Source organism: Streptosporangium sp. NPDC049248 (assembly GCF_040678965.1).
Taxonomy (GTDB): Bacteria; Actinomycetota; Actinomycetes; order Streptosporangiales; family Streptosporangiaceae; genus Streptosporangium; species Streptosporangium fukuiense.
The window spans coordinates 12,085-124,616 of record NZ_JBFAQY010000010.1; the positions used below are offsets into that span (position 1 = coordinate 12,085).

The window sequence follows — 112,532 nt, forward strand, 5'->3', positions numbered from 1 at the left end:
ACCCGGTAACCGGTCACCGAACCCGACGACGCACCCCACGACAACGCCACACTGTTCGCCCCGCCCGTCGCCGACACCGCACCCGGCTTACCGGGGACACCCGTGGTGCAGCCGGTGGTGGTGGCACTGGCCGGGTCGCTCTTCGGCCCCTCACCCGCCGAGTTGTACGCCGCCACCGTGTAGGTGTGCGCCTCGCACACCCCCAACCCCGACACCGTCGCACTCGTCCCGGTCACCGTCGCCCTGACCGACGCCCCCTCGTACACCCGGTAACCGGTCACCGAACCCGACGACGCACCCCACGACAACGCCACACTGTTCGCCCCGCCCGTCGCCGACACCGCACCCGGCTTACCGGGGACGGTGGTACCGGTGTCGCCGCCGCAGGCCGCGCCGTTGAGCGTGCAGTTGGACGGAGTGATGCCGCCGGGGCTGCCGTTGAAGCCGAAGCTCGCGGTCGCGCCGGGCGCCAGGGTGCCGTTCCAGCCGACGTTGGTGAAGGTGAAACGCTGCCCGCTCCGGCTCAGCGACGCGTCCCAGAAGGCACCGATGTTGGCACCGGAGGGCAGGTCGAAGGCGACCGACCAGCCGTTGATCGTGGTGGTACCGCCGTTGGTGATCGTGTACTTGCCCTCGAAGCCGGTGCCCCAGTCGGAGACCTTGGTGAAGACGGCGGTGGGGGATGCGGCCTGGGCGGGTAGTGCGACCGTCATCGCCAGGACGAGGGCCGCCAGGGCGACGAGAGAACGAGCGATGGCGCGTAATTTCACGTTAACCTCATGCGTTCTGTGGGGGGTGTGACCGTACGGCCCGCGCCACGCGGGGAGGTGCGCGGGCGCGAACGTGGACGCGAGCCGTACGGCGAGGTGGGCGCGGTCCCGCCGTGGCGAGACCGTTCCGTTGATCAGCGCGGGACGCCGGGGACCGCCGGGCTCATCGAGTCACGGGCGCCGCCACCGTCGCACGCTCCGGGCGTCGCCGATCGGCGGGTGAGAGTGCGGCGACGGCGGCGCCGGAAGCGGCCGGGACGGGGGCGCCGGGCATGGCCGGGGCGAGGGCGCCGGGCGCGGACAGGGCGCGGCGAGGGTTTGCAACTGCTGTCAGGACGAGGAGGGGAAAGGTGCGCCGCATGATCGCTCCCATGGACGTGGAACCTGGGGGGTGAGGCGTCCGGACGGTCGGACCTTCGGTTGCGGCGGCTCACGCCGCCGGGTTTTCGCAGCTCATGATCTGGTCACAGGGGGCGCACGAGCCAAGGGCACCCCCATTCGGCACTTCTTTTAGGAAAGTTTCCTAAGAGTTGTCGTGATCGTAGCCTTGACAGAGTCCTGCCACAAGGCCCAAAAACGTCAATCGCCGCACCGCCGGACAGGAACGTTCCAAAGCCCGGTTCCCCGGCACGGCTTCGGCGTCCGGCACGGCGAACCGCACCGGACGCGCGCCTCACCCGAACCTCAGGTGACGTCGAAACCGCTGAAGAGCAGCAGGGCCAGCCCCAGGGCGACGACCACGTTGACCGCGGTCGCGGCGGCGAAGAGCCCCACCGGGCGCCAGCCGGCCTCCCTGAGCGAGGCCACCCGGAACTCCAGGCCGATGCTGACGAAGGCCAGGATCAGGAACCAGACCCGCAGGTCGTTGACCACCCCGATGGTCGCCTTGCCCGCCGCGGCGGTCACCGTGGACAGCCACCAGGTGGCGATCACCGAGGCCGCGACGAAGCCGAGCACGAACTTCGGGAAACGCCGCCAGAACTCTCCCGGCCCCGGGCGCTCCGCGTCGGCACGGCGCTCGATCCGGAAGGCGAAGTAGGCGGTCAGCGCGATGGTCACCACACCGATCAGCGCGTTCTGGGTGACCTTCACGATGCTCGCCACCGCGAGCGCGTCATCTCCGACGATCGCGCCGGCGGCGGTCACCGCGGCGGTGGTGTCGATGTTGCCGCCGATCCACGCCCCCGCCACCTCCGGGCTGAGCCCGAAGACCCCGGCCAGCCAGGGCAGGACGAAGATGGACGGCAGGGCGAAGGCGATCACCAGGCTGGCGCTGTAGGCGAGCTGTTCGCGCCTGGCCTGGACGGCGCCCGCCGCCGCGATGGCCGCGCTCACCCCGCAGATCGACACCGCGGCCGACAGCAGCGCGCGGAGCCTGTCGTCCAGGCCGAGCCTGCCGCCGAGCCACCAGGTGAACAGGAAAACCGCGGTGATCAGCACGATCGCCTGGATGATCGCGGGACCGGCGGCCGTGACGATCACCTTGAGGTTGATCGAGGCGCCCAACAGGACGAGACCGGTCTTGATGAAGAACTCGGTGCGGAAACCTCCGGCGAGGCGGTCGCGCAGCCCGGTCGCGGTCAGGACCGCGTTTCCCGCCAGTCCCAGGATGATCGCGTACACCGGATACTCGACGGCGGCGCCGATGTCCCCGAGCGCGGTGCCCTCAAGCAGGTCCGGCACGTTCTTGTCCAGGTAGCGGGTGGCCGCGGCCAGCAGCAGGACGACCAGGACGCCGAGCAGCGCCCACCCCCCGCCACTCCCGGAGACGGCCGCGCCGATCTCCACCTTCTCTCGCCTCCCGGCGCTCATCAGGGCACCAGCCCGACGGGGATGACGCCGAGGAGCACCAGCGCCAGGAGCACCAGCCCGACGACCGTCGCCGCCCAGTCCTCGTTGATCGCCGTCCGGCCGTCGTCCGCGGTTGGGGGATCTGTCTCGCTCATCTCACGACCTCACTCGTTGTTTCGCGGTACACCCCCCGAGCTATTTCATGTTAATTCGATAGGAATTAAAGGTAAACCGGGCGACCTAACTTGCCGACCATCGGACCCACCGGCCGGCAGGCACATCTCCGGCGGTACGGTAGCGAGGCATCCCATACCGCCCCCTGGAGCACCACCATGTTCTTTGGCATCACCGACATCTGGACCTACGTGGTCGGCGCCTTCTTCATCATCCTGCTGCCCGGCCCGAACTCGCTGTACGTGCTGAGCACCGCCGCCCAGCGCGGGGTACGCCAGGGGTATCGAGGGGTGATGGGGGTCTTCCTCGGCGACACCGTCCTGATGGTGCTCGCCGCGGCGGGGGTCGCGTCACTGCTGAAGTCGACGCCGATCCTGTTCAACGTCGTCAAGTACGCCGGGGCGGCCTACCTGGCCTGGATCGGGTTCCAGATGCTGCGGGGGGCCTGGCGCTCACGGCGCTCCCCCGAGGCCGCGCGGGCGGCGGCCCCCGAACCGGAGCGGACCGCGGAGAGCCCCTTCCGCAAGGCCCTGGTGATCAGCCTGATGAACCCGAAGGCGATCCTGTTCTTCATCTCGTTCTTCATCCAGTTCGTGGACCCCGCCTACGGCACCCCCGCGCTGTCGTTCCTGATCCTGGGCGCGATCTGCCAGGTGTTCAGCGTGCTCTACCTGTCGGCGCTGATCTTCGGTGGCACGTTCCTGGTCGGCCGGTTCCGGGCTCGCCGCGGCATGTCGACGGCGCTGCGGACGGGCGTGGGCGCGCTCTTCATCGGCTTCGGCGTGCGGCTGGCTACCGCGACCCTTGGTTGACCTTGATCGCGACGCTGACCAGCGAGAGGAACAACTCGGCGTCGGCCCGTCCCTCGATGGTCATGGCCACCCACCCGGCGTCCGCGCCCGGAGTGACCCGCCGGCAGTCGGTGAGCACCCGGGCCCACCGATCGATCACGTCGGTGGTGAGGAGCAGTTCCGCGGTGTGATCGCCGGACATTCTGACGATCTCCCGGCCGCCGGAGCGAAATCCCAGCCCCCGGCGGGTGCGTTTCAGCGCCAGGTCGGGCCAGCCGATGAGCTGGGCCGCCACATTCGCGACGCCCTCGGTGGAACGGCGGGACGCGCGCGTGCTCAGCACTGCCATGTCTCCCATGGTCGCGGACCGGACCCAATCGGGAAAGCTTCCGTTTCTCAACCGTTACCGGGCAAGTGATCGTCTTCATTAATCGTAATAATTCACACTTCCCTCGCACCCGATTGAGATGGTAATGAGCGGTTTTCACGAGAAGGTGGACCTCGGTCAGATACGGTGAGTGGCCGGTGAACAGCCGGAGACGGCGATCTCCGCGATCGCCCTCGACATGGTCGGCATGTGTACGTCGTGCCGGGGTAGGCGCGAACGTCCAAGCGCCCACCATCGCACCAGCCCGTGGAGCGTCATGAGCCATCAGCCCATCGTCCTCCCCCGCCTCGCCGCTCTGGCCAGACAGGCGGCGCCGAGACTGCTTGAGGGCGTCGTCGCCCCCCTCGCCGTCTTCTACGCCGCGCTGGCCGTCCTCGGCCTGCGGGGCGCGCTGGTCGCCGCGGTCACCTGGGTGTACGCGGGGGTGGGGTGGCGGCTGGTCCGGCGGATTCCGGTGCCCGGGACGATGATCCTCGCCGTCATCGCGATCACCGTCCGGGCGCTGCTGGGGTTCTGGACCGGGAGCGCGGTGCTCTACTTCCTCCAGCCCGAGCTGGGGACGATCTGCATCAGCATGGTCTTCCTCGCCTCGGTCCGGCTCAACCGCCCGCTGGTGCAGCGGCTGACCCTCGACTACATCCACCTGCCGTCGGCGGTGCTGAGACACGAGCGGGTCCGCCGGTTCTTCGCCCGCATCACCCTGCTGTGGGCCTTCGTGCTGCTGGCCAACTCCGCGGTGAGCATCTGGCTGCTGCTGCACGAGTCGATCGGCACCTACCTGCTGGTTCGTACCTCGACCGTGGCCGTGATCAGCGGCCTGGCCGTGGCCTTCTCGCTGTACGCCTTCCGCCGGGTGCTACGCCGCCTGCACTACGACCCCCTCACCGCCCCGCCCGCCTGACGGGGCAACCTCCGCGCGGTGAACGCGCGAAAAGAGGGCAGGGAGGTTCGCATGGCCATGGATCGGATACCAAAACGTTGGGCCGGGCTTCCGGTGTTCGTCGTCGCGCTCGTGCTGGTGGCGGTGGTGGGGTCACTGGCGGCCGTCAACGCCGGCGGCGAGTACCTGTCACTGGAGCGCCCGCCGTGGGCGCCGCCGCAGTGGCTGTTCGGCCCGGCCTGGACGGTGCTGTACATCATGATCGCCCTGTCCGGCTGGCTCGCCTGGTCGGCGCGCGGCCTGACCCCGGCGCTCGGTGTCTACGCGGTCCAGCTGATCCTCAACGCGGCCTGGACACCGCTGTTCTTCGGCGCCGGGCAGTACGGCCTGGCGTTCGCGGAGATCGTCGTCCTCTGGCTGGCCATCGTGCTCAACATCGTGCTGTTCTGGCGGATCAGCCGCCCCGCCGCCTGGCTCCTGGTCCCCTACCTGCTCTGGGTGACCTACGCGTCCTCGCTGAATCTCGCCATCTGGCAGCTCAACTGAGCGTTCCCGCTCCGTGCGCGGGCCTCCGTGTCGCTCCCCGACGAAAGTCGGAGGTGGTCGGGGCCGTTCGGGGGATGTGGCGGGCCGTGCCCGGTTCCTAGGGTCGGCGGGACGGATCTCATGGTGATCTCAGGGGCATGACCGGAGACCTCGGGGGTTCTCCCGGATGTCCGGAGATCACCGGGGGTGTCAGCGTTCCGTACGAGGCATCCCCGCCCCCTGACTGGAGCCCGGTGTGACACAGGCAATCCTTGACACCCTGCACGACGCGATGGCGTCTCCCTGGATCTATCCGGCGCTGTTCGCGCTGGCGTTACTCGACGGGTTCTTCCCCGTGGTGCCGGCCGAGACGTCCGTCATCACCGCCGGGGTGTTCGCCGCCGCCACCGGCGCGCCCGACCTGCCGCTGATCGTCGCGGCGGCCGCGCTGGGCGCGTTCGCGGGTGACCACGTCTCGTACGCCATCGGGCGCGGCGCCAACGACCGGCTGCGTAGCGGCAGGCGCAGCCGCAGGACGTTCGCCTGGGCGGAGCGGGCACTGGCGGAACGGGGCGGGCTGATCCTCGTGGTGGCCCGCTACATCCCGGGCGGCCGTACCGCCTGCACCCTCACCATGGGCGCGGTCGCCTACCCCCGGCGCTCGTTCGCCCTCTTCGACGCGGTGGCCGCGCTCTCCTGGGCGCTCTACTCGGGACTGATCGGCTACGTGGGCGGCGCGGCCTTCGAGAACGACCCGGTCAAGGGCCTGCTGCTCGGTCTCGGGATCGCCGTGACGATCACCGCCGCGGTCGAGGTCGTCCGCTACCTGCGCCGGCCTCGGGTCCCGGCGGAGCCGCAGGCGAGCCTGGTCACCTCCGGCGACTGACGCCGTCGGCGTTCATGATCGCTTCCAGATCAGAGTGTGCCACCGGCCGTCCTCCTCCGCCGCCAGCACCAGACGGTCGCCGTCGGCGTTCAGCTCGCGGATCTGGACGGTGCCGACGAAGGCCGGGTTGAGCGACAGCTCGACGTCGTGGGCGACGTACCCGTCGCGGATCTCGTAGCGGCCCGCGTAGGCGAAGAACGAGGTGAACGCCTCGGCCAGCACCTCCGGGGGCGCCTTCCGCGGGCTGACACCGGGTAGCGGGGATCGCCCGGCGCGCGCGATGGTCGCACTCATGTGGCCGTCGGGGGTGTAGCAGAGCAGCCCTACCGCGTCGGCGCCGAAGGGGTGCGAAACCCTTCCTCCGGCACTGACGATCCGCCACTCGACCAGGCGCCAGGCGCCCACGAGATCCATGCCCGCGAAACTATGACAAGAGAAGCCAGCTAGTCAACAGCCCCGATGCGAATCCCGGGGAATTCCCCGAGAAGTCAGGGTTAATCCCGATGGCTCCGGCACCTCCGGCCACGGGACGCTTCCACTGTTCATCGCGAGACCCCCACCGGACGCCTTCCCGAGGCGATCCGGTCATCTCGCCATGGCTTCATCTGGTTGGGAGGAGTGCGCATGACCGTGCTGGCGGCAGGCCTGGCGTTGCTGGGCTCCCTGTTCTTCGCACTCGGCGCCGCGCTGCAGCAGTTCGAGGCGTCGAGCACCTCCCGCGCCGTCCTGAGACACCTTGTCCGCCGCCCCAGGTGGCTGCTCGGTGGCCTGGCCATCGCGGCGGGCACGGCCCTGCACGTCGTCGCGCTGAAGTACGGCCCGCTCACCGTGGTACAGCCGATGGGCGTGGCCAGCCTGCTGTTCGCCCTGCCCTGCGCCGCCGCGCTGCGACGTCGCAGGCCGCGGCCGGGCGAACTGGCCGCCGCCGCGGTGATCTCGATCGGGTTGATCGGCCTGGTGCTGGTCGTGCCCGACCAGGGCGGCGACCCGCACCTCGGCACCGGGGAGGCGGTGGCCCTGCTCGCGGGGGCGGCCGCCGCCTCCCTGGCGCTGTGGACCGCCGCCAGGCAGGCCTCCCCCGCCGCGAGAGCCTGCCTGCTCGCCATGGGCGCGGGCGTGCTGTACGGCGCGACCGCCACGCTCACCCGGGTCCTGGTCGACGGGGGCGGGGAGTTCTGGTTCCTGCTCGCCGTCCCGATGCCCGCTCTGATCGCACTGGCCCTGCTCCAGCGCGCCTACGCAGTCGGCCACTTCGGCGTCGCCTTCGCCGCCCTCCAGGTGTCCGACCCCCTCACCGCCGTCGTCTTCGGCGCCCTCCTGCTCGGTGAACCACTGCCGACCGGCGTGGCGGCGGTGCTCACCGCACTGGCGGCGGCGGCGCTCACCGCCGCCGGAACCGTCTCACTGGCCCGCACCACCCCGATGTCCCCATCGCACGACGTGACAGCGCGATGAACAGCACGATGAACGGAGTCCTGATGGCCATGCCGTCCGCCGCCGCCCTGCCGATCCCCGCGCGGGTCCCCGCCGTCCTTCCCACCCGGCCTCGCCGGGTGCTGATCGCCACCGACACCTACCCGCCGGACGTGAACGGCGCCGCCTACTTCACGCACCGGCTGGCCCGGGGCCTGGCCGAGCGGGACAACGAGGTCCACGTGGTGTGCGCCTCGGCCTTGGGCCCGGCCGGGACCGAGCGGGTGGAGGGGGTGACCGTGCACCGGCTGCGCTCGGCACCGGTGCTGGTCCACCCGACCATGCGCGTCTCGGTGCCGACCCGGCTGGACCGGCTCATCGACGAGATCTCCCCCGACGTGGTCCACACCCAGGGGCACTTCGTCGTCGGCCGCGCGGCGATCTCCGCCTCCCGGCGTGCCGGCATCCCCGTCGTGGCGACCAACCACTTCATGCCGGACAACCTCTTCCAGTTCGCGCACATCCCCGAACGGCTCCGCACCAGGGCGGGCGCGCTGGCCTGGAAGGACTTCAACCGGGTCTTCTCCCGGGCGGACCGGGTCACCACACCCACCAGAATCGCGGCGGGACTGCTCACCGCGAAGGGCTTCGGCCCGCCGGTGGAGCCCGTCTCCTGCGGCATCGACCTGGCGAGGTTCCAGCCGCGTGCCGAGCCGAAGGCGTGGGCGCGCGGAGCCTTCGGCCTGCCCGACCGGGACACCATCCTGTTCGTCGGCCGGCTGGACGAGGAGAAGCGGCTGGACGAGCTCATCCGTGCCCTGCCGCACGTGCTCAACAACGCCGACGCGCAGATCGCGCTGGTCGGCACCGGCGGGCAACGGGCCGCACTGGCCCGGCTGGCCGACCGGATCGGAGTCGGCGACCGGGTGACCTTCCTCGGTTTCGTGCCGGACGAGGCGCTGCCCCAGGCGTACGCCGCCGCCGACGTCTTCGCCATGCCGGGCGTCGCGGAGCTGCAGAGCATCGCCACGCTGGAGGCCATGGCCACCGGCCTGCCGGTCGTCGCCGCCGACGCGATGGCCCTGCCGCACCTGGTACGGCCCGGCGAGAACGGTGGCCTGTTCTCACCGGGCGATGTCCGGGAACTGGCGCGGCACCTGAGTACCCTGCTCGCCTCACCGGGACTGCGTGCCTCGATGGGCACCGCGAGCCGCGCCATCGCGCTGACCCACGACCACCAGGCCTCCCTGGCCAGGTTCGAGGCGATCTACCGGGAGGTGGCGCGGTGATCCCCCGGCGCGGGACGCCGGGCTCCGCGGTGATCTACCAGGACATGGCGCGGTGAACTCCGGGGCGAAACACCGGAGGCGATGCAATGAACCCCGAGACGATTCACCGGGAGGCGGGGCGATGGACTCCACAGCGTTTTACCGAAAGGCCGCACGATGAACAAGGACCTGCCGTCCCGGCTGCCGGGTGTGGCCGGGCCGCTGCTCGCCCTGGCCGCGATGGGCTACGCGCACCTGGCCTCGGCGGACGCGGTGAGCCCGTTGAACGGCCTGGTCAGCGAGTACGCGCTGCGCGTTGACAGTGCCTGGGCGATGACCGGCGGCACGATCGCCCTGGCCATGGGCTGCCTCTGGGTCGCGTACCTGCTGGCCAGGGTGGACCCGGTGCGCGGCGCCGCGGCGCGCGCGCTGTTCGTCGCCTCGGCACTGGGACTCCTGCTCACCGCCACGTTCCCCACCGACGCGGCGCCCGGTGTCACCTCGATCGGCGGGGAGATCCACCGCTGGTCGGCGGCCGTCGTCTTCACCGCGCTGCCCTGCGCGGGGTGGATGCTCGGCCGCCGGTCCGGGAGCCGGGCACTGGCGGGGGCCGCTGTCGCCTCCGTGGTGCTGCTGGCCTGGTTCCTGGCCGCCCACCCGGGCTCGCTGGTCTCGGATCTGATCGGCGGCCCCGACCACTACGGCCTGGCGCAGCGTCTGCTGCTGCTCTCCGAGATGACGCTGGTCCTCCTCGCCGCCCTGCGATCAGGCCACCTGGACGGCGACGACGCGACCGACCGCCTCGGCCACCGGCGGCCCGGGAGCGACCGGGGTGTGACGGTCCCCATCCAGCCCGGCCCGAACGACGCCCGGCGCCCTCACCAGCCGATAGGTCGCCTCTGACGACGAGGCCGCCCCCTCCGCTCGCTTACCGGCGAGTGAATGAGGCGTGTCGCACGTACCCGACAGGGTATTACCTACGCTAACGTAGGTTACGGTTGCGTAGTCTTTGAGGGAGAGGCCTGATGCGAAAGTTCAGTGAGACCGAGCTGCTGCTCGAACTTGAGCCCGTCGTCGCGGGAGAGCTGGACCGGCACCACAAGATGGCCAAGGAGTGGTTCCCGCACGAGTATGTGCCCTGGTCGGAAGGCCGGAACTACGACGGTCTCTTCGAGGGGGACGCCTGGGACGAGTCCGACACCAAGATCCCCGAAGAGGCTCGGATCTCCCTCATCGTCAACCTGCTGACCGAGGACAACCTCCCCAGCTACCACCACGAGATCGCCACGACCCTGGGCCGCGACGCGGCGTGGGGCACCTGGGTGCACCGCTGGACCGCCGAGGAGGGCCGCCACGGCACCGCCATCCGCGACTACCTGACGGTCACCCGCGCGGTCGACCCGGTCGCGCTGGAGCGTGCCCGGATGGTGCACATGGGCGAGGGCTTCACCAACTCCTACGAGGGCGTGCTCGCCTCGGTCGCCTACGTCTCCTTCCAGGAGCTGGCCACCCGCATCTCGCACCGCAACACCGGCAAGGCCTCCCTGGACCCGAACTGCGAGCGCCTGCTCGCCAGGATCGCCGCCGACGAGAACCTGCACATGCTCTTCTACCGGAACCTGCTCAACGCGGCCTTCCAGCTCGCCCCCGACCAGACCATGCGCGCGGTGACCGACGTCGTCACCACCTTCCAGATGCCCGGTACCGGCATCGAGGGCTTCACCCGCAAGGCCATGACCATCGCCAACGCCGGGATCTACGACCTGCGCCTGCACATGGACGACGTGCTGCAGCCGGTCCTGCGCCAGTGGGACGTGTTCAACCTGAAGGACCTCGGGCCCGAGGGCGAGAAGGCCCGCGAGGAGCTCTCCGAGTTCCTCGACCGTCTGGAGACCACCGCCTCCCGCTTCGTCGAGCGCCGCGAGGCCCGTCGCGCCCGCCAGGCCGCGAACGCCTGAAGCCCCCCGCACCCGAAGGACCGCGGAACGCGGTCCCTCTTCCTTGCCACGCTCCGCCTCGGAGTGAGGTGAACAGCTCGAACGTGCCGCCCACGGCTGATCGAACGATCATCACGTGTCCGATCAGCCGCATGATCCGTGTCCCTCTGGACGTGTTCTTCCTGGCGCGAGGACAGGTGGGATCACCGTCCGTCCCGAGTTCTCGCAGCAGGCGGAGAACCGGGGGTGTCTCAGGCGGCCGGGGCCAGTTCGCGGGGCTGGGAGTGTTGGACGGCGGGCCTCAGGGTCCGGAGGAAGATCAGAACCAGCACGGCCGCCAGGCCGGTGGTGATCGGCGGGACCAGGAAGGCCAGGGCCTCGCCGAAGCGGTCCACGAGCTGACCGGCCACGGCGGCGCCGGTCGCGATGCCCAGGCCGATCGCGCCGGTGAGCCAGGTGAACGCCTCGGTCCTGACCTCGCTGGGCACCAGGGTCTCGACCAGCGTGTAGCCGGTGATCACCGCGGGGGCGATGACGAACCCGGCCAGGGCCGCCCCGCCGTACAGCATGGGGATGGACGTGGCGAACATCAGGACGGCGGTGGCGGCGGAGAGCAGCCCGACGCCCGCCACGAGACGGATCGGGGCACCCGCCCGCCAGCGGACGACGCCGTAGAGGATGCCGCCGACGAAGCTGGCCCCCGAGAAGGTCGCGTAGATCGACCCCGCAGTTCCGGCCTGGCCGAGTGCGGCGGTGTAGGAGGTGATGCCGACCTGGAGGCTGCCGAAGACGGTGCCGATGGCGACGAAGGCACCCGCGAGCACGGCCACCCCCCGCAGCCGGAACACCCCGCGCTGGGCACGGACCCGGACCGGCATCGGCTCGGGAGCCCCCTTGCCGACCAGGGCGAACAGCAGTGTCCCGATCACGATCATGATCAGTGCCAGTAGAAGCGCCCAGACCGGTGAGAACCCGGTCGAGATGGCCACCAGTAGCACCGGGGCGAGGGTGAAGGTCAGCTCGTCGGTGATGGACTCCAGGGCGAAGGCCACATCGAGCCTGCCCGAGCCGCCGAGCAGGTGCGCCCAGCGGGCCCGGACCATCGAGCCGATCTGCGGCACCGTGGCACCGGCCAGTGCCGCGACGACCACCAGCGCCGGGGCCGGGGCATGGGCGGAGGCCAGCACGAGCAGCGTGCCCAGCGCGGCGGCGTGCAGACCGACCTGCGGGAACAGCACCTTCGCCTGACCGTGCCTGTCGGCCAGCCGCCCGGACTGCGGACCGGCCAGCGCCGCCGCCACCGCGGCGGCGGCAGCGGCGACACCCGCCACACCGTACGAGCCGGTGGACCACTGCACGAGCAGCAGGACGCCGAGCTGGAGCATCGCGTACGGCAGGCGCGCGGCGAACGCGGGGACGAGGAACCGCCAGGCTCCGGGCGTACTGAGCACGGCGAAGTACGACTTCAACAGATCTCCGTCCAACATCCAGACGGAGACTCCGCCCGGCTCGGGAGCCCACCGGGGGTGGTGGGCTTCGACCGGGGTGATACCGCTGTCGCGGCCGCCGAGCGGTCAGTGCATGCGCCCCTGTGGAACGCAACAGCCATCTACCTTATGCCACGAACCGCCCTTCTCCCGCTCGGCCGAGCACCACGAGCCCTCGCCGCCCCCTCCAGGCCGTCGCTTCAGAGGAGGTCACGGGCACTCAATCGGCCGAACGGTCCAGGGGCTGTCGTCGGGTGGCGCCTATGCTGCCGAGCAGGGTGAGTGCCTGGGCACTGGGGCTGCCGGGTTCGGCATGGTAGATGATCAGTTGCTGGCCGGGCGCGTCGCGTACGTCGAAGGCCTGATAGGTAAGGACCAGGGGGCCGACGTCCGGGTGCATGAGGTGTTTCGCGTCCCGGGTCTTGCCCCGCACGTCGTGGGCGCTCCACAGGGCCGCGAACTCGCCGCTCTGCTCGGTCAGGATCCGTACGAGCTCGCGGAGCCGGGGATGCCCGGGGTCGAAGCCGGCCGCCTGCCGCAGGTTGGCCACGGTGGCCTGGGCGGCCCAGTTCCAGCGAGTGTAGAAGTGCCGCCCGGCGGGGTCGAGGAAGGTCATCCGGGCCAGGTTGTCGGCGGGCTCGAAGGGCGAGAACAGGGCCTCGGCCAGCGCGTTGGCGGCGAGGATGTCCAGGGTGCGGTTGACGACGAACGCGGGAGTGTTCGGGTAGCCGTCCATCAGCTGGCGCAGTGCGGGACCGACCGTGTCCCGGATCTGGTCTGGCCGCTCGTTCGGCGCGGCGCCCGCCAGCCGGTACAGGTGCGCGCGGGCGTCGGCGTCCAGATGCAGGGCACGGCTGAGGGCATCGAGCACCTGGGGTGAGGGATGGCGTTCGCGCCCCTGTTCCAGGCGGGTGTAGTAGTCGGCGTTCATACCGGCCAGAACGGCGACCTCCTCGCGCCGCAGTCCGGCGACCCTGCGGACCCCGTAGGTCGCCATGCCGACGTCCTCAGGCCGCAGGCCCGAACGGCGTGCCCGCAGAAAGTCTCCCAGCTCGTTGTCAGCCATACTCCCAGGTTAGACAGGCGGACGGCGGCCTGCCCGGGTGTGTCACCCCCAGGCAGTGAGCGTCCTGGTTGGCGGCCCGCGACCCGCCCAGACTCGGTGGCGAAGGGCAGATCGCGACGCGAGGGAGAGAACCATGACGAGGACCACCGATGACGGGAAGGTGGACGTGGTCGGCATGTGGGTGACCGCGGACGGCCACATCCGCCAGGAACTGCGAGCGGACGGCCGGTACGACGAGGCACGCGGCGACCGGCGCAGCGCGTACACGGGCCGGTACACGGTGACCGGCGGTCATCTGGACTACGTCGACGACACCGGATTCACCGCCACGGGCGACATCCGCGACGGCGTGCTCTACCACGAGCACCTCGTGCTGTACCGGGAGAAGGAGCAGGTATGAGGGCATCGGCCAAGGTCGTCGCGGTCACCGGGGCGAGCAGCGGGATCGGCGAGGCGACGGCGCTCCGCCTGGCCGCCGACGGCTATCACGTCCTCCTCGGCGCGCGGCGTACGGACCGGCTGGAACAGTTGACGGCAAGGATCATCGCCGACGGTGGCAGCACCTCGTTCCGGCGGCTGGACGTCACCGATGCCGCTGACGTGCGGGCCTTCGTGGCCACCGCGCGGGAGCGGTACGGGCGACTGGACGTGGTGGTCAACAACGCCGGCGTGATGCCGCTGTCACCGCTCGCGGAACTGAAGGTCGACGAGTGGGACCGGATGATCGACGTGAACGTCCGCGGGGTACTCCACGGCATCGCCGCCGCCCTGCCGGTCATGCGAGAGCAGGGCGGCGGGCACTTCGTGAACATCGCCTCGGTCGGCGCCTACGAGGTGTCGCCGACCGCCGCGGTGTACTGCGCCACCAAGTTCGCGGTCCGCGCGATCTCCGAAGGGCTGCGCCAGGAGTCCGCGGGCGACATCCGGGTGAGCGTCGTCTCCCCCGGCGTCACCGAGTCCGAGCTGGCCGACTCCATCTCGGACCCGGTGGCCCGCGAGGCCATGAAGACCTACCGGTCGGTGACCATCCCGGCCGAGGCGATCGCGGACGCCGTCGCCTTCGCGATCAGCCGGCCCGCCGAGGTCGACGTCAACGAGATCGTGATACGCCCGGCCGCCGGCGCCCAGTGACAGCGTCGTGCCGGATGCCGCAGGCCGTCAGCCCCGTGGTCCCACCGGGAGAGCGGTCAAGCGGCTCCCTTGTATGCCGCCGAGGTCGGTCTACGGATTCTTATCTGCAGATATAGGCCATTACCGGGCTAATGCCAGGATGAGGTGATGGACGCGGGGAAGCTGCACGGGAGGAAGTCCGAAGAGGACGCGATCGCCGAACTGCTGGCGGGAGCCCGGGCCGGCACCAGTTCGTCGCTGGTGCTGCGCGGCGAGCCGGGCATCGGCAAGACGGCGTTGCTCGACCACGCCGCCGCGACGGCCGGGGACATGCGGCTGGTCCGCGGTACGGGAGTCGAGTCCGAGGCGGAGCTGCCGTTCTCTGGGCTGCAGTTGTTGCTGCGCCCGGCGCTCGGATCCCTCGCCGCACTGCCCGGCCCGCAGCGCGAGGCCCTGGAGGCGGCGTTCGGGCTCGGGCCCGCGGCCGGCTCCGAGCCGATGCTGGTGGGGCTGGCGGTGCTCTCCCTGCTGGCGGAGCACGCGGGCGAGACGGGACTGCTGTGCCTGGTCGACGACGCGCAGTGGCTCGACCGGGCGTCGCGGAACGCGCTTCTGTTCGCCGCCCGGCGCCTGCGCGCCGAGGGCGTGGTCATGATCTTCGCCGCCCGGGACGGCGAGGGATCCTTCCCTGCCCCCGGCCTTCCGGAGTCGCGCCTCTCCGGGCTGGCCCCGGAGGCGGCCGCGGCCCTGCTCGACCGGCATCCGCTCACACCCGCCGTGCGCTACCGCCTGCTCGCCGAGGCCGGCGGCAACCCGCTGGCTCTGCTGGAGTTGCCGGTCGCCCTGGCCGCCGAGGGCGGCAGCGCGTTCTCGCCGGGGGCGCTCCCCCTCACCGGCCGCCTGCGACTGGCCTTCCACGGTCAGGTCAGCCGGATGCCGGAAGCCTGCCAGAGCCTGCTCCTGGTGGCGGCGGCCGACGAGACCGGAGAACTCGCCGTGATCCTGCGTGCCGCCGCCGCCCTGGGGGCGGCCGTCGAGGACCTGTCCCCCGCCGAGCGGGCCGGCCTGGTGCTCCGCGGTGACGCCGACGACACCACGATCCGCTTCCGCCATCCTCTGATCCGCGCCGCCGTCTACCAGCGGGCGCCGCTCGGGCAACGCCTCGCCGCCCATCGCGCGCTCGCCGCGGCCCTCGGCTCGCCCGAACACGCCGACCGCCGGGCCTGGCATCTGGCGTCCGCCGCCACCGGAGCCGACGAGGAGGCCGCCGCCGCGCTGGAACGCACCGCCGCCCGTGCCCGCGAACGCAGCGGCCACGAGGCGGCCGCGGCGGCGTACGAACGGGCGGCCCGCCTGAGCGCCGAGCCCGCCGCCAGGGCCCACCGCGAGGCCCTGGCGGCGGAGGCGGCGCTGGAGGCGGGGGATCTGGAGCGTGCCAGAGCCCTCGGGGGCCGCGCGGCCCGGCGGCTGGACGAGGCCCCGACGGTGAACGCGCGGATCGCCCAGGTGCGGGCGCTCGCCGACTTCTGGCAGGGCTCCTACCCCTCCGCCCACCGGTTGCTGCTCGACGGCGCCGGGCTCGTCCACGACACCGATCCGGGCCAGGCCGCCGGGTTGCTGATCCAGGCCGTTCACACCTCCTGGTACCTGGGGGAGCGGCAGCTCGCGGCGACGCTGGACCGGCTGGCCGCGCTGCCGTTGGACGACGCGGATCCACTCGCGCCGGCGGGGTCCTACCTCGCCCATCTCGACCGGGGCCGTTCCGAGCGGCCGCCGCCGCTGGGCGACACCCTCGCGGCGATGCGGCGGCGGGGCCGGGCCCCCGACCAGGCGTTGATGATCCTCTGCGGAGCGGCGCTCGCGTTGGGCCAGGACGCCGACGCCTACGAGCTGGCGGTCGCGCTCGCCGCCGAACACCGCGCCCGGGGCGGCGCCGGGCGGCTGCCGACGGCGCTGTTCTTCATGGTCGAGGGCGAGGTCTTCACCGGACGGCACCTGGACGCGCTCGCCACGGCGACCGAGGCGCTGGGGCTCGCCCGCGACACCGGTCAGCGGCAGTGGGTCAGCCAGTTCAGCAGCGTGCTCGCCTACCTTGACGCGGCCAGAGGGGAGGAGGCAGCCTGCCGGCGCAACGTCGAGGAGGGGCTGGCGGGGGCCACCACCGGGGGCATCTCCCCCGGCGCGCCGTGGGCGCACTGGTCACTCGGGCTGCTGGACCTCGGCCTCGGCCGCGCCGAGGCCGCGCTCGCCCGCTTCGAGCGCCTGACCCACGAGCCGATGCGCCATCACATCTGCGCCACCCGTTCCACTCCCGACCTGGTGGAGTCGGCCGTACGGGTGGGGGCGCCGGAACACGCCGCCGAGCCCCTGGCGCGCTTCGAACGGTGGGCCGAGTCGGTCCGGCAGCCGTGGGCCGACGCGCTCGTGCTGCGCTGCCGTGGGCTGCTCGCCGCCGACGACCAGGCCGAGGCCTTCTACACGGCGGCCCTCGAACTGCACGACCAGGACGGCCGCGCGCTGGAGTACGCCAGGACCGCGCTGCTCTACGGCGAGTGGCTGCGCAGGGCTCGGCGGAAGGCCGAGGCCCGCGGATCGCTGAACGATGCCCTGGAGGTCTTCGACCGGATCGGCATGCGGCCGTGGGCCGAGCGCACCCGCGGCGAGCTCGCCGCGACCGGCGCCCAGGACCGGGGCGCCAGGCCCGCCGAAGGCGTGGCCGCCGGCCTCACCCCACAGGAACTGCAGATCGCCCGGCTCGCCGCTCAGGGCCTGTCCAACCGCGACATCGCCGCGCAGCTCTTCCTCAGCCACCGGACGGTCGGCTACCACCTCTACAAGGCCTATCCCAAGCTCGGCGTCGCCTCCCGGAGCGAGCTCAAGGATTTCGCCGATCGGCTGGGGCTGTGAGATCCTGCCTCGATGAGTACTCCGGAACAGGTGCTACCCGGGCAGATGCTCACCGTGGACGTCGACGAGGTCCCGCCGATCGAGCTGGGTCCCGGTGTCCACGTACGGGCGCTCCCGGGCCTGCCGGGGATCAGGACATGGGTGATCGACATCGCCCCGGGTATGGAATGGCCGAGTCCGGATGTCCACGAGACCTACGGCGAGGTGTACTTCGTCGTGAGCGGCGAGGTCATCGAGGGGGACCACATCCACGGCCCGGGCACCTACGTCGCCTTCGGCCCGGAGACGAGCCACCGTCCCCGTACGGAGACCGGCGTGCGGGCCTTCGGCTTCAACTACGACGTCACCGCCTGAGCTCGGCGGCCTTCGCGGACGCGTCATGGCCGGGCCCGACGCCTTCGACGATGATCACCTCGCCCTCCAGATGGTCTGCTCGCAGCGGCAGGATCGCCTGGTAGGCGGCCGACTCGTACCAGTCCCGGGCGTTCTGCCCCGACGGGAACTCAAGCATGATGACGCTTCCGGGCCACCGGCCCTCACGGACGTCCACCGCTCCTCCGTGGACGACGAAGCGGCCGGAGAACGGTTCCATCGTCGGCTGGATCCTTTCCATGTACTCCAGCACCTCCGGATGGAGCTCCTCCGGGTCACGAAGATGCGCGATCACATAGGCGGTCATGGTTTCCCCTCTGTTCCGTGGACGGCCGGGGCGGACCGGCCCGGCGGCCCGCCCCGAGGTGTTCAGGCTCCGGCCGGCACCTTGTCGAGAAAGCCGAGCACCTGGCTGATCCGCCCGTCGTCACCGATCACCGCGACGTCGAAGCCGATGACGATCGGCTCGGCGCCCTCGGGTCCCAGGTGCCAGGTGAACCGCGCGATGTCGTGGTGGGCGTCCACGGCGCCGCCGAGGCTGAAGACCAGCCCGCCGAACTGACCCTGGACCGCCGCGATGGTGGCGTCGAGCCCGTCCCTGCCCCGAACGGAGACCAGCGGGTCGGTGTACACCGCGTCCTCGGCGAAGACCTCCGCCAGAACGGCCTGCCGCGCGGCGGCGTCGGTCTCGTTCCACGCGGCGAGGTAGCGCTGGACCAGCTCGTTCATGTCGCTCATGTCTCTCTCCTCAGTGGTCGTGCTCTCTTGTGACCACCAAGTTAGGAGGACGGGAACGACGGGGAATCTGACACGCTTAAGTACTTTCGCGCACGCCTTCAGTAGTCCGCCCGGTGAACGCCGGGAAGCGAACGATCTCCTTCGACCAGGCGAGACGACCGGCACTGCGAGCCATCCGGGAAGGTCGGCCTGATGGCCGGGTTGTCATGAGGTGCGGCCGGAGGCCTGCTTCGCAGGGGAGAGGTCTCCGGGGTCCCACCAGGAGCCGGTGCGGGCGGCCGCTCGCAGGGCGGGCCAGGACAGGGCCGCGAGGGCGGCGGCCAGGGCGGCGACGGCCACCATCGCACCTGACAGGCCGGTGGCCTCGGCCCAGCGCCCGACGTAGCCGGGGCCGGCGAGGAAGCCGAGGTAGGCCACGGTGGACACCACGGATGTCGCCCTCCCTCTGGCGGCCTCGCCGACCTGGGCGGCGACGACGCCCATCAGCATGGGGAAGAGCACCGCCGTACCGGCGGCGGCCAGGGCCAGCCCGAGCAGGACCACCGGGACTGACCTCGCGCCGGACACCAGCAGGGTCCCGGCCGCGGCCGTCGCGGCGCCCGAGACGAGCACGGTCGTGGCGTGCCGGGAACCGAGCGCGCCGGCGGCGAAGCGGGTGAGGGCGACGACGGCGGCGAAGACCGCCGGACCGGCTGAGGCGAGCGCGGGACCGGCGTCGGCCACATCCGCCAGGTAGACCGCGCCCCAGCTCTGGTGGGCGTTCTCCACCGCGAAGGCCAGCGCGCCCAGGGCGCCGACCACGAGCAGCGGGAACAGCCGCACCCCTCTCCCACCTGATCGGCTCACCGCGTCCCCGTGCCGCTCGCCGTCCTGCACCTCCGCCCGGCCACTGCCCTTTCTCTCACCTGCCCGGCTCACCGCGTACTCCGGCCGCTCGCCGCCCCGGACGGCCCCCGCCGCGACCGGGGCGACCCGCGCGTCGGCGACGACACCGAGCGCCGCGCCGGTCGCGGCGACCGCGACCAGCAGGAACGGTACGACGACCGGCGCTCCCAGGGCGCCGAGCAGCCCGGCGGAGAGGCTGCCGACCACCACCAGGGCGGAGAAGGTGCCGTGCGCGCGGGTGATGACCGGCCTGCCGGAGGCCCGTTCCGCCGAGCCCGCCGCCGAGTTGATCGCGACGTCCGCCGCACCCGAGGAGGCGCCGAGCAGGGCCAGCCCCGCCGACAGGCTCCAGAAGTCGCGTCCGGCCACGGCCACCAGCGTCCCCGCCGCGCCGAGCGTCACCAGCAGCAGCGCGGCGACCCGGAGCCCCCAGCGGTCGACCGCCCTGCCGGTGACGAGCATCGCGGGCAGCGCCCCCGCCCCGATGAACAGCAGCGCCATGCCGAGTTGCCCGTCCCCGAGCTCCGCCTGGGCGCGGATCGCGGGCACCGAGGCACCCCACACTCCCCAGAAAGCACCGAACGCGGCAAAGCCCGCATAGGCCGTACGCGGCCGGGCGCCGCCCCTCTCCACTGACACGTGTGTAACGATACACAAACCTCTTGTGTATCGATACACAGATATCCTCGGCCCATGAGCGGACGGACGGCACGACGCCGGGTGACCATGGCGGAGGTCGCCCGCGCGGCAGGAGTGTCCGTGATGACCGTCTCGTACGCCTACGGCCGGCCAGGACGGGTCTCCGACGAGGCGCGGGCCAGGGTCCGCGAGGCCGCCGAACGCCTCGGTTATCCGGGCCCGCACCCCGGCGCGCGGTCACTGCGCCGAGGCCGCACCGGCAACCTGGGCGTCGTCCTCGGCGAGCACCTCACCTACGCCTTCGACGACCCGCAGGCGACCCGCTTCCTGTCCGGCGTCGCCCAGGTCTGCGCCGACCACGGCATGGCCCTGACGCTCGTCCCGGTCACCGGAGCCTCCTCCGACGTCGACCGGGTCACCGAGGCGGCCGTCGACGCCTTCGTGGTCTGGACGACCGCCGACGACGACCCCGTCATCGACGCCATCGTCGCCACCGGCCTGCCCGCCGTGATCCACGGCGGCCCGCTCCGCGAGGGCCTGTCCTTCGTGGCCGCCGACGACCGCGCCGCCGCCACGGCGGTGGGCCGCGAGGTCTTCGCGGGGGCACGACGTCCGGGAGTGCTGAGCTTCCCTCTCGACCGCGGCCGGATCTCCCAGATCGCCTTCGGCACCCAGGGCTCCCCAGAAGCCGCCCCGGACGGCGCGTCCCCTGGAGTCGACCCCGACGCCTCGACCTTCCGGGTCACCCGGCAGCGCCTGCGCGGCTACCGCGACGCCTGGGCCTCCACCGGCGGCGACTGGTCACAGGTCCTGGTCGCCGTCTGCTCCACCAACAGCGCGCACGAGGCCGAAGCCCTCGCGGCCGAACTGCTCACCGGCCCGTACGCCTGCGACGCGATCGCCGCGATGAGCGACGAGCTGGCCCTCGGCGCGCTGCGCACCGCCGCCCGGCTGGGCCTGAGCGTCCCCGGCGACCTCACCCTCAGCGGCTGGGACGACTCCGACGCGGCCACCCCCGCCGGGCTCACCACGATCGCCCAGTCCCTCCGCGACCAGGGCGCCCACTGCGCCCGCACCGCCCTCGGCCACCCCGCCGGCACTGACGTCTCCTGGCACCTGATCAGCCGCGCCTCCACCCGGCGGCCCTGAGATCCGGCCGAACCGCCAGGGTGAGAAGCCGTTTCAGCAGGGGCGCCAGCGGGCGTTCGACCAGGATGTGGATGACGTAGGCCGCCAGGCACATCAGCGCCACCATGCCGACCAGCAGCACGTACCGCTGCACGATCCCGCCGAGCCGGTCGAAGACGATGAAGCCGACGTGCGCGTGGATCAGGTACAGCGGGTAGGTCAGGGCTCCGGCGACGGCGAACCAGGGGCGGCCGAGCCGCCGGGTGACGCGGAGCGAGACGAGGAACAGCACAATGAAGATCGCGACGATGACGGCGACGACGACGGAGCTCTCGATCTCGGTGCGGTAGCGGGTGCCCACCTTGCCGGCGAACTCGATACCCCGGTAGACGGCGTTGCCGAAAGAGATCAGCACGATCGCGGCGAGCTGCGCCGACAGGCCGAACCGGTAGACCAGGCACAGGGCCATGCCCGCGATGAAGTAGTGCGAGAACTGCGACTGCACCACCAGGTCGGCCACCGAATGGACCGGGGCGGGAAGCACCCCGCTCTGCAGCAGGAAGGTCAGCGCCAACCAGCCCCACAGCACCCCGACGACCCGGCTTCGGGTGATGCCGATCCAGGCGAGCACGAGGACGAGCGCGTAGAACCTGATCTCGGCCCACAGCGTCCAGTAGACGACGTCGATGTTGGGAATGTCGGGCAACGAATTGAACATCGTCAGATTGGCCAGATACTGCACGAGCGTGACGGGGTACCTGCCCATGCTCAGCGTGACGGAGACCAGCGCGGTAATCGTCACCGCGACCCAGAAGGCCGGATAGAGACGGACGATCCGGGACACCAGAAAGGCCCCCGGACGACGGTTCCAGGCACTGAGCAGCACGACGAAACCGCTGATCAAGAAGAACATGTCAACGCCCAGGTAACCGAACCTGGCGAGCTCACTCCCCGCCGGAAAAGCGACCTGAATCGCACCGCCCGCGTACCCGGAGAAGACATAGTGGTATATCGCCACGGAGACGGCCGCGGCGATCCGGAGTGCGTCGATTTCGTAGAGCCGGTCGCGATTCGGGACACGGTTCCGCCCGACCCCTGAAACCAGGCCGGGAGACCTGTCGCTCTCCGCGACCATACTCCGAGAGGGGGAAGGGTTCACTTGACCTCGGCCATCAAACGCTAGCTCTTCGTACGGACAGGCGAAGGGCAGCCTCAGCGCCGATATCCCTCGGACGGTCCACCCCTACTTATCGATACCGGTTGGACACTTTGCCATATCGGCCAGGGATGCGCCGATAAACAGCAGATTCCGTTGATGCCGATGCCATTCAGAGTAACCGTCGAATCAGCATTCGGCCCCGAATATCGACGAACTGTTCGAGATCTTTGACGACCCTTCTCGGACCTATCAGACGAATCATGCCATAAAGATTACCGAACCCGAATATTGTTCTCAGAATCCCCACCGGCCGCACTTCCCGAAATGAAAAATGAAAGATCTTACATAGTTGCCCATCGGCGCAATGATGTTGCCTTTCAGTGCCATGTACCGACGAAAGAGATTGGATGCCACGGCTGCCGGAGGCGTTCGTCAGTGCCGTCCACACGGGTGACAGTCTGGAAGCACGAGGCACTCCGACGGAGACGGGGACCTGCTGTAATCACGGCCAGGTCATCAAGCCGGGGTGTAGCCGACCGGCATCTTCACCTCTTCGAGCACGCGCCCGGCCAGGAGTGCGTCCTTGCTCCCGGCTCGCCGGACATCCCCCATGCGATGGACGCGGTTCGCGCGATCTCCGTCCCACACCCTGGCCCAGCGTTCCCTCGTCGACAGCCTCAGTGTGCAGATCATCGACTGGTCGGTGATCTGCACGGGCGCATCCTGGTGCCGCGACTTATCGACGCGGGTCACACATCGGCCAAAGCGGCTGCGGGCCGCAGTCGTCGGCCGGGCACGGGTAGATGACATCAGCCTCGGCAGGACTCCGAGGGGTCGTCAATGCCGAACGAGTGGATTCCACCCCGGTTATCGAACAGTCTCGTTGCGGCAGCGGTTCGCCAGGCTCACCGCGACCGGGGCGCCTGCTGCGTCTACACCGCTCCCCCTCCGGCCGGTGCACAGCGGTACTCGTATCTCACTACAACGATCACGGCTCCCGGCACGCCGCTCCCATTCCCTCCAGACCGGTCTCATTGCAGCGGCGAGGAGTGACCACTCAAGATGTCAAGCCAGGTTCGCGAGATGGCCGCCCTTGATGCTTGCGAGGAAGGCATCCCACTCGGCGGAAGTGAAGGCCAGCACCGGGCCGCCGGGGTCCTTGGAGTCACGGACCAGGAAGAGACAGTCAGCATCTGTTCTGCGTTCAGGCTCGGCTTGAGGGCTGCTGGCGAGTGCGACTTCCACACAACTGCCGCCGTTCCCACCGCTGAGGGAGATCTTGCGCCAGACGCCGATCTCGACGCACTGGCCGCCGTTGGCGTTGCTCTGGCTGGACTTACGCCAGACCACTTGGGAGAGATCGATCATGGGCATGCTTCTCCATCCACTCGCATATCCCGGATAGCCTGCTCGATCAAGCTGCGGGTCTGGTCTGGTTCGAGGGCTCGTGCGCGCAGATGCTCGAAGAGCAGGACATATGCGTCCACCTCTCGCGAATCCTCCAAATAGACGCTTCCCTGCCAATATTCAACATAAACAGTTTCTGGATCGGACATCTTATGGAAATTTAGAACGGTGAATCCGCCATCCATCGCGGGGTGAACACCAGCCGAAAAAGGCAGGACCTGGAGTGTGACATGGCTCCTCTCGGAGAGTTGGATCAATCGCTGGAGTTGATCCTGCATGGTCTGGGCTCCCCCGACCGGTCTGCGGATGACCGCCTCGTTGAGGATGCACCACATCATGGGCGGATCGGATCGCTCCAGCACTCTTTCCTGTCGCTTCATCCGAATTGAGAGGCGTAGCTCCATCTCTTCAACCGGTGGCAGCACGGGCGCGGATCTCATGACGGCTCGCGCGTAACCTTCGGTCTGGAGCAATCCGGACACGAACTCCGACTGGTATTCCCGGAAGGTCGCCGCCTCTTCCTCCAGGCCGACGTAGCTCTGGACCCATTCTGGGATCGCCTCGGACACCTTGTACCACCACCCGCGCCTGCGGGCATCGCGGGCGAGTTGCATGAGCGCTTCTCTGCGTTCGCCGGTGACCCCATAGAGATCAAGCATCATGGCCACAAGGGCAACCGTGGCCGCACTCGTGGCCGATTCAATCCGCGTGATGGTGACGGGCGAACACCCCACATGCTCGGCCGCCTGGTCACGCGTCAGCCCCGCCTCCTTCCGGAGGCGTTGCAGTTCTGCCGCAAGGCGACGTCTGCGAACCGATGGGCTTCGCTGAGCACCCATGACACTCCTCTCCGTGACCGACCTATCACAGTCTGTCGAAGTGATCTTCATTCATCAACATGCACGATGTTCATTTCGATTCTTATTGCCGACAGAGCAACGGTCATACAGACTGAACACCCAGAGTGACGACTTGCTCATGGAGAGCAATCGGTAACTTTCGGCCGAACAACTTCAAATCGAAAAGGGGTGGCGGGGAGATGAGGGTGCGTGAACCTCAAGAGCGGGCTGGGTGGCTCGTGGAGCTGGCCTGGGAGTTGAGTGAGCTGGGGGTCGACTCCGTGGTCCGGTTCCCGACCGGCCGGCCGCCGAGCATGGAGATCCTTCTGGCTCCGGGACAACGCGGGTCCACGGCCGGGCGGCAGCGTGGCCGCGCTCCGGTCTTCACCTGTAGCCGGAGTCAGAACTGGAAGCGGAGCGGGAGTCGGGGCGTTCGGAGCAGGGCGCAGGCTCGGGAGCGGCTCGGGCGGATCGCACGGGTGGCACGATGAGCACGCTCGGGCTGCTCGGGCAGGTCGAACTCCCCGTGCAGGTCGCCTCCGTCCCGCAGGCTCGTAGCTACGTCCGTGACCTGCTCGACGGTGTGGGTCACCCGTGCGCCGACGACGCGCTGCTCCTGCTCAGCGAGCTGGTCACCAACTCGGTGCGTCACTCCGACTCCGGCCGTACCCCCGACGGCCGGATCACCATAGCCGTCGCGCACCATAATGGAACGCTCCATATCGACGTCATCGACGCCGGATCCAGCGCCGGACAGCGACCCCGGGTCTGCCCGGACGCCGATCCCGACAGCGGCGGCGGACGCGGCCTCTGGCTCGTTCAGCAACTGTCCTCGGACTGGGGCTGGTACGAGACCTCGGCCGGACGGGTCGTCTGGTTCCAACTGGCCGGACGGTGACCACATGGTCCGCTGGGACTGCCCGCCCCGCTGCCTGAGCCCTCACCCGCTTCCCCCGCGATCCCACTGCGAGGCCCTGACCTGGGGTCCGTCACGAGGGGACGAGAAGGTACGAGTTCTCAGACGGACCTGTGACTGCGGCCCGACCTCTTATGAGCTGTGCCAGGTGGACGGGTTGGGGTTCATCCGCCGTACCGAGCGCGCACCGGAAAAAACGTCCGTCGGCGAGAGTGGCCGGTGGCAGGCCGCCGAGGCGGACGCGATGTGGATCGCGTTGCTGCACGGACTCGTGCGATAGCGACGGGAGGTGGTCTGCGCACCACCTCACCCGCGACTCCCGGACTTCGAATCGACGATACGACGTCTCCGCTCCTTGCTTCAGGTGGTGCGGGTGTCGTACGTCGCGCGGTTGGCGAGCACATCGTCCATGTGCGTCTCGGCCCAGCCCTTGAGGCCGCGCATCATCTGGTGCAGCGAGAGACCGAGGTCGGTCAGCTCGTAGGAGACCGTGACGGGCACGGTCGGCGTCGCGGTGCGGGTGATCAGGCCGTCACGTTCCAAGGAGCGCAGCGTCTGAGTGAGCATCTTCTGACTGACGCCGGCCAGCAGGCGGGCCAGCTCCGAGTAGCGCATCGACCGGGGCTCACCGGCGCAGTCGGCGCCGAACCGATGCGAGCCGTCGCTGCCCAGCGCGGCCAGGACCAGAGTGACCCATTTGTCGGAGATCCGGTCGAGCAGCTTGCGGCTGGGACACGCCGCCAGGAAAGCGTCGTATTCCGCCTTGGCCTGTGCCCTCTTCTGGGCCGCCGTCGTCGTCGCCATCGACCGCTCCTCTAACCCGCGGGTACCTTACGCACTCCGAAGTGCCTACTTCCTGTCAGGAAGTTACCTCCCCAGACTGATGCAACGAGCCGTTATGCACCACCACCCAGCTCAACACGAAAGACAGAGGCATGAGCACGCTCTCCACTTCGCTTCCCGGCGGCACCTGGACCCTGGGCGACCTGACCGTCACCCGGTTCGGCTACGGCGCCATGCAGCTCGCCGGCCCCGGGGTCATGGGCCCGCCCGCCGACCACGACAGCGCACTCGCGGTCCTCCGCGAGGTCGTCGACCTCGGAATCACCCATATCGACACCGCCGACGCCTACGGACCGCGCGTCACCAACCGGCTGATCCGTGAAGCGCTGCACCCCTACCCCGAATCGCTGCACATCGTGACCAAGGTCGGCGCGACCCGCGACGAACACGGCGGCTGGCCCCCGGCCCGACGGCCCGAAGACCTGCGCCGCGCCGTCCACGAGAACCTTGAAATCCTCGGCCTTGAGGTGCTCGACCTGGTCAATCTCCGGCTCGGCGACGCCCAGGGACCCCAACCCGGCTCGCTCGCCGAGCCCTTCGAGACGCTCGTCGAACTCCAGCGGCAAGGCCTGATCCGCCATCTCGGAGTCAGCAACGCGACGGCGGAACAGGTCGCCGAGGCTCGGGCGATCGCGCCGATCGTGTGCGTGCAGAACATGTACAACCTCGCCTACCGCCAAGACGACGAGCTGGTCGACGAGCTCGCCGAAGAGGGCATCGCCTACGTGCCCTTCTTCCCGCTCGGCGGTTTCAGCCCGCTGCAGTCCTCGGCGCTGTCGGCCGTGGCCGCCCGGTTGGACGCGACGCCGATGTCCGTCGCCCTGGCCTGGTTGCTGCGCCGGTCGCCGAACATCCTGCTGATTCCCGGCACCTCGTCGGTGGCGCACCTGCGCGAGAACGTCGCCGGCGCCGGCCTCTCGCTCTCCGACGAGGAGCTCGCCGAGCTGGACAAGATCGGCCGCTAGTCAGGCGTACGGCCTCGTCCTCGTGGTCCACACCGGCGTCGCTTCGAGCGTCGGTGGCCGTGCCGGGATCTCGCCGTTGACAGGTTTGGCTAATTGTATTAGCTTTTAGCTAACAGAGTTAGCCAAACCTGGGGGATGTCGTGACCGACTACCTTGCCGTCGACGGCGGCACGATCGCTTACGAGGTGGCGGGGTCCGGCCCGCTCGTCATCCTCGCCCACGGCATGGGCGACAGCCGCGCCGCGTACCGTGCGGTGATCCCGCCGCTGGTGGCGGCGGGTTATCGGGTCACCGCGGTCGACCTGCGCGGCTGCGGTGAGTCCAGCGTCGACTGGCCGTCCTGGAGCCGCGCCGACGTCGCCGGCGACCTGCTCGCCGTGATCCGCCACCTGGGCGGCCCGGCCGTGCTCGTCGGCCACTCATTCTCCGGCGGCGCCGCCACCATCGCCGCGGCGCGGGAGCCCTCGCTGGTCACCGCGGTCGTCGAGCTGGCACCGTTCACCCGCAAGCAGTCGATCCGCCTCGGCGACCTGCGGGTGCGGCGCTTCCGGCAGGGCATGCTGCGACTGCTCGGCACGGCCGTGTTCGGCAGCGTGCCGCTCTGGCGCTCGTACCTCGACGTGGCCTACCCCGGTGTGAAACCGGCCGGCTGGGCCGAGCGGCTCGGCCGCGTCGACTCCCTGATGCGCGAGCCGGGCCGGATGAAGGCCATGCAGGGCATGGGCCGCAGCGCCCCGACCGACGCCGGCGCGCGGCTCGGCGACGTCCGCTGCCCGGTCCTGGTCGTGATGGGCACGCTCGACCCCGACTGGGCCGACCCGCACGCCGAGGGTTCGGCGATCGTCGACGCCCTGCCGTCCGGCCTCGGTCGCCTTGAGATGATCGAGGGCGCCGGGCACTACCCGCACGACCAGTTCCCCGACCAGGTGGGCTCGCTCGTGCTCTCCTTCCTCCGATCGGACGCCGCTCGTGCCTAGGGTCGGCCTGGACCCGGCGGCCGTGGTCGCGGCCGGTGCCGCCCTCGCCGACGAGGTGGGCCTCGCCAACCTGACGATGGGTCTGCTGGCCGAGCGGGTGGGCGTGCGTACCCCGTCCCTGTACAAGCACGTGAACGGCCAGGAGGACCTCAACCGGCGCATCGCGGCCTTGGCGCTGAACGAGGCCGCCGACGCCGTCGGCGGCGCGATCCAGGGGTACGCGGGCCGCGACGCCCTGGCGGCCGCGGCGCGCGCCTTCCGCGCCTTCGTCCTGGAGCACCCCGGCCGGTACGCCGCGACGATCGGCATCGAACCGTCCGGCCCGGACGATCCGCTGGCCGTCGCGGGCCGGCGGCTGCTCGGCGCGTTCACGGCGGTCCTGCGCGGCTACCGGATCGCCGAGTCCGACATGGACCACGCCCTGCGCATGCTCCGCAGCCTCTGGCACGGCTTCGCCACGTTACAGGCGTCCAACGGCTTCCAGTGGAGCGCCGACATCGACGAGAGCTTCGAGTGGCTGATCGCCTTCGCCGACCGGGGCCTGCGCGCCGGTTGAGAACGCCGCCGACGATCGGACTTCAGCGTCGCGCCAGCGCCAGCACGCTCAGTCCGAACATCAGGACGCCCAGAGGGAGATGGACCAACGGTATGTGCGCGATGCCGAGCACGACCTGGACCGAGGCGAGGACAAGGAAGCCGGACGCGTGCCAGATGGGCCGGGGCGAGCCGCCGCCCGGCTTCCACGCCAGCACCGCCGCGAGCACGTACAGCACCGACGCCCCGTACATCACGCGGGCTCCGACACTGTGCAGCGTCTCTCCGTAGGGCGAGGTCAGCAGCAGTCCGGCGGAGACCGCTTGCAGGAAGATGGTCAGGGTCTGCAGGGTGATCGCGATCTGCAGAAACGAGAAGCGGCGCTGTGCCGTCGCCTGGGTCGCCATGCCACGGTCCCCTTTTCCGCCCGGGGGCAGTAGGTCGATAAGGTCTCACCGGTCCGACGACGCGGGCCTGCGAAAGGTAAGGCGAGGAGGCGGCCGGGAGCATGGGGACGGCTGGGACGAGCGCCGACGAGATGGCCGGTGAGCGACGCCAACTGATCAATGTCGCCTACCGGCTGCTCGGTTCACTGGCCGAGTCCGAGGACGCCGTACAGGAGGCCTACGCGCGCTGGTACGCGCTGCCACGAAGTCGGCAGGACGAGATCGTCTCCCCCGGCGCCTGGCTGACGACGGTGACCGGCCGCATCTGCCTGGACGTGCTCGGCTCGGCGCGGGCCCGGCGTGAACGCTATGTCGGCGCGTGGTTGCCCGATCCGCTGCCCGACCGCACCGAGTGGGACCACGGCCATGGCACCGACCCCGCCGACCAAATGATCCTGGACGAATCGGTGAACATGGCCTTCCTCGTCGTCCTGGAGTCGATGACACCCGCCGAGCGGGTGGCGTTCGTCCTGCACGACGTCTTCCGGTACCCCTTCGCCGAGATCGCCGGCATCCTCGGCCGGACCCCTGCGGCCTGCAAGCAGCTCGCGGCCTCCGCCCGGCGGCGGGTGCGCGTCGCGCGAGCTCCGGTGACGGCGGCCGGGCAGGCCGACGCGGTGCGGCATGTCAAAAAGGCATGGGAGACCAGGGACATCGCGGCCCTTGTCGACCTCCTCGCCCCGGCCGCCGTGATGACCGCCGACGGCGGCGGCATGGTCGATACCGTCCTACGTCCGATCGAAGGCGGTGCGCGTATCGCCCGGTACATGGTCGCCATCGCCGACAGGGCTCCGGGGTTCGAACTCCTGGAGCGGTCGGTCAACGGTGTGCCGGGCCTGGTGGCCCAGCGTGCCGGCGTCGTCATGACCGTGGCCTCGTTCGATGTCGCCGACGGCCGCGTCACCCGGATCTGGGCGGTCCGCAATCCGGAAAAGCTGCGCCCGTGGGTGCGGGACGGCGGACTTGTCCGGCCGGTCGCGTGACTAGCCGGCGTCCTCGATGGGTGTGCACGGCCTCACGGATGTGCCCGCCTGGGCCAGCCAGGCGCCGAGTCGCCAGGGCGCCTCCGCGCCCTCGTTCTCCTCGCGGAACTCCAGCACGAGCGTCTCGCCGGGATCGATGTAATCCGGGAAGATCTGGATCTCACGTACGGAGATCGGCCGGGTGACCTTGGGCGAGCGCCACTCGTTCATGAGCGAACGCAACTCGTCCGGATCGGTGACGGGCTGCCCGTTGTAGGCCGCGTCCACGCTGCTGAACCGGCCGTCCGCGCACCGCGTGTTCGGGGCCAGAAACGCCACGTCGGCCTTGATCCCGGCCTCGCCCAGCTTGGCCTGCAGTCCCGTGGGGTCGCGCAGTTCGTTGACGGTCATCGTGATCGTGCCGTCGGGGCTCCTGGTCACCGCGTACGCGGGGGTCCCGGTTCCGACGATCAGCGGTGTGACGGCGGTCACCGCCGCGACACCGGCCGCCACCAGCAGCCGGGGAGCGGTGACGACGCGCCGCCGGGTGTGCATCCCGTTCAGTAGCCGCCGCCTCGCTCCGGCGAGATCCTCCGGGGTGGCCGGTGGAACGGTCTCCCACATGGTCTTCAGTTCGTCCATCGTCATTCTCCTTGTTCCAGGGCTTGGCGGATCTGGGTACGGGCCCGGTTGAGCCGCGAGGCGACGGTGCCCAGGGGGACGGCCAGCGCGTCGGCGACCTCCTGGTAGCTCAGTTCGGCCCAGGCGACGAGCAGCAGCACGTCGCGATCGGCCCGTTTGAGCCCCAGCAGGGCCCGCGCCAGCGGCCGGTTGACGGCCAGGGTGTTGACCCCGTCCTCGACCTGCGAGCCCGGTATCTCCGCCGGATGCACGCCGCTGCGGATGTACGCCTGGTAGAGGCTCCTCTCGGTGCGCCGCCGTTTGCCGATCACGTTGGAGGCGATGCCGTACAGCCACGGGCGGGCGTCGGGGCGGCCCCGGTCATAATCGCCCCGGCGTTGGAAGGCGGCCAGAAAGGTGTCGGCCACGACGTCCTCCGCCTCGCCGGGTCCCAGTCGCCTGGTCACGTAGCGGTGCAGCAGCGGCGCATGCCGGTCGAACAGGACGGCGAAGCTCTCCGGCTCGTTCAGCGACCTCTCGATGAGGGTCGCGTCATCGCTCTCGACGACTTCGCGGGTGATTATCATGCATATTGGCCTTTCCTGGCGTATGCGGTCACCTGTACTTACCGCGCCAGGCCGAAAAGCTTCATGCGCCATTCGACAGTCCGGCTGGTGACCCCGCACGACCACGTCCTACGCCCGGTCCGCGCACGCTCGTCGACGGCATGCCGGACCCGGCTGGACCTCCCCGAACCGCCGCTGGAGGTGTTCGGCGGACGCGATGTGGGTCGCGCTGCCGTACGGACTCGTGCGACAGCGACGGGGGTGGCCTGCACGCCATCTCACCTGCGGATGCCCGGCCGGTTCTCCGCCCGGCCCCACCGGGTAGAGTCAGCGTGCGTGGAGAACGGCCCCGTGGCGCCGTCTGCTCACCGATGCGGGTGTGAACCCGGCCGTGCCCGCGGACGGTCACATTCCAGATGACGTCCCAGGCGAAGACCACCGATACCCAGTGGGAGAGAGCGTGCGCACAGCCATGATGCCAGGCCGCGCCGCCTGCCCGCCGTGACACCTCGCCCGTGATCCTTCGCCCAGGCTGAGTCGGCCCTCGGCTCCGTGACGACTTCCGCCCGCCGCTGTCGTGGGCGATCCGCAGGTGGCCGCCCCGGTCTCCCGCGCGTTTTTCCCCCGCGCGTTCCCGTATCGACGGGGACGCGCCCGAGCACGACAGGTTCATCTCCCCTTGCAGACTTCCCCGCTGTCCCCGGTCGCGCGACTGCGCGGTTTCCGGCCATCCTGGCTGTCTCCGAAGGTCGCGCGCACCGAGGTGCTGGCCGGCCTGGTGGTGGCCCTGGCGCTGATCCCCGAGGCGATCTCGTTCTCCGTCATCGCCGGGGTCGACCCCTCGGTCGGGCTGTTCGCCTGCTTCACCATGGCCGTCACGATCGCCGTCGTCGGCGGTCGCCCGGCGATGATCTCCGCGGCGACCGGTGCCGTCGCCCTGGTCATCGCTCCGCTCAACCGGGAACACGGCCTGGGTCACCTGGTCGCCGCGGTCATCCTCGCCGGCGTCATCCAGGTGGTCCTGGGCTCCCTGGGAGTGGCCAAGCTGATGCGGTTCGTGCCGCGCTCGGTGATGGTCGGGTTCGTCAACGCGCTGGCCATCCTCATCTTCGCCGCGCAGATCCCGGAGATGCGGGACGTCCCCTGGGCCGTCTACCCCCTGGTCGCCGGTGGCCTGGCCCTGATGGTGTTCTTCCCGAGAATCACCAAGGCGGTTCCGGCGCCGTTGGTGTCGATCGTCATCCTGACCGTCATCACGGTGGCCGCCGGGATCGCGGTGCCGACCGTGGGCGACCGGGGCGTGCTGCCCTCCTCGCTGCCGGTCCCGGGCCTGCCCGACGTGCCGTTCACCCTGGACACCCTGAAGCTGATCGCCCCGTACGCGCTGGCGATGGCGCTGGTCGGGCTGATGGAGTCGTTGATGACCGCCAAGCTCGTCGACGACCTCACCGACACCCGCTCAAGCAAGACCCGCGAATCGATCGGGCAGGGCGTCGCCAACATCGTCACCGGCCTGTTCGGCGGCATGGGCGGCTGCGCCATGATCGGCCAGACCATGATCAATGTGAAGAACGGGGCCCGCACTCGGCTGTCGACGTTCCTGGCCGGGGTTTTCCTGATGGTGCTGTGCATCGCCTTCGGGCCGCTCGTCTCCCGGATCCCGATGGCCGCACTGGTCGCGGTGATGGTCCTGGTCGCCTTCGGCACCTTCGACTGGCGCTCCATCGCCCCCGCCACCCTCAGGCGGATGCCCGCCGGTGAGATCACCGTCATGGTCGTCACCGTCGCGGCCGTGATCGCCACCCACAACCTGGCCATCGGCGTGGTCCTCGGCTCCCTCACCGCTATGGTCATCTTCGCCAGGCGCGTCGCCCACCTGGTCAATGTCACCGCCGTCACCGACCCAGCGGGCCACCAGGTCGTCTACTCCGTCACCGGGGAGTTGTTCTTCGCCTCCACCAACGACTTGATCCATCAGTTCGACTACTCGGGCGACCCCGACAGGGTGGTCATCGACCTGACCGGCGCGCACATCTGGGACGCCTCCTCCGTCGCGGCCCTGGACGCCGTCACCACCAAGTACGAGACCCGCGGCAAGACGGTCGAGATCATCGGCCTCAACCCGCACAGCGCCAGGATGCACGACACCCTCAGCGGAGAACTCACCGGCGGCCACTGAACCGGCGTCGAACCAAGCCCTGTCGCGAGAACCGCCCGGCTCGCGGAACCTCGAAGCCGGACCTTGCATACAGCGGCGCCCCGACTCCACCGTTTCCCGGCTCGTCATAAGTGACCGGGTGTGGGGGTGACGGGGCGGGCGTTCGGAAGCGCCGCCGAGTTCATGGCCGTCCCTCCCCGATGCCTTCCTTCGCTGACCGGATCCGGGCAGCCAAGGAAGGACAAGGTTCCCAATATTCCAGACCTTCCCGCTCCGGGATCTTGTTCGCTGAAACGTGCCTTGCGAGGGTCGTTTCGTGGCGAGATCCGCCACTGGTACGACCGTGGAAAGGGAAGGTCCATGAAGGCGACGCTCATCAGGCGGGTAACCGCCGTGGCCGCACTCGTCGCGGTGGGACTGCTGTCGACGGGGACCACCACCAACGCCGCGGTACTGGACGACGCTCCACTCCGCACCGACGTCATCCAGGTCGCAGCGGGCACTGACGGCACGCCGACTGTTACGCCGCAGGCATCGAACGAGAGCACAGAGGCCGAAGCGGCCGGCGCCTTGGTGACCGTGAGTCCCAGCGCCGAGTACACGGAGGACCCGCTCGGCATCGGGCGCGTCGCCTGGACACAGCGCTGCCCGGCGTCCAGATTCTGCACCACTCAGGTGGGGAGCGGTAATCAGAACATTGGATTCCAGTTCTACAGGTGCACCGAGTACGCCCTGACCAATTGGGGCGTCAATGGCGACCGCAACAGTTTGGTGTACAACAATCAGAACGTCACCGTGAAGTACCTTAACCAGCGACACGCTGAGATTCAGTCGACCCCTCCGGGCTATTTCGAAATAATAGATTTCAAGCCGGTGTGGTACATCAGTCTCTGCAACTGACCTCGATCTTCTCGTCCTCGGTAGGGACGGCCGTCTCGGGGTTATGGCAGATCACGAACCGTTCGTGCTCGCCGACCTTGACCTCGAGGTCCGGTCTCCGCGAAGCGCGAGACCCCGCCCTGTACGGAGAGCGGGGTCTCGTGGCGAGTCCGGCCGATCGGAGGGAGCCGGGGGCGCCGTCAGGTCAGCGGACGGCCCTGAGGGCGTCCACGACGCCGTAGCCGTAGAAGCCGTTGCGGAGCTTGTTTCCCTCGCACAGGTGGGTCGTGACGACCGTGTTGCCGTTCGACAGGTGTCGCGTGTAGGTGTACGCGGGCGGGGTGGGGCAGCCCGGCCTGGTGGCCGACGCCTTGAGGATCGTCTCCACGACGGTGGGGTTGAGCGTCTTGCCACCGTGCACCCGGTCGCGCACACCGTACTTGCCTACGATCAGCGCGGCCACGCCCGCGGCGCGCGGGGCCGCCATCGAGGTGCCCTGAAGGTACTCGTAGTAGGCGCAGACGCCGCCCTGGCAGTCGCGGACCAGGTACTTGACGTTGGGCGTGCCGTCGGGGTTGAGCTCGCCCCGCGCCTCGGCGAGCGCCTGGGGGTAGGCCGCCAGCGTCGCCTTGGTGATGTCACTCCTGTTGTCGGGGGTGTCGAAGCTGTCGCCACCGGGGGCGGCCAGGTCGATGAAGCCGTCGCCGTAGTTGGAGCCGTACGCCTTGCGGCCGCTGACGCCGGTCCCGGAGACCGTGATCACGTGGTTGCCCTGGGCAGGCATGATGGAGCAGTTCGACGAGATCGTGCGCGGGTGGGGCCGCTCGCCGGGCACCCGGACGTAGTTGGGGCTGGAGGTGTCGACGTAGTCCTTGGTGATGTCGGCGCCCTCGTTTCCGGCGCCGGCCACCAGGGTCACCCCCCTCGCGTGGGCGTAGTCGAGCGCCCGCTGCATGGCCTTCTTGACCGTGGCCTGCTCCAGGCGCTCGGCCGGGGAGTCGGCCGGGTTGTCGGCGCAGTTGGACAGCCACGGGTCGATGTAGAAGCTCATGTTGGCCACGTCGATGCCGACGTCACCCGCGTAGGTCAGCGCGTCGACGGCCGGCTGCAAGAAGAAGTAGCCGATGTCCGAGCCGACCCTCAGGTTGACGATCGAGACCTTGGGCGCCACGCCCGCGATGCCGAGCCCGTTGATCGGGGAGGCCAGCGCCGAGGCCACGTGGGTGCCGTGGCCGTCCTCGTCGACGTCCGCGGGGTCCTCGCAGGAACCGTCGGGGTCCTCCTCGCACGGCCCGTCGACCTCGTTGCCGTCGGCGTCGTAGGGGATGTCCACGGTGAAGTTGCGGCTCAGCTCGTGGTTGAAGTTCGGCGCGATGTCGGGGTGGGACCCGTCGACGCCGGTGTCGAGGATGGCGACCAGCACGCCGGGGTCGCCCTGCTCGCGACTGTGGGAGCCGTCGACGGTGGCGTGGATCTGCTTCATGTCCCACTGCAGCTCCGACAGCGGCTCGGCGGCGGGGGCCGCCTTGCCCGGCTTGACGGCCTTGGTGCCGCCGGGCGCGTCGCGCCCCTCCTTCTCCGCCGCCCTGGCCTCGACGGCCCCGCGCGCCGCGCCGGTCGCGGGGACGGCTTTGGGGACGCTGCCGACGGACCGGTTGCGGGCGACGCCCTCGATCGGGTCGCTGCCCTGGAGCGCGGCCGTGAAGCCGGGGTTGGTCGAGGTGACGGTGGCGACGCCGACGGCGCCGTTCTCCTTGAGAAGGCTTCCCCCCGCGGCCTGGATGGCCCGCCGGGCGTCGACGGCGCTCACGCCCTGCCGGTAGAGGACCACGTACTCGGTGTTCGGGCCGGTTTCAGCACTTGGCTGCCGTGCCTGCGCCGGAGTCGTCACTGTGGCCGCGGCCAGAGCGGCCACAGTAGCGATAAAGACGACGCGTTTCACTCATACCTCCGCTTGTCAAAAATTCCTTCGCCAATATGGCGACATGGCCGGAAATAATCCAACAGAAAAGGAAATCGCTACCGAAGCGTGACAAGATCCAGAGCAAGCGTTCTCTGGGACGTGCGGCCCGGTGTCTCGCGGGGATCCGTCCGGCCTCCCCCTGGGCCGGCACAACGGTGTGCCGGCCCCGTCGCCGAACACGGCGTGTCGGCCGCTCCGGGATCACCCACGCGTCACGCGGAGGCAGGGGTACGCGTACGGCCGCGGCGCCAGGAGGGCGGCAGGATCCAGCAGCCGAAGCGGCCGGTGCCCTGGTGACCGTGAGCCCCAGCACCGAGTACACGGAGGACCCGCTCGGCATCGGGCGCGTCGCCTGGACACAGCGCTGCCCGGCCTCCAGGTTCTGCACCACTCAGGTGGGGGGCGGTAAGCGGCCGGTCGTCGTGCTCCCCGCAGTCTCGACGCCGGATCGTCGACGGTCGAATCCGGCGGTGTCGCGAAAGCCGTTCGGCTCTCTTTCGCAGGCATGGGCCGGCACCCGTCACGGCCCTTGCCTGTCGACACCGGCTCGGTTGATTCACCGCCTACCGAGCAGACCTTGGTAAGACGAGCCGGCAGAACAGGCTGGGAGCAACGGCGTCCAGCCGGCTGCCGGGGAAGCAGGACGAGCCGCGAAGTCCCGGCTCGTCGCGGAGCGGGGGATCACGTACGTGCCGTACGGATCCGGGAGTACGCGGACGGCTGCCGGGGCACCACGTCCAGGCCGTGCCGAGCGAACGGCAGAGCCCAGCGGCCGAAGACGACCTTCCCGCTGGCCGGTGACCGGTAGTGGCCCCACTCGTCGGTGCAGACGCCGACGAGCTGCAGGCCCCGGCCGCTCTCGTCGTCCTCCCCCGCCTCGGTGATCTGGGGCTCGCCGTCGCTGCTGTCCCAGACCTCCGCGAACAGGCCCACGGTGGTGAGGCGCAGCCGCAGCACGATCGGGTACGGGCCGGCGGCCTGCGAGCAGGCGCAGGGGGCCGAGGGGTGCGGGCAGGCGTAGCCGTCGGGGGTGTGCGGGACGGCGGTGGCCTTGATGGCGTTGGTGGTCATCTCCGAGACGACCAGCACGCAGACATCGGAAAGCTCCCGCAGACCCCACCTGCGCAGCTGCGTACGGGTGAAGTCGCGGGCCTGGGACGCGGCGGCCGGTTGCGCCGCCAGCCGCAGCTCGGCCGCGTCCAGGGACAGCTCGTCGGGGGCGCCCAGATCAGGGTGAAACGGTGAGTGCATCGGTCCCGGCCGTTCGACGGGGAGCACGGTCATGTGATGGCTCCAGGGAGGTTCAACGGAGATTCGGTCACACGTCCCCGGCGCAGATAGGGACGCCCCGCCCGAGCCATGAGATCACGCGAATCCGACGGCTCCGGCGTTGTCTCCACCCTCCTGTGCGGAGCGTGCCGGAAACAGGCGACGAGACCATGTCTGTTCGTCGCTGTCGGATGTCGATTCGCCCCGCACGACGGTGCCGCGGCAGGGATCGGCGATCTGGTCGCTGATTTCTGCACTCTGCCGTCACCGAACGTGATCGGCCAGTAACGTTCGGCCCGAAGAATCACCACCGGAGGAACCGCCGGGAGAGGCCGAGCCGATGCCACGTGCACCGCGCAGCGTCAAGCAGCAGATGGACATCTTCAGCGCTGAACTCCGCGAGCGTGGTTGCACGTGGGCGGAGGTCGCAGCGGAGTTCCAGCGACGTTGGCACCTGAACTCCCGTCAGGGCTTCCGGGAGGCGCATCGACTCACACAAGCCAAGGTCTGCCATCTATGGAACGAGTACTGGCCGAACGAGCCACTGACGACCCGCAAGCTCGGGTCGTGGGAGGCTTGGCCCGGCCCCACCGGCAACGAGCCGCCGATCGCCGGTCTGAACCGGCTGGCCCGTATCTATCAGTGCCGCACCGCCGATCTGGTCGACGGTGAAGACCACCGCGATGCCGACGAGCACAACGCCCCGGCCGTCCGGCTCCGAGGACGGGAACTGGTGGCCGCGGGAGCCGCGGGCAGCCTCTGCCGCGAGGACATCCAGGGGGTGCTGGCGACCCTGCCGGCCCTGCCCGCCGGGCCCGCGCCGGTCGGGGCCACCCGTGAGGAGGAGTACGACGCCCTCGTACGGGCTCTCGCCCAGTGGGCGGCGTCCATGAACCGGCGTGACGTACTGGCCCTGGTCAGGGCCGCGGCGGCCGCGGCGGCGGCCTCTCCGCTGCTGGACCGGCTGAACGACGACGAGCTCGACCGGCTCGCGCTGATCGCCGCCGAGCCGTCCCGGGTGGACCAGGCGACGGTCGACCACATCGACGCGGTGCTGCACCACTGCATGCGGCAGGAGGACAGTCTCGGCCCCCAGTCGGTGCTGGGGACCGTGCTGGCCCAGCAGCACCTGGTGCGGTCGCTGATCCCGGCCGCGTCGACGGACGAGGTGCGCGAGAGGTTGCTGTACCTGCTGGCCAACATCTGCAGGTTCACCGCCTGGGTGCTGTTCAACCTCAACGACTTCAACGGGGCGAACTACTACTACGAGCAGGCCAAGTCGGCCGCGCACCGGGCCGACAACGACGCGATGAACAGCTTCGTCCTGGCCAACTGGTCGCAGCTGGCGACCTGGCAGGGTGATCCCCGCCAGGGTGTCGAGCACGCGCTGGGGGCGCTGGCCTGGGGGCAGCGGGCCGGTAGCAAGCTGCTGGTGTCGTACGCCTGCGACGTCGGCGCCCGCGCCTACTCGGCGGTGTTGCGCCGCTCGGCCAAGACCGATCGCCACAAGGACCACGCCCGGTGCATGAGGAGCCTGGACCGGGCCCTCCGCGAGCTCGGCCACGCGGGTACCGAGGACGTGGGCGGTAAGCTGCTCTACTTCTACGGCGACGGGCAGTATCTGTCGACCAAGACCAAGTGTCTGCTGGACATGGGCGACGCCCAGGCCGCCGTCGAGATGGCCGCCCGCTCCCTGGCCCGGATCGACCCGACGTTCGTCCGCAACCTGGCGTTCAGCCGCCTGGATCTGGCGCGCGGGCATCTACGGCTGCGTGCCATCGACGAGGCATGCGAGCATATCGGCGAGGCCGCCCGCCTCACCTGCCGGAACACCTCGCCGCGGCTGGCCCGCTCGGTGGTGGAGGTCCGCGAGGCGCTGAACCCGTGGGCGAGGACCCGCCAGGTGGCCGCCCTGGACGAGAAGCTGCACGCCCTCCAGCTCATCGCCTGACGAATCGCCTGACGAGTCGATTCACCGGCGGCGTGCCGTGGGCATTTTCTCCAGCACCAGGATGTCGAAGACCGGGGCGGGGATCGGCGGGTCCACCAGCTTGTGGGACACCTTCCGCCATCCCCACCGCCGGTAGATCGCCTGGGTCCGCGCGGCCCTGGGCTGCACCGACAGTGTCGCCCGCTCGGCACCGGATCCGGCGATCAGCTCGTCATGGATCCGATGCCCGACCCCGAGGCCACGCCAGCCGGGCAGCACCCCGTAGTCGATGATGGCGAACGTCCTGGTCCCGGTCTCGGTCGCGAACTCCTCATCGACCGGTTCGGCCAGCCCGGTCCACCAGCGGGCGTCGGCGGGCAGCAGGTACCCGTACCCGAATCCGACGAACTCGGGGCCGGAGCGCGCGGTGGTCAACCGGAATCCAGGCCGGTCGGCCAGGTTGGGAAAGTAGGAGCGCTGGTTGGCGAACTCCGCGCGGTTCCCGTTGAAGGGAGGCAGTGAGAACACCGCCTGGTAGAGGTCGCAGACCGTCCTGGCCAGCGCGAGCGACTCCTGCCGGCCGTGTGTCTCTACGGTCACGTTTTCGGTGGGGGTCATACTCGCCTCCTGCGGATCCTCTTCCCATGGGGCGGTTCCTTATCCGTGGACGGGCGGGCGGGCGTTCCGGTTCCCGTGCCGGGGGCGAGGCCGTGCGTCAGCCCTTCGTGACGTCGCTCAGCGGTACGGAGAGGTCGGCGAGCCGCTCCGGGCGGACGGTCACACCGCTGCGGATCAGGTCCTGGGCCGGTGCGATGCCCTCGTCCCACTGGTTGACGTGCATCCCCGCCACGACGCGCCCGCCGGCGAGCCAGAAGGCGTGGAAGGCGCCCGACTGCAGATCTCCGCGGACGACCACGGAGTCGTACCCGCCGGGCGCGAACCAGCCGGAGAACTCCATGCCGACGTCGTACTGGTCGGTAAAGAAGTAGGGCGGCCGGTCATGGACGACCGGCCGGCCGAGCATGGCCCTGCCCGCGGTCAGTCCCCCGTTCAGCGCGTTGGCCCAGTGCTCGACCCGGATGCGGGTGCCGTACAGCGGGTTGAACGCGTTCGCCGCGTCACCGGCGGCGTAGACGTCGGGGTCCTCGGTGCGGAGCGACTCGTCGACGACGATCCCGTTCTCCACCGCCAGGCCGGCCCGCTCGGCGAGCTCGGTGTTGGGGTTCACGCCGACACCGACGATCACCACGTCGGCCGCGACCTCCCGCCCGTCGTCGGTGGCGACCGCGTGGACGCGTCCGGAGCCCAGCAGTCCGGTCACCTCGCGGCCGAGCCGCAGGTCGACGCCGTGCCGCCGGTGCAGGTCGGCGAAGAAGGCGCCCAGTTCGGGACCGAGCGCGGCGTGCAGCGGCACCGCCCTCGGCTCGATGACCGTCACCTCGCAGCCGTACTCCCTGGCGGCCGCGGCGGTCTCCAGCCCGATCCAGCCCGCGCCCACGACGACCACCCTGCCCCCGCCGCGGATCGCCTCGCGCAACCGCTCCGAGTCGTCGAGAGCGCGGAGGTAGTGCACGCCGTCCAGGTCGGCGCCGGGCACGTCGAGGCGGCGCGGTGAGGCGCCGGGAGTGAGGAGCAGCCTGTCGTAGCGGATGCGCCGCCCGTCGTGCAGCTCCACCTGGTGCGCGGCCCGGTCGAGGTCCGTCACCTGGCGCCCGAGCAGCGGTTCCACGGAGTTGTCCGCGTACCAGCCCTCGTCGTGGACGTAGACCTTGGCCTTCTCCTCCTTGCCGAGCAGGTAGCCCTTCGAGAGCGGGGGCCGCTCGTACGGGAGCTCGGTCTCGGCGCCGATCAGCGTGATCCGGCCCGAGAAGCCCTCCTCGCGCAGGGCCTCCGCCGCCTTGGCTCCGGCCAGGCCCGCTCCGACGATGACGAACGTCTGCTCGGTAGTCATGCTCTCCTTCCTATCCGATTCCCACGCCGGTTCCAACGATCACGAGAGGCCCGGATCCGGTGCGCCGGGCCGGCGGACGGGGCGCCAGAGTGACGGGCCTCCCGGGAGGCGAACGACCGGTTTCCACGCCCGGCCCCGGTACCGGACCGAGCACGCTTGTCGGGACACGTCCCCCGAACGGGCGGTAAATCCGCGAAAGAAGTCTGGGCGGGGCAGGATCCGCCTACTCTCGGGAATTCCCCGGAAAGGCGCCCGGGTCGCCTTCCGGAAAAACAAGGCGGTCCTTCTTAATTCCCTTCTTACACGTCGCGCAGGGTTCCCCATGGCCTGTTCAGGCCCGCGAAACCACAGGCGGCGAGGGCACGCAAGGCCGTCCGCCGATTACCCTGGGAAATTTTCGTTTACCCGGCCGGAAACCAGATTCCGCACTCCAGGAAAGGCGGGCTTATATATTTCCTACGCCATCAAGCTCGCCCCGTGGACGGGAATTCCTACACCCCTGCCCGCGGCGCGCCGTTTTGATAAGGAGCATGCCGCATGCCATTGAATCGACGATTCGCCCGAGTCACGGTCAGCTGCGCGTTCGCGGCGATCGCCGTCCTGAGCCTCGGAGCCTTCTCACCCGCCCCGCCGGCCCCGCCGGCCTCCCCGGCCTCCCCGGGCTACCCGGGCTACCCGGGCTACCCGGGCTACCCGGGCTACCCGGGCGGCTCTCCGGCCTCTCCGGTCTCCCCGGCTTCCCCGGTCCGGCGGGTCGATCCGCCCCCCAGGCCCACGGCGCGCGCCCTGACCGCCGACGAGATCCGCCGGAGGGGGCTGGACAAGTACATCGACATGTCCCGCCAGCAGGAGACCCCTCCCAGGATCATCGACACCAACCAGGGCAAGTTCGCCAGCGGCATCCTGTCGCCCGCCAGGCAGTTCTCCAACACCTCCGGTAACTTCGCGTCGGGCTGCTGGTATCTGACGACCACGTACGGGGCTCCCGGCCTCAACGGGGTCGGTTACCACACCTGGTGCGGCAACGGCTCCCAGATCACGTACACCTCGGCGAGCTGCACGGGAAGTACCAACCTGCCCACCTACATGTACGAGGGCTGCCAGAACATCCAGGCGTACGGCGTCGGCTGGAACGTCTGGGACGTCACGGACGGATGGCGTTTCTGCACCTCCTACAACCCCTACACGGGCGTGTGCTCCTCCCGGGCCTACCCGTGGCAGAAGAACCGCTACGGGGCAGGAGGCCAGGTCTGGCTCCTCGGCTGGGGCAACTAGGCACCGGCTCACGGCGGCGGCGCCGGCCTCACCAGGCCGGTGTCGCCGCCGTCTCGTTTCCCGGCCCCGGGCGGCGGCCGGACCGGCAGGACGCGCCTTGGCCGGACACGACAGATAATTCATCACTTGTTGATTTATTGCCCCTCCCGGCCTAACGTTGCAGCACGCATCAGACGCGGCGACACAGGGAGCGGCCCGATGGACGACGACATCCCGGCCACGACGCTTCCGGCGGGGGCTCGACAGGACGCGCCACCGCCTCTCGTCCTGAGGTTCGAGGACATCGGGGCGGAGATGCTGCCCCTGGTCGGCGGCAAGGCCGCCAATCTCGGCGTGCTCACCACCGCCGGGTTCCCCGTTCCACCGGGCCGGTGCGTCACCACCGAGGCCTACCGCAGGGTCACCGAGCGGACCGCGCTTAAGGACCTGCTCACCGCGCTCGCCACCACGCCCGCCGAGGACGTCGCCACCCTGAGCGCGCTGGCCGCCAAGGCCCGCGAGGCCGTGCTCGCCGCGCCGGTCCCCGACGACATCGCGGACGCCGCGAGGAGCGGCGCGAACGGCCCGGTCGCGGTCCGCTCCTCCGCGACCGCCGAGGACCTGCCGCACGCCAGCTTCGCCGGGCAGCAGGACACCTACCTCAACGTGATCGGCGCCGACGCCGTGCTGGACGCGGTCCGGCGGTGCTGGGCCTCGCTCTGGACCGACCGGGCCGTCGCCTACCGGGCCGCGAACGGCATCGACCACGGCGCGGTGCGCCTGGCGGTCGTCATCCAGGAGATGGTCTCCTCCGAGGTGGCCGGGGTGATGTTCACCGCCAACCCGGTCACCGGGCGGCGGCACGAGGCGGTGATCGACGCCAGTCCCGGTCTCGGCGAGGCCGTGGTCTCCGGCGCGGTCAACCCCGACCACTTCGTGCTCGACACCGCCACCGGCCGGATCACCGAACGCCGCCTGGGAGACAAGCAGGTGGCCGTACGGTCGCTGGCGGGCGGCGGCGTCGAGCACGTCGAGACCCCCGCGGACCCCGTGGCGAGGGCCTGCGTCACCGACGCGCAGCTGGGGGCGCTGGCCGAGCTCGGCGACCGGGTCGAGCGGCACTACGGGACACCCCAGGACATCGAGTGGGCCGTCGACGCCGCCGGTGTGCTCTGGCTGACCCAGGCGCGCCCGATCACCACCCTCTACCCGATCCCCCACCACGCGGAGCCGGCCGCGAGCCCGGCGGGCGACGCTCCCGCGTCCGGAGGTCCCCGGCCCGGCGACATCCGGATCTACTTCTGCTTCAGTCTGGCCCAGGGTCTCCACCGGCCGATCACCCCGATGGGCATCTCGGCCTTCAGGCTGCTCTCGTCATCGGTGTTCGAGACGCTGGGGATGCCGGTGGCCGACAGGGCGGCCGGGGCCCCGCCCGTCGCCGAGGCGGGCGGGCGGCTGTTCTTCGACGTCACCGGCCTCATCCGCAGCCGGGTGGGCCGGGTGGCCTTCCCGAAGGTGCTCGACGTGATGGAGGCCAGGTCCGCGAAGGTGCTGCGCGGCCTGCTCGACGACCCCCGGTTCGGCGTCGCCCAGCCCTCGCTCCGGCCGCCGCTGCGCCGGGCGGTGCGGCTCGCGGCCCGCTTCCGCATCCCGCGCCGCTTCGTACGGGCTCTGCGCGACCCCGCCTCGGCGCACCGGGACGTGGCGCTGCTCCGCGAGCGGCTGCGGGGGCGGCTCCCGGCACCCCGGGGCGCCACTCCGGCCGAGCGTCTCGACCATGTCGAGCGGATGCTGGGCGGCCAGATCTTCCCGCTGCTGCCGGCCATCGCCCCGGCCGCGGCCGCCGGGTTCGCGATGCTCGGCCTGGCCGCCCTGGTGCTGGGCGACCGGGCCCGGCCCGGTGAGCTGGAGACGGTGCTGCGCGGGCTTCCGCACAACGTGACCACCGAGATGGACCTGGCGCTGTGGCGGCTGGCCGCCCGCGTCCGCGAGGACGGCGAGGCCGTCTCCCTGCTGCTCGGCACCCCCGCCGCCGAACTGGCCGAACGCTTTCACGCCGGGACGCTGCCCGGCGTGCTGGGAGACGGCCTGGCGGACTTCCTCTCCGGCTACGGCGTCAGGGCGGTCGCCGAGATCGACCTCGGGTTGCCGCGCTGGTCGGAGGAGCCGGCCCACATCCTCGGCGTCCTCGCCAACTACCTGCGGCTGGAGGACCCGGCCCTGGCCCCCGACGCGCAGTTCGCCAGGGGCGCCGCCGAGGCCACCGTCATGATCGAGACCTTGGGCGGGCGGGCCGGAGGACTGCGCGGGCGTCTCGTCCGCTTCGCGCTCGGCCGGACCCGCGCGCTGGCGGGCCTGCGGGAGATGCCCAAGTACGTCGTGGTGACCGCCCTGGCCGCGATGCGGGCCGAGCTGCTGGCCGTCGGTGCCGAGCTGGTCTCCCGGGGCCTGCTCTCCCGCGCCGACGACGTCTTCTTCCTGACCTTCCGCGAGGCGCGGGAGGCCGTCGCGCCCACGGCCGGCGGTGACGGACCGGCGCCCTCCCTCGCCCCGCCGGAGGCCGCCGCGCACCCGTCCGAGGTGACCGTACGACCCGCGCCGGCAGAGCTCGTGACATGGCGGCGCGAGGAGGCCGCCCGCGAGTCGCGCCGCAGGCACGTCCCCCGCGTCCTGCTGTCCGACGGCACCGAGCCGGAGGCCACCGCGGCACGGTCACCGGTGGACGGCGCGCTGACCGGCACCCCGGCCTCGGCGGGCACCGTCACCGGTGTCGCCAGGGTCGTCCTCGACCCGGTCGGCGCGCGCCTGGAACCCGGGGAGATCCTGGTCTGCCCCTCCACCGACCCCGGCTGGACCCCGCTGTTCCTGACGGCGGGCGGCCTGGTGATGGAGATGGGCGGCGCCAACTCGCACGGCGCCGTGGTGGCCCGCGAGTACGGCATCCCGGCCGTGGTGGGCGTGAGCGGGGCGACCGAGCACATCGTCACCGGCCAGGAGATCGTCGTCGACGGCGCCTCCGGTGTCGTCTCCACCGCCCGGCCACAGGCACGGGATGTCGGTCAGGGGCTCACGGGGTGACGGTGAGAGAGAGAAAGGTGCCCGCCGGGCGCAGGGTCTGGACGGAGGGGCGCGTCGCGGTCGCCGACCACGGGTCCTCGGCGGTACCGGGGTGCGGGGCGAACAGCGGGTAGTCGCTGCAGGAGAGCACCAGCCGCAACCGGTGGCCCGGCCGCAACCGGTAGCCGGTGTGGCCGAGCTCGACCCGGACACCCGCCGACCCGGTGATCAGTGCCTGCCCGCGGGAGATCATGTGGGCGGAGCCGTCGGGGGCCACGTCGTGGAGCTTGACGAACAGGTGCATGCTCGGCGCGTCGGTCTCGACCGCGACCAGGGCGTTGACCGGCCCGGTCAGGTCCAGCGGGCGCCCGGCGGGCTCGCCGGTGAAGACCACCACGTCGGGCCGGTCGTGCAGCGAGCTCTCGTCCGGGTACTCGTGCAGGAAGACCCACGGATCCTTCACGATCGACGGGACCGGATCGGCCGGGTCGTGCGTCCATCTGACGACGCGCGCACCCGTCTCCGGCGTGCTGGCCAGCGTGTTCCCAGACGGGTGCAGGAGCAGTTCCACCGCGTCCCGCGGCGGCCACTCGCCCGCCGTGCGCTCGCCGTCGTGCCCCTGGAACCACGTCGCCCGCGACAGCGAGGTGACCGGCCGCAGCCCTCGTACGAACACGTCGAAGAAGTCCAGCGTCCGGCCGAGGTAGCGGGGCAGGATCCGGTCCAGCAGGGTGACGTCGAGCGCATGGTCGTCCGCGGGGGCGACGGGGGCCTGGGCGAGATGGTAGGTGTGGTGGTCACAGGCGTCGGCGTCGAGGTAGGCGAGGTCCCGCCAGGCCGGTACGGCGAGTTGCGCCGAGTGGTCGCGCATGGACAGGTCGATGAGGTTGTCGAACCAGCCGACCCGGTGCAGCACCGGGACGGGGCGCGCGGTGAGCGGGTGCCGGGAGGCGAACGGGTTGACGGGCGGCCAACCGGCCAGCATCGCGTCCACGGCCGCGGAGCGGGCTCCGATCGCGGAGAAGGCGGGTTCGAAGACCTCCCTCAGCGGCCGGACCGACCAATCGGTCTCGTAGTAGTGGACGTCCCCGTCCACCCACATGTGCGCGAAGTAGGCGGCCTGGTACAGGCAGCTCACCCGGCCGGCGAGGAGCATGTCCGAGATGCCGGTACCGGTCACCCGGGGCGCGACGGCCCGCAGCGCCGGGTGGCCACCGGCGACTCCCGCCCACTGCGTGTAGCCGTGGTAGGAGTCCCCGGTCATCGCGACCGCCCCGTCCGACCAGGGCTGCCCCACCACCCAGTCGAGCGTGTCGTAGGTGTCCTCGACCTCGTGGACGAACGGCATGGTCTCGCCTTCCGAGCGGAACTTGCCGCGTACGTCCTGGGCGACGAAGACGTAGCCGCGCTCCAGATAGCGCGGCGCGATCCTGTCGACGGCCATCCACGCGCTCGCCTTGTCGTACGGCATGCGCGAGACGACGACCGGGTGCCTGCCGGGTGCGGGCGGCAGGTAGACGTCGGTGGCCAGCCGGGTGCCGTCGCGCATGGGCACCATGAACTGTTCGGCTCCCGGATGGAGAGGGGCCGGGCCGATCCTGAGGGTTTCCATCAGGGATCCTCTCTTGAGGTTGATCCGGTGGTCTTCGGCGAGGTCGTCGCCGGGAGGGCGCTCGGGGTCGCCCGCCCGGCTCCGGTCGTGGTCATCGGGAGGTCCGCTCGTGAACCAGGACGCCCTCGACGAAGGTGAGGTCCACCCGCGCGTCCGCGACCTCGTGGGCCGGTTCCTCGAACGGGTCGCGGTCCAGCACGGCCAGGTCCGCGTACTTTCCGACGGCGATCGTGCCGGTGAGGTGGTCGAGGTGGTTGATCCACGCTCCCCCCGCGGTGTAGGCGCTCAGCGCGTCGGCAAGCGCCAGCCGCTGCTCGGGCAGGAAGGGATCGCCCTCGCGGTCGCCGGGGATGAGCCGGTTGACCGCGCCGTGTATCCCCCACAGGGGGTTGGCGCTGGAGACGGGCCAGTCGCTGCCCGCCGCCATCGTGACCCCCGCCTCCCGCAGCGCGCCGAAGGCGTACTGCCGCCGTGACCGCTCCTCACCCAGGAACGGGATCGTCAGTTCGGCCATCTGCTTGTCGCGAACCGCCCAGAGCGCCTGCATGTTGGCCGCGACCCGCAGCCGCCGCAGGCGTGGCACGTCATCGGGGTGGACCAGTTGCAGATGGGCCAGGTGGTGACGGTTGTCCCCCCGGTGGCCACGCCCACGCGCCGGCTCCGGATCGGCGGCCCTGCCCCGCGCGCCCTCGATCGCGTCGAGGGCCTCGCGCACCGCGCGGTCGCCGATCGTGTGGAAGTGGATCTGGAAGCCCTCGGCGTCCAGCAGGCGTACCGCCTCGCCCAGCGCCCCCGGGTCAAGATAGCTGTGCCCCTGCCTCTCCCCTCCCCCGCCCGGCGACCGGTACGGCTCCAGCAACGCGGCGGTGAAGTTCTCGCACACGCCGTCCTGCATGATCTTCACCGAGGTGGCGGCGAACCGGCCGACCGTGCTCGCGGCCCGGCGCCTGACCAGGTCGTCGAGCTGTGCCACGCCCGCGTCCCTGTCCCACCACAGCGCACCCACCACCCGGGCCGTCAGCCGCCCGTCGGCCGCGGCCGCACGATAGGTCTCCAGCGCGTCGGGGTAACTCAGGTAGTCGCCGACCAGGGCGTCCTGCCAGCCGGTGACGCCGAGGGAGTGCAGGTGGCGCTGGCCTTCCATGAGCGCCTGCGCGTACTCCTCAGGTGAGACGGCGGGCAGCAGCCGGGAGACCAGCTCGGCCGCGTTCTCGTGCAGCATCCCGGTCGGGGTGCCGTCGGGGTCGCGCTCGATCCGGCCGTCCGGCGGGTCGGAGGTGTGCCGATCGACACCGGCCAGCTCCAGCGCCCTGCTGTTGACCCACGCGCCGTGCCCGTCGCGGTTGAGCAGGAACACCGGCCGGTCGGGCACGACGCGGTCCAGGTCCTCCCTGCGCGGCGTGCCGCCGGGGAAGTGGTCCATCGACCAGCCGCCGCCGACGACCCAGGGGCGGCCGGGGTGCGCGGCGGCGTAGGCGGCGACACGGGCCAGCGTTTCGGCCGCGCCCGCCGAAGGCGGGGCGGCCAGGTTCCCCTCTCCCGCGAGCAGATCGCACCTGGCACGTCCCAGGCCCCCGAAGACCGGGTGCGCGTGGGCGTCCACGAATCCGGGAATCGTCAGGGTGCCGGCCAGGTCGACCACCTCGGTGGTGCGGCCGATCAGCTCCCTGACGGCCGGCGCTCCCAGCGCCACGATCCGTCCCTGGCGTACGGCGACCGCGTCGGTCCACGACCTGACGGCATCGGCGGTGAAGACCGGGCCGTCGATGAGAACCAGGTCCGCCGGCTTCTCGTTCATGGCCCCTGAGCAAACACCCGGGGCACAGCGATGTCAATGCCTTGGACTATGGTTTGGTCCATGACTTTGAATTCCAGCCGGACGCGGAGGCGACCTGAGATGATGACCCGGTGAGCAATCCTCAGCGACGTCCCCGCCTGCCCCGCGGGGCACTCACCCCCGACCTCATCGTGAGCACGGCGCTGCGCCTGCTCGACGAGGACGGGGCGGCCGCCTTCAGCATGCCCCGGCTGGGCAGGGCGCTCGGCGCCGACCAGACCGCCGTCTACCGGCACTTCAACGGCCGTGACGACCTGCTGCTCGCCGTCGCCGACCGGCTGCTGCAGGAGGCGTTCGAGGGTTTCACCGCGGCCCCGTACTGGGCGGACACCCTTGCCGAGCTCTGCCGCAGGATCCGCGCGACCTACCTCGCCCACCCCGCGGCCGCGGCTCTGTCCGGGCCGCGCACGACCAGGGGAACCGCGGAGATGCGCGCGGCGGACACCATGATCGGCGCACTGATCGGCGCCGGTTTCGACGGCACCCGGGCGGCGATGCTCTACCGCGTCGTCGCCGACTTCGCGCTCCTGTGGTCGGGCGGGGAGGCCGCCTTCCACAGCCTCGCCCCCGAGACCAAGGCGGCCGAGATCGCCGGGGCGAGCCTTGCCTACCGCGCGGCCGACCCCGACTCCCACCCCCACATCCACGCGATCCGCGACCATCTCCCCAAGGTCGATCCGGACGAGCTGTTCGAGACCGCGCTCGGGCTCCTGCTCGACTCCATCGTCCGGGAATCCGGTGATGACGGGAAACGGCCGTGGAACTGATCGCCAGGGGCAGGACCGCGGACGTGTACGCGCTCGGCGATGACCGGGTGCTGCGCCGGTACCGCCAGGACGGGCCGACCCACCAGGAGGTGCGCCTGATGACCCATCTCTCGGCTCAGGGATACCCGGTTCCGCGGGTGCACGACGTCACCGACACCGATCTGGTGCTCCAACGGCTGCACGGGCCGACGATGCTGGAGGCCCTGCGGCGGCGGCCCTGGCGGACGACGGCGTACGGCCGGCTGCTCGGCGAGCTGCACGACACGTTGCACGCGGTCACCGCGCCCGACTGGCTCCCGCGCCGGTTCGCCGGCGAGTCGGACCATCGGGTGCTGCACCTGGATCTCCACCCGGCCAACGTCATCCTCACCGACCGCGGGCCGAGTGTCATCGACTGGTGCAACGCCGCCGCCGGGGATCCCGCGGCGGACGTGGCCCAGACTCTCGTGCTGGTGGGGAGCAGTGACGTCTCGGGGTTCGCCGCCCGGCTTCGCAGGCGTGCCCTGCTGCGGGCGTTCCAGCGGGAATGCCGTACCGATCCGGCGTCGCGCACCGCCGAGGTCGTCACGGCGCGCCTGGCGGACCCGAACGTCACCGCGACCGAGGCGGCACGACTCCGCGCCCTGCTACCGGCGGACCCGTAATCCGCGGGTCGCGGGTTCAAATCCCACCCGCCCTACTCCGTCGCCCCCCATCCGACCTGGGGTTTCTCGGTTCTCCTCGGCCTTGCGCCGAGAAGTTGATCTCGAGTGGTTGCTCACAGCCGCTCTTGTACCCGGTGCGTGCACACGGTAGACCAGCGACGCCGCGGGCGACCTCACTGGTATGGACGCTCTCGTCCCCAGCCCAACCCGACCTTGGGCGGGAAGACGAGCTGGATGAGCGCGTACCCAGCGTGGCTTCGGACACGAGGGCCCCCTTGCAAACGACAGGGGCCATCGCCGAGACGGCACCGTCGGCATGGACGCCACCTACCTGGAGGGGCGCGAGCGCCCCCGCGGCCCGATGGCCCATCCGTACTCGGCGACCTCGACATCCACGGCTGGAACCCCACCTTCGGCGGCGGCGGTCACCCAGTCCGTCCAGGTCGCCTACCCGCGATGGAAGAAGCTCATCGCCGACGCCCTGGCCTCGTCACTCGGGCGGCCCGTACCGGGTTGTGAGTGACCTACCTGGTGTAGGTCACCTCGGGAAAGCGCGGCGTCGGCCTGTCCAGCAGCGGGGACTTCCGCCCGCGCAGGAACCGGTCGAAGAAGGCCAGCGGGTAGGCCCGCTGGAAGGCCAGCGCCCGCTTCTCCGTGATCGTCCCGACGGATCCTGCCAGCTCCTCCTTTGGCAGCCCGATCAGAGGCGCGACCTTCCTGATGAGCCGGGCGTCGTCGCCGAAGGAGTTGTGCGCCGCCCCCTTGACGGTGAGGTTGAGCCGCCAGCCGCGCAGGTTCTTCCAGAACGTCTGAAGGACGGGGTTGGTGGCCAGCCCGCCCTTGCCAGGGGTGTCGACCACCAGGTACGGCCGGTCCAGCCCGGCCTCTGCGACCGGACCGAGCACCGCGCCGTCGAGCCCGAGCCCGGCCTTGATGCGCTTGTCTGCGTACATGGCAGAGGAGGTGGAGGCGCCGCCGAGGGAGTGGCCGAACATCCCGATCCGCTTCATGTCCAGCACCCCCGACAACCCCGCCGGGAGCTTGTGCGCGGCCAGTTGGTCGAGCACGAACCTGGTGTCGTCGGCGCGCACCTTGGCCGCCTTGACGAAGTCGGTGATCTCACCCTTGGGGTTGGTGGCGATCCGGCCGCCGGGGAACTCCACGACGGCCGCGTCGTAGGTGTGGTCCATAGTCACCACCACGTAGCCGCGGCTCGCCAGCTCCTCGACCACCCCGGTGCCGTAGGAGCGCGAGGCGTTGGCGCCCGGCGAGTACAGCAGCACCGGCAGCTTCCCGAGCCGCCGATCGGCAGGGGCGCCCAGATGACCGTCCGTCGCGCCCAGCACCAGCTTGCCCGGCGGCACACCGAGCGCGCGCAGATAGCGGTCGGCAGCCGCCTTCGGCATCCACGGCGCGACCGGGTATCCCGCCGTCTTGCGCGCCGGATACCAGATGCTGATCATCAGTTCGCGCTTGTTCCCTGCCACCCATGGGTCGGTCCTGGACTTGTCGACCAGGTGCAGCGCGACCGTGCCGATTTTGTGCGGGCCGGTGGGGGACGGCGGCTCGAACCGCACCGGGGCCGTGGCCGCGACTGCCGGGGCGGCGGCCACCGCCAGGAGCGCGACGACGCCGATCACGAGAGTTGTTCGTTTCATGCTCTCCACGCTGCCGTCCGGGCAGGCGTACGGCATCGCGCCGCGGAACGAATCTCGCCTCAGCCCAGGACGCTACGCGAAAACCACTGCTCCTCCTCACGGAGGATATTACTTCCCGGCCGGTGACCTGCGCGGATACCGTCGGCTGGTGAACGAGACCCTGGTGGTGCACAGGCTGCGCCACGACCATTGGGTGGCCCTGGACGTGGCGGCCGCGCTGCTGCTGGCCGCCGCCTTCGCCGCCGCAGCCCAGCTGAGGACCGGCCTGCCACCGGCGACCGCGCTGTCCGCCCTGGCCGCACTGCCGGTCGCGACCCGGCGCGGGTGGCCGCTGCCCTCGCTGGCGGTGTCGCTGGCCACAGCCGTCGCCGCGCTGCTTATGGGCGTGGACTCCGCCTACCTGCCGGTTGCCGTCGTGCTCTACTCAGTCGGCGCGCAGAAGCCGCGCAGGCGGGCTGTCACCGGACTGGCCGCGTCCCTCGTCTGTGTGGCGGCCGCCCTGCTCGCCGCCGCCTGGCCGTCCTGGACGCAGGCGCTCGGCAGCGCTGGGTTCGGCCTGGCCCTCATGGGCCTGTCCTGGACGGCAGGCCTGGCCGTACGCGAGAAGAATCTTCTTGCCGCGCGTACGGCGGAGCGGGCCGTGGTCGAGGAGCGGCTGCGGATCGCCAGAGACCTGCACGACGTCGTCGCGCACAGCATGAGCCTGATCACGATGAAGGCGGGGGTTGCCGGACTCGTCGCCGAGACCCGTCCCCAGGAGACGCGCGAGGCGCTGCGGCTCATCGAGACCACCGGCAGGGAGGCGATGCTGGAGATGCGCGCGATGCTCGGCATGCTGCGCTCGCAGACCAGCACCCAGGGCACGGCGCCCGCGCCCCGGCTGCAGGACCTGCACGCGCTGGCCGCGCACGCGGGGGTCGAGGTGGACCTGCGCGTCGAGGCCGAGGATCTGCCCGAGGGGGTCGGCCTGGCTGTCTACCGGATCGTCCAGGAGGCGCTGACCAACGTGGTGAAGCACGCGGGAACCGGCTGTCGGGTGCGGGTCACCGTACCGAAGGCAGGGGTGGTGGAGGTCGAGGTGGCCGACGAAGGCCGGGGCACGCCGCGCGACGGGGGCGGCCACGGGCTGCTCGGCATGCACGAACGCTGCCTCATGTACGGCGGGCAGCTCACCGCCGGCCCGGACCCGGGCGGCGGCTTCCGCGTCCTTGCCCGCCTCCCCTACGCACTGAAGGACACCCCGTGATCAGGGTCGCCATCGCCGACGACCAGCCGCTGCTGCGCGCCACCCTCACCAGGCTGGTCGGCACCGCCGACGACCTGGTCGCCGTCGGCGAGGCGGGCACCGGCGACCAGGTCGTCGAACTGGCCGCGCGCACCAGGCCCGACGTCGTGCTCATGGACGTCCGCATGCCCGACATGGACGGACTGGCCGCGACCCGCAACATCCGCGCCGACCCGGCCCTGTCGCAGGTCCACGTCATCATCCTGACCACCTTCGACCTCGACGAGTACGTCTACGAGGCGCTCCGCGCCGGGGCCAGCGGATTCCTGCTCAAAGACATCCCGCCGGCCGACCTGCTGACCGCGATTCGGGTGGTCGCTTCCGGCGAGGCGCTGCTCGCGCCGACGGTCACGCGCCGGCTCATCGCCGAGTTCGCCCGCAAGGAGGCGGCCGAGTCCCTGATCGCGTGCGAGCTGGCAGCGGTGACCGGGCGCGAGCGCGAGGTGCTGACGCTCATCGCCTGCGGCCTGACCAACCCCCAGATCGCCGCGCACTTGGAGCTCAGCATCTCCACGGTTAAAACCCACGTGCGCAGGCTGCTGTCGAAGCTGGACGTGCACGACCGCGCCCAGCTCGTCATCGTCGCCTACGAATCAGGACTGGTCACCGCCGCCAAGCGGAGCAGGTAGACGATCAGGCCGCCGCGATGGCCGTGAGGAGGCCGAGCCGTGCCGCCCGCCTGGCGGGCAGGAGCGCGGCCAGGAAGCCGACCACCTCGGCAGCCGCCATGTCCTCCTCCGTGAGCTTGACGGCCCACTACTCCGCGATCGTCTCGCGGGCCTTGCGCAAGCCACCAAGGGAGTTCCAGTAAGAGCCGTTGGCGCCCTGCAGTTAACATCTAAATCATATACAGGCAAAGGCGAAAATCCAGTACCATCTGTCTTGATGGCGATCCCACTCCACCGAGGAGAACCCGGACAAAGATGACGGACTGGCAGCTTCTAGCCCCGGACGAGGACACCCTCGCCCTCGCCGACACCGCCCGCGCCCAGTTCCGATCGCTGCACGGCCCGGCGGTCATGCGTGCCACCCTCGACGGCGGTGTGCCGGACGGGTGGGAGACGGTCGCGGACGGCGGCTACGCCGACATCGGGATACCCGAGGACCTCGGCGGGATCGGCCGGGTGATCGACCTGGTGGTCATGCTCGAAGAAGCCGGGCGCGCCCTGCTGACCGCTCCCCTGCTGGCGTCGGCGCTCGCGTTCCGGACGCAGGTCGGGGCCGGGGTGCACCGCGAGGACTTCCGGCGGGCGCCCGCGGGCTTCGGGATCGCCGAGGGGGTCGTCGACGGAAGCGGCCGGTGCCACATCGAGCGGGCGCACGTCCTGGGCGGCCCCGGTGCCGCCGCATTCACGCTGATCGTGAAGGGCCCGGATCGAGCATGGATCGTCGTGGTCGATCCGGAGGCCGAGGGGGTCGAGCCGGTAGGGCAGGGGACCCTGATCGACCCCTCCCGGCCGCTTCCGGCGTTCCGGCTCGGGGGCGAGGGAGGCGTGGCCTGCGCCGAGTGCCGGGAGCTACCGCTCGGTGACCTGGACCGGGTGCTGGCGGGAGCCCGCGTCTGTGTTGCCGCCGACCTGGTGGGGACCGCCGCGGGCGCCCTGGACGCGGCCGTCGGGCATGTGCTCCAGCGCAGGCAGTTCGGCCGGGCCATCGGCACCTTCCAGGCGGTGAAGCACCAGCTCGCGGACGCCTACACGGCGGTCGAGCGGGCCCGCAGCCTCGCCTACGGCGCGGCCCTGAGCCTGGCCGGGGGGCCGCCCGGCGACGCGGCCACCCGGGACTGCCTGCTGGCCAACGCGGTCGCGGCCGAGACGGCCGTCCGGGTCGCGTCGCTGTTCACCCAGCTGATGGGCGCCATGGGGGTCACCTTCGAGGCGGACTGCCACCTGTTCCTGCGGCGCGCCCACCAGACGGCCTGCCTGCTCGGGGAGCCGGACGACCTGTACCTGGCGGCGGCGCGGATCGAAAGGCGGATCTCCCGATGACGGATGTGACCTCTGAGTTCGAGGCGTTCCTCGACGGCTTCCTGCCCGCCGACTACGCCGAGAACTACCGGCGCCACCGCTGCGATGTGAAGCTCCGCACCGAATACCAGGCCGCCGCGTTCGACGCGGGCTGGCTGATCCCCGAGTGGGGCCCGGGCGAGGGCGGGCGCGACCTGGATGTCCCCGACGCGCTGGCCGTCAAGCTCGCCGGCGCGCGCCGCCGGGTGCCGCGGCTGATGAACATCCAGGGCGCCGGGGTCGCGGCGCCGGCCATCCGGGCGTTCGGCACCGCCGCCCAGCGGGAGCGGCTGCTCCGGCCGGCCGCGCGCGGGGACGAGTGGTGGGCGCTCGGCATGTCGGAGCCCGGCGCCGGGTCCGACCTCGCCGCGCTGCGCACGACGGCGACGCTCGCCGACGGGGTGTTCACCGTCAACGGCCAGAAGGTATGGACGACGCAGGCGGACGAGGCCCGGTGGTGCGCACTGTACGTCCGCACCGACCCGGAGGCCAGACCGCACCGCGGCATCTCCTGCCTGCTCCTCGACCTGCGCAGCCCCGGAGTGGAGGTCCGGCCGATCCGCACCGCCGGGCCGGCGGTCGAGTCCTTCTGCGAGGTCTTCCTCGACGACGTGAAGGTGCCCGAGGAGGCGCTGCTGGGCCGACTGCACGGCGGCTGGGGCGTGGCCATGTCCAGCCTCGAACACGAGCGGGACATGATCTGGATCAACACCTGGCTGGAGACCACCCGGGCGCTGGAACCCACGCTGACGGCGCCGGAACTGTCGGAGCACCAGCTCGTCCGGCTGGGCCGGTCGCTGGCGGACGCGGAGGGGGTGCGGCTGACCGGACTGCGGACCGCCGCTCAGCGGTGGGCGGGCCTGCCGTCCCCCGCGTCGTCGATCCTCAAGCTGCTCGGCTCGGAGTCGGTACAGCGCGCGGCCCTACTGTCGCTGGAGACCGCCGGGGCGCGGGCGTTCGACGACCCCGCCCTCTTCGACGAGCGCCTCGAATCGCTGGCCGCCACCATCTACGGCGGCACGTCGGAGATCCAACGCAACATCATCGCAGAGCGTACGCTCGGACTACCGAAAGGCACGCCATGACAGACATCCACCCCCTGCTGGGCAGGACAGCCGTCGTGTCCGGGGCCGGGCGCGGACTGGGCCGGGCGATCTCCACCGCGCTGGCCGGGGCGGGCGCCGTGGTGTGCGGCGTCTCCCGCAACGCGGAGGAGTTGGAGAGCCTCGCGGCGGAGATCAAGGCCGCGGGCGGCCAGGCGTACGCCTTCCCCTCCGACATCCGCAGCTCCGCCGACCTGAACCGGCTGCGCGACGCGGTGCTGGCCGAGGTGGGCGGCGTCGACATCCTGGTGAACAACGCCGGCAACCTGGTGAAGCGGCCGGTCGTCCCACTGCCCGTGGACGAGGCGTCCGGGGAGAAGGTGGGGCAGCCCGGCTCGGGGCCGGCCGGTGTCGCCATGACCGACGAGGAGTGGGACTCGGTGCTGGACACGCACGTCCGCGGGTCGCTCCACCTCGTGAGATCATTCGTTCCTGGAATGCTGGAGCGGAGGCGCGGCCGGGTGATCAACATCGCGTCGAGCAGCGTCGCCCGGTCGGCCAACCTGACGGTGAGCTACCAGGTCGCCAAGGGCGCCATCGCCCAGCTCACCCGAGCGCTCGCCAAGGAGTGGGCGGCGTTCGGCGTCACCGTCAACACCATCGCTCCGGGACACTTCCGCACCAGCATGACGCAGGCTCTTCACGACAGTCCCGAAGGTCAGGCCTGGCTGAAGGAGCGCATCCCGATGCGGCGCACCGGCGACCCCAGGGAGTTGGGGGCGCTGACCGTCCATCTGTCGGGGGACCTCGCTTCGTTCATCACCGGCCAGACCATCTTCATCGACGGCGGTGAAACACTCTGATGACCGAGTCCGAGATCCCACCACGCCCCCGCCGCTTACCGTTGCGGACACCCCGGGTGGCCGAGTCCCTGGCGGCGCATCTCAGGCTGCGCATCCTGGAAGGTGATCTCACCGACGGAGCGGAATTGCCCACGGAGCCGGTGCTGCTCCAGGAGTACCCGGTCAGCCGGCCGAGCCTCCGCGAGGCGTTCCGCATCCTCGAGACCGAGGGGCTGGTGGTCGTCCGCCGTGGCAAGCGCGGCGGCACCGTCATCAAGGCCCCGGCCCTCGGGCCCGCCGCGTACCACATGGGGCTGCTGCTGCACGCGCGCGCCACCTCCATGCGGGACCTGGCGGCGGCCCGCAACCTGCTGGAGCCGCTGTGCGCGGAGCACGCGGCCCGCCGCGACGACCACTCGGCCGTCGCCGAACGGCTCCGTCGGCTCAACGACGAGGCCGCGCAGGTCGTGGAGGACGGGCAGGCGTTCACCGGGGCGTCGGTCAGGTTCCACGAGGGGCTGGTGGACGCGGCCGGCAACGAGACGCTCCGGGTGGTCGTCGGGATGCTGGAGAGCGTCTGGAGCGTGCAGGAGCGGGGGTGGGCCCGCCGGGCGTCCGACGAGGCGAGCTACCCGGCGGTGGAACGGCGGCACGCGGTGCTGCGAGCGCACGGCGCCATCGAGAAGGCCATCGAGGCGGGGGACGCGGCGCTGACCGGCAAGCTCATGCGAGCGCACCTGGAGGCGTCGCAGCTGTACGTCGCCTCGGACGACGCCCCGCCGGTCCAGGTGCTGGACGAGTACGGCAACCCGCGCATGGATGCCCGGGACTGACCGGAGACCACCGAACGGTACGCGAAAGCCGACCAGGCCCTGGACCTGGCCGGCCTTTCCCGTTGCGGGCTACCGCCACGCGGCCACCGGGTAGATGCCGTCGAACCCCTCCGCGGCGACGGCCCGCGCCAGCAGGTCGGTCGACCTGATCCGCCCGGCCGGCCGGTGCAGCACGCTCTGCAGGTGGCGGTCGATCACGGTGAGGTCGTGCTCCTCGCACAGGCCCATGGCGCCCAACACCTGGTGCCCGTTGGCCAGTACCGTGTTCGCCCCCTCGATCATCTGCACCCGCAGCGCCAGCAGGTCGGCGGACCGCGCCTCGCCCCGGCGGACGAGCCACCACGCGTGCAGCGCCAGCTCCTCCAGCCCGTCGAGCGCGAGAGAGATGTCCGCGACGCGCCACCGGATCTCGCCGAACCTGCCGATCGGCTTGCCGAACTGCTGCCGGTCCCGGGCGTGCGTCACCGCCAGGTCGACGGCGGCGGCGAGCGCGCCGGCGACCCAGAAGGCGTCGAGCAGTATGCGCGTCGCGGTGACCCGCGCCGCGTCCACGCCCGGCACCTCGGCGCCGAGGACGACGTCGGACGCGAACGGGTCCAGCGGCGCCGAGCGCGGCGCACCGGCCGTCACCCGGCGGGCGACACCCCGGTCCAGGTCGACGGCGACCGCGTCGCGCAGCAGGTCCGCGTGGTCCAGCCGTTCGGTGTCCCCCGAGATCAGGTGAATGCCGCCGACGTCACCTCGCAGGTCCACGGGTACGGCCAGCTCGTGCGCCAGCGGCCAGGGCAGCACGACGGCACCCGCCGCCCGGGCCGCCAGCATGACGGCGGCCGACTCGTCCTCCTCGCCCCACGGGTCGAGGCCGCGCAGGTCGAGCCGGTCCAGGGCGGGCGCGACGAGCGCCTCCCGCAGGGTCCGGTCCGCCTCGGCGGCGCGCGCGAGATCCACCCCGCCCAGCGCGTCGAAAGCCCTGGTCACGCTCTCCTGGTAGGCGACGGCCGCCTGTGGCCAGTCACGACGCACGCCGGTCCCCCTCGATCGACGACCGGGCGACGAGCATGCGCTGCACCTCGATGGTGCCGGACGCGATGGTCGCCGAACGGGCGTACCGGAACACGTCCTCGACGTGGCCGAGCAGGCCGGCCGACGGGTCGGGAACGAGGGCGTCGGCGCCGGAGATGTCGAGAGCCAGCTGAGCCACCTCCTGGTCGAGTTGGATGGAGGCCAGCCGCGCGATGGAGGCCTCCCGGTCGGTGAGCCGGCCGGCGTCGTTCAGCGCGACGGCGCGGTAGTTGAGCAGCCGGGCCACCCGGGCGTGCATCAGCGCGCGGGCGTACTCGTGCAGCGCGGCCGGTTCGGCCAGGGACGGGTGGCCCGCCAACGCGGCAAGCACCCGCTCGTCCCGGGCGTACCGGGAGATGCCGATCCGCTCGTGCTTCATCACCCGCCGGATGACGTCCCAGCCGCGGCCGACCTCGCCGAGCACGGCATCGGGGCCGACCCGGACGTCGTCGAAGAACACCTCGTTGAGGTGCTGCTCACCCATGATCGAGTCGATCGGGACGACCCGGATGCCGGGTGAGCCCATCGGCACCAGGAAGACGGTGATGCCGTCGTGCTTGGCCGTCCCCCTGCCACTGCGGGCGGCAAGGAAGCACCACTGTGCCAGTCCCGCGTACGAGGTCCAGATCTTCTGGCCGTTCAGCACCCACTCGCCGTCATGGAGCTCGGCGTTCAGCTGCAGCGAGGCGAGGTCGGAGCCCGCGCCGGGTTCGCTGAACCCCTGGCACCACACGGCCGTGCCGGAGGAGATGGCGGGCAGGTGGACGGCCTTCTGCTCCGGTGTGCCGACCTCCATGATCACCGGTCCGACCCAGTTCAGGCCCATGTACTGCGGTCCGCGGGGCTCGAAGTGCGCCCACATCTCCTCCCGCAGGACGGCCTGCTGCCAGATGTCGGTGCCGGCGCCCCCGTACTCCTCGGGCCAGCTGAGCGTGAGGAGCTGCTCCTCGGCGAGACGCTCGACGACCCTGGTCACCACCGACTGGACCGCCGGGTCCGGCGAGAACGACGACGTCCAGTCGTCGGGGAGGAGCTCCGCCAGCAGGGCCCGCAGACGGACGCGCAACGCGTCCGCCCGCGTTCCCAGCCGGAGATCCACTGAAGTCTCCTCGGGCATTACTTCCCCGCACTCACGGTGGCTTCGACACACTTGCCGTCCGAGCACGGCTGAGCGGGTACGAAGACGCCGAGCTGGTCGGCATCGATTCCGATGCGCTTGTCGGGACCGAACGTGTACGTGCCGTTGGCGCCCTGGAAGGTTCCCCCGGAGACGAGCGCCTTCTTGATCGCGTCGGCGTCGGTGGACTTGGCCTGCTGCGACGCCTGGGTCACCAGCAGCACCCAGTCGAAGGAGACCGCGCCCACCGAGTCGAGGGCGTTGAACTCGGTCTTGCCCTTGGCCTTGAGGTAGAGCTTGACGAAGTCCGCCGTGATCGACGCGTCGCCGGTCGAGGACGACAGGAACGTCTTGGCGATGGGCCCGGCGGCGAGGGTCTTCTTCATCCCCTCCGGGATGAGCTCGGTGGTCGCCGGGTCGCCGATGCCGAGCACCGCGGACATCTGCGGGTTCCAGCCGATCTTGTTCAGGCTGGACATGGTGGCGACCAGCGGGGCGCCGTACGACCAGGCGATGAGCGACTCGGCGCCCGAGTCCCTGAGCTTGGTGAGCTGCGCGGTCACGTCCGAGGCGGTGTTCGGGAAGCTCTCGTGCACGATCTTCACGTCCGGGAACCGGCTCTGCGCGATGGCGAGCGTGTCCTTGGTCTGCGAAGTGCCGAAGGCCGAGGAGTCGTCGAGCACGGCGACCGTCTTGCCGGCCGACGCCGCGTACGCCAGCAGCGGCGTGATCGAGGTCTCGCCGGAGGTGCCGGCACCGGTGCTGAACGCGTACTTGTACCGCTTGGAGTCGCCGACGTCGGCCGCGATCGAACCGATGCCGCCGGCGGTGTCGCCGGGCACCTTCACCTGGTTGAGCACGTCCTGCACGGGCGGGAACGCCTCGGTGGTGAAGTACAGCGCGGACACCCCGTCCTGGGCGAGCGCCCGGGTGGCGGCGACGGCCGCGGTCGGCTCGCCCTTGGTGTCCCGCTGCTCGATCACGATCTTCGTGCCGGGGTTGTGCTGCTGCACGTACTCGGCGCCGGCCTTGAGCCCGGCCAGCGAGTTCTGACCGCTCGGGGAGAGCGGGCCGGTGAGCGCCCCGACGAAACCGATCTTGATGGTGGAGCCTTCGGCCTGCTCGCCGGAGGAGCCGTCGCCACACGCGGCGAGCGCGAGCAACGCCGCGCACACCATGGCTGTGCCCACTGTGGCACGTGTCCTCATGGGGTCGTCCTTCCTGGGGGTTTCCGTGGGGGGTTCCGTGAGAGTGGGGTGGGTCAGGAGAGGTAGGCGGCCTGCAGCAGGTCGGGCAGTTCCGGGTCGGTGCCACGCACCCGGTGCGCGACGTGCCCGTGCCGCAGCACCACGACGTCCGCCTCCAGCTTCTGGGCGACTTCGACCCGCTGTTCGACCAGCAGGACGGCGAACCCGGCGTCGCGCAGGTCGGCGAGGATCTCGATGGTCCGGCCGACCAGTTTGGGCGACAGGCCGTTCGTGGGCTCGTCCAACATGATCACGCGAGGTGCGCCGGCCACCGCGCGGGCGATGGCGAGCATCTGCTGCTGGCCGCCGGACAGACCGCCCGCGAGGCGCTGCGACATCGGACGCAGCTCGGGCAGCAGGTCGAGCGGGTCCAGTTCGGAGTTGCGGGCCGCGCGGGCCGCGGCGACCCGGAGGTTCTCGGCCACCGACAGGCTCTTGAACACGTGCCGGCCCTCCAGCACGTGGCCGAGCCCGGCCCGGGCCCGCCTGCTCGCCGGAAGGTTGTCGAGGCGCAGGTCGTCCAGCCAGATCCCGCCGTCGGCCGACTCCAGCCCGCCGACGCCGCGCAGCGTGGAGGTCTTCCCGGCGCCGTTGGCGCCCAGCAGGGCCAGGCAGGTGCCGGGCTCGACGGTGAGGGACAGGTCCTCGACGGCGGTGACGCCGCCGTACCGGACGCGCAGCGCGTCCACCTTGAGCCGGCCGCCGTTCACGCGACCCCCATGTACGCGGCGCGGACGCTGTCCACGCTGTGCAGGTCCCCGGGCTCGCCCTCCCACAGCACCTTGCCGAGGTCGAGGACGACGACCCGGTCGACCAGGCGGCTGATCATGTCCAGGTGGTGTTCGACGATCACGACGGCCACTCCCGCTGCGGCGACGTCACTGACGACGCGTTCGAATCCTTCGATCTCCGCGGCCGACAGCCCGGCCGCGGGTTCGTCCAGGAGGAGGACCTCCGGACAGGTGCCAAGGGCCATGGCGGCCTCAAGGAAGCGAAGCTGGCCGTGGCTCATCACCCGGCTCTCCCGGGTGCCCGCCGCCGGGTCGTGCGGGTCGAGGCCGCCGAGCTCCAGCAGGGTGAGCGCGCCGCGCCGGCAGGCATCCCGCATCGCCTCGTCACGTTTTCCGTGGACGGCCGGGAGCGCGAGGTGCTCCTCGATGCTCATGCCGGGGAACGTCTTCGGGGTCTGGAAGGTGCGGGACACGCCGCGCTTGGCGACGGCGGCGGCGCCCAGGCCGCCGAGGTCCGTCCCGTGCAGGGTGATCCGGCCGGCGGTCGGCGGATAGTGCCCGGACACGACGTTGAGCAGCGTCGTCTTGCCCGACCCGTTCGGCCCGATGAGGCCGACGATCTCGCCGCGCCGCAACTCCATCGACACCCCGCCGAGCGCGTCCACGCCGCCGAAGCTGCGCCGCAGGTCGGTGACCTTCAGGATCGGCTCGCCGGGCGCGCGCTCCGGCACCTCCACCTCCGGAGTGGCGGCCAGGTCGCGCAGCGCCTGGGGGGCGGGCGCCGCGGTGCGGCTGAACAGGCCGCGCGGCCGCAGCCGCATGAGCACGATGAGCAGCGCGCCGTACAGCAGGTTGTTCAGGTGCGGGTACGCGTCGAGGCGCAGCGGGATCAGCACGAGCAGCACCGCGCCGACGATCGGGCCGAGCCGGGAGCCGCTGCCGCCGAGCACCACCATCACCAGGAACAGGATGGACAGGTTGGAGGAGAAGGCGTCCGGCGAGATGTAGGCGGACAGGTAGGAGAACAGCCCTCCACTGAGCGCGCCCAGCGCGGACCCGGCGGCGAAGGCGACGACCTTGGTGAGGTAGCCGGAGACGCCGAGCGCGGACGCGCCGATCGGCTCGTCGCGGACCGCGACGGTGGCCCGGCCCAGGCGGGACGTCCGGTACCGGGCGTGCAGCCAGTAGCTGACGCTCGCCACGACGACGATCACGATCGCCACGACCCACGGGGTCGAGACCGGCTCGCCGCCGAACCAGAAACGGGCGTCGATGCCGGACAGGCCGTTGTTGCCGCCGGTCACCGACTGGAACTGGATGAGCATGTCGTTGACGACGAGCATCAGGCCGAGCGACATCATGGCCAGGCCGATCGCGCCCAGCCTTCCGGCCGGGAACCCGGCCAGCGCCCCGGCGGCGAGCCCGGCCAGCGCGGCGACCGGCAACGCCGCCCAGATCGGCCAGCCGTGCGAGACCACCAGAACGGCGGTGACGTAGGCGCCGATGGCGAACGACGCGCCCTGCCCGAGGGACAGCGCGCCGGCGTAGCCGGTGGTGATGTTGAGTCCCAGCGTGGCGACCGCGTACAGGCACACCAGTTGCAGGACGTAGCCGTTGTAGGACAGCGGGCCCCACAGGGCCAGCAGCGCCGTCGCGATGACCAGCAGCGCCGCGCCGTGCGCGGCGGGCCTGGCGAGCACCCGCCGGACGGGCGTGGGGGTGGCGTCGCGGCCGCGTGCCGCCGCGACGCGCAGGGTCTGGAACAGGTCGGGGAGCCGGTACGACATCACACCGCCCGCACCGGTGCCGCGCCGAACAGGCCGTGCGGGCGCACCAGGTAGACCACGACCAGCAGCAGGAACACCGTCAGGTTCACCGTGAGGCTGCCGACGTAGACCCCGGCGAACTGGCTGACCACGCCGATGACCAAGCCGCCGGCGACGGCGCCGCCGATGCTGCCCATGCCGCCGATCGCGGTGGCCACGAACCCGTAGAAGGTGTACGACAGCCCCAGCGACGGGGTGACGAGCTGGGTGGAGGCCACCAGCACCCCGGTCACCGCGGCGACCAGCGCGGACAGCACCGTGGCGATCTGCGAGGCACGTGCCCGGGAGATGCCGATCGCCTCCGCGCCGTCGAGGTCGTCGGCGATCGCGCGCAGCTCCAGCCCGATCCGGGTGCGCCGGTAGAACACGACGAGCAGCCCGGCGACGACGAACAGCGCGGCGACCGCGGTCAGCTCGGCGGGCGACACCGCCAGGCCGGCCAGGTCGAACCGGTGCTTGCTGACGCCGTACGTGAAGTTGCGGAACTCCCCGCTGTAGGGGATGGCCAGCAGTTCGGCCAGGATCACGCTGATCGCGAGGGTGGACAACAGCCAGGAGGCGGACTGGCCCGACTGCACGAACGGCCGCACCGCGGTCCACTCGACGGTGAGCGCCACCACCGCCATCACGGCGAGCGCGGCCACGTAGGCGAGCCAGACCGGCAGGCCGGCGCCGGCCGCCACCAGCACCGACATGGGCATGAGCATCACCATCTGCCCGTGGGCGAAGTTGATGACGCCGGTCGTCGTGAACAGCGTGGCGAAGCCGACCGCGACCAACCCGTAGATCGCGCCGTCCGCCAGACCCGGCACGAGCACCGTCTGAAGGAACTCATGCATGGGGGGACCTGGTCCCGGCGCGTGATGTGACATCTCTCTTCACCATGGCGCGAAACGTATATATGATTTGGATGACAGTCAAGAAGGGCGTCTCGGCGCCCGTGGGGAGGCGCCCGTGTCGAGGAAGAACGGCCGAGCAGGCCTGGAACGTGCGGATGGGGTGCTGCTCAGCACGGTCGTCGGCGGAACGCTGGTCGTTACCCTCAACCGTCCGGAGTCCGCCAACGCCCTCGACGACGAGCTCATGGACGGGCTGGCGGACCTGTGGCGGGCGGCGGCCGGGGCGCCGGAGTTGCGCGCGGTGCTGCTCACCGGCGCGGGCAAGGCGTTCTGCGCCGGGGCCGACGTGTCCATGCTCTCGGTGCCGAGGGTGAAGGTGGGCGACACCGCGACCGAGGAGCTCGACTTCCTGCCCGGACCGCGCCTGGGGATACCGGTCATCGCCGCGGTGAACGGGGTGTGCGCCGGAGGCGGCCTGCACTTCGTGGCGGACGCCGACATCTGCATCGCGTCGCCGGCGGCCCGCTTCCTGGACCCGCACGTCAGCGTCGGCCAGGTGTCCGCGCTGGAACCGCTGCAGCTGCGGCTGCGGATGCGGCCGGACCTGCTGACCCGCCTCGTCCTGCTCGGCCGGCACGAGTCGCTGTCGGCCGAACGGGCCGAGCGCGCCGGTCTCGTCTCCGAGGTCGTCGAGCCGGACGCGCTCGTCGACCGGGGGATGGAGCTGGCCGCGATGATCGGGCGGAACTCACCGGAGGCGGTGCGGCTCAGCCGCCGGGTGCTGCGCACGTTCGAGGAACGGCTCATCGCCACCGATATGGACCTCGGCTGGGAACTGATCCGGCGGCACCGGTACCATCCGGACGCCGTCGAGGGTCCGGCCGCCTTCCTGGACAGGCGCGAGCCGAAGTGGACGACGTCATGAGGACAGCCGACTGGAGCCGCAGGCCGCGGGTGGTCACCCCCGAGCTCGCGGACGCCTGGCGCCGCCGGGGCTTCCTCACCGAGGAGCGGATCGGCGACCTGCTGGACCACGGGGCGACGCGGTGGCCGAACCGACCGGCGATCATCACCGCGCGCGGTGAGACGAGCTTCGCCGAGCTGGCCGCCAAGTCCGCCGCGGTCGCGCGGACCCTGATCGCCGGCGGGGTGCGGCCGGGTGACGCCGTCTGCTGGCTGCTGCCGACCGGCCCGGACGCCGTCGCCGTCGCGGCGGCGATCTGGCGGATCGGGGCGATCAGCAGCCCGATCGTGCCGCTGTACGGCCCGCGCGAGATCCGCACCGTACTGGGCCAGATCCGGCCGGCGGCCATCGTCACGTACGCCGACGACCGGCGCCGGGCCTACCCGGACGAGTTCGACGAGGCGCTGCGCGACATCTCTCACGAACCCGCCGCACGGCTGCTCACCACCGGCCGGTCGGCGGGCTGGCGAGCGGCGGACGGGGAGGGTCCCGGCGCGCTGCCGTCCGGGATCGAGCCCGCCGCCCCCGCGGACCCCTGCCTGGTGCTGTTCACCTCGGGCACCGAGTCCGAGCCCAAGGGCGTGGTGCATTCCGTGGCGGGCCTGCGGCACGAGCTGCGGATGACCGTCGTGGAGTGGGGCCTGACGTTCCGCGACCGCATGGTGATGGCCTCCCCCATCACGCACATCACCGGCCTCCTGCAGGGCTTCATGATCCCCTGCCGGGTGGGGGCCACCGCGGTGCTGATGGAACGGTGGGATCCGGCCGCGTGCGCCGAGCTGGCCGACCGTACCGGTGCCACCTACATGGCCGGCGCCACGCCGTTCCTGCGTGAGCTGCTCGACGTGTACGCCGCCGAGGGGCGGGACCGATCGCCGCTGCGCCAGTACTGCTGCGGCGGCGCGGCGGTGCCGCCGGCCCTCATCCGGCGCGCCGACGAGCTGGGCATCGCAGCGTACCGGGCGTGGGGCATGACCGAGCTGCCCACCGCGACGCTGCCCAACGAGCTGGACCCGCTGGAGTTCCGGGCGGAGACCGACGGCCGGCTCGCACCGGGCGTGGAGCTGCGCGCCGTGGACCCCTCGGGCCGGGACGTCGAGCCGGGCGAGGTGGGTGAACTGCTGCTGCGCGGCCCGGAGATGATGCTCGGTTACGTGCGCGAGGAGCTGAACGCGCACGCGTTCACCCCCGACGGCTGGTTCCGCACCGGGGACCTCGGCTCGCTGGCCGCCGATGGGCAGGTACGGATCACCGGGCGGCTGAAGGACGTCATCAACCGCGGCGGCGAGAAGTTCTCGGCCAGGGAGATCGAGGACGCCATCGTGAGGCACCCCGACGTGGCGGCCGTGGCGATCGTCCCGGTGCCCGGCGGCCGGCTCGGTGAGCGGATCGGCGCGGTCGTCGTCTCGGACCGGGAGGACCTGACCCTGGAGGAGGTCGGCCGCGCGGTGACCGGCCAGGGGCTGGCCCGGCACAAGCAGCCGGAGCTGCTGCGGGTGGTCCGCTCGCTGCCGACCAGCCCGACCGGCAAGATCAACAAGGCCTCGGTGGTCGAGCTGTTCGACCTGGAAACCGGCTGATGGGCGGCCTGCTGGACGGGCGCTGCGTCGTCGTGACGGGCGGCGGGAGGGGCCTGGGCCGCACCTACGCGCTCGCGTGCGCGGCCCACGGCGCCGGGGTCGTGGTCAACGACGTGGACGGGGCCGCCGCGCACGCCGTGGCCGCGGAGATCGCCGCCGCCGGCGGGCACGCGGTGGCGGAACCGGGTTCCGCCGGGTCGTGGGAGGTGGCTGCCCGGCTTTCCGGGACGGCGGAGCTGGAGTTCGGCCGGCTCGACGGCCTCGTCGCCAACGCCGGGATCACCCACCACGCCCCGCCGTGGGAGGAGGACGAGGCGCGGCTGCGGCGGATCACCGAGGTCAACGTGCTCGGCGTGCAGTTCGCCGCGGTGCACGCCATGCGGGCGATGGTCCGGCGGGGCGCCGGCGGGTCGATCGTCACGATCGTGTCCGGCGCCCGGTTCGGCATCCCCGGCATGAGCGCCTACGGCGCCACGAAGGGGGCGGTGGCCGCGATGACCGCCGGCTGGGCGCAGGACTGCGCGTTCGCCGGCATCCGGGTCAACGCCGTGTCGCCGCTGGCCGAGACCGGCATGGCGGCGCTGGACACCCGGCCCGACCGGCCCGCGCTGGGCGTGCCCGAGGACGTGGCGCCGGTGGTGGTCGCGCTGCTCAGCGACGCCACCCGCGGCGTGACCGGCCGGATCGTCCGCTTCGACGGCACCGATCTCGGCGTGTACACGCCGGAGGCCCTCACCCCGGTCACCGGCTGGACGGCCAGGGATCCCGCCGAGTCGATCGCGGAGGCCCTGACCCGGATCGGCGGCCCCGCCGCGGCCTGAACGCCCCCTGTCCACCCCGGCCCGGGTCCGCGGCCGGACCACCGTTCGAGACGAAAGCCACCGCTGAAATGATCACTACCGCCTTCACCGAGACCTTCGGCGTACGGCACCCGCTGCTGTGCGGCGGGATGACCGGCCTTGGCCGGGCCGAACTGATCGCGGCCGTCGCCGAGGCCGGCGCCCTCGGGTTCCTGACGGCGCTGACCCAGCCGACGCCCGAGGCGCTCACCCTGGAGATCAAGCGCACGCGCGAACTGACCGACCAGCCGTTCGGGGTGAATCTCACCATCCTGCCCACCGTCCGCCCGGTCCCCTACGACGAGTACCGGGCGGCGATCATCGAGTCGGGGATCACGGTCGTCGAGACGGCCGGCGGCAGCCCGGACGCGCACCTGCCCGACTTCAAGGCCGCCGGGATCAAGGTCATCCACAAGGCGGTCGCGGTACGGCACGCCGTCAAGGCGCAGGCGCTCGGCGTGGACGCGGTCAGCATCGACGGCTTCGAGTGCGCCGGCCACCCGGGCGAGGACGACATCGGCGGCCTCGTGCTCATCGCCGCGGCCACCCGGGCGCTGGACGTCCCGGTCATCGCCAGCGGCGGCATCGCCACCGGCGCCGGCCTGGTGGCGGCGCTGGCCCTCGGGGCGTGCGCGGCGAACATGGGCACCCGGTTCATGGCGACGACCGAGGCGCCCGTCCACGACAATGTCAAGCGGCAGATCGTGGCGAACTCCGAACGGGAGTCGATCATCGTCTTCCGTGAGTTCCACAACTCGGCGCGGGTGGCGCGCAACTCGGTGTCGGAGGAGATCGCCGAGATCTCACGCCGGCCGGGCTCGTCCTTCGAGGACGTCGCCCACCTCGCCTCGGGGGTACGGGGGCGGGAACGTGTCCTCGGGGCGGGCGACATGGAGGACGGGCTGTGGTGGGCCGGCCAGGCCCAGGGGCTCATCACCGAGGTGGACAGCTGCCGGAACGTGGTGGACCGGATCATCGCGGACGCCGAGGAGATCATCCGCCACCGGCTGCCGGGGTTCCTGCCGGCGGCCTGACCCGGGCCGGCACTGAGGTGTGGCCGCTCCCGGCATCGGAGACGGTCCCGCCCGTATCCCCCCGGCGCCGGCCGGCAGGGGTCCCCAGCGGCTCGGCGGCCGGTTCCGGTGCCGCCCGGCGGTCAGTCGCCCGGCTGCCCCCACTCGCGCAGCACGTCCGCCGCGTCGGCCGCCGTCCGCGGCACCGGGGCCACCGGGGCGGCCGGGGTGCGGGAGAACCTGGGCGCCGGGGCCGCCTGGAGCACGCCGTCCGCCTCGGCGTACGTGCCGCGGGCCGCCAGGTGCGGGTGGGCGGGGGCCTCGGCGAAGCTGAGCACCGGGGTGACGCACGCGTCGGTGCCGGCGAAGTGCGCGGCCCACTCGTCGCGGGTGCGGGAGGCGAACGCGGCGGTGAACCGCTTGCGCATCGCCGGCCAGCCGGCCGGATCGTTCTGCTCGCCCAGTTCGGCCGGGTCGATGTCCAGCCCGGCCAGCAGCGCCGCGTAGAAGTGCGGCTCCAGCGCACCCACCGCGACGAACCCGCCGCCGGCGCAGGTGTAGGTGTCGTAGAAGGGCGCGGCGCCGTCGAGCAGGTTGCCCTCCCGTTCGTCGCGCCAGGCGCCCATGCCGCGCAGGGCGAGGGTCATCTGGCTGAGCAGCGCGGTCCCGTCGACCATGGCGGCGTCGACCACCTGGCCGCGGCCGGACCGGTACCGTTCGAACAGCGCGGCCAGCACGCCGACGAGCAGCAGCATGGACCCGCCGCCGAAGTCGCCGACCAGGTTGAGCGGCGGCACCGGGGCCCGGTCCGCGCGGCCCATGGCGTGCAGCGCGCCGGTCAGGCCGATGTAGTTGATGTCGTGGCCGACCTGGCCGGCCCACGGCCCGTCCTGACCCCACCCGGTCATCCGGGCGTAGACCAGGCCGGGGTTGCGGGCCAGGCAGGCGTCCGGGCCCACGCCGAGCCGTTCCACCACACCGGGGCGCAGGCCCTCGATCAGTACGTCCGCGCGTTCGGCGAGGCCGAGGACGACGGCCCGCCCGTCGGCGGACTTCAGATCGGCGTGGACCGGGCGCCGGCCGCGCAGCACGGCGTCGGTCGCGTCCGGGGCGCCGAGCCGGAGCCCGCGGCCCGCCGGCCGTTCGATCCGGACCACGTCGGCGCCAAGGTCGGCGAGCACCATGGCCGCGTGCGGGACCGGGCCGAGCCCGGCCAGTTCCACCACTCTCAGTCCCGCCAGGGGGCCGTCCTTCATCGGGTTCCCGCCTCTCTACTTGCGCTTGCCGTTCACGAACGCGTCGAGCCGGGCCCGGCCGCGGCGGACGCGGCGGCCTCGGCGATCATCGCGGCCTCGATGCCGAGCTGGTCGGCCAGCGACCGCGCCGGGGCGTCCCGGAGCAGGCGCCGGGTCCGGCCGAGCGCCGGGAACGGCCCGGCCGCGATCCGCGCCGCGGACTGCCGGGCCGACTCGACGAGTTCCTCGTCGGGGTGGACGTCGGTGACCAGCCCCCAGTCGGCGGCCTCCCCTGCCGTCAGCCGGCGATCGGTCAACGTCAGCGCGAGCGCCCGGCGCAGCCCCACCACCTGCGGCAGCAGCCAGGACGTGCCGCAGTCCGGGGTCAGGCTCGCCTGGGCGTACGCGGTCAGGAACGTCGCCGACTCGCCGGCGAGCACCACGTCGGCCACCAGGGTGAGGGCCAGTCCCGCGCCCGCCGCCACGCCCTGGACGGCGGCCACGACGGGGACCTCCAGCCCGGCGAGGGTCAGCACCGCGCGGTGCGCCGTCCGGGCCAGCTCCAGCACGTAGCCGGCGCGGTCCGCGGCGCCGTGCGTCGCGCTGACGTCCCCGCCGGCGCAGAAGTCGCGGCCGCGGCCGAGCAGCAGCACGCAGCGTACCCCCGGGTCGGCCGCGGCGGCCGCGGCGGCGTCGCCGAGCGCCCGCGCCATGGGCAGGTCCAGCGCGTTGGAGGACTCCGGCCGGTCGAGCTCTATGGTCGCCACCCCGTCGGCGACCTCGTACCGCACCCAGGTCCCGGTGACCGCCTGCTCGTCCACCGGTGCGCTGGTCAGACCGGCGAGGACCAGGTCGGCGAGGTGCCGGTAGGCCTGCGCGGCGTCGAACCCGGTGGCCGACTGGATGGCGCCGCGCTGGATGGAGTTCATGACCTCGGCCACCGCGGCCCCCACGAACGACGCGTGGATCGGACGCAGCACCCCGGCCCTGACCCCCTCCGTCACCAGGCTCTGTACCCGCTCCGCGGCGTACCGGGTGTTCTCCTGGTAGACCTCGTTGGCCGGGCCGAAGGCGGCCACGTCCGCGAGGAACGCGGCCGAGGCGGGCTGCAGCTCCGCGGCGACGGCCTCCAGGTAGACGGCGAGCTGCCGGGCCGGGTCGCCGGAGGCGGCGACCCGGACCCCGATGCGCTCGGCCGCCGCCTTGAAGAACGAGCGGACGGCGGCCACCACGATCTGCTCCTTGCTGGGCGCCACCGCGTACAGGGTGGTCCGGGAGCAGCGCAGCCGCTCGGCGAGGTCGCCGATGTTGAACGACGCGAATCCCTCGGCCAGGAACAGCTCGCGGAGCTGTGCCAGTGTCTCCTCGCGCCGGGTGCGAGTCCTGTCGGGCGACGGCATGACACCGACTCTAGGGCAGCCCCTAGCGAACAGTACAATTTCTGATACTTTAGTACTTGTTTTCGTACTCCAAAGGAAGCTTCGATGCCCGCATCGCGTGTCATGCCAAGCGAAGAGAGTGCCGACCTGATCGAGATCGTCCGGGACCTCGCCGACGGGAAGCTGGCCCCCCGGGTCGCGAAGGCCGAGGCGGACGAGGACTTCCCGCGCGACGTGTTCCGCACGCTCGGCGCGATGGGCGTCCTCGGCCTGCCCTACCCCGAGGAGTACGGCGGCGGCGGTCAGCCCTACGAGGTGTACCTGCAGGTGCTGGAGGAGGTCGCCCGGGTCTGGTCCAGCGTCGCCGTCGGCACCAGCGTGCACGTGTTGTCGTGCTTCGGACTGTTCAACTTCGGCACCGACGAGCAGCGGCGGACCTGGCTGCCCGACATGCTCGGCGGCGAACTGCTCGGCGCGTACTGCCTGAGCGAGCCGCAGGCCGGCTCCGACCCCGCAGCCATGACCACCCGTGCCGTCCGCGACGGTGACGACTACGTGCTCACCGGCGCGAAGGCGTGGACCACGCACGGCGGGCACGCCGACTTCTACACGGTGATGGCGCGGACCTCGGACGACCCCAGGGGCATCTCCTGCTTCCTCGTCCCGGCCGGCGCCGAGGGCCTGAGCGCCGACCCGCCCGAGCACAAGATGGGCCTGACCGCCTCTCCGACCGCGACGATGCGGCTGGACGGCGTACGGGTGCCGGCCGAGCGCAGGATCGGCGCGGAGGGCGACGGCCTCGGCATCGCGCTGGCCGCCCTCGACTCCGGCCGGATGGGCATCGCCGCCGTCGCCACCGGCCTGGCCCAAGGCGCCCTGGACCACGCCGTGACGTACGCGAAGGAACGCTCGACGTTCGGCAGGCCGATCATCGAGCACCAGGGCCTGGCGTTCCTGCTGGCCGACATGGAGGCGGCCGTGCAGACCGCCCGCGCGATGACGCTGCACGCCGCCCGGCTGAAGGACCTCGGCCTGCCGTTCGGCCGGGAGGCGTCCATCGCCAAGATGGTCGCCACCGACAACGCCATGAAGGTCACCACCGACGCCGTCCAGGTGCTGGGCGGCTACGGCTACACCCGCGACTTCCCGGTGGAGCGTTACATGCGCGAGGCGAAGGTCATGCAGATCTTCGAGGGCACCAACCAGATCCAGCGCATGGTCATCGGCCGCTCGCTCGCCAGGAACACCCCACCCGTGATCACCGCGGTCAGCAGGGAGAAGCACTGATGCAGGTCGCCGACACCGCAGTGATCGTCACCGGCGGGGCCTCCGGTCTCGGCGCCGCGACCGCCGACCTGCTGGCCAAGGAGGACGCGCAGGTCTTCGTGTTCGATCTCAAGCAGAGCATCGACGTCGTGGACCCGGTACCGGGGGTGGAGTACATCCCCACCGACGTCACCAGCCCCGAGGAGGTGCGGGCCTCCGTCGCGACGGCCGCCGCCGGCCGGCCGCTGCGCGCGGTCGTCAACTGCGCGGGCATCGGCCCGTCGGCGCGGATCCTGGGCAGGAAAGGCGTGCACGACCTCGACCTGTACGCGCGCGTCGTGCAGGTCAACCTCGTCGGGACCTTCAACGTGCTCGCCCTGGCCGCCGAGGCGATCGCCCGCACCGAGCCGGACGAGCACGGCCAGCGCGGCGTGATCGTCAACACCGCCTCGGTCGCCGCCTACGAGGGGCAGATCGGGCAGGCCGCGTACTCCTCGTCCAAGGGCGGCATCGTCGGGCTGACCCTGCCCGCGGCGCGCGACCTCGCCCAGTACGGCATCCGGGTCAACACCATCGCCCCGGGCATGGTGGAGACGCCGATGCTGGCCACGGTCTCCGCGGAGTTCCGGGAGGATCTGGCGGCCGGCGTTCCGTTCCCGCGGAGGCCGGCCCGCCCGAACGAGTACGCCCACCTGGCACTGACGATCATCCACCACGACTACCTCAACGGCGAGGTCATCCGGATGGACGGCGCGCTCCGGATGGCACCCCGCTGACCTCGGCAGTCACGAAGTCGGCAAAACTCTCCAAAAACCAGAGACGGCCCAATACCCGTCTTCATGTCTCTCCGCACCCGAAGGTCGGAGAGGGGCCTCGACCGGGCGCCTCCCGGAAGAGCATGATGGCCTGATGTCGTACGCTGACGCGTTTGCCCGCAGTATCACCGACCCGGAGGACTTCTGGGCCGAGGCCGCCGAGGCGGTCACCTGGAGCAGGCCTCCGCGCGAGGTGCTGGACTCCGGGGCTCCGCCCTTCTACCGGTGGTTTCCCGACGGCGAGCTGAACACCTGCCACAACGCGCTGGACCGGCACGTCGAGGCGGGCCACGGCGACCGGGTCGCGCTGATCTACGACAGCCCGGTGACCGGCACCGGCAGGCGCCACACCTACGCCGAACTGCGCGACGAGGTCGCCAGGTTCGCCGGGGTGCTGCGCCACCTCGGGGTGGAACAGGGCGACCGAGTGGTGATCTACATGCCGATGGTGCCCGAGTCGGTGATCGCCATGCTGGCGTGCGCGCGGCTGGGAGCCGTGCACTCGGTGGTGTTCGGCGGGTTCGCGCCCAAGGAACTGGCGGCCAGGATCGACGACGCGCGCCCCAAGGTGGTCGTCTCGGCCTCCTGCGGGATCGAGCCCACCCGCGTGGTGCCGTACAAGCCGATGCTCGACGCCGCGCTCGACCTGGCCGGGCACCGGCCCGCGCACTGCGTGATCCTCCAGCGCGAGCAGGCCCCGGCGGAGCTGGTGCCCGGACGGGACGTCGACTGGGCGAGCGCGGAGGCCGAACCCGCCGGCTGTGTGCCGGTGAAGGCGACCGACCCGCTCTACATCCTCTACACCAGCGGCACCACCGGGCGGCCGAAGGGCGTGGTACGCGACAACGGCGGGCACGCGGCGGCGCTGCTGTGGAGCATGGCCAACGTCTACGACATCGCGCCCGGCGAGGTGTTCTGGGCGGCATCCGACATCGGCTGGGTGGTCGGGCACTCCTACATCGTGTACGGGCCGCTGCTGCGGGGCGCCACGACGGTGCTGTACGAGGGCAAGCCGGTCGGCACCCCCGACGCGGGCGCGTTCTGGCGGGTGATCGCCGAGCACCGGGTGAACGCGCTGTTCACCGCGCCGACCGCGTTCCGCGCGATCAGGAAGACCGACCCGGAGGCGGCCCTGCTGCGCGACCATGACATCTCGTCGCTGCGGACGCTCTTCCTCGCCGGGGAGCGTCTGGACCCCGACACCTACCACTGGGCGGCGGAGAAGCTCGGCGTCCCGGTCGTCGACAACTGGTGGCAGACCGAGACCGGCTGGCCCGTCGCGGCCAACCTGCGCGGCCTGGAACCCATGCCGGTCAAGCCGGGCTCCCCCACCGTGCCCGTCCCCGGCTACGACGTGCGCGTGCTGCGCTCCTCGGGCACCGAGTGCGCCCCCGGCGAGGAGGGCGCGATCTGCATCCGGCTCCCGCTCCCGCCCGGCACCCTCCCCACGCTCTGGCAGGACGACGAGCGCTACGTGAAGTCCTACCTGTCGGCCTTCCCCGGCTACTACCTGACCGGCGACGGCGGCTACCTCGACGAGGACGGCTACCTCTTCGTGATGGGCCGCACCGACGACGTGATCAACGTGGCCGGGCACCGGCTGTCGACGGGATCCATGGAGGCGGTGCTGGCCGCGCACCCGGCGGTGGCCGAGTGCGCGGTGATCGGGGTCGCCGACGAGCTGAAGGGGCAGGTCCCCCGTGGCTTCGTGGTGCTGAAGAGTGGGGCGGCGGTCGACGTCGAGACCCTGCGGGCCGAGCTGATCCTGGCCGTCCGCGAGCAGGTGGGCGCGGTGGCGGCGCTGAGACAGGTGGACGTGGTCCCGGCGCTGCCGAAGACCAGGTCGGGGAAGATCCTGCGCAAGACCATGCGCGGCATCGCCGAGGGCGCCGACGAGCCCGTCCCCTCGACCATCGAGGACCCGACGGTGCTGGACGTGCTGCGCCCCATCGTCGGGCGCGGCGTCACCACCCCGGACGACCGGGACGCCGACCCGCTCCGCTCGGGTTCCGGCGACGGCTGACAGACCGGCCCCGGTTCTCGGTCCGGTACGGCCGGCCGGTCTCCTCTCCGGCGGCGAGGGGCGGCCGGCCGAGAGCGCGTCCGCTCCCGGCCGGCCGCCGGGATCAGTCGCCGGAGACGATGCGGGCGTGCAGCCGCGCGGCGGTCGCCGGGTCCCAGCCGAACGCCTCCCGCCCGGCCAGCCACGCCGCCGCGCCCGCGCCGTCGCCCGCGATGACCGTCGCGGCCCCGAGCCTCTCCCGTACCGCGGGGCCGACAGGGCCCTCGCCGGTCAGCACGCTGCCGGCCAGCACGATCGGGCTCCTCTCGCCCGCCGGGCGGACCTCGGCCACCGTCTCGCAGAGCAGCCGGGCGGCGGTGGAGGCGATCTCCAGCGCGGCCGGGTCGCCCTCGGCCGCCGCCCGGCTGACCAGCGGGGCGAGCCTGGCCAGCTCCAGCGTGGGCCGCGACTGGGCGCGGACCACCAGCTTGATCGCCAGCTCCCGCATCTCCTCCGCCGTCCCCCCGGCTCTCTCTCGCGGGAGCGGCTCGCCCCCCAGCAGGGCGTCGACGACGAGGCGGGTCAACGTCCCACCCGCCTCCCCCCTGCTGAGGGCGTGGGCGGCGACACGGGCCGCCTGCCTGCCCAGCCAGAAGCCGGAGCCCTGGTCGCCCAGGAGCCAGCCGAGCCCGTCGGCGATCATCACGGGCTCGCCGTCCTCGATCCTGGCGGCGATCGCCCCGGTCCCGGCGATGAGCACGGTGCCGCGCGGCTCGGCCGTGCCGGCGGCGAAGGCGATGCCCAGATCGCCGGTGAGCCGGGGCCGGACGCGCAGGCCGGCCGAGGCCCACATGGGGTCGAACACCAGGCGGTCCAGCGCCCCGGCGCCCGCCATCCCGATGACCGCCCCCGCCACCGGGACCGGGTCGATCCCGTGCAGGGCCTGCCGCAGGGCCAGGCCGATGTTGGCGACGGCGACGGCGTTGCCGTGGGCCGCCGGGTTACCGCCCCCGGCCACGCCGTATCCGGCCCGCCGGCCGTCGGCGTCGATCAGGAGCGCCCGTGAGGACGTGCCGCCGACGTCCAGTCCGAGGACGTACATCGCGTTCAGAGGTGCTCTCCGAAGAACGTGGCGACCGCCTCGACCGCCCGGGTGACGTGTGGCTCGGTGTCGTAGAGGTCGATATGGAGCCGGGTGTCCAGCCAGACGAGCCTCTTGGGGGCGTCCATCCGCCGGTAGGCCTCCTCGGCTCCCTCGGGCGAACAGAGGCGATCGACCACGCCGTGCACGATGAGGCCCGGCTTGGGGGACAGGAAGTCGGCGCCCGTCATGTTGTCCAGGGTGATCAGCTCTCGGACCGAGGCCCGGGTCACCGTGTTGCCCCAGTACGCCGAGGCGCCTCGGGAGGTGCCGTAGTAGGCGAACGGCTCGTCGCCCGGCATGGCCGCCTCGCCCTCCTCGGCCACCGCGGGCAGATACTCCACCGCACCGCCCCTGTCCTGCCGCTCCAGCACCTCCGTGCAGGAGGCCAGCGCCCGCTGGTACCCGTCGGGCGACATCCCCGCGCGCATGCCGTAGGGGTTGCTGTACGCCCCCGCGACGCCCGCGAACGCCTTCACCCGGGGGTCGAACGCGGTGAACCTGAGCGCGTAGCCCGCGCCGAGGCAGATCCCGACCGCGCCGATCCTGCCGCCGTCCACCTCGGGCCGCGAGCGCAGCAGCGAGACCGCGGCCCGCAGGTCCTCCAGCTTGCCCTGCGCGTCCTCGTGGTTGCGCGGCTCACCGCCCGACTCGCCCCAGTTGCGGTGGTCGAACGCCAGCGTCACATATCCCGCTCCGGCCAGCCGGGACGCGTACAGGCCGGTGACCTGGTCCCGGGTCCCGGTGAACGGGCCGGTGAGGACCAGGCCGGGGTGCGGGCCCGGTGCCACCGGGACCCGCAGGTCGCCGGCGAGGGTGACCCCGCCGGCGGTGAACTTCACCTTTTCCGACATGGTGCAAGTCTGTACGGCCCGCGTGCCGGAAGCCAACGACTGTCCCCGGCCGAGGCCGGGGACAGTCCCTAGGAGTCGAACCCGAGGCCCATCCGGTCCAGGGTGCGCAGCCAGAGGTTGCGGCGGCCCTGGTGCAGGTCGGCCTGGGCGATCGACCAGCGGGTCATCTGGATCCCGACCGAGCGGACCGGCTCGGGCGGGAACGGGACGGGCTTCTCCTTGACCATCCGCAGCTCGGTCCGCTCGGTCCGCTCACCGGCGAGCAGGTCGAGCATGACGTTCGCGCCGAACCGGGTCGCGCCGACGCCCATGCCGGTGTACCCGGCGGCGTAGGCCAGGCGCCCGCCGTGCGACCGGCCGTAGAAGGCGCTGAACCGGCTGCAGGTGTCGATGACCCCGCCCCACCTGTGGGTGAAGCGCAGCCCGGACAGCTGGGGGAAGGTGGTGGAGAAGTGTTCGGCCAGCTTGACGAAGGTCTCGTCGCGCTGCTCGTACTCGGGCTTGATCATGCCGCCGTTGTAGTAGACCGCGTCGTAGCCGCCCCAGAGGATCCGGTTGTCCTCGGTCAGCCGGTAGTAGTGGAACTGGTTGGCCGCGTCCCCGACTCCCTGCCGGTTCTGCCAGCCCACCGAGGCCAGCTGGTCGGCGGAGAGCGGCTCGGTCATCAGCGCGTAGTCGTAGACCGGCACGAGGAGGTGCCTCAGCCGCCGCAGCAGCGGCTGGAACACCCCCGTGCCGAGCGCGACGTTGCGCGCCCTGACCATGCCGTGCGGGGTACGCAGGTCCAGGCTCGCCGGGGTGTCCTTCATGGTGCGTACCGGCGTGCGCTCGTAGATGCGCACGCCCATCGAGAGGCAGGCCTCCCGAAGCCCCCAGGCCAGCCGGGCGGGGTCGAGCATGGCACAGCCGTCGCGCTCCCAGTGGCCACCGATGTAGGTGGGCGAGTTCACCTCCGCCCGGATCTCCTCCGCGTCGAGGACGTCGAAGCGGGCGCCCAGCTCGCGGGCGATGTCGAGGCTCTGGTTCATCTCCTCCAGCTGCCACGGCTCGGTGGCCACGTGCAGTTCGCCGGTGCGCTCGTAACCGCAGTCGATGCCGTACCTGGCCACGGCCTCGCCGAGCTCGTCGAGGTTGTCGACGCCGAGGCGTTCCAGCGTGGAGATCTCCTCGGGCCAGCGCTCCAGCCCGTTGGCGATGCCGTGGGTGAGGGTGGCCATCGCGAAGCCGCCGTTGCGGCCGGACGCCGCCCAGCCGACCCTCCGTCCCTCAAGCAGGACGACGTCGAGCGACGGGTCGCGTTCCTTGGCCATCAGGGCGGTCCAGAGCCCTGAGAATCCTCCGCCGACCACTGCCAGGTCGGCGCTCGTCTCACCGAAGAGCCGCGTCAGCGGCTCGGGTTTCGCCGGACTGTCGAGCCAGTACGGCTTGCGCTCCGCATCAGCAAGAGCCTTCAGCGGATCCACAAATCTCACTTCCCTACGTGAGTCAGGTTTTCTCTGTGTGTATCGCGTGGTCGTGAAGATCACGCGCGGGTTCCCCCCGCCTGAATCCGATCTCGCCTCCCTGTTCTGTGCCGTGGACCGTCCGGGGTCTGGGTACACCGAAGCCCCGCGCCACCCGGTGAGGGCACGGGGCTTGACGGCGGCTAGGTGCGGCGGCGCGAGCTGACCGTGTTGAACACGGCGATGGCGACGCCTACCGCGAATATAAGCGTCCCGAGGATGTTGACCTGAGGCGGCACCCCGATACGGGTGGCACCCCAGATCCACAGCGGGAACGTCTGGGTGGCACCACTGGTGAACTGGGTGATCACGAAGTCGTCGATGGAGAGCGCGAAGGCCAGCAGCGCGCCGGAGACGACACCGGGCAGGATCATCGGGAAGGTGATCCGCCAGAACGTGGTCCAGGTGGACGCGCCCAGGTCGCGCGCCGCCTCCTCGATCGACCGGTCGAGCCCGATCACCCGGGCGCGCACGGTGATCGCCACGAAGGAGAGCGAGAAGAGCACGTGCGCGATGACCACGGTCGCGAAGCCGGTCTGCACGCCGGCGCTGATGAACAGCGAGAGCAGCGAGGCGCCCATGACGAGTTCGGGCGAGGCGATCGCGGCGAACATCACCAGGTTGGTCGCGCCCTGCCCGCGGAAGCGGTAGCGGCCCAGGGCCAGGCCCATGAGCGTGCCGATCAGCGTCGTGATCACCGTGGCGAGCACGGCGATCTTGAGCGAGTTGAGCACCGCCGTGACCAGTTCGGGATACTCGTCCAGGCGGCCCCACCACCTGAGGGTGAAGCCCTGCCAGGTCACGTTCGACTTGCTCTGGGTGTCGTTGAAGCCGAAAACGATCATGACTGCGATCGGCAGGAACAGCCAGGCGATGATCAGCCAGACGTAGGCCCGGAGCAGCCGGTCACCCAGCCGCCTCGTGTTCAGCGGGGACCTCCGCCTGGTGGGCGCCTCGCCGGGGACCTCGGTTTCGCGGGCGCTCACCCCGCGGAGGGTGTCAGGGCTCATCGGGCCGCCGCCTCCAGGACGTTCTCGGTACCGAGCGCCTTGGCGTAGGCGAAGATGCCGATCAGCATCGCCGCCATCAGCGTGAACGACAGCGCGGCGGCGGTCGGGTAGTCGTTGTTGACCAGGTACTCGGTCTGGATGATGTTGCCGATCATCGTGTTCTCCGGGCCGCCGAGGATGCCGGCGTTGACGTAGTCCGCGGTCATCGGGACGAACGTCATCAGCACCCCGGCGAACACGCCGGGCAGCGAGAGCGGCAGCACGATCTTGGTGAACGCCTCGCGCTTGGCCGCGTACAGGTCCTGGGCGGCCTCGACCACCTTGGGGTCCACCCGCTCCAGCGCGACGTAGATCGGCAGGATCATGAACGGCAGGTAGTTGTAGACCAGGCCGCCGATCACCGCGAACGTCGTCTGCAGCACGTGGAAGTCCTCGGGCAGCAGTCCTGCCGACTTGAGCGGCGAGAGCAGCATGCCGTCGTCGGCGAGCAGGAACCGCCAGGACACCGTGCGCAGCACGAAGGAGACGAAGAACGGCAGCAGCACCAGCAGCAGGTAGGTGGACTTGCGGTTGCCGCCCTTGAACGCGATCCAGTAGGCCATCGGGTAGGCCAGCGCGATGGAGACGACGGTCGCGACCAGCCCGTACCCGGCCGAGCGCAGGAACTGGGTCCTGTACTGCACCAGGGCGTCGCCGTACACCGAGAAGTTGAACGTCTGGACGAACCCGTTGACCACGTCGCCCTCCTGGGTGGAGACCGAGGCCATGAAGACCATCGGCACCACCAGGAAGATCGCCAGCCAGAGTCCGCCGGGCAGGATGAGCAGGTAGGGGGCGAGGCGTTTCACCGGCCGCTTGCCCCTTCCCGTCTGGTTCGCTCTCTCATCGGCCTAACCCTGCGTGATCGGCTGGAAGATGTCCTCGAAGACCTTCTCCTCACCCGGGTTCAGCTTCTTGTACGACCGCAGCTTGGCCATGTCCGCCTCCGAGGGGAAGATCATCGGGCTCTCGGCGATCTGCTCCAGCGCCGCCTTCTCCTTGCCGGTGGCCTTGGCGGCGTCGGCGAGGACCAGGTCCTTGGCGGAGGAGACCGGCGTGATGTAGTTGATGGCCTCGACCAGCATCGTGGCGATCTTCGGCTGGTAGACGTAGTCCATGAAGGTCAGCGCGTCGACCGGGTTCTGCGAGGTCTTCGGGATGCACAGGTTGTCCGTCCAGATCGTGCCGCCCTCCTCGGGCACCACGAACCTCAGGTCCTTGCCCTCGGCGACCTGCTGGAAGATGTCACCCGACCAGGCCATGGTGATCCAGATGTCTCCCCTGGCCAGGGCGTCGACGTAGTCGTTCTCGTAGTACTTGCGCACCAGACCCGCGTCGCGCTGCTGCTTGAGCTTCTCCCCCGCCTTCCTCCAGTCGGCCTCGGTCGACTTGTCGGGGTCGATGCCCAGGGCGAACATGCCGAAGTTGGCGACCTCCTGGGTGTCGAGCATCATGCCGACCTTGCCCTTGTACTTGGGGTTCCACAGGTCGGCGACGCTCTTGACATCGTCCACGTACTTGGGGTTGTAGGCGATGCCGGTAAGGCCGCCCGCCCACGGGACCGTGTGGGCGTTGTTCGGGTCCCAGGTGGGGTTCTTGACCACGGAGGTGGCGTTGGCGGCGAAGTTCGGCAGCTTGGAGTGGTCGAGCGGAACGAGGTAGCCCAGCGCGATGGCCTTGGACAGCTGCAGGCCGTTGGTCAGGACCATCAGGTCGTAGCCGATGTCGTTGTTGGCGGCGAGCAGCGGCTGGATCTTGCCGAAGAACGTGGGGATGTCCTGGATGGCCTCCGTGTAGGTCACCTTGATGCCGGTGTCGGCCTCGAACATCTCCAGGGACGGGTACCGCTTGCCGTCCTTGTCGATGTAGAGCGGCCAGTTGGCGAAGCGCAGCGTGCCGTTCTTCTTCTTGGAGCCCCAGTACTCGGCGACGGCGTCCTGCCGGGGCGCCTCCACCTTCTTGCCCTGCACGCCGCAGGCGGCGAGGGCCAGACCGGCGGCCGACATTCCCCCCAGGCGGAGGGCGTCACGGCGGGTGACGGAGCGGCTCTGCGTCATGCCACGCAGGAAGGCGGGGTTCATGCGGGAGTACATAGCGGACTCAACTTCCGATCGCGTACGAGTGCTGCGGCCGCCACGACAGCCAAACGGCGTCGCCACGCTCCGCCGTACTCGTGCTGTCGAGCGCGTTCTGCTGGAAGACGGTCATCTCTGCCCCCTGGGCCAGACTGACCGTGTAGGAGTTGTAGAGCCCCAGGTAGACCACCTCGGAGACGACGCCTCGTACGACGCTGAGGTCTCCGGTGGGCTCCTCGGTGGAAATACTGATCTTCTCCGGGCGCACCGTGATCGCGATCGCTTCCCCGGCCGCGAACGATCCGCCCTCGGTGAGCACCTGGTCCTCATCGCCCAGCCTAAGCACCGCGAAACCGGACCGGAGACGGTCGACGGTGCCGCTGAGCAGGTTGGACGTGCCGATGAAGCCGGCCACGAAGGTGGTCGCCGGCCGCTCGTAGATCTCTCTCGGGGTGCCCAGCTGCTCGACCATGCCGTCGTTCATGACCGCGATGCGGTCACTCATGGTGAGCGCCTCGCTCTGGTCGTGGGTGACGTACACGAAGGTGATGCCGACCTCACGCTGGATGCGCTTGAGCTCGATCTGCATGGCCTGGCGGAGCTTGAGGTCGAGGGCGCCGAGCGGCTCGTCCAGCAGGAGCGCCCGGGGCTTGTTGACCAGGGCCCGCGCCAGGGCGACCCGCTGCTGCTGGCCCCCGGACATCTCACGGGGGCGGCGCTTCTCGCGCCCGGTGAGGTCGACGATCTCCAGGATCTCGCCGACGCGGCGCTTGATCTCGGCCTCGGCCACCTTCTTGCGCCTGAGGCCGAAGGCGACGTTCTCCCAGACGTTCATGTGCGGGAAGAGGGCGTACGACTGGAAGACCATGTTGACGTCGCGCTTGTTGGGGGGGACGTTGGTGACGTCCTGGCCGTGCAGCCGCACGTTGCCCCGCGACGGATCCTCGAACCCGGCGATCATTCGCATGGTGGTGGTCTTGCCACAGCCCGAGGGGCCGAGGAGCGAGAAGAACTCCCCCTCGGCGATCGTCAGGGTGACCCCCTTGACCGCCTGGACGACCTCGCCGTGGGAGACATACTCCTTGACGACCCCATCAAGTTCGATCGCGGGCGTTTGGGGCGAGCGAGAGGCGGCGTCGGCCGCCTCCGCACCCACCTGGATTTCGGTCATGCCAGGCTTATCCCTCTGTTCGCGGCTATTCGCCGATGTAGTGCATGACGTGCTTGACGCGAAGGTAGTCGTGCAGGCCAAAAACGGACAAATCCTTGCCGTAACCGGAGTGCTTGAAGCCTCCGTGCGGCATTTCTGAGACGAATGGGATGTGAGTGTTGACCCAGACGACACCGAATTCGAGACGGTTCGACACCCGCATCGCCCGACCGTGGTCGGAGGTCCACACCGAGCCCGACAGGCCGTACCTGACGTCGTTGGCCTTGGCCACCGCGTCCGCCTCGTCGGAGAAGGTCTGGACCGTGATGACCGGCCCGAACACCTCGTTCTGCACCATCTCGTCGTCCTGCCTCAGGCCGTCGACGAGCGTGGGAGCGAAGAAGTAGCCCCGCTCGCCGACCCGGTTCCCGCCGGTCAGGACCTTGGCGTGGCCGGGGACCCGGTCGAGGAAGCCGGTGACGCGGGCCAGCTGCTCGGCGTTGTTGAGCGGGCCGTACAGGGCCTCCGTGTCGGAGAGGTCGCCCGTCACGGTGCTCGCCACCGCCTCGGTGAGCGCGGTGACGAACTCGTCGTGGGCGTCCTCGTGGACCAGCACGCGGCAGGCCGCGGTGCAGTCCTGGCCGGCGTTGTACAGGCCCGCGGTGGCGATGGACTCGGCGGCGGCCTTGAGGTCCTTGACGTCGTCGAACACGATGACGGGCGCCTTGCCGCCCAGCTCCAGGTGGACCCGCTTGAGGTCCTCGGCGGCGCTCCTGGCCACGGCCATGCCGGCGCCGACGGAACCGGTGATCGCGACCATCGACGCGGTCGGGTGGCCGACGACCAGCGCGCCGGTCTCCCGGTCGCCGACGACGACGTTGAAGACGCCCTTCGGCAGGACCTCGCCGAGGATCTCGGCCAGCTTGACCGTGGAGACGGGGGTGGTGTCGGAGGGCTTGAGCACGACGGTGTTACCCGCGGCGAGCGCCGGGGCGATCTTCCAGACCGCCATCATCATCGGGTAGTTCCACGGCGTCACCTGGCCCACCACGCCGATCGGCTCGTGCCTGATGACCGAGGTGTGCTCGGCCAGGAACTCACCGGAGGTCGGCCCCTCCAGGGTGCGGGCGGCGCCGGCGAAGAAGCGGAAGTGGTCGGCGGCGACCGGGGTCTCGTCCTCGGCCATCCGGGCGCGCGGCTTGCCGGTGTTGAGGCACTCGGCCTCGTTCAGCTCCTCGGCCCGCGCCTCGATCGCGTCGGCCACCTTCAGGAGCAGGTTGGCGCGCTCGCCCGGAGTGGTCCGCCCCCACGACTCGAACGCGGCGGCAGCGGCGGCGTAGGCGGCGTCGACGTCCTCGGCACCGGAGATGGGAGCACTAAGGTAGGTCTCTCCGGTGCAGGGGTCGATGACGTCGGAGAACCGGCCGCTCCGGGCCTCCACGAGCTCACCGTTGACGTAGTTCTTCAGGCGGGGGAGCTCACTGGTCTCAACCGGGGTGGTCACCGTCGGCCTCCTATGGATCGGGGCTGAGTTGTCGCGACTCTTACAGAGCAAGAGCCGTACGACAAGGGATTTCGTTGTTAAGATACCAAATTGCTACGAAATCGCTTGACAGACGGCCCGAAAGTGACAGCATGTCGCATCGGAGCCGCAACACGCCGGAAACAGCCCCGCAATATGACGCCAGGGAGCGCGGATGACGACGCCACCCAAGGTACGCCGCGACAACGACGCCAGGTCAGGCCCCGTCGTCCTCGACGAGATCTCCAAGCAGATCATCGAACAGCTGCAGGCGGACGGGCGCAAGCCCTATGCCGCCATCGGCAAGGCCGTGGGGTTGTCCGAGGCGGCGGTACGCCAGCGGGTCCAGCGCCTGATCGACGCGGGAGTCATGCAGATCGTCGCGGTGACCGACCCGTTGACCCTGGGCTTCTCCCGCCAGGCCATGATCGGCATCAAGTGCGAGGGCGACCTGGAGATCGTGGCCAACGAGCTGTCGGCCATAAAGGAGATCGACTACGTGGTGCTGACCGCCGGGTCGCTCGACATCATGGTCGAGGTCGTCTGCGAGAGCGACCAGCACCTCCTGGAGATCCTCGGCAAGATCCGGGCCATCCCCACGGTCCGCGCCACCGAGACCTTCGTCTACCTCAAGCTGCACAAGCAGACCTACTCCTGGGGCACCCGCTGACACCTCAACGGCCGAGGCGGGCCTCAAGGACACCCGCCAGGTCGGCGAGGAACTCGTCGACCTCGCCGACCGCGTAGCCCGGCCTCAGCAGCACCGTGGCGAACCTCGCTCCGCGCACCTCGTCGGGGGTGAGGGGCTGGTCGGTGGTGCCGCGCAGGGTGGCCACGATCCGGTCGAGGAAGGTGTCGACCTGGTCCTCGTTGTAGCCCATGCCGAGCCGTCCGGGCCTGAAGGCGGCCCGCTCGACCCGGACGGCGTGCTCCTCGATCTCGTCGGCGCCGAGCGGTTCCGGCGACCCGCCGGCCACCGGCTCCCACCCGGCCGCTCCAGGATGCCGGGCGACGGCCACCGGTTCCCGCTCGGTGGCTCCGGGATGCCGGGCGACCGGGGCCGCTTCCGGATCCCGGAGCGGCGGCTCGGCGCGCTGTGCCCACTCCTGTTCCTGGGGCGCGGTCGGCCAGGGCACGGGCTGCCGGCGCGCGGGAACGATCGGACGTCCGTCCGCCCCGGTGGGCCGAGTCTCGATCGCCACGATGAAGGCCTCCAGCGCGAAGTCGACGGCGATCTCGTGGTAGCCGCCGAGCTTCGTGCGGAAACGGGCGTCGCGGATCTCGTCCGCGGTGATCGGCTCCCCCTCCGGGGCGCCCCTGCCGAGGGTGCCCTCGATCCGGCGGACCAGCAGATCCACCTGATCGGGGTCATATCCCGTACGCACCCCGAGAACCCGTGGAAAGCGGTTCAACCCCGCGTCCTTTCGCCTCTCGCCTATTGGCCTTTCAGTCGATGACCTCCATTCTGAGGGGAATTGCCGGGTAAAAGCGAGTAATCGGAACAGTGTCGCGAACGGGGTCGAGGGCCGTGGCGGGCGTCGAAACCGTGCGGGAGCGGAGCGTTCCGGCGCGGCCGACGTGACGCCGGAGATTCCCCCGATAAGTGAATGATCCCGGTATGGTGACCGCTTATGCGGCTCTCCCAGGTGTCCTTCCGATACTCCCGCCGAGGCCCCTGGATCCTGAAGGACGTCGAGCTCTCGCTCCACCCGGGTTCCGTCACCGAGGTCACCGGCCACAACGGCGCCGGGAAGTCGACGCTGCTGCGGCTGCTCGCGGGATTCCTCCCCCCTTCCCACGGCTCGGTCTCCGACCGGCCCGGCACCGTGGGCTACGCCCCCGACGTGTTCCCCACCGACCAGCCGTTCACCGTCGCCGCCTACCTGGCCCACATGTCCAGGATCCGGGGCGGCTCCCCCGCCTCCGCCGTGGAACTGGCCGGACGCCTGAACGCCTCCCACCTCCTGGAGCAACCGCTGGGCGACCTGTCCAAGGGCAGCGCGCAGAAGATCGGGCTCATCCAGGCGCTACTGACCCCGCCGGACCTGCTGATCCTGGACGAACCCTTCGCCGGACTGGACGAGCAGACCCGCGCCGAACTTCCCCTGATCATCGACGAGATCTCCTCGGCCGGCGGCATGGTCGTGGTCAGCGACCACCAGAACCAGCTCCAGACCTTCCCCGGCGCCGTCCACTGGCTCGTCGCCGACGCCACCGTCACCCCGCACACGCCCGAGCCCGGAGCGCGCCCGGCCGACATCCGGCCCGCTCACCCACGGGACGCCGACCGCCTGCCGCCCCGGGTGCCCGAGCCGTCGGCACGCCAGGCGGTCATCGAGGTGATCGTGGACGCCGGCGACGCCGACGAGGTGGAACAGAAGCTCCGCGCCGACGGCTATCTCACCAGGCGGTCATCATGATCCATCTCGCGCGTTTCAAGCTCTCCGCCTACGCCCGGTCGCACCGGCTGTTCCAGCCGGTGATCGGGCTCCTGATAATGCTGGCCATCTTCTCCGCCACGCTGACCCCGCCCGGCAAGGAGCTGTCCGCGTACGCCGACTCGGCCGGAATGCTGATCCTCATCTTCGCCTGGGCCTCCCGCGGGCTGCTCGACACCGAGCCCCCGACCCAGCGGCTGATCTCCATGACGGCGGCCGGGCGACCGGGCCGTGAGATCGGGGCCGGACTGCTCGCCGCGCTGACGGTCAACCTCGGCCTGGCGACGATCGCGATCGGGCTCCCGCTGATCCACGGCTTCGCCGCCACGCCCGCCCCCGCCGACCTGGCAGGCGGCATCGCGCTGCACCTGCTCGGCGTGAGCGCCGGGACCGCGCTGGGCGCGCTGACCAGCCGGTCGATCCTGGCCTCCCCCGCGGTCTCGATGCTCGCCCTGTTCGGCGGCTACCTCGCCCTGCTGCTGATCAGCCTGACCCCCGTGGGCCGCCTCTCGGTGCCGATCATGCCCTGGATGCGCGCCGCCAACGACGGCCTGCTCGACGAGGTGCTGCTCCCCGTCTCCGCCGCCACCCTGTTCTGGACCGCCGCGGGCCTCACCCTGTACGCACGCCTGCGCCGCCTGAATCCCTAAAGGACCCGGCTCACGAAGCGCCGACCTCCCAGAGAGTGCTCACCGGCATGGCACGCATCCGCTCACCGAACGGAAGCGTCTGCGTCCCGGTATAGAGAACAACCCCCACCGCGAAATCATCACCAAGCCGGTTCGCGAGGTGGCGCAATCCCTTGAAGTCATCCGGCCGCACGGTAGAGGATGCCTTCACCTCTATGCCGACCACGAGTCCCTGCCTGTTCTCCAGGACGGCGTCCACCTCCACCTTGTCCTTGGTCCGGTAGTGGAACAACTCCACGCGCTCTTCGGACCAGGTGAGCTGGCGAGCCAACTCCATAAGAACAAAGCCCTCCAGAAGCGGGCCGAACGCGCCTTCGGGACGGACCAGGCTCCGTGAGTCGGCTCCCAGAAGGTTGGCCGCGATCCCCGAGTCGACGAAGGCCATCTTGGGCGTCCCGATCGCACGGCTGCCGAGGTTGCGCGACCAGGCGGGGATCCGCTTGATCAGGAAGACCTCTTCCAGCAGCCCCAGGTAGCGATGGACCGTGCTCGCGGACAGCCCGATCCCGTTGCTCAGGGAACCGGGGACCAGCAGCTGGCCCGACCTAGCGGCCAGCAGCCGGATCAGAGCCCGCATCTCCGCTGTTCGCTCGATCTCCGCCAACTGACTCACGTCTCGCGCAATGAGGTCCGCGACGTACGAGTCGAGGAACCGCTCCCGTCTGCGGACGTTGGATCGTGACACCGCCTCGGGAAATCCACCTCGGACAACCCGCTCCGCGTACTCGGCGCGGCTGGTCTCCGACGTGTGGTGCAGGTCATCGCGCTCGGCGAAGAGCGCGTCCACGAACCCATCGGCCGTGCCGTCGATCTCGCCTTGCGAGAAAGGCCACAGCTCGATGGTCTCCATCCGGCCGGGCAGGGCGTCAGGAAGCGCCCGGAGCCCGAGCACCCGGGCTGATCCGGTCAGCAGATAGCGGCCCGGTCTCGGGTCGGCGTCCACCTGTTCCTTGATGGCGAGCAACAGCTCGGGGACCCGCTGGATCTCGTCGATGACCATCAGCTCGGGGAACGCGACGAAACCGGCGGGGTCGGTGATCGCGGCCTGGCGGGCGGCAGGGGTGTCGAGATTGCGCCACTCTCCCGCGCGCCCCTTGGCGAGAAGCCGGACCAGAGTGCTCTTACCGCACTGGCGCGCCCCAGTGACGAGGGTGACGCGGGTGTCGGCCAGAGCCTCTTCAACGGCTCTTTCCGCATGCCGTGGAAGGACCCTGCCAAGAGGAGTCCGTGAGCCGCTGACCATCGGATAAGCATGGCACAGCCAAAGCCTGCTGACAGGATAGCCGCTAGTTTGCTGACAGGTTAGTCGCTGGGTCGCTGACAGATCGGTCGCCATCTATGTGGCAGGGCGGTCGCTATTTTCCTGACCGCTGGCCGGCTCGGGCGTGGACATGCCGGGCGGGGTGGGGATCCATTCGGATCAGGCCGGGCCGCACGGCGATGCGCTGACCGGATCGACATGGCCGGCACCACGTCCGGACGAGCCGCGCCGCGCCGCGCCGCGCCGAACGACGATGTGGCGGGGAGCGCGGACGGGAGAGGAGCGCCGCCCGGCGGGAGTACGCCGGGCGGCGGTCGGCGCCTCGGGGGCGCAGCCGTAAGAGAAAGGGAGGTTACTCGGCGGCGGCGAGCTGGCCGCAGGCGCCGTCGATCTCGCGGCCGCGGGTGTCGCGGACCGTCACCGGCACACCGTGGAACTCCAGGCGCCGGACGAAGGCCCGCTCGTCCTGGGGCCGGGAGGCGGTCCACTTGGAACCCGGGGTCGGGTTGAGCGGGATCAGGTTGACGTGCACGAGCTTGTTCTTGATCAGTTTGCCGAGCAGGTCGGCCCGCCACTCCTGGTCGTTGATGTCCTTGATCAGCGCGTACTCGATGGAGACCCGGCGCTTGGTCCTGGCCGCGTAGTCCCAGGCCGCGTCGAGGACCTCGGCGACCTTCCACCGGGTGTTGATCGGCACCAGGGTGTCGCGGAGCTCGTCGTCGGGGGCGTGCAGCGAGAGCGCCAGCGTCACCGGCAGCCCCTCCCCGGCGAGCTTGCCGATCGCCGGGACCAGACCGACCGTGGAGACGGTGATCCCCCGGGCGGAGATGCCCAGGCCGTCGGGCGCGGGCTCGACCATGCGGCGGACGGCGCCGACCACGGCCTTGTAGTTGGCCAGCGGCTCGCCCATGCCCATGAAGACCACGTTGCTGACCCGCCCGGGACCGCCGGGAACCTCACCGGCGGCCAGCGCCCGCGCTCCGGCCACAACCTGCTCGACGATCTCGGCGGTGGTCATGTTGCGGGTCAGACCCGCCTGGCCGGTGGCGCAGAACGGGCAGTTCATGCCGCAGCCCGCCTGCGAGGACACGCACATGGTCGTACGGTCGGTGTAGCGCATCAGCACCGACTCGACCAGCGCGCCGTCGAAGAGCCGCCACAGCGTCTTACGGGTGGTGCCGGCGTCGGTGGTCATCTCCCGGACGGAGGTCAGCAGGCTGGGGAAGAACGCGGCGGCGAACTTCTCCCTGGCGGCGGCCGGAAGATCCGTCATCAGCGCGGGGTCGCCGTTGAGCTTCTCGAAGTAGTGCCGGGAGAGCTGGTCGGCACGGAACGGCTTCTCGCCCAGCTCGGTGACCGCCGCCCGGCGCTCGGCCATGGTCAGATCGGCCAGGTGGCGGGCGGGCTTGGCCCGGCGCGGCGCCACGAAGGTGAGCTGGCCGGGTACGGGGGTCCCGGACGGACTGGCAGTCGACACGTCCAATGCCTTCTCTCGACGGTTACGCGAATACTCGAAGCGGTGCCCGACCGTAATCTAGAGTCCGGAGGTATGGCGACAAACCGCCCCACGGGAGAGCGGGGAGACGGCGTCGAGGTCGTGCTCACCGACGTCAATCCCTACCGGAGCCGCACCCTGGTGGTCGAACGCGACGAGACTTCCTCGGTAGCTTACCTGTGCGGTTCGCAGGGGGAGGTGCACGGAGCCGTCTGGCTGGCCAATCACGGCCCCGCTCCCGAAGGGCTCGACCGGGACCGGCTGGACTCCGCACTCCCGCCGACCGCCCCTCGGGCGAACACCCGGCACCCTGACGGCAGAGGCCCCCTGGGCGCGCTGCGGGCGCTGTGGTTCGAGGAGGGCGACGGCGTCGCCCTGTACGAGAACGAGGAGTTGCTCGCGGTCATTCCCGGCTGGGCGGACATGAACCGGGGAATGCCCGGCTACTGCCGCGACGCGCTGGGCGAGTCCCCGCTCGCCTGGTCGCTGGAGGAGGCCCACGACGGCCTGGCCTCCCGGATCGCCAAGGCCCGCGCCTACTGGGAGTGGCGGGGCGGCGACGGCGCCTGGGCGTCGTTCCAGCAGTTCGTGATGGGCCATCTGGACCGCAGGGCCGGCACCGCGGGCCGGTTCTGGGACGCCGGAGGCGAGCGGATGCCCACGGTGGGCATCACCGAGCGACCGCCGGAGCGGGACCGGGAGTACACGATCCTGTCCACCGTCGGGATGAGCTGCCAGCGGATGCCCACCGTCGAGCAGTACATCGACCGGCCCGACGCCTACGCCCGGGTCGAACTCGCCGTCGCCACCCCCGGCGACGCCCGTGACGCGGCCCGGCTCTTCCTGTGGCTGGCACAGTACCCCTGGCACTCGGTCACCTGGCTGGGTCACGGCCACACCGCCAGGTGGTACCACCGGCCGGAGACCTTCCCGCTCGGCTCCGCCTACGGCGGGGTCATGATGCTGACCGGACTACCGGGGCTGCCCGACCTGTCGGGCTTCTCCTTCGGCGGGGACTCCGTCCAGTGGCTCTGGCTCATCCCGATAACGCCGGACGAGCTGAACCTGGTCTCGGCCGAGGGGTACCGGGCGGTGCTTCCGCGCCTGTCGGCGACCCGGCTCACCGGGACCGGATGAAGCCCCCTCACAGCAGCAGGGTGAACAGCACCCAGACCGGAATCAGCGCCACGACGAGGGAGTCGAGGCGGTCCATCATGCCGCCGTGGCCGGGAAGCACGCTGCTCATGTCCTTGACGCCGAGGTCACGCTTGATCACCGACTCGACCAGGTCACCGAGGGTGGCGAAGACCACCACGACCGCGCCGAGGAGGACACCCTTCCAGATGTCGTCCTTCAGCAGCCACGCCACCAGCCAGCCGCCCACGGCCATGCAGGCCAGTGCCGAGCCGGCGAAGCCCTCCCAGGTCTTCTTCGGACTGATCGTCGGGGACATCTTGTGCCTGCCAAGGGATATCCCGGCGAAATATCCACCGATGTCGCTCGCGACCGTGGTGGCGATGAAGACGAGCACCAGGTCCGCGCCCTTGGTCGGGTGGGCGAGAAGCAGCGCCGCGAACCCCGCGAGCAGGGAGGGATAGACGACGACCAGGACGGTCGCGGTGATGTCGCGGACGTAGTTCTCGGTGCCCAGGAACATCCGCCAGATCATCAACACCAGCACGGTCATCGCGAAGACGCCGACCAGAGCGGCGGGCCCGCCCCAGTAGGCGCCGGTCAGCATGGCGGCCATGCCGACCAGAACCGGGATCAGCGGGATCCTGATGTCCCTTTCCTCGAACGACCTGACCAGCTCCGTCACTCCGACGCCCACCGCCGCGATCACCACGACGAGGAAGAGCACCTTTACGAAGTAGAGTGAGGCTATGGTGACCGCCGCCAAGGCGAGACCTACCGCCACCGCAGCGGGGAGATTCCGGCCGGTACGGCTACTGCCCGCCACGGGTTCCACAGGGGGTCCTACTTTCATACATACACAAAATCCTTGTCCCGCACGGAGCGCCCGCGCGGGACAAGGATCATGGATCAAACCTCAAGCAGCTCGGATTCCTTGTGCTTGAGCAGCTCGTCAATCTTGGCGACATGCTTCTGGGTGAGGTCGTCAAGTTCCTTCTCCGCCCGGCGCACCTCATCCTCACCGGCCTCGCCATCCTTGACCAGCTTGTCCAGGATCTCCTTGGCATTACGACGAATGTTACGGATGGAGACCTTGGAGTGCTCCGCCTTGTTCCTGGCGACCTTGATGTACTCCTTGCGGCGCTCCTCCGACAGCTCGGGGAAGGCCACCCGGATCACCGCTCCGTCGTTACCAGGGTTCACACCGAGGTCCGAGTTGCGGATCGCCTTCTCGATCGCGGCCATCGAGCTCTTGTCAAAAGGCTGGATAATGACCATGCGCGCCTCGGGCACGTGGAACGAGGCAAGCTGCTGAATGGGAGTGGGCGTCCCGTAGTACTCAGCGCTGATCTTGTTGAACATCGACGGGGTGACCCGACCGGTGCGGATGCCTGCGAAGTCTTCCTTCGCCACCGACACGGCCTTGTCCATCTTTTCCTCGGCTTCGAGGAGAGTATCGTCGATCACAGCGGCTCCCTGTCTTCTCGGTCACTCACCATCCTCGCTCACTTCGCGGGGCGCTCCTACCTCGCGCTCCACTCCGCTCGCTACGTCGGGCTCGCTCCCTGTCTCCTGGTCGCTCCCCACTCCTCACTCACTTCGCGGCACGCTCCTACCTCACGCACCACTCCGCTCGCTACGTCGGGCTCGCTCCCTGTCTCCTGGTCGCTCCCCACTCCTCACTCACTTCGCGGCACGCTCCTACCTCGCGCTCCACTCCGCTCGCTACGTCGGGGGTGCTCCCTAACGTGCCGGACTTACCAGCGTGCCGATCTTCTCACCGCGCACGGCCCGCAGGATGTTGCCCTCACCCATGAGGTCGAAGACCACGATGGGAAGATTGTTGTCCATGCACAGGCTGATGGCGGTGGCGTCCATGACCCCCAGGCCGCGGGTCAGCACCTCACCATATTCGAGATGGTCGAACCGGACGGCATCGGGGTTCTTACGAGGGTCTGCATCGTAGACGCCGTCCACCTGGGTGCCCTTGAGCAGAGCCTCGGCACCGATCTCCAGCGCTCGCTGCGCGGCGCAGGTGTCGGTGGAGAAGAACGGCGAACCGAGCCCCGCACCGAAGATGACCACTCGGCCCTTCTCCAGGTGACGGATGGCGCGGCGGGGCAGGAACGGCTCGGCGACCTGCTGCATGGTGATGGCGGTCTGGACGCGGGTGTCGACACCCCGCTTCTCCAGGAAGTCCTGAAGGGCCAGGCAGTTGATGACCGTACCGAGCATGCCCATGTAGTCGGCCCTCGCCCGGTCCATGCCGCGCTCGGAGAGGGCGGCGCCCCGGAACATGTTGCCGCCGCCCACGACCACCGAGACCTGGACACCACCTCGGACGGCCTCGGTGATCGAGTCCGCGAGGTGACCCACGACCGCCGGGTCGATGCCCAGCGGCTCGCCGCCGGCGAACGCCTCACCGGACAGCTTCAACATCACCCGCTTCCAGCGAAGCGGATCCGAGTACGAAGAAACCGCCGACGTGGCGGGTCCTGGATTCTCCTGCACGGCGGCGGCCTCCTCGTTTGGTGCTCTGCGCAAAGAGCGGATGTCTGGAATTAGGCCTGGCCAACCTTGAAGCGGACGAAGGCCTGGACCTTGACACCATTCTCGTCCGCGAACTTCGCGACGGACTTCTTGTTGTCCTTGACGAAGGACTGCTCAAGAAGGGTGAAGTCCTTGTACCAGCCGTTGATGCGGCCGTCGACGATCTTGCCGATGGCCGCCTCGGGCTTGCCCTCCTCGCGGGTCATCTCCTCGAAGAGCGCGCGCTCCTTCTCGATGACGTCGGCCGGCACCTCGGCGGGGCTGAGGTACTTCGGGGCCATCGCGGCGGCGTGCTGCGCGATGTCCTTGGCGACACCGGCGTTCGGGGTGTCGAGCTGCACGAGCACGCCGACCGCCGGGGGAAGCTGGGGGTCGGTCTTGTGCATGTAGGAGCCGATGAAACCGCCCTCGAGCACGGCGAACCGGCGGATCTCGATCTTCTCACCGAGCGCGGCGTTGGCCTCGTCGAGGTGCGTCTTGACGCTCTTGCCGTCGAGCTCGGACTCGAGCAGCGAGGGCACGTCGGTCGGCCTGGAAGCCAGGACGTGCTTGACGACCTGGGCCGCGAGCTCCTGGAAACGCTCGCCCTTGGCGACGAAGTCGGTCTCGCAGTTGAGCTCCAGCAGCGCGGCGGCGGAGTCGCCGTCCTGCTCCAGGGCGACCAGGCCGTTGGAGGCGGTGCGAGCCTCACGCTTGCCGACGTCCTTGGCGCCCTTGAGACGGAGGAGCTCGACCGCGCGGTCGAAGTCGCCCTCGGACTCCTCAAGAGCCTTCTTGCAGTCCATCATGCCGGCGGCGGTCAGCTCACGAAGCCGCTTGACGTCGGCCATGTTCACGGAAGCCATTGTCTTTTCCTCGTGGGAATCGTCGTGGATCGGGTGGGTGCCCCCGACTGAGCGGCACCCACCCGGAAGGGTCTTGCGGGTCGTACGGCCAGGCCGTACGGAGATGACCTAGGCCTGCTTCTCGGCGGTCTCGGTGGTCTCGGCCTCGGCGGCGGGAGCCTCCGCGGTCTCGGTCTCGGCAGCGGCCTCCACGACCTCGGCCTCGGCGGCCGGGGCGCTCTCGGCACTACCGGCCAGCAGCTCCTGCTCCCACTCGGCCAGCGGCTCGGCGCCACCGGCGACGGCCGGCTTGTCGTCGCCACGGCCCGCACCGGCGCGAGCCATCAGGCCGGCGGCGACGGCGTCGGCGACGACGCGGGTCAGCAGGCCGACGGCGCGGATGGCGTCGTCGTTACCCGGGATCGGGTAGTCGACCTCGTCGGGGTCGCAGTTGGTGTCGAGGATGGCCACGACCGGGATGTGAAGCTTGCGAGCCTCGCTGATCCCGATGTGCTCCTTCTTGGTGTCGACGACCCACACCGCGCTGGGAATCCGGGACATGTCCCGGATGCCGCCGAGGGTGCGCTCAAGCTTCTCCTTCTCGCGACGGCGCATGAGGAGCTCCTTCTTCGTGAGCCCCGAGGCGGCCACGTTGTCGAAGTCGAGCTCCTCCAGCTCCTTCAGGCGCTGGAGCCTCTTGTGCACGGTGGAGAAGTTGGTGAGCATGCCACCCAGCCAACGCTGGTTGACGTACGGCATGCCGACGCGGGCGGCCTGCTCGGCGATGGCCTCCTGGGCCTGCTTCTTCGTGCCGATGAACATGATCGTGCCGCCGTGCGCGACGGTCTCCTTGACGAAGTCGTAGGCCCTGTCGATGAAGGCCAGCGACTTCTGAAGGTCGATGATGTAGATGCCGTTGCGCTCGGTGAAGATGAAGCGCTTCATCTTCGGGTTCCAGCGACGGGTCTGGTGGCCGAAGTGCACGCCGCTTTCCAGCAGCTGTCGCATGGTGACGACGGGGGTGGACATTGATAGTCCTCCAGATCGGGGCGCCCATCTCTGGGCGCTGTTCTCGGTTGGCCGCGACAACCTGCGGCTGTCGCCCTGATGCCCCGAACCGGATCCAGCCGGGCTCTCACCCGGACCGAGGGATCTCGGCTCTTGACGGGGCATGCGAAGTCGGCCCATGACGAATGGGCCACCAAAAATTGTACCCGTAACCGGGCCTCTCCCTGACCTTCGGTCGTCAAGCGCCCCTTACGCGTCACTGGGAAGGCCGTGCGGCCGGCGTCGGGCCCGGGGAAAGAGATTGATCTGCGCCTCGGCGATCCGGGCTCCGGGCGGAGCGTCCGCCCGGTCCCTGACGGTGGTCTTGTAGGGGGCGAGCAGCTCGTCGATCCGCTCGTTCAGCCGCTTCAGCTCATCGGCGTCGACCAGCAGGACGGCGCGGTTGAACAGCGCGGCCTCGCGCCACTCCAGGGACTCCCGCTCCATGTTCTCCATGGCCCGGGTCACCTCGTCCGCGGCCTGGTCCCGCAGGGCTTTGATCAGGAACTCCTTGGCGCTGCGTACGTCCGGGCCGTCGTCCGGATCGGGAGCGACGCTCAGGCCCACGGAACTGGAGCGCCACAGCCGCTCCCTGCCGTCGCCGCGCGCGGGCGCGTCCTCGACGAAGCCGTACTTGGCGAGCATGCGCAGGTGATAGCTGGCCGCGCTCGGTGTGACCCCGATGACCTCGGCGACCTCGGTCGCCGTGCAGGGCCCCTCGGCCTGGAGCCGGTTCAGGATCGCGAGCCGCGCGGGGTGGGCCAGCGCGCGCATCGCCGTGGGATCGGTGAGGGACCTGTGCTTCCGTGCCTCGGTCATGTGCAGACCGTACCCAGTCCAAATCTGAAGTATTGCCTTCATAGTTATGAAGGGTTAGCTTCATAACTATGAAGCATTCCCTTCAGGCTTCCTCCGACGCCGCCCCCCAACCGGTCCCGCTCAGGAGACAGCGCGACTACCGACTGCTGCTCTCCGCCCGTGCCGTCACCGAGACCGGCGCCGAGGTCTCCCGGCTGGCGGTGCCGCTCACCGCCGCCGTCCTGCTCGGTGCCTCCCCCACCCAGATGGGCCTGCTCACCGCCGCCACCTCGCTGCCCTACCTGCTGGTCGGGCTCCAGGCGGGTGCCCTCGCCGACCGGCTGAGGCGGCACCGGCCGGTCATGGTCGCCTGCGACCTGGTAGCGGCCGTCGCCATGACCACCATCCCGGTGGCCTGGATCACCGGGACGCTGACCGTGCCCTGGCTGATCGCGATGGCATTCGTGGTCGGCACCTGCTCAGTGATCTTCAGGGCGGTCAACTTCCCGCACCTGGCCACCGTGGTCCACGAAAGCCAGCGAACCGAGGCGCTCGCGGGCTTCCAGTCGGCCTTCGCCGTGGCGAGCGTCAGCGGCCCCGGCCTCGCCGGAGTGCTCGTCCAGCTGATCACCGCGCCGTTCGCGATCCTGGTCGACGCCCTGTCCTTCCTGCTCTCGGCGCTCCTGATCCGGAGGGTCGCCGCGCCGGAGACCCACACCCCCGCTCCCCCCCGCGGCATGTGGACCGAGATCCGCGAGGGCCTGGGCACCGTGCTCCGGCACCCGGTGCTCCGCGCGCTCTGCGGCAGCGGAACGACGATCAACTTCTTCGGCGGCGTCTACATGGCACTGTTCGTGATCTACGCGCTCAACGTGCTCGACCTGCCCGGGGGCCTGGTCGGCGCGATCACCGCCTGCTTCGGCATCGGCGGTCTGCTCGGCGCCGCCGTGGTACCACGCCTGACCAGACGATTCGGTGAGAACCGGGTGCTGGTCTGCGCCACCCTGCTCTTTCCCGTCGACTACGCGGTCGCGGCGCTCGCCGGCGGCCCGGCGTGGCGCAGCCTCCTGCTCATGTCCACCACCGCGGTGACCTCCGGCATGGCCATCGTGGCCTTCTCCGTCTGCATGGGCGCCATCACCCTGCGCGAGACCCCCACCGAACTGCGCGGCCGGGTCAACGCCACGATGTCCTTCACGACCCAGGGCGTACTCACCCTCGGCAGCCTGGCCGGTGGCCTGCTCGGCGAGTTGCTGGGGCTCCGCCCGGTGCTGTGGATCTCCGCGGCCGGGGTGCTGACCACGCTCGTGTGGATCGGCCTCTCCCCCCTCCGCCACTCCTCCAGCGCTTCGACACGGTGACCGGATGCCCCACGCGGCCGCCTCACCACCAGGCGGGCGGGTGCTCGCCGTTCTCCGGAGGCGGGCTCGCCCAGTACGGCGAGACGCCGCCGACGGTGCCGGGGGGCCGGAGATAGGTCAGGCGGCCGAAGGCGCTGTCCGTCTCCTCGATCAGATCGGCGACCTCCGGCTCCGGGGTGGCCGCGCCGTCGACCCGGCCGAGGCCGTCCAGCCATCGCGCGGTCCCCGCCAGGGAGAGCTCGACCCTCCAGGAGCCTCCCTCGGCGGAACGGCGGAGCAGGGCGGCCATCGCCCCGAAAGCGGCCAGGTAGCCGGTGGCGTGGTCGAGGACCTGGGCGGGAAGCGGGTGTGGCCGTGACCCGTCGCCCCCCTCGTGCGCGATGCCGCAGGCCATCTGCACCAGGCTGTCGAACCCGCGCCGGAGCGCCCACGGCCCGTGCCCCCCGTACGCCGAGACGTCCACGCAGACGATCCCCGGCCTGATCGCCGCCAGTTCCCCGGGGCCGAACCCCAGCGATCGGAGGGCCCCCGGCCGGTAGGACTGCACGAACACGTCCGCCCCGGCCACCAGATCGCGCAGCGCGGCACTCCCGGCCGCCGTCCTCAGGTCGAGGTGACAGGACCGCTTGCCGAACGCGGTGCCGATCACCAGCCCCGGCACCTCGGGAAGGTGCCCGGCGCCCACCCTGAGCACCTGGGCACCGTGGGCCGCCAGCGTGCGTGTCGCCACCGGTCCCGCGATCACCCTGGTCAGGTCGAGCACCCGCACCCCGTCCAGCGGCCGCCTTCCTCCCCTCCTCGGGGCCCGCACACCGCCGGGGTCGCCGAGCCGGGTGTCACCGAGCCGCGTCAGGCCGACGAGCGGCGCCGCGGCGACCCCCCGGGCCTGGGGGTGCTCGCGCCATTCGGCACGGCTGCGCATGGCCGCGGCGCATCCCCCCGCGGCCGTCACCGACTCCTCGACCTCGACGGCGGCACGGCCGGCGCAGGCGCGCACGACGGCGTCCCTGCCCGCGTCCGGGGGAAGTCCCAGCGCCGCGAGAGCCGCGTCACGGTGGTGGTCGAAGTTGCAGTGCAACCGGACCCAGCCATCGGCCGCGCGGTAGTCCCCCGAGAGAGGTGCCCACAGCTCCCCGGCGACTCCGTCGATCCTGAAGTGACGCTCGTCCCTGAAGGCCGCCGCCGCCTCCCGTACGTCCACCGCCACCTCACGCCCGCCTCCCCCGAGCGCCGCGGCCGCCGCGGTGGCGGCTCCGACGGCGACGGCGGCGGCGCCGCCCACCCGGAAGACGGAAGGCAGTACCGGATCATCCCCGGTCACCCGTACCGGTGGCAGCTCGATCCCCACCTCGGCCGCCAGCTCGCGAATACGTTCTTCGACCACGTGATCCCTCCACAGCCTCGGCCGCCTATCCACAGAATCCAGTTCGGCCCATATCCGCCACACCGCTGGTCCGCATGCTCGCAGGCATGAGACCCTTCCCCGCCATGGGGCTGCGAGCCGTGCTCTGCTCGCTGATCCTGGCCATTCCGGCAGCCGGAGCCCACCACGCGACCGCCCTCGCGTCCCCCGGCGGAGAAACCGGCGGAGCAACCGGCCGCGGGGCCGCACTCGGCACGGCCGGGTCGACGCGTCCGGTCTGGGGATGGCCGCTCGCCGGGCGGCCACGGGTGCTCAGGGAGTTCGCGCCACCGGCGCAGCCGTGGCTGGCCGGCCACAGGGGCACCGACCTCGCCGCGTCACCCGGAGCCGAGGTGCGCGCCGCGGGAGCCGGAACGGTCGGCTACGCGGGCCCGCTCGCAGACCGTGGAGTGGTGACCGTGCTCCACTCCGACGGCCTGCGGACGACCTACCTGCCCGTCCGGCCCTCGGTGGGACGCGGTCGGGCGGTGGCCACCGGCGAGGTGATCGGCGTCCTCCAGGACGTCCCCGGGCACTGCCCCACCGCCTGCCTGCACTGGGGTCTGCTCCGCGACCGCGCCTATCTCGACCCCCTGCTCCTTCTCGGTCACGGCCAGGTCCGCCTGCTCCCCCTGTGGCCCGGCCGGGATCTCGCCGGCCATCCCGCACAGCGGTGATCACCGATGGGCGGGCCGGATGCCAAGGCGGCCACCTCCGGGACCGGGCGGGTGTGCCCGCCCGGTCCCGGAGGTGGCTATCCGCCGAAAGGACGATCGGCGCGGAGACGCCAGCCCTGGGAGACGCGCTCGACGTAGCCCGCGGCGGCCAGGCCGCCGAGACAGGAGAGCACGGTCTCCAGGTCGACGCCCGCGGCGACGGCTATCGTCGCCGGCCCCATGCCGATCCGGGTGGACATGGCCTCGACGACCTTCCTGCTCTCCGGGTCGAGCCGGTCACGGGGGAGCACCGGCCCGCGCGCTTCGGGGGCCAGGTCGGTGCCCATCGTTCCGGCGAGCTCGATCACCTCCTCGGCACCGGTGACGCAGACGGCTTTGCCCTGGCGGATCAGCCGATGGCACCCTGCCGAGGCATCCGAGGTCACCGGGCCCGGCACCGCGGCCAGCTGCCGGTTGAGCACGACCGCGTGCCCGGCGGTGTTGAGCGCCCCGCTGCGCACGGCGGCCTCGACGACCACGGTGCTCCGTGACAGGGCCGCGATGAGACGGTTCCTGACCAGGAACCTCGGCCGGGTCGGGTGCGCGCCCATGGGACTTTCGCTGACCAGCACCCCCTGCGCCCGAACGGCCGCGAACAGCTGCTGGTGCGCGCTGGGATAGGCGACGTCGGCGCCACAGGCGAGCACGACGACGGTCGGTGCCTCGCAGGCGAGCGCACCGCGGTGGGCGGCGCCGTCGATGCCGTAGGCGCCGCCGGAGACGACCCCCCATCCCCTCTCGCCCAGTCCCGCCCCGAGCTCCGCCGCCACGTGCGTGCCGTATGGCGTGGCGGCCCGGGAACCCACGACGGCAACGGATCTGAGGCAGGAGAATCGCAGGTCGGCGTCGCCGTGCAGCCAGAGCGCATGGGGCCGGGAGTCTCCCAGGTCATCCAGCTGGCTCGGCCACTCGGCATCGCCGGGAATCACCAGCCTGGCGCCTATCCGCTCGCCCTCGGCCAGATCGCGCTCGGGGTCGGCCGTCCTCAGCCGGGCCGCCCAGGAGGCGACCATCCGGTCGAACCTGGCCGCGAGCCGTCCGTCCCACCCGGCCCTCCTGCCACCGCCCGCCCCTGAGACGCTGCCTGAGACGCCGTCGGGCACACCGGCCCCTCCCCCACCTCGGTCCGAGCCCCTGCCGTACCGACCGGAGTCCTCGTCGCAGGGACCGGGACCCCCAGCCGGGCGGCCGTGGGTGTCGGCGAACCATCGGGTGAGATCCGCGTCCGCGGCGCCCTCCCGGACCAGTGCGACGGCGGCCTGCGGGCCGCGCAGGGCGACGAGCGCGCCCATCGCGGTGTCACCCGGTTCGGCCAGGCGCATCAGGGTGAGACGCGCGAGCCTGTCGTTCAACGTTCCTCCCCCAGCCACAGCCCGAGGGCGGAGTTGGTCTCGTGCGGCTCCGGCCGGTCCTTGCCGGCGAGATCGGCCAGGGTCCAGGCCAGTTTGATGATCCGGTCAAGACCCCGGGCGCTCAACAGGCCGCTGTCGAGATACCGGAGCAGCGGTGACATCGCCGCGGGCGGCGGCCGGTACTCGGCGTGGAGGGCGCGAGCGGGCATCTCCGCGTTGCAGCGCCACGGCGTGTTCGCGAACCGCTTGGCGGCGCGCTCACGGGCGAGCAGCACCCGCTCCGCCACCACCCTGCTGGGCTCGATGAAGCGGCGGTCGGCGAGGAGTTCGCGCCGGGTCGACCTGGCCAGGCTGACCTTGACGTCCACCCGGTCGAGCAGCGGGCCGGAGAGCCTGGCGAGATAGCGGCGGCGGGCGGCGGGAGCGCACCCGCACGGATCCTTGGGGGTGGAGGGCCGCGCGCACGGGCACCTGTTGGCCGCCAGCACCAGCGCGAACCTGGCGGGGAAGGTCACCGCCCCCAGCGCCCTGGAGACCGTCACCCGGCCCGATTCGAGCGGCTGCCTGAGCGCGTCGAGAACGGTCGTCGAGAACTCGGGGGCCTCGTCGAGAAAGAGCACTCCCCGGTGGGCCAGCGAGACCGCACCGGGACGGATCATCCCGCTGCCCCCGCCGATGACGGACGCGACGGTCGCGGTGTGGTGTGGCGCCACGAACGGCGGGCGGACCAGCAGGGGGCGATCCCTGGGCAGCACTCCGGCGACCGAGTGTATGGCGGTCACCTCCAGGGCCTGATCCCACTCCAGGGCCGGCAGCAGGGTCGGCAACCGCTCGGCGAGCATGGTCTTGCCGGTGCCGGGAGGACCGAGCATCCAGAGGTTGTGGCCACCGGCGGCGCAGACCTCCAGCGCGCGGCGGGCGACGGGTTGCCCGGCGACGTCTCCCAGGTCGGGACCGTCCTCGGCGCCACCGGCGGCGCCGTCTCCCAGGTCTCCCAGGTCGTGCCCGGGGACGGTCTCGCCGGGACATCCCGACGGGAGCGGGCGCGCGGCCCGGTGACCGGGATCTCCGGCACCGTCCAGGACGCCTCCCGGCGACTCGCCGCTCCGCAGCCCGCTCACCAGCGCCCCCAGGGTGGTCGCGGGGATCACGGTCACGCCCGGCACCAGGCCCGCCTCGGCGGCGTTGCGCGCGGGGACGACGACGGTGCGGGCACCCGCGGCGACGGCCGCCAGCACCGCGGGGAGAACACCCCTCACCGGCCGCACCGAGCCGTCGAGACCCAGTTCACCCAGGAAGAACGGCTCGGCGACCCTGGCCGCGGGCACGAATCCGGCCGCCGCGAGCAGGGCCATCGCGATCGCCAGGTCGAAGAGGCTGCCCCGCTTGGGCAGGCTGGCGGGAAACAGGCTGACGGTGATCCGGGCGTCGGGCCACGCGTACCGGCTGTTGACCAGGGCGGAGCGGACCCGGTCGCGGGCTTCGCTCAGCGCGGTGTCCAGCATGCCGATCAGGTGCAGACCCGCGACACCGCTGCCGATGTCGGCCTCGATCTCGACGAGACGGCCGGTCACCCCGACCAGGGCGACGCAGCGCGTGCGTGCGACGGCCACTCACCTCACCTCCCACCGGGCGGGACGTGGGGAACGAACGATCCAGGACAGGCCAGGGGACATCAGCACACCCCCCGCTCGTGGCGGATGGCGAAATCCCCGGCGAACCGCTCAAGGGCCACGACGTCGACGCGGATCGCATCGAACGTCTCCCGGTGCTCGGCGACCCATCTGGCCACGAGCATGCGCAGACGCGCGATCTTCGCATCGGTGACCGCCTCGAAGGCGGTGCCGTGACGGCGACCGGAGCGGGTCTTCACCTCCACCGCGACGAGCGTGCGCCCCTCCCGGGCGACGACGTCGATCTCCCCGTCCGGGCATCGCCAGTTGCGATCCAGAATCTGCAGGTCGTGTGCGAGCAGATAGTCGACGGCGACCTGTTCGCCGTACCTGCCGAGCTCGTCCTTCGCGGCCATGGAACCACCTCCGGTTCCCGACCTTCGCTCAGCTCACCGCGCCCCCGACGAGCCGAACGGGATTCTGTGGACAACCGGCCGAACACGAGGCGCGCCTGTGGACAGCGTTCTCCCCGGTTCGGCAATGGTCAAAAGGCCGTAAATCCTCTCAGGAGGAGAAGCCCTCCTTCGGCATCTCCAGGTCGGGTTTGGCGAGTTCCTCGACGTTCACGTCCTTGAAGGTCACCACTCGGACGTTCTTGACGAACCTCGCGGGCCGGTACATGTCCCAGACCCAGGCGTCCTGCATCTTCACGTCGAAGAACACGTCGCCGTTCTCGGCGGTCCGCACGTCGAGATCGACGGAGTTGGTGAGATAGAAGCGCCGCTCAGTCTCCACGACGTATGTGAACAGGCCGACAACGTCGCGATACTCACGGTAAAGCTGCAGCTCCATCTCGGTTTCGTACTTCTCGAGATCCTCTGCGCTCATACCGGTCCTCCTGTTAAACGCACACCCCGGCCCGCCCGATCAGACGGCACCGGCCCCCAGTTCATTCTCACCCATCACCTCGCCCGCTCCTGACCGTGCCACCGTCGAGAACGAGAAGCGGTGGTCCGGACACGGACCGTAGGTGCTGAGAGCCCTGCGATGATCGACAGTGCCATACCCCTTGTGCGCGGCGAATCCGTACCGGGGATGACGTTCGTGTAACGCGACCATCATCTCGTCCCGCGTCACCTTGGCCACGATCGAGGCCGCGGCGATGCAGGCCGCGACCTGATCTCCCTTCCACACCCCCAATGACGGCACGGGCAGCCCGGGAACGGGAAACCCGTCGGTGAGAACGTAGCCGGGCTGACGGGAGAGTCGCGCCACGGCCCTGCGCATCCCATCGATGTTGGATCTGTGCAGACCGCGGGCGTCGATCTCACCCGGCGGGATCACCATCACGCTCACCGCCTCCGCGGTCGCCGCGATCCGCTCGTACAGCGCCTCGCGCCGGGAGGCCGTCAGCTGCTTGGAGTCACCCAGGCCGTCGATCCGGCCGCCCAGCATCACGGCGGCGACCACCAGAGGCCCGGCACAGGCGCCCCGGCCCGCCTCGTCGACCCCCGCCACGGGACCGAGCCCGCGGCGGTCAAGGGCCCGCTCGTAGCCGTACAGCCCTAGATCGCGCCGGACCACGCTGGGCCTGGGGCGAAACGCAACCGTCATGACACCTCGGGTGACACAGCGACCATGACCAGAGAGTACGCCCCCTCCGGTGCATTCGGTACCGCTATCTCACCTTGAGAAAGCTTTCCGGCCTCGAAAGGATCGTGGCCCGGGAGAACGGCCAGTAGATCGCCACCGCACGGCCGACGACGTCGTCCTCGGGGATCGTGCCCTCCTCCTTCTGCTCCTCGTGGGCGCGCGAGTCGGCGGAGGCGGTGCGGTGGTCGCCCATGACCCACAGTCTCCCGGCGGGGACCACCTTCTCGAACGCGTCCCCCGAGGGGAGGTCGTCGGGGTGCAGGTAGGAGCCCTCTTCGAGCGGCACTCCGTTGACCGTGATCCGCTTCTGGGCGTCACAGCACTTCACCGTGTCACCGCCGACCGCGATGACCCGCTTGATGGTGTCCTCGTCGTTCCAGCCCTTGAAGACCACGATGTCGCCACGCTCGGCGTCGCCGTGCAGCTTGTTGACGACCACCCGGTCACCCACCTGAAGGGTGTTCTCCATCGACTCCGACGGGATCCAGAACGACTGGAAGACGAAGGCCTGCAACAGCAGCGCCACCGCCACCCCGCACACCAGCAGGAACAGCGACTCGCGCAGGTTGCCGCCCTTGCCGGACTTCTTGTTCTTGTCAGCCTCGGGTTCCGCGGTCATGAGGTTCGGCTACCGCCTCGAAAGCCGGCGACGGCGCCACAGCACCAGCGGCACCGCGCCCGCGAAGCCCGCGAGGAACGGGGTCGCGCCTCCCACAGCCGCGGCGGCCTTGAGAGCCGGCTGACCGAAGGTGTCGGGAATGGGAATGGTCGTGGCCCTGGAGAACGGCCACACGATCACGAAGGCCCGGCCGATCACCTTGTCCACCGAGATCGTCCCGCCGCCGGGATCGCCCAGGTGGGAGCGAGAGTCGAGGGAGACCATCCGGTGGTCGCCCATCACCCACAGGCGGCCCTCGGGGACCTTGGCCTCGAAGAACTTCTGGGACGGCACGTCACCCGGATAGAGGTAGTCCTCGTCGAGGGGGACCCCGTTGACCGTCACCCGGCCCTGGGCGTCGCAGCACTTCACCGTGTCGCCACCGACGCCGATGACCCGCTTGATGTAGTCCTTCTCGCCGGGGACCACGCCGAAGGCGGTTCCGACCCAGTGGAAGAACCCCGCGACCGGGTTGGACGGCTCCTCGAGGTCGATCTCGGGATCCCAGGAGTCGACCCCGGAGAACACCACCACGTCGCCGCGTTCGATGTCCCGGACGCGGTAGACGAGCTTGTTGACCAGGACCCGGTCGTTCGTGAGGAGGGTGTTCTCCATCGACTCCGAAGGAATGTAGAACGCCTGGATCACGAAGGTCTTGATTATGAGAGCGAGCACCACCGCCACCACGATCAGAACAGGCAGCTCCTTCCAGAAGGAGCCCTTCTTCTTGTCCTTGTCGCTCTTGGCGTTCTTCTGGGTGTCTTCGGCGACCACGTCCACCTCGTCCTCGACAGGTCGACGCGAGACTGCGCCGTACTCCCGGTCTTCGCTAGTCATCGCTGACGAGCCTAGATGATGGGCGGCACCAAGTGGTCGAGTGACGGGGTACCGCATAGCCATGCGTATTGCCATAGGAGGTCAAACCTCCTTACATGCGACTGGCCCGCTCCCCGGAAAAGAGGGCGCGGGCCAGGGCGGCGACTGGCGCGCGCCTAGCGGGCCTCGCGCTTCTCGCGAATACGGGCGGCCTTGCCGCGCAGGTCGCGCATGTAGTAGAGCTTGGCCCGGCGGACGTCGCCACGGGTCACCAGGACGATCTTCTCGATGACCGGGCTGTGCACCGGGAAGGTACGCTCGACGCCGACGCTGTAGCTGACCTTGCGAACCGTGAAGGTCTCGCGGGCGCCGCCGCCCTGGCGGCGAAGGACGAAGCCCTTGAAGACCTGGACACGGGACCTGCTGCCCTCGATGACCCGGACGTGGACCTCAAGCGTGTCACCGGGCCGGAAGTCCGGGATGTCGGTGCGGAGCGCGGACTTCTCGAGCTCGCTGATCAGCGTGTGCATGGCAGTGGTACCTCGTTTTTGAACGCACCCGGAGGTCCATCCGGCCGCGACGGGGCGGCGTCGTGATGGACACGCGTGCTGAAGTGGACTGTGTCTCGGGAGCCGGGTCGCTCTTCCGGCAGTGCGCGCCGACCCATGGACGGTCGGCGGCAACGCTTCAGTCTGCCATATTTTCCCGACCGACCGGAAATCAGCCGGTCAGGGCGACCGTACCAGCCCTCATGGCGACTCTGCCGGTCAGGGGACGTAACCGGTCAGGGAGCCGGGTCGGCGGGTCCGGTCCCGGGCCGGTCGAGCTCGGACAGGAGCTGCCTGTCGTGCTTGTCCAGGCTCTGCGGGGCGAGCGCCGCCAGCAGTTCGGGCCGGTTCCTCGCGGTGCGGCGCAGTGCCTGGTCCCGCCGCCATCGGGCGATCCTTCCGTGATGCCCGGAGAGCAGGATCTCCGGCACCTCGTGCCCCCGCCACTCGGGCGGCTTGGTGTAGACGGGACCTTCGAGAAGGTTCTCCATCGCACCGGGCGCGAAGGAGTCGTCCACGGCCGAGTGGACGTTGCCGAGTACGCCCGGCAACAGCCGCCCGATGGCCTCGATCATCACCAGCACGGCCACCTCGCCTCCGGCGAGCACGTAGTCGCCGATGCTGACCTCGTCCACGCGCATGCGCGCGCCGTACTCGGCCATCACCCTGGAGTCGATGCCCTCGTAGCGGGCCGGGGTGAACAGCAGCCAGGGCTCGGCGGCGTACTCCATCGCCAGCTTCTGGGTGAAGGGCACACCACTGGGGGTCGGCACGATCATCCGCGGCGGGGCCGTGGGATCCGCGGCGAGGACCTCGTCGAGGGCCTCTCCCCAGGGTTCGGGCTTCATGACCATGCCGGGGCCGCCCCCGTAGGGGGTGTCGTCCACGGTGCGGTGCACGTCGTGGGCGTGGTCGCGGAGCTGGTGGAGACGGACGTCGAGGATGCCGCGCTCGCGGGCCTTGCCGATGAGGGAGACGTCCAGGGGGGCGAAGTACTCGGGGAAGATCGAGATGACGTCGACGCGCATGTCAGACGATCTCGTCCGGATCGAGCAGTCCCGCCGGAGCGTCCACGACGAGGATGCCCTTCTCAAGGTCGATCACCGGGACCAGCGCCTTGACGAACGGCACGTAGACCTCCGCCTTCCCGCGCCGTACGACGAGCAGGTCCTGGCCGTGATGGAGCACGTCGGAGACCTCGCCCACCCGCTCGCCGTCGGTCTTGACCACGGCGAGGCCGATGAGCTGATGATCGTAGAACTCGTCGGGATCGTCGGACGGCGGGATGTCCGCCGAGTCGATGACGAGCATGGTGCCGCGGAGCTCCTCGGCGTGGTCCCGGTCGCTCACGCCCTCGAACCTGACCAGCAGGATGCCCGAATGCCAGCGGCGGGACTCGACGACCAGCGGGCCTGCCGAGGCGGGGTCGGTGGCCAGGGCCGTGCCCGGGGCGAAGCGCCTGTCAGGCTCGTCGGTGCGTACTTCCACGGACACGTCTCCGCGGAGTCCGTGCGGGCGGCCGATCCGCCCTACGACGAGCTGCACGCCCGCCTCCTCACATAGTGGTGCCGGTGGAAAGCAGACGGGCCACCCGCGCTGGGCGGGTGGCCCGTTCGCTCGATTGGACGCGTCCGGCGGCTAGCGGGCCTCGTTCAGGTCGAGCAGATCGACCCGGACGTACTTGCCGTCGCCGAGGGCGTTCACGACCGTGCGAAGCGCCTTGGCCGTACGGCCACCGCGGCCGATGACCTTACCGAGGTCCTCGGGATGCACCCGGACCTCAAGCACACGCCCGCTGCGGATGCGGCGAGCGTGCACCTGGACGTCGTCGGGATATTCGACGATGCCCTTCACCAGGTGCTCGAGGGCCTCCTCAAGCACCTCAGGCCTCGCCTTCCGGCTTCTCCTCGGCGGCCGCGGTGGGCTCAGCCGGGGCCTCGACGGGGGCCTCTTCAGCCTTGGGAGCCGCCTTGCGGGTCGACTTCTTCGGCGTGGTGGCGGCTTCCAGAGACAGCGCCTCCTTGGCCGCGGCCTCGTAGACGGCGTGACGGTCGGCCTTGGGCTCGGCGACCAGGAGCGGAGCCGGAGCCGACTCGCCCTTGAACTTCTGCCAGTCGCCGGTGAGCTTGAGGAGCTTGAGAACGGGCTCGGTCGGCTGCGCGCCGACACCCAGCCAGTAGGCCGCCCGCTCGGAGTCGACCTCGATGCGCGAGGGGTTCTCCTTCGGGTGGTAGAGGCCGATCTCCTCGATCGCCCGGCCGTCACGCTTGGTGCGGCTGTCGGCGATGACGATGCGGTACTGCGGGTTGCGGATCATGCCGAGCCGCTTGAGCTTGATCTTGACTGCCACTGGTGTGGTCTCTCCTGCATTAGAGCGTGGGTGAGCGGTGTCTCATCGAGTGGGGCACGAGGAGAGGACCGATCGAGGGACAGGCATGGCACGCGGGAGTGAGAGGGCAACCACGTGTCACGATGTTCCAACATGTCATTGTGCCAGACGCGCGGGGGTGCCCGGCCAATCCACGGCCATCCCCTGCGGCGGCCGGAGGGCAAATCTCGGTAATCCACGTGTGTCCGGGCCCCCGGCGGGTCCGGCCTGCTGCGCTAAATGGCCGCCGTGGCAACCACCCTCAGATCTCTGCTGCTGACCGCGACCGGATCCATCACCGTGCTGGGAGCGGTGCTGACCATCAGGGCGGTCCCCGCCGGTCAGGCCGACGCGCCGCCGGCGTCCGCCCCGCCCCCCGCCGTGATCACGGGAGGAGGAACGTCCCTGCCTCCTCAGGCCCCGCTCCTGCCCGGGGCTCCGGCGCGGCCGGGAGCACCCGCCCCGCCGGAGACACTCGAACCCCCGGGGACCGCCTCACGGTTCGGAGCCCCCGTCCTGCCCGAGGCGCCGATCCTGCCGGGAGCCGCCCAGGCGCCGGAGATCCCCGCACCCCCGGGAGCACCCGCGCGGCCCGCCTACCCGCCGTACGATCCGTCGGCCGGGATGCCGTGGTGGGAGCGCTACTTCGGACGTACCCCGAGCAGTTCGAGCACGGCCACCAGGATGAACCCCGAGACGATGATCACCCAGATCCATCTGGCACGCGCGTGGAAGGGTCCATCGCTCATTTCTGACCGGGGAGTTTGAACTTCGAGGGGTCGAAGCCCGGCGGCAGCTCCAGGCCGGGAGGCAGCTGCTGCCGGGAACCGAGCTTGCCGAGGAGGCCGTTCCCCGCCGGGGTCGCGGGCTCGCCGGACTTGTCGGGGGCGGCCTTGCCGAGGGCCGCCTTACGCGGGTCACCGCTGACCCTGCGTCCCTTGGCCGCCTTCTTCTGCGCGGCCTTGGCCCCCTTGCGACCGCCGGGCATCCCGGGGATGCCCATGCCGCCGGCCATCCGCTTCATCATCTTCTGAGCGTCGAAGAAGCGGGTGACCAGGCCGCTCACCTCGGTCACCGTCACACCGGAGCCCTTCGCGATACGGGCACGGCGTGAGCCGTCGATCATCTTCGGATTGTGACGCTCGGCGGGGGTCATGGAGCGGATGATGGCGGCGATCCGGTCGAGGTCGCGGTCGTCCACCTGGTTCAGCTGATCACGCATCTGCCCCATACCGGGCATCATGCCGAGCAGGTTCTTGATGGGGCCCATCTTCTGGACCATCATCATCTGCTCGAGGAAGTCCTCCAGGGTGAAGCCCTCGCCCGAGGTGAGCTTGCTCGCCATCTTGGCGGCCTCGGCCTCGTCGAAGGTCTTCTGGGCCTGCTCGATCAGGGTGAGGATGTCACCCATGTCGAGGATGCGGGAGGCCATCCGGTCCGGGTGGAAGGCGTCGAAGTCCTCGAGCTTCTCACCGGTGGACGCGAACATGATCGGCCTGCCGGTGATGTGGCGGACCGACAGCGCGGCGCCGCCGCGGGCGTCACCGTCGAGCTTGGTCAGCACGACGCCGTCGAAACCGACGCCCTCCATGAACGCCTGGGCCGTGCCGACGGCGTCCTGGCCGATCATCGCGTCGACGACGAAGAGGACCTCGTCGGGCGAGACCGCGTCGCGGATGTCCGCCGCCTGCCTCATCAGCTCCTGGTCGATGCCCAGGCGGCCCGCGGTGTCGATGATGACGATGTCGTGCTGCTGCCGCTTGGCGTGGTCGATCGACTGGCGGGCCACCGCTACCGGGTCGCCGACGCCGTTTCCCGGCTCGGGCGCGTAGACCGCGACGCCCGCGCGCTCGGCCACGACCGAGAGCTGCTGTACCGCGTTGGGCCGCTGGAGGTCGGCGGCGACCAGCAGCGGCGTGTGGTTCTGCTCACGCAGCCAGCGGGCGAGCTTGCCGGCCAGGGTCGTCTTGCCCGCACCCTGCAGACCCGCGAGCATCACGACGGTCGGCGGGTTCTTGGCATAGCGGAGCCGCCGGGTCTCGCCGCCGAGGATCTCGATGAGCTCGTCATTGACGATCTTGACGACCTGCTGCGCCGGGTTCAGCGCCTGGGAGACCTCGGCGCCGCGGGCGCGCTCCTTGACCTGGGCGACGAACGCCTTGACCACGGGCAGCGCGACATCGGCCTCGAGGAGCGCGATGCGGATCTCGCGGCAGGTCGCGT

Annotated in this window: 110 protein-coding genes (1 of these 110 running past the window's edge); 46 read left to right on the forward strand and 64 right to left on the reverse strand. The window is 70.7% G+C overall.

From position 1 onward, the window contains the following. The 3 genes from AB0K21_RS19650 to AB0K21_RS19660 form a co-directional block, all read right to left on the reverse strand. The coding region (locus AB0K21_RS19650) for a cellulose binding domain-containing protein (RefSeq protein ID WP_364151664.1) at positions 1–770 on the reverse strand (770 nt) is incomplete at its 3' end. Between the two features lie 684 nt (positions 771–1,454). Next, the gene (locus tag AB0K21_RS19655) at positions 1,455–2,582 is read right to left on the reverse strand and encodes a putative sulfate exporter family transporter (protein WP_343982427.1); all 1,128 of its coding nucleotides are present in this window, start codon (positions 2,580–2,582) and stop codon (positions 1,455–1,457) included. Continuing rightward, positions 2,582–2,716, reverse strand: coding sequence for a hypothetical protein (locus AB0K21_RS19660; RefSeq protein ID WP_343982430.1), 135 nt, complete (start codon positions 2,714–2,716; stop codon positions 2,582–2,584). The genes AB0K21_RS19655 and AB0K21_RS19660 overlap by 1 nt, the downstream gene beginning before the upstream one ends. Before the next feature lie 177 nt (positions 2,717–2,893). On the opposite strand from AB0K21_RS19660, the gene leuE reads away from it, so the two are divergent. After that, entirely contained in the window at positions 2,894–3,547 is a 654-nt protein-coding gene (gene leuE, locus AB0K21_RS19665; RefSeq protein WP_343982433.1) for a leucine efflux protein LeuE, read from the forward strand. On the opposite strand, the gene AB0K21_RS19670 is transcribed toward leuE, so the two are convergent. Further along, on the reverse strand, positions 3,528–3,875 hold the full coding sequence (locus AB0K21_RS19670) for a luciferase family protein (RefSeq protein ID WP_343982436.1): 348 nt from the start codon (positions 3,873–3,875) through the stop codon (positions 3,528–3,530). The two genes, leuE and AB0K21_RS19670, sit on opposite strands and share 20 nt — an antisense overlap. 295 nt (positions 3,876–4,170) lie before the next feature. On the opposite strand from AB0K21_RS19670, the gene AB0K21_RS19675 reads away from it, so the two are divergent. The 3 genes from AB0K21_RS19675 (at position 4,171) to AB0K21_RS19685 (ending at position 6,205) form a co-directional block, all read left to right on the forward strand. Next, positions 4,171–4,815 (forward strand): VC0807 family protein, encoded by a 645-nt coding sequence (locus AB0K21_RS19675; RefSeq protein WP_343982439.1) that lies wholly within the window; start codon positions 4,171–4,173, stop codon positions 4,813–4,815. 18 nt (positions 4,816–4,833) lie between these two features. Further along, positions 4,834–5,340, forward strand: a complete 507-nt coding sequence (locus AB0K21_RS19680; RefSeq protein WP_364151669.1) for a TspO/MBR family protein — start codon at positions 4,834–4,836, stop codon at positions 5,338–5,340. Positions 5,341–5,575: 235 nt separating this feature from the next. Continuing rightward, positions 5,576–6,205, forward strand: coding sequence for a VTT domain-containing protein (locus AB0K21_RS19685; protein ID WP_364151672.1), 630 nt, complete (start codon positions 5,576–5,578; stop codon positions 6,203–6,205). A gap of 12 nt (positions 6,206–6,217) precedes the next feature. Here AB0K21_RS19685 and AB0K21_RS19690 read toward each other — a convergent pair whose 3' ends face one another. After that, the gene (locus AB0K21_RS19690; RefSeq protein ID WP_343982448.1) at positions 6,218–6,619 is read right to left on the reverse strand and encodes a lipocalin-like domain-containing protein; all 402 of its coding nucleotides are present in this window, start codon (positions 6,617–6,619) and stop codon (positions 6,218–6,220) included. Positions 6,620–6,829: 210 nt separating this feature from the next. On the opposite strand from AB0K21_RS19690, the gene AB0K21_RS19695 reads away from it, so the two are divergent. The 4 genes from AB0K21_RS19695 to AB0K21_RS19710 all read left to right on the forward strand — a co-directional run bounded on the left by AB0K21_RS19695 (position 6,830) and on the right by AB0K21_RS19710 (position 10,844). After that, complete coding sequence (locus AB0K21_RS19695; RefSeq protein ID WP_364151675.1) at positions 6,830–7,660, forward strand: DMT family transporter; 831 nt, start codon at positions 6,830–6,832, stop codon at positions 7,658–7,660. Between the two features lie 8 nt (positions 7,661–7,668). After that, the gene (locus AB0K21_RS19700) at positions 7,669–8,907 is read left to right on the forward strand and encodes a glycosyltransferase (RefSeq protein ID WP_364151678.1); all 1,239 of its coding nucleotides are present in this window, start codon (positions 7,669–7,671) and stop codon (positions 8,905–8,907) included. A gap of 156 nt (positions 8,908–9,063) precedes the next feature. Then, a complete protein-coding gene (locus tag AB0K21_RS19705; protein ID WP_343982457.1) occupies positions 9,064–9,789 on the forward strand; it encodes a DUF998 domain-containing protein in 726 nt (241 codons plus the stop codon). Positions 9,790–9,911: 122 nt separating this feature from the next. Further along, positions 9,912–10,844, forward strand: a complete 933-nt coding sequence (locus tag AB0K21_RS19710; protein WP_364151681.1) for an acyl-ACP desaturase — start codon at positions 9,912–9,914, stop codon at positions 10,842–10,844. 230 nt (positions 10,845–11,074) lie between these two features. Here the strand turns inward: AB0K21_RS19710 and AB0K21_RS19715 are convergent, their stop codons facing one another. Continuing rightward, positions 11,075–12,310 (reverse strand): MFS transporter, encoded by a 1,236-nt coding sequence (locus tag AB0K21_RS19715; protein WP_364151684.1) that lies wholly within the window; start codon positions 12,308–12,310, stop codon positions 11,075–11,077. A gap of 220 nt (positions 12,311–12,530) precedes the next feature. Then, complete coding sequence (locus AB0K21_RS19720) at positions 12,531–13,376, reverse strand: helix-turn-helix transcriptional regulator (RefSeq protein ID WP_343982465.1); 846 nt, start codon at positions 13,374–13,376, stop codon at positions 12,531–12,533. Between the two features lie 133 nt (positions 13,377–13,509). On the opposite strand from AB0K21_RS19720, the gene AB0K21_RS19725 reads away from it, so the two are divergent. The 4 genes from AB0K21_RS19725 to AB0K21_RS19740 all read left to right on the forward strand — a co-directional run bounded on the left by AB0K21_RS19725 (position 13,510) and on the right by AB0K21_RS19740 (position 17,747). Further along, on the forward strand, positions 13,510–13,776 hold the full coding sequence (locus tag AB0K21_RS19725) for an Atu4866 domain-containing protein (protein ID WP_364151687.1): 267 nt from the start codon (positions 13,510–13,512) through the stop codon (positions 13,774–13,776). After that, positions 13,773–14,507, forward strand: coding sequence for an SDR family oxidoreductase (locus AB0K21_RS19730; protein ID WP_364151690.1), 735 nt, complete (start codon positions 13,773–13,775; stop codon positions 14,505–14,507). The genes AB0K21_RS19725 and AB0K21_RS19730 overlap by 4 nt, the downstream gene beginning before the upstream one ends. 147 nt (positions 14,508–14,654) lie before the next feature. Continuing rightward, positions 14,655–17,393, forward strand: coding sequence for an AAA family ATPase (locus AB0K21_RS19735; protein WP_364151693.1), 2,739 nt, complete (start codon positions 14,655–14,657; stop codon positions 17,391–17,393). A gap of 12 nt (positions 17,394–17,405) precedes the next feature. Next, positions 17,406–17,747 (forward strand): anti-sigma factor, encoded by a 342-nt coding sequence (locus AB0K21_RS19740; protein ID WP_343965535.1) that lies wholly within the window; start codon positions 17,406–17,408, stop codon positions 17,745–17,747. Here AB0K21_RS19740 and AB0K21_RS19745 read toward each other — a convergent pair. The 3 genes from AB0K21_RS19745 to AB0K21_RS19755 all read right to left on the reverse strand — a co-directional run bounded on the left by AB0K21_RS19745 (position 17,737) and on the right by AB0K21_RS19755 (position 20,027). Further along, on the reverse strand, positions 17,737–18,072 hold the full coding sequence (locus AB0K21_RS19745; protein ID WP_343965533.1) for a DUF1330 domain-containing protein: 336 nt from the start codon (positions 18,070–18,072) through the stop codon (positions 17,737–17,739). The two genes, AB0K21_RS19740 and AB0K21_RS19745, sit on opposite strands and share 11 nt — an antisense overlap. Positions 18,073–18,134: 62 nt before the next feature. After that, on the reverse strand, positions 18,135–18,503 hold the full coding sequence (locus AB0K21_RS19750; RefSeq protein ID WP_343965530.1) for a nuclear transport factor 2 family protein: 369 nt from the start codon (positions 18,501–18,503) through the stop codon (positions 18,135–18,137). A gap of 204 nt (positions 18,504–18,707) precedes the next feature. Then, positions 18,708–20,027 carry an MFS transporter gene (locus tag AB0K21_RS19755; protein ID WP_364151698.1) on the reverse strand — a complete coding sequence of 440 codons (1,320 nt, stop codon included), beginning with the start codon at positions 20,025–20,027 and terminating at the stop codon, positions 18,708–18,710. A gap of 54 nt (positions 20,028–20,081) precedes the next feature. Between AB0K21_RS19755 and AB0K21_RS19760 the strand changes: the two genes are divergently transcribed. Continuing rightward, positions 20,082–21,176 carry a LacI family DNA-binding transcriptional regulator gene (locus AB0K21_RS19760; RefSeq protein WP_364151701.1) on the forward strand — a complete coding sequence of 365 codons (1,095 nt, stop codon included), beginning with the start codon at positions 20,082–20,084 and terminating at the stop codon, positions 21,174–21,176. On the opposite strand, the gene AB0K21_RS19765 is transcribed toward AB0K21_RS19760, so the two are convergent. From AB0K21_RS19765 to AB0K21_RS19780, 4 genes are all read right to left on the reverse strand, one after another. Continuing rightward, on the reverse strand, positions 21,148–22,290 hold the full coding sequence (locus AB0K21_RS19765) for an acyltransferase (protein WP_364151704.1): 1,143 nt from the start codon (positions 22,288–22,290) through the stop codon (positions 21,148–21,150). The genes AB0K21_RS19760 and AB0K21_RS19765 overlap by 29 nt on opposite strands. A gap of 540 nt (positions 22,291–22,830) precedes the next feature. Further along, entirely contained in the window at positions 22,831–23,028 is a 198-nt protein-coding gene (locus AB0K21_RS19770) for a hypothetical protein (RefSeq protein ID WP_364151707.1), read from the reverse strand. A 351-nt stretch (positions 23,029–23,379) separates the two neighbouring features. After that, complete coding sequence (locus tag AB0K21_RS19775; RefSeq protein WP_364151710.1) at positions 23,380–23,682, reverse strand: DUF397 domain-containing protein; 303 nt, start codon at positions 23,680–23,682, stop codon at positions 23,380–23,382. Then, positions 23,679–24,560 (reverse strand): helix-turn-helix transcriptional regulator, encoded by an 882-nt coding sequence (locus AB0K21_RS19780; protein ID WP_364151713.1) that lies wholly within the window; start codon positions 24,558–24,560, stop codon positions 23,679–23,681. Before AB0K21_RS19780 ends, AB0K21_RS19775 begins: the two co-directional genes overlap by 4 nt. Positions 24,561–25,047: 487 nt before the next feature. Here AB0K21_RS19780 and AB0K21_RS19785 point away from each other — a divergent pair, with 487 nt between their 5' ends. Next, positions 25,048–25,458, forward strand: coding sequence for an ATP-binding protein (locus AB0K21_RS19785; protein ID WP_364151716.1), 411 nt, complete (start codon positions 25,048–25,050; stop codon positions 25,456–25,458). A 378-nt stretch (positions 25,459–25,836) separates the two neighbouring features. On the opposite strand, the gene AB0K21_RS19790 is transcribed toward AB0K21_RS19785, so the two are convergent. After that, the gene (locus tag AB0K21_RS19790; RefSeq protein WP_364151719.1) at positions 25,837–26,280 is read right to left on the reverse strand and encodes a helix-turn-helix domain-containing protein; all 444 of its coding nucleotides are present in this window, start codon (positions 26,278–26,280) and stop codon (positions 25,837–25,839) included. Positions 26,281–26,411: 131 nt separating this feature from the next. Between AB0K21_RS19790 and AB0K21_RS19795 the strand changes: the two genes are divergently transcribed. The 3 genes from AB0K21_RS19795 to AB0K21_RS19805 all read left to right on the forward strand — a co-directional run bounded on the left by AB0K21_RS19795 (position 26,412) and on the right by AB0K21_RS19805 (position 28,817). Next, positions 26,412–27,284: an aldo/keto reductase family oxidoreductase gene (locus AB0K21_RS19795; RefSeq protein ID WP_364151722.1), complete on the forward strand. Its 873-nt coding sequence runs from the start codon at positions 26,412–26,414 to the stop codon at positions 27,282–27,284. A gap of 140 nt (positions 27,285–27,424) precedes the next feature. Beyond that, a complete protein-coding gene (locus tag AB0K21_RS19800; RefSeq protein WP_364151725.1) occupies positions 27,425–28,261 on the forward strand; it encodes an alpha/beta hydrolase in 837 nt (278 codons plus the stop codon). Then, complete coding sequence (locus AB0K21_RS19805) at positions 28,254–28,817, forward strand: TetR-like C-terminal domain-containing protein (RefSeq protein ID WP_364151728.1); 564 nt, start codon at positions 28,254–28,256, stop codon at positions 28,815–28,817. The genes AB0K21_RS19800 and AB0K21_RS19805 overlap by 8 nt, the downstream gene beginning before the upstream one ends. A 22-nt stretch (positions 28,818–28,839) precedes the next feature. Here AB0K21_RS19805 and AB0K21_RS19810 read toward each other — a convergent pair whose 3' ends face one another. Then, the gene (locus tag AB0K21_RS19810) at positions 28,840–29,202 is read right to left on the reverse strand and encodes a hypothetical protein (protein WP_364151731.1); all 363 of its coding nucleotides are present in this window, start codon (positions 29,200–29,202) and stop codon (positions 28,840–28,842) included. A 101-nt stretch (positions 29,203–29,303) separates the two neighbouring features. On the opposite strand from AB0K21_RS19810, the gene sigJ reads away from it, so the two are divergent. Continuing rightward, positions 29,304–30,224 carry an RNA polymerase sigma factor SigJ gene (gene sigJ, locus AB0K21_RS19815; RefSeq protein WP_364151734.1) on the forward strand — a complete coding sequence of 307 codons (921 nt, stop codon included), beginning with the start codon at positions 29,304–29,306 and terminating at the stop codon, positions 30,222–30,224. Here the strand turns inward: sigJ and AB0K21_RS19820 are convergent, their stop codons facing one another. Together AB0K21_RS19820 and AB0K21_RS19825 are read right to left on the reverse strand one after the other, a co-directional pair. Beyond that, on the reverse strand, positions 30,225–30,845 hold the full coding sequence (locus AB0K21_RS19820) for a hypothetical protein (RefSeq protein ID WP_364151736.1): 621 nt from the start codon (positions 30,843–30,845) through the stop codon (positions 30,225–30,227). A gap of 2 nt (positions 30,846–30,847) precedes the next feature. After that, complete coding sequence (locus AB0K21_RS19825; protein WP_364151739.1) at positions 30,848–31,411, reverse strand: RNA polymerase sigma factor; 564 nt, start codon at positions 31,409–31,411, stop codon at positions 30,848–30,850. 691 nt (positions 31,412–32,102) lie between these two features. On the opposite strand from AB0K21_RS19825, the gene AB0K21_RS19830 reads away from it, so the two are divergent. Together AB0K21_RS19830 and AB0K21_RS19835 are read left to right on the forward strand one after the other, a co-directional pair. Continuing rightward, positions 32,103–33,569, forward strand: a complete 1,467-nt coding sequence (locus tag AB0K21_RS19830; RefSeq protein ID WP_343965539.1) for a SulP family inorganic anion transporter — start codon at positions 32,103–32,105, stop codon at positions 33,567–33,569. 339 nt (positions 33,570–33,908) lie between these two features. Beyond that, entirely contained in the window at positions 33,909–34,448 is a 540-nt protein-coding gene (locus AB0K21_RS19835) for a hypothetical protein (RefSeq protein ID WP_343965489.1), read from the forward strand. A 184-nt stretch (positions 34,449–34,632) separates the two neighbouring features. On the opposite strand, the gene AB0K21_RS19840 is transcribed toward AB0K21_RS19835, so the two are convergent. Further along, positions 34,633–36,342 carry a S8 family serine peptidase gene (locus tag AB0K21_RS19840; protein WP_343965486.1) on the reverse strand — a complete coding sequence of 570 codons (1,710 nt, stop codon included), beginning with the start codon at positions 36,340–36,342 and terminating at the stop codon, positions 34,633–34,635. A 729-nt stretch (positions 36,343–37,071) separates the two neighbouring features. Continuing rightward, positions 37,072–37,674: an ATP-binding protein gene (locus AB0K21_RS19845; RefSeq protein ID WP_364151743.1), complete on the reverse strand. Its 603-nt coding sequence runs from the start codon at positions 37,672–37,674 to the stop codon at positions 37,072–37,074. Between the two features lie 325 nt (positions 37,675–37,999). Here AB0K21_RS19845 and AB0K21_RS19850 point away from each other — a divergent pair, with 325 nt between their 5' ends. Continuing rightward, the gene (locus tag AB0K21_RS19850) at positions 38,000–39,610 is read left to right on the forward strand and encodes a hypothetical protein (protein ID WP_343965482.1); all 1,611 of its coding nucleotides are present in this window, start codon (positions 38,000–38,002) and stop codon (positions 39,608–39,610) included. 21 nt (positions 39,611–39,631) lie between these two features. Here AB0K21_RS19850 and AB0K21_RS19855 read toward each other — a convergent pair whose 3' ends face one another. Then, on the reverse strand, positions 39,632–40,207 hold the full coding sequence (locus AB0K21_RS19855; protein WP_343965480.1) for a GNAT family N-acetyltransferase: 576 nt from the start codon (positions 40,205–40,207) through the stop codon (positions 39,632–39,634). A gap of 97 nt (positions 40,208–40,304) precedes the next feature. Next, positions 40,305–41,540, reverse strand: a complete 1,236-nt coding sequence (locus AB0K21_RS19860; protein WP_343965478.1) for an FAD-dependent oxidoreductase — start codon at positions 41,538–41,540, stop codon at positions 40,305–40,307. Between the two features lie 537 nt (positions 41,541–42,077). Here AB0K21_RS19860 and AB0K21_RS19865 point away from each other — a divergent pair. Both AB0K21_RS19865 and AB0K21_RS19870 read left to right on the forward strand, forming a co-directional pair. Then, complete coding sequence (locus AB0K21_RS19865; protein WP_364151748.1) at positions 42,078–42,815, forward strand: hypothetical protein; 738 nt, start codon at positions 42,078–42,080, stop codon at positions 42,813–42,815. A gap of 198 nt (positions 42,816–43,013) precedes the next feature. After that, positions 43,014–45,872 (forward strand): PEP/pyruvate-binding domain-containing protein, encoded by a 2,859-nt coding sequence (locus AB0K21_RS19870; RefSeq protein ID WP_364151751.1) that lies wholly within the window; start codon positions 43,014–43,016, stop codon positions 45,870–45,872. Here the strand turns inward: AB0K21_RS19870 and AB0K21_RS19875 are convergent. Together AB0K21_RS19875 and AB0K21_RS19880 are read right to left on the reverse strand one after the other, a co-directional pair. Further along, entirely contained in the window at positions 45,862–47,463 is a 1,602-nt protein-coding gene (locus AB0K21_RS19875) for a CocE/NonD family hydrolase (protein WP_364151754.1), read from the reverse strand. The genes AB0K21_RS19870 and AB0K21_RS19875 overlap by 11 nt on opposite strands. A 91-nt stretch (positions 47,464–47,554) precedes the next feature. Beyond that, positions 47,555–49,261 (reverse strand): amidohydrolase, encoded by a 1,707-nt coding sequence (locus AB0K21_RS19880; RefSeq protein ID WP_364151757.1) that lies wholly within the window; start codon positions 49,259–49,261, stop codon positions 47,555–47,557. Between the two features lie 110 nt (positions 49,262–49,371). Here AB0K21_RS19880 and AB0K21_RS19885 point away from each other — a divergent pair, with 110 nt between their 5' ends. The 3 genes from AB0K21_RS19885 (at position 49,372) to AB0K21_RS19895 (ending at position 51,234) form a co-directional block, all read left to right on the forward strand. After that, positions 49,372–50,067 carry a TetR/AcrR family transcriptional regulator gene (locus AB0K21_RS19885; RefSeq protein ID WP_364151760.1) on the forward strand — a complete coding sequence of 232 codons (696 nt, stop codon included), beginning with the start codon at positions 49,372–49,374 and terminating at the stop codon, positions 50,065–50,067. Continuing rightward, on the forward strand, positions 50,058–50,711 hold the full coding sequence (locus tag AB0K21_RS19890) for a phosphotransferase (protein ID WP_343965466.1): 654 nt from the start codon (positions 50,058–50,060) through the stop codon (positions 50,709–50,711). Before AB0K21_RS19885 ends, AB0K21_RS19890 begins: the two co-directional genes overlap by 10 nt. 316 nt (positions 50,712–51,027) lie before the next feature. Next, positions 51,028–51,234, forward strand: a complete 207-nt coding sequence (locus AB0K21_RS19895; protein ID WP_343965464.1) for a hypothetical protein — start codon at positions 51,028–51,030, stop codon at positions 51,232–51,234. 1 nt (position 51,235) lies between these two features. Here the strand turns inward: AB0K21_RS19895 and AB0K21_RS19900 are convergent, their stop codons facing one another. Further along, a complete protein-coding gene (locus AB0K21_RS19900; RefSeq protein WP_343965461.1) occupies positions 51,236–52,369 on the reverse strand; it encodes a lipase in 1,134 nt (377 codons plus the stop codon). Between the two features lie 148 nt (positions 52,370–52,517). Here AB0K21_RS19900 and AB0K21_RS19905 point away from each other — a divergent pair, with 148 nt between their 5' ends. The 6 genes from AB0K21_RS19905 (at position 52,518) to AB0K21_RS19930 (ending at position 58,378) form a co-directional block, all read left to right on the forward strand. Beyond that, positions 52,518–53,615, forward strand: a complete 1,098-nt coding sequence (locus tag AB0K21_RS19905) for a histidine kinase (RefSeq protein WP_343965459.1) — start codon at positions 52,518–52,520, stop codon at positions 53,613–53,615. Continuing rightward, complete coding sequence (locus AB0K21_RS19910; protein WP_343965457.1) at positions 53,612–54,283, forward strand: response regulator transcription factor; 672 nt, start codon at positions 53,612–53,614, stop codon at positions 54,281–54,283. The genes AB0K21_RS19905 and AB0K21_RS19910 overlap by 4 nt, the downstream gene beginning before the upstream one ends. Positions 54,284–54,577: 294 nt before the next feature. Further along, positions 54,578–55,642, forward strand: a complete 1,065-nt coding sequence (locus AB0K21_RS19915) for an acyl-CoA dehydrogenase (protein ID WP_343965455.1) — start codon at positions 54,578–54,580, stop codon at positions 55,640–55,642. Then, complete coding sequence (locus tag AB0K21_RS19920) at positions 55,639–56,745, forward strand: acyl-CoA dehydrogenase family protein (RefSeq protein WP_364151767.1); 1,107 nt, start codon at positions 55,639–55,641, stop codon at positions 56,743–56,745. Before AB0K21_RS19915 ends, AB0K21_RS19920 begins: the two co-directional genes overlap by 4 nt. Continuing rightward, a complete protein-coding gene (locus AB0K21_RS19925) occupies positions 56,742–57,566 on the forward strand; it encodes an SDR family oxidoreductase (RefSeq protein WP_355632309.1) in 825 nt (274 codons plus the stop codon). Before AB0K21_RS19920 ends, AB0K21_RS19925 begins: the two co-directional genes overlap by 4 nt. Before the next feature lie 56 nt (positions 57,567–57,622). Further along, positions 57,623–58,378 (forward strand): FCD domain-containing protein, encoded by a 756-nt coding sequence (locus tag AB0K21_RS19930; RefSeq protein ID WP_364151771.1) that lies wholly within the window; start codon positions 57,623–57,625, stop codon positions 58,376–58,378. A 69-nt stretch (positions 58,379–58,447) separates the two neighbouring features. Here the strand turns inward: AB0K21_RS19930 and AB0K21_RS19935 are convergent, their stop codons facing one another. The 6 genes from AB0K21_RS19935 to AB0K21_RS19960 are packed head-to-tail and all read right to left on the reverse strand — an operon-like array spanning position 58,448 to position 65,200. Next, positions 58,448–59,401, reverse strand: a complete 954-nt coding sequence (locus tag AB0K21_RS19935) for an acyl-CoA dehydrogenase family protein (protein ID WP_364151774.1) — start codon at positions 59,399–59,401, stop codon at positions 58,448–58,450. Further along, on the reverse strand, positions 59,391–60,539 hold the full coding sequence (locus AB0K21_RS19940; protein ID WP_343965445.1) for an acyl-CoA dehydrogenase family protein: 1,149 nt from the start codon (positions 60,537–60,539) through the stop codon (positions 59,391–59,393). Before AB0K21_RS19940 ends, AB0K21_RS19935 begins: the two co-directional genes overlap by 11 nt. 17 nt (positions 60,540–60,556) lie before the next feature. Further along, positions 60,557–61,765: an ABC transporter substrate-binding protein gene (locus AB0K21_RS19945; RefSeq protein WP_343965443.1), complete on the reverse strand. Its 1,209-nt coding sequence runs from the start codon at positions 61,763–61,765 to the stop codon at positions 60,557–60,559. Between the two features lie 53 nt (positions 61,766–61,818). After that, entirely contained in the window at positions 61,819–62,514 is a 696-nt protein-coding gene (locus tag AB0K21_RS19950; protein ID WP_343965441.1) for an ATP-binding cassette domain-containing protein, read from the reverse strand. After that, positions 62,511–64,322, reverse strand: a complete 1,812-nt coding sequence (locus AB0K21_RS19955) for an ATP-binding cassette domain-containing protein (protein WP_343965439.1) — start codon at positions 64,320–64,322, stop codon at positions 62,511–62,513. Before AB0K21_RS19955 ends, AB0K21_RS19950 begins: the two co-directional genes overlap by 4 nt. Further along, a complete protein-coding gene (locus AB0K21_RS19960) occupies positions 64,322–65,200 on the reverse strand; it encodes a branched-chain amino acid ABC transporter permease (protein WP_364151780.1) in 879 nt (292 codons plus the stop codon). The genes AB0K21_RS19955 and AB0K21_RS19960 overlap by 1 nt, the downstream gene beginning before the upstream one ends. 115 nt (positions 65,201–65,315) lie before the next feature. Between AB0K21_RS19960 and AB0K21_RS19965 the strand changes: the two genes are divergently transcribed. The 4 genes from AB0K21_RS19965 to AB0K21_RS19980 all read left to right on the forward strand — a co-directional run bounded on the left by AB0K21_RS19965 (position 65,316) and on the right by AB0K21_RS19980 (position 69,617). Further along, positions 65,316–66,125: an enoyl-CoA hydratase/isomerase family protein gene (locus AB0K21_RS19965; RefSeq protein WP_343965435.1), complete on the forward strand. Its 810-nt coding sequence runs from the start codon at positions 65,316–65,318 to the stop codon at positions 66,123–66,125. Continuing rightward, entirely contained in the window at positions 66,122–67,744 is a 1,623-nt protein-coding gene (locus tag AB0K21_RS19970) for an AMP-binding protein (protein ID WP_364151784.1), read from the forward strand. Before AB0K21_RS19965 ends, AB0K21_RS19970 begins: the two co-directional genes overlap by 4 nt. Beyond that, entirely contained in the window at positions 67,744–68,565 is an 822-nt protein-coding gene (locus AB0K21_RS19975; RefSeq protein ID WP_364151787.1) for an SDR family oxidoreductase, read from the forward strand. The genes AB0K21_RS19970 and AB0K21_RS19975 overlap by 1 nt, the downstream gene beginning before the upstream one ends. Positions 68,566–68,633: 68 nt before the next feature. Continuing rightward, the gene (locus AB0K21_RS19980) at positions 68,634–69,617 is read left to right on the forward strand and encodes a nitronate monooxygenase (RefSeq protein WP_364151790.1); all 984 of its coding nucleotides are present in this window, start codon (positions 68,634–68,636) and stop codon (positions 69,615–69,617) included. A 122-nt stretch (positions 69,618–69,739) separates the two neighbouring features. Here the strand turns inward: AB0K21_RS19980 and AB0K21_RS19985 are convergent, their stop codons facing one another. Continuing rightward, positions 69,740–70,852 carry a CaiB/BaiF CoA-transferase family protein gene (locus AB0K21_RS19985; RefSeq protein WP_364151793.1) on the reverse strand — a complete coding sequence of 371 codons (1,113 nt, stop codon included), beginning with the start codon at positions 70,850–70,852 and terminating at the stop codon, positions 69,740–69,742. A gap of 32 nt (positions 70,853–70,884) precedes the next feature. Continuing rightward, complete coding sequence (locus AB0K21_RS19990) at positions 70,885–72,231, reverse strand: enoyl-CoA hydratase-related protein (protein ID WP_364151796.1); 1,347 nt, start codon at positions 72,229–72,231, stop codon at positions 70,885–70,887. A gap of 84 nt (positions 72,232–72,315) precedes the next feature. Here AB0K21_RS19990 and AB0K21_RS19995 point away from each other — a divergent pair, with 84 nt between their 5' ends. The 3 genes from AB0K21_RS19995 to AB0K21_RS20005 all read left to right on the forward strand — a co-directional run bounded on the left by AB0K21_RS19995 (position 72,316) and on the right by AB0K21_RS20005 (position 76,314). Next, positions 72,316–73,497, forward strand: a complete 1,182-nt coding sequence (locus AB0K21_RS19995; RefSeq protein WP_343970220.1) for an acyl-CoA dehydrogenase family protein — start codon at positions 72,316–72,318, stop codon at positions 73,495–73,497. Further along, positions 73,497–74,252: an SDR family NAD(P)-dependent oxidoreductase gene (locus tag AB0K21_RS20000; protein ID WP_343970217.1), complete on the forward strand. Its 756-nt coding sequence runs from the start codon at positions 73,497–73,499 to the stop codon at positions 74,250–74,252. The genes AB0K21_RS19995 and AB0K21_RS20000 overlap by 1 nt, the downstream gene beginning before the upstream one ends. Positions 74,253–74,385: 133 nt before the next feature. After that, on the forward strand, positions 74,386–76,314 hold the full coding sequence (locus tag AB0K21_RS20005; protein ID WP_343970214.1) for a propionyl-CoA synthetase: 1,929 nt from the start codon (positions 74,386–74,388) through the stop codon (positions 76,312–76,314). Positions 76,315–76,417: 103 nt separating this feature from the next. Here AB0K21_RS20005 and AB0K21_RS20010 read toward each other — a convergent pair whose 3' ends face one another. The 8 genes from AB0K21_RS20010 to AB0K21_RS20045 form a co-directional block, all read right to left on the reverse strand. After that, positions 76,418–77,395 carry a BadF/BadG/BcrA/BcrD ATPase family protein gene (locus tag AB0K21_RS20010; protein ID WP_364151801.1) on the reverse strand — a complete coding sequence of 326 codons (978 nt, stop codon included), beginning with the start codon at positions 77,393–77,395 and terminating at the stop codon, positions 76,418–76,420. A 5-nt stretch (positions 77,396–77,400) separates the two neighbouring features. Continuing rightward, positions 77,401–78,288, reverse strand: coding sequence for an alpha/beta hydrolase (locus AB0K21_RS20015; RefSeq protein ID WP_343971729.1), 888 nt, complete (start codon positions 78,286–78,288; stop codon positions 77,401–77,403). Between the two features lie 68 nt (positions 78,289–78,356). Continuing rightward, positions 78,357–79,751, reverse strand: a complete 1,395-nt coding sequence (locus AB0K21_RS20020; protein WP_343972067.1) for an FAD-dependent oxidoreductase — start codon at positions 79,749–79,751, stop codon at positions 78,357–78,359. A 182-nt stretch (positions 79,752–79,933) separates the two neighbouring features. Then, positions 79,934–80,719, reverse strand: a complete 786-nt coding sequence (locus AB0K21_RS20025; protein WP_343972070.1) for an ABC transporter permease — start codon at positions 80,717–80,719, stop codon at positions 79,934–79,936. Between the two features lie 77 nt (positions 80,720–80,796). Beyond that, positions 80,797–81,648, reverse strand: coding sequence for an ABC transporter permease (locus AB0K21_RS20030; protein ID WP_343971732.1), 852 nt, complete (start codon positions 81,646–81,648; stop codon positions 80,797–80,799). A gap of 42 nt (positions 81,649–81,690) precedes the next feature. Further along, positions 81,691–82,920, reverse strand: coding sequence for a spermidine/putrescine ABC transporter substrate-binding protein (locus AB0K21_RS20035; RefSeq protein WP_364151805.1), 1,230 nt, complete (start codon positions 82,918–82,920; stop codon positions 81,691–81,693). Between the two features lie 19 nt (positions 82,921–82,939). Then, complete coding sequence (locus AB0K21_RS20040; RefSeq protein ID WP_343971738.1) at positions 82,940–84,085, reverse strand: ABC transporter ATP-binding protein; 1,146 nt, start codon at positions 84,083–84,085, stop codon at positions 82,940–82,942. Positions 84,086–84,110: 25 nt separating this feature from the next. Further along, the gene (locus AB0K21_RS20045) at positions 84,111–85,568 is read right to left on the reverse strand and encodes a gamma-aminobutyraldehyde dehydrogenase (protein WP_343971741.1); all 1,458 of its coding nucleotides are present in this window, start codon (positions 85,566–85,568) and stop codon (positions 84,111–84,113) included. Between the two features lie 193 nt (positions 85,569–85,761). On the opposite strand from AB0K21_RS20045, the gene AB0K21_RS20050 reads away from it, so the two are divergent. Further along, entirely contained in the window at positions 85,762–86,256 is a 495-nt protein-coding gene (locus AB0K21_RS20050; RefSeq protein ID WP_030906137.1) for an Lrp/AsnC family transcriptional regulator, read from the forward strand. Positions 86,257–86,260: 4 nt separating this feature from the next. Here the strand turns inward: AB0K21_RS20050 and AB0K21_RS20055 are convergent, their stop codons facing one another. Beyond that, positions 86,261–86,971, reverse strand: coding sequence for a DivIVA domain-containing protein (locus AB0K21_RS20055; RefSeq protein ID WP_343971750.1), 711 nt, complete (start codon positions 86,969–86,971; stop codon positions 86,261–86,263). A 246-nt stretch (positions 86,972–87,217) separates the two neighbouring features. Here AB0K21_RS20055 and AB0K21_RS20060 point away from each other — a divergent pair, with 246 nt between their 5' ends. Together AB0K21_RS20060 and AB0K21_RS20065 are read left to right on the forward strand one after the other, a co-directional pair. Further along, positions 87,218–88,006, forward strand: a complete 789-nt coding sequence (locus AB0K21_RS20060; protein WP_364151811.1) for an ATP-binding cassette domain-containing protein — start codon at positions 87,218–87,220, stop codon at positions 88,004–88,006. Further along, positions 88,003–88,674: a hypothetical protein gene (locus tag AB0K21_RS20065; protein WP_364151814.1), complete on the forward strand. Its 672-nt coding sequence runs from the start codon at positions 88,003–88,005 to the stop codon at positions 88,672–88,674. Before AB0K21_RS20060 ends, AB0K21_RS20065 begins: the two co-directional genes overlap by 4 nt. A 10-nt stretch (positions 88,675–88,684) precedes the next feature. On the opposite strand, the gene AB0K21_RS20070 is transcribed toward AB0K21_RS20065, so the two are convergent. Further along, on the reverse strand, positions 88,685–89,956 hold the full coding sequence (locus AB0K21_RS20070) for an ATP-binding protein (RefSeq protein WP_364151817.1): 1,272 nt from the start codon (positions 89,954–89,956) through the stop codon (positions 88,685–88,687). A gap of 370 nt (positions 89,957–90,326) precedes the next feature. Continuing rightward, the gene (gene rlmN / locus AB0K21_RS20075; protein WP_343971762.1) at positions 90,327–91,451 is read right to left on the reverse strand and encodes a 23S rRNA (adenine(2503)-C(2))-methyltransferase RlmN; all 1,125 of its coding nucleotides are present in this window, start codon (positions 91,449–91,451) and stop codon (positions 90,327–90,329) included. Positions 91,452–91,523: 72 nt separating this feature from the next. Here rlmN and AB0K21_RS20080 point away from each other — a divergent pair, with 72 nt between their 5' ends. Next, entirely contained in the window at positions 91,524–92,606 is a 1,083-nt protein-coding gene (locus AB0K21_RS20080; RefSeq protein WP_364151820.1) for a suppressor of fused domain protein, read from the forward strand. Between the two features lie 7 nt (positions 92,607–92,613). Here AB0K21_RS20080 and AB0K21_RS20085 read toward each other — a convergent pair whose 3' ends face one another. The 6 genes from AB0K21_RS20085 to AB0K21_RS20110 all read right to left on the reverse strand — a co-directional run bounded on the left by AB0K21_RS20085 (position 92,614) and on the right by AB0K21_RS20110 (position 97,843). Then, positions 92,614–93,456, reverse strand: a complete 843-nt coding sequence (locus tag AB0K21_RS20085; protein ID WP_364151823.1) for a phosphatidate cytidylyltransferase — start codon at positions 93,454–93,456, stop codon at positions 92,614–92,616. A gap of 56 nt (positions 93,457–93,512) precedes the next feature. Further along, complete coding sequence (frr, locus tag AB0K21_RS20090) at positions 93,513–94,070, reverse strand: ribosome recycling factor (protein ID WP_343971771.1); 558 nt, start codon at positions 94,068–94,070, stop codon at positions 93,513–93,515. A gap of 276 nt (positions 94,071–94,346) precedes the next feature. Further along, positions 94,347–95,042, reverse strand: a complete 696-nt coding sequence (gene pyrH / locus AB0K21_RS20095; protein WP_245651402.1) for a UMP kinase — start codon at positions 95,040–95,042, stop codon at positions 94,347–94,349. A 122-nt stretch (positions 95,043–95,164) separates the two neighbouring features. Beyond that, entirely contained in the window at positions 95,165–95,998 is an 834-nt protein-coding gene (gene tsf / locus AB0K21_RS20100) for a translation elongation factor Ts (RefSeq protein WP_343971777.1), read from the reverse strand. A 108-nt stretch (positions 95,999–96,106) separates the two neighbouring features. Further along, complete coding sequence (gene rpsB, locus AB0K21_RS20105) at positions 96,107–97,006, reverse strand: 30S ribosomal protein S2 (protein ID WP_343971780.1); 900 nt, start codon at positions 97,004–97,006, stop codon at positions 96,107–96,109. A gap of 228 nt (positions 97,007–97,234) precedes the next feature. Next, positions 97,235–97,843 (reverse strand): helix-turn-helix domain-containing protein, encoded by a 609-nt coding sequence (locus AB0K21_RS20110; RefSeq protein ID WP_343971783.1) that lies wholly within the window; start codon positions 97,841–97,843, stop codon positions 97,235–97,237. Positions 97,844–97,911: 68 nt separating this feature from the next. Here AB0K21_RS20110 and AB0K21_RS20115 point away from each other — a divergent pair, with 68 nt between their 5' ends. Continuing rightward, a complete protein-coding gene (locus AB0K21_RS20115) occupies positions 97,912–99,183 on the forward strand; it encodes an MFS transporter (RefSeq protein ID WP_343971785.1) in 1,272 nt (423 codons plus the stop codon). A gap of 22 nt (positions 99,184–99,205) precedes the next feature. Here AB0K21_RS20115 and AB0K21_RS20120 read toward each other — a convergent pair whose 3' ends face one another. Beyond that, the gene (locus AB0K21_RS20120) at positions 99,206–100,567 is read right to left on the reverse strand and encodes a CoA transferase (RefSeq protein WP_343971787.1); all 1,362 of its coding nucleotides are present in this window, start codon (positions 100,565–100,567) and stop codon (positions 99,206–99,208) included. 86 nt (positions 100,568–100,653) lie between these two features. Between AB0K21_RS20120 and AB0K21_RS20125 the strand changes: the two genes are divergently transcribed. Next, the gene (locus AB0K21_RS20125; RefSeq protein ID WP_343971788.1) at positions 100,654–101,262 is read left to right on the forward strand and encodes a M23 family metallopeptidase; all 609 of its coding nucleotides are present in this window, start codon (positions 100,654–100,656) and stop codon (positions 101,260–101,262) included. A 77-nt stretch (positions 101,263–101,339) separates the two neighbouring features. Here AB0K21_RS20125 and dprA read toward each other — a convergent pair whose 3' ends face one another. From dprA to rpsP, 12 genes are all read right to left on the reverse strand, one after another. After that, positions 101,340–102,653, reverse strand: a complete 1,314-nt coding sequence (dprA, locus tag AB0K21_RS20130) for a DNA-processing protein DprA (protein WP_364151831.1) — start codon at positions 102,651–102,653, stop codon at positions 101,340–101,342. Next, the gene (locus AB0K21_RS20135; RefSeq protein WP_343971790.1) at positions 102,650–104,266 is read right to left on the reverse strand and encodes a YifB family Mg chelatase-like AAA ATPase; all 1,617 of its coding nucleotides are present in this window, start codon (positions 104,264–104,266) and stop codon (positions 102,650–102,652) included. Before AB0K21_RS20135 ends, dprA begins: the two co-directional genes overlap by 4 nt. A gap of 62 nt (positions 104,267–104,328) precedes the next feature. Further along, a complete protein-coding gene (locus AB0K21_RS20140) occupies positions 104,329–104,682 on the reverse strand; it encodes a YraN family protein (RefSeq protein ID WP_364151834.1) in 354 nt (117 codons plus the stop codon). Between the two features lie 148 nt (positions 104,683–104,830). After that, positions 104,831–105,154 (reverse strand): DUF2469 domain-containing protein, encoded by a 324-nt coding sequence (locus tag AB0K21_RS20145; RefSeq protein WP_030511723.1) that lies wholly within the window; start codon positions 105,152–105,154, stop codon positions 104,831–104,833. 39 nt (positions 105,155–105,193) lie between these two features. Further along, a complete protein-coding gene (locus AB0K21_RS20150) occupies positions 105,194–105,880 on the reverse strand; it encodes a ribonuclease HII (protein ID WP_343971904.1) in 687 nt (228 codons plus the stop codon). 64 nt (positions 105,881–105,944) lie between these two features. Further along, positions 105,945–106,538 (reverse strand): signal peptidase I, encoded by a 594-nt coding sequence (lepB, locus tag AB0K21_RS20155; protein ID WP_343971907.1) that lies wholly within the window; start codon positions 106,536–106,538, stop codon positions 105,945–105,947. 9 nt (positions 106,539–106,547) lie between these two features. Then, positions 106,548–107,414 carry a signal peptidase I gene (lepB, locus tag AB0K21_RS20160; RefSeq protein WP_343971910.1) on the reverse strand — a complete coding sequence of 289 codons (867 nt, stop codon included), beginning with the start codon at positions 107,412–107,414 and terminating at the stop codon, positions 106,548–106,550. A gap of 155 nt (positions 107,415–107,569) precedes the next feature. Next, positions 107,570–107,923, reverse strand: a complete 354-nt coding sequence (gene rplS / locus AB0K21_RS20165) for a 50S ribosomal protein L19 (RefSeq protein WP_343971913.1) — start codon at positions 107,921–107,923, stop codon at positions 107,570–107,572. 254 nt (positions 107,924–108,177) lie between these two features. Beyond that, complete coding sequence (gene trmD, locus AB0K21_RS20170) at positions 108,178–108,969, reverse strand: tRNA (guanosine(37)-N1)-methyltransferase TrmD (protein WP_343971916.1); 792 nt, start codon at positions 108,967–108,969, stop codon at positions 108,178–108,180. Between the two features lies 1 nt (position 108,970). Further along, the gene (gene rimM / locus AB0K21_RS20175) at positions 108,971–109,486 is read right to left on the reverse strand and encodes a ribosome maturation factor RimM (protein ID WP_343971919.1); all 516 of its coding nucleotides are present in this window, start codon (positions 109,484–109,486) and stop codon (positions 108,971–108,973) included. 93 nt (positions 109,487–109,579) lie between these two features. Further along, positions 109,580–109,822: an RNA-binding protein gene (locus AB0K21_RS20180; protein WP_030906210.1), complete on the reverse strand. Its 243-nt coding sequence runs from the start codon at positions 109,820–109,822 to the stop codon at positions 109,580–109,582. 1 nt (position 109,823) lies between these two features. After that, positions 109,824–110,291 carry a 30S ribosomal protein S16 gene (gene rpsP / locus AB0K21_RS20185; protein ID WP_343971923.1) on the reverse strand — a complete coding sequence of 156 codons (468 nt, stop codon included), beginning with the start codon at positions 110,289–110,291 and terminating at the stop codon, positions 109,824–109,826. A gap of 258 nt (positions 110,292–110,549) precedes the next feature. On the opposite strand from rpsP, the gene AB0K21_RS20190 reads away from it, so the two are divergent. Then, positions 110,550–111,077: a hypothetical protein gene (locus AB0K21_RS20190; protein ID WP_364151842.1), complete on the forward strand. Its 528-nt coding sequence runs from the start codon at positions 110,550–110,552 to the stop codon at positions 111,075–111,077. Here AB0K21_RS20190 and ffh read toward each other — a convergent pair. Next, on the reverse strand, positions 111,055–112,532 hold the 3' portion of the coding sequence (gene ffh, locus AB0K21_RS20195; RefSeq protein ID WP_343971929.1) for a signal recognition particle protein. 82 nt of this gene lie beyond the right edge of the window; 1,478 of the gene's 1,560 nt are visible here — the last part of the coding sequence; the start codon falls outside the window, past its right edge; it ends in the stop codon at positions 111,055–111,057. The two genes, AB0K21_RS20190 and ffh, sit on opposite strands and share 23 nt — an antisense overlap.

Bases quoted from the DNA above. Each gene is read 5' to 3' on its own strand.
- AB0K21_RS20000 (WP_343970217.1), top strand. From the start codon at position 73,497: ATGCAGGTCGCCGACACCGCAGTGATCGTCACCGGCGGGGCCTCCGGT.
- AB0K21_RS19710 (WP_364151681.1), top strand. From the start codon at position 9,912: ATGCGAAAGTTCAGTGAGACCGAGCTGCTGCTCGAACTTGAGCCCGTC.
- AB0K21_RS19745 (WP_343965533.1), bottom strand. From the start codon at position 18,072: ATGACCGCCTATGTGATCGCGCATCTTCGTGACCCGGAGGAGCTCCAT.
- AB0K21_RS20085 (WP_364151823.1), bottom strand. From the start codon at position 93,456: ATGAAAGTAGGACCCCCTGTGGAACCCGTGGCGGGCAGTAGCCGTACC.
- AB0K21_RS19735 (WP_364151693.1), top strand. From the start codon at position 14,655: ATGGACGCGGGGAAGCTGCACGGGAGGAAGTCCGAAGAGGACGCGATC.
- AB0K21_RS19975 (WP_364151787.1), top strand. From the start codon at position 67,744: ATGGGCGGCCTGCTGGACGGGCGCTGCGTCGTCGTGACGGGCGGCGGG.
- rpsB (WP_343971780.1), bottom strand. From the start codon at position 97,006: ATGTCCACCCCCGTCGTCACCATGCGACAGCTGCTGGAAAGCGGCGTG.
- AB0K21_RS19775 (WP_364151710.1), bottom strand. From the start codon at position 23,682: ATGATCGATCTCTCCCAAGTGGTCTGGCGTAAGTCCAGCCAGAGCAAC.
- AB0K21_RS19700 (WP_364151678.1), top strand. From the start codon at position 7,669: ATGAACGGAGTCCTGATGGCCATGCCGTCCGCCGCCGCCCTGCCGATC.
- AB0K21_RS20140 (WP_364151834.1), bottom strand. From the start codon at position 104,682: ATGGCCGCGAAGGACGAGCTCGGCAGGTACGGCGAACAGGTCGCCGTC.
- AB0K21_RS19760 (WP_364151701.1), top strand. From the start codon at position 20,082: ATGAGCGGACGGACGGCACGACGCCGGGTGACCATGGCGGAGGTCGCC.
- AB0K21_RS19715 (WP_364151684.1), bottom strand. From the start codon at position 12,310: ATGTTGGACGGAGATCTGTTGAAGTCGTACTTCGCCGTGCTCAGTACG.
- AB0K21_RS19900 (WP_343965461.1), bottom strand. From the start codon at position 52,369: ATGAAACGAACAACTCTCGTGATCGGCGTCGTCGCGCTCCTGGCGGTG.
- AB0K21_RS20125 (WP_343971788.1), top strand. From the start codon at position 100,654: ATGAGACCCTTCCCCGCCATGGGGCTGCGAGCCGTGCTCTGCTCGCTG.
- pyrH (WP_245651402.1), bottom strand. From the start codon at position 95,042: ATGTTGAAGCTGTCCGGTGAGGCGTTCGCCGGCGGCGAGCCGCTGGGC.
- AB0K21_RS19670 (WP_343982436.1), bottom strand. From the start codon at position 3,875: ATGGCAGTGCTGAGCACGCGCGCGTCCCGCCGTTCCACCGAGGGCGTC.
- AB0K21_RS19895 (WP_343965464.1), top strand. From the start codon at position 51,028: ATGGACGCCACCTACCTGGAGGGGCGCGAGCGCCCCCGCGGCCCGATG.
- AB0K21_RS19835 (WP_343965489.1), top strand. From the start codon at position 33,909: ATGAAGGCGACGCTCATCAGGCGGGTAACCGCCGTGGCCGCACTCGTC.
- AB0K21_RS19720 (WP_343982465.1), bottom strand. From the start codon at position 13,376: ATGGCTGACAACGAGCTGGGAGACTTTCTGCGGGCACGCCGTTCGGGC.
- trmD (WP_343971916.1), bottom strand. From the start codon at position 108,969: ATGCGCGTCGACGTCATCTCGATCTTCCCCGAGTACTTCGCCCCCCTG.
- AB0K21_RS20060 (WP_364151811.1), top strand. From the start codon at position 87,218: ATGCGGCTCTCCCAGGTGTCCTTCCGATACTCCCGCCGAGGCCCCTGG.
- AB0K21_RS20080 (WP_364151820.1), top strand. From the start codon at position 91,524: ATGGCGACAAACCGCCCCACGGGAGAGCGGGGAGACGGCGTCGAGGTC.
- AB0K21_RS20150 (WP_343971904.1), bottom strand. From the start codon at position 105,880: ATGACGGTTGCGTTTCGCCCCAGGCCCAGCGTGGTCCGGCGCGATCTA.
- AB0K21_RS20035 (WP_364151805.1), bottom strand. From the start codon at position 82,920: ATGAACCCCGCCTTCCTGCGTGGCATGACGCAGAGCCGCTCCGTCACC.
- AB0K21_RS19660 (WP_343982430.1), bottom strand. From the start codon at position 2,716: ATGAGCGAGACAGATCCCCCAACCGCGGACGACGGCCGGACGGCGATC.
- AB0K21_RS19730 (WP_364151690.1), top strand. From the start codon at position 13,773: ATGAGGGCATCGGCCAAGGTCGTCGCGGTCACCGGGGCGAGCAGCGGG.
- AB0K21_RS19860 (WP_343965478.1), bottom strand. From the start codon at position 41,540: ATGACTACCGAGCAGACGTTCGTCATCGTCGGAGCGGGCCTGGCCGGA.
- AB0K21_RS19880 (WP_364151757.1), bottom strand. From the start codon at position 49,261: ATGAACGAGAAGCCGGCGGACCTGGTTCTCATCGACGGCCCGGTCTTC.
- AB0K21_RS19955 (WP_343965439.1), bottom strand. From the start codon at position 64,322: ATGTCGTACCGGCTCCCCGACCTGTTCCAGACCCTGCGCGTCGCGGCG.
- AB0K21_RS20070 (WP_364151817.1), bottom strand. From the start codon at position 89,956: ATGGTCAGCGGCTCACGGACTCCTCTTGGCAGGGTCCTTCCACGGCAT.
- AB0K21_RS19820 (WP_364151736.1), bottom strand. From the start codon at position 30,845: ATGGACGAACTGAAGACCATGTGGGAGACCGTTCCACCGGCCACCCCG.
- AB0K21_RS19725 (WP_364151687.1), top strand. From the start codon at position 13,510: ATGACGAGGACCACCGATGACGGGAAGGTGGACGTGGTCGGCATGTGG.
- AB0K21_RS20015 (WP_343971729.1), bottom strand. From the start codon at position 78,288: ATGTCGGAAAAGGTGAAGTTCACCGCCGGCGGGGTCACCCTCGCCGGC.
- AB0K21_RS20040 (WP_343971738.1), bottom strand. From the start codon at position 84,085: ATGACCGAAATCCAGGTGGGTGCGGAGGCGGCCGACGCCGCCTCTCGC.
- AB0K21_RS19780 (WP_364151713.1), bottom strand. From the start codon at position 24,560: ATGGGTGCTCAGCGAAGCCCATCGGTTCGCAGACGTCGCCTTGCGGCA.
- AB0K21_RS19825 (WP_364151739.1), bottom strand. From the start codon at position 31,411: ATGATAATCACCCGCGAAGTCGTCGAGAGCGATGACGCGACCCTCATC.
- AB0K21_RS19850 (WP_343965482.1), top strand. From the start codon at position 38,000: ATGCCACGTGCACCGCGCAGCGTCAAGCAGCAGATGGACATCTTCAGC.
- AB0K21_RS19690 (WP_343982448.1), bottom strand. From the start codon at position 6,619: ATGGATCTCGTGGGCGCCTGGCGCCTGGTCGAGTGGCGGATCGTCAGT.
- AB0K21_RS19970 (WP_364151784.1), top strand. From the start codon at position 66,122: ATGAGGACAGCCGACTGGAGCCGCAGGCCGCGGGTGGTCACCCCCGAG.
- AB0K21_RS19785 (WP_364151716.1), top strand. From the start codon at position 25,048: ATGAGCACGCTCGGGCTGCTCGGGCAGGTCGAACTCCCCGTGCAGGTC.
- AB0K21_RS20065 (WP_364151814.1), top strand. From the start codon at position 88,003: ATGATCCATCTCGCGCGTTTCAAGCTCTCCGCCTACGCCCGGTCGCAC.
- AB0K21_RS19995 (WP_343970220.1), top strand. From the start codon at position 72,316: ATGCCCGCATCGCGTGTCATGCCAAGCGAAGAGAGTGCCGACCTGATC.
- AB0K21_RS19865 (WP_364151748.1), top strand. From the start codon at position 42,078: ATGCCATTGAATCGACGATTCGCCCGAGTCACGGTCAGCTGCGCGTTC.
- sigJ (WP_364151734.1), top strand. From the start codon at position 29,304: ATGGGGACGGCTGGGACGAGCGCCGACGAGATGGCCGGTGAGCGACGC.
- rplS (WP_343971913.1), bottom strand. From the start codon at position 107,923: ATGCACACGCTGATCAGCGAGCTCGAGAAGTCCGCGCTCCGCACCGAC.
- AB0K21_RS19705 (WP_343982457.1), top strand. From the start codon at position 9,064: ATGAACAAGGACCTGCCGTCCCGGCTGCCGGGTGTGGCCGGGCCGCTG.
- tsf (WP_343971777.1), bottom strand. From the start codon at position 95,998: ATGGCTTCCGTGAACATGGCCGACGTCAAGCGGCTTCGTGAGCTGACC.
- leuE (WP_343982433.1), top strand. From the start codon at position 2,894: ATGTTCTTTGGCATCACCGACATCTGGACCTACGTGGTCGGCGCCTTC.
- AB0K21_RS20110 (WP_343971783.1), bottom strand. From the start codon at position 97,843: ATGACCGAGGCACGGAAGCACAGGTCCCTCACCGATCCCACGGCGATG.
- AB0K21_RS19845 (WP_364151743.1), bottom strand. From the start codon at position 37,674: ATGACCGTGCTCCCCGTCGAACGGCCGGGACCGATGCACTCACCGTTT.
- AB0K21_RS19810 (WP_364151731.1), bottom strand. From the start codon at position 29,202: ATGGCGACCCAGGCGACGGCACAGCGCCGCTTCTCGTTTCTGCAGATC.
- AB0K21_RS19795 (WP_364151722.1), top strand. From the start codon at position 26,412: ATGAGCACGCTCTCCACTTCGCTTCCCGGCGGCACCTGGACCCTGGGC.
- AB0K21_RS19765 (WP_364151704.1), bottom strand. From the start codon at position 22,290: ATGGTCGCGGAGAGCGACAGGTCTCCCGGCCTGGTTTCAGGGGTCGGG.
- AB0K21_RS20145 (WP_030511723.1), bottom strand. From the start codon at position 105,154: ATGAGCGCAGAGGATCTCGAGAAGTACGAAACCGAGATGGAGCTGCAG.
- AB0K21_RS19990 (WP_364151796.1), bottom strand. From the start codon at position 72,231: ATGCCGTCGCCCGACAGGACTCGCACCCGGCGCGAGGAGACACTGGCA.
- AB0K21_RS19920 (WP_364151767.1), top strand. From the start codon at position 55,639: ATGACGGATGTGACCTCTGAGTTCGAGGCGTTCCTCGACGGCTTCCTG.
- lepB (WP_343971907.1), bottom strand. From the start codon at position 106,538: ATGACCGCGGAACCCGAGGCTGACAAGAACAAGAAGTCCGGCAAGGGC.
- AB0K21_RS19870 (WP_364151751.1), top strand. From the start codon at position 43,014: ATGGACGACGACATCCCGGCCACGACGCTTCCGGCGGGGGCTCGACAG.
- AB0K21_RS19875 (WP_364151754.1), bottom strand. From the start codon at position 47,463: ATGGAAACCCTCAGGATCGGCCCGGCCCCTCTCCATCCGGGAGCCGAA.
- AB0K21_RS19655 (WP_343982427.1), bottom strand. From the start codon at position 2,582: ATGAGCGCCGGGAGGCGAGAGAAGGTGGAGATCGGCGCGGCCGTCTCC.
- lepB (WP_343971910.1), bottom strand. From the start codon at position 107,414: ATGACTAGCGAAGACCGGGAGTACGGCGCAGTCTCGCGTCGACCTGTC.
- AB0K21_RS19915 (WP_343965455.1), top strand. From the start codon at position 54,578: ATGACGGACTGGCAGCTTCTAGCCCCGGACGAGGACACCCTCGCCCTC.
- AB0K21_RS19960 (WP_364151780.1), bottom strand. From the start codon at position 65,200: ATGCATGAGTTCCTTCAGACGGTGCTCGTGCCGGGTCTGGCGGACGGC.
- AB0K21_RS20010 (WP_364151801.1), bottom strand. From the start codon at position 77,395: ATGTACGTCCTCGGACTGGACGTCGGCGGCACGTCCTCACGGGCGCTC.
- AB0K21_RS19790 (WP_364151719.1), bottom strand. From the start codon at position 26,280: ATGGCGACGACGACGGCGGCCCAGAAGAGGGCACAGGCCAAGGCGGAA.
- AB0K21_RS20005 (WP_343970214.1), top strand. From the start codon at position 74,386: ATGTCGTACGCTGACGCGTTTGCCCGCAGTATCACCGACCCGGAGGAC.
- AB0K21_RS19750 (WP_343965530.1), bottom strand. From the start codon at position 18,503: ATGAGCGACATGAACGAGCTGGTCCAGCGCTACCTCGCCGCGTGGAAC.
- AB0K21_RS19985 (WP_364151793.1), bottom strand. From the start codon at position 70,852: ATGAAGGACGGCCCCCTGGCGGGACTGAGAGTGGTGGAACTGGCCGGG.
- AB0K21_RS20115 (WP_343971785.1), top strand. From the start codon at position 97,912: ATGAAGCATTCCCTTCAGGCTTCCTCCGACGCCGCCCCCCAACCGGTC.
- AB0K21_RS19695 (WP_364151675.1), top strand. From the start codon at position 6,830: ATGACCGTGCTGGCGGCAGGCCTGGCGTTGCTGGGCTCCCTGTTCTTC.
- AB0K21_RS19855 (WP_343965480.1), bottom strand. From the start codon at position 40,207: ATGACCCCCACCGAAAACGTGACCGTAGAGACACACGGCCGGCAGGAG.
- AB0K21_RS19675 (WP_343982439.1), top strand. From the start codon at position 4,171: ATGAGCCATCAGCCCATCGTCCTCCCCCGCCTCGCCGCTCTGGCCAGA.
- AB0K21_RS19945 (WP_343965443.1), bottom strand. From the start codon at position 61,765: ATGAGGACACGTGCCACAGTGGGCACAGCCATGGTGTGCGCGGCGTTG.
- AB0K21_RS19925 (WP_355632309.1), top strand. From the start codon at position 56,742: ATGACAGACATCCACCCCCTGCTGGGCAGGACAGCCGTCGTGTCCGGG.
- AB0K21_RS20050 (WP_030906137.1), top strand. From the start codon at position 85,762: ATGACGACGCCACCCAAGGTACGCCGCGACAACGACGCCAGGTCAGGC.
- AB0K21_RS19980 (WP_364151790.1), top strand. From the start codon at position 68,634: ATGATCACTACCGCCTTCACCGAGACCTTCGGCGTACGGCACCCGCTG.
- AB0K21_RS19740 (WP_343965535.1), top strand. From the start codon at position 17,406: ATGAGTACTCCGGAACAGGTGCTACCCGGGCAGATGCTCACCGTGGAC.
- AB0K21_RS20190 (WP_364151842.1), top strand. From the start codon at position 110,550: ATGGCCGCCGTGGCAACCACCCTCAGATCTCTGCTGCTGACCGCGACC.